Annotated in this window: 114 protein-coding genes, 1 tRNA gene and 5 pseudogenes (2 of these 120 running past the window's edge); 60 read left to right on the top strand and 60 right to left on the bottom strand. The window is 48.8% G+C overall.

The features are described 5' to 3' along the window. Together MNO13_RS15465 and iutA are read right to left on the bottom strand one after the other, a co-directional pair. Positions 1-493 carry the 5' portion of a Gfo/Idh/MocA family oxidoreductase gene (locus MNO13_RS15465; RefSeq protein WP_241940073.1) on the bottom strand. It extends 536 nt beyond the left edge of the window, so only the first 493 of its 1,029 coding nucleotides appear in the window; its start codon is at positions 491-493; its stop codon lies off the left edge, out of view. A 120-nt stretch (positions 494-613) separates the two neighbouring features. Then, positions 614-2,803 (bottom strand): ferric aerobactin receptor IutA, encoded by a 2,190-nt coding sequence (gene iutA, locus MNO13_RS15460; protein ID WP_064547996.1) that lies wholly within the window; start codon positions 2,801-2,803, stop codon positions 614-616. A gap of 193 nt (positions 2,804-2,996) precedes the next feature. Between iutA and MNO13_RS15455 the strand changes: the two genes are divergently transcribed. After that, positions 2,997-3,890, top strand: coding sequence for a siderophore-interacting protein (locus MNO13_RS15455; RefSeq protein ID WP_232886540.1), 894 nt, complete (start codon positions 2,997-2,999; stop codon positions 3,888-3,890). Positions 3,891-3,942: 52 nt separating this feature from the next. Here the strand turns inward: MNO13_RS15455 and MNO13_RS15450 are convergent, their stop codons facing one another. Then, complete coding sequence (locus tag MNO13_RS15450) at positions 3,943-4,575, bottom strand: TetR/AcrR family transcriptional regulator (protein ID WP_241938980.1); 633 nt, start codon at positions 4,573-4,575, stop codon at positions 3,943-3,945. A gap of 249 nt (positions 4,576-4,824) precedes the next feature. On the opposite strand from MNO13_RS15450, the gene bhsA reads away from it, so the two are divergent. After that, a complete protein-coding gene (bhsA, locus tag MNO13_RS15445; protein ID WP_064547777.1) occupies positions 4,825-5,082 on the top strand; it encodes a multiple stress resistance protein BhsA in 258 nt (85 codons plus the stop codon). A gap of 687 nt (positions 5,083-5,769) precedes the next feature. After that, positions 5,770-6,756 (top strand): IS110 family RNA-guided transposase, encoded by a 987-nt coding sequence (locus MNO13_RS15440; protein WP_121815380.1) that lies wholly within the window; start codon positions 5,770-5,772, stop codon positions 6,754-6,756. Positions 6,757-7,148: 392 nt separating this feature from the next. Here the strand turns inward: MNO13_RS15440 and ldtC are convergent, their stop codons facing one another. The 3 genes from ldtC to MNO13_RS15425 form a co-directional block, all read right to left on the bottom strand. Then, positions 7,149-8,069, bottom strand: coding sequence for a L,D-transpeptidase LdtC (gene ldtC / locus MNO13_RS15435; protein ID WP_064547775.1), 921 nt, complete (start codon positions 8,067-8,069; stop codon positions 7,149-7,151). A 218-nt stretch (positions 8,070-8,287) separates the two neighbouring features. Beyond that, complete coding sequence (mfd, locus tag MNO13_RS15430; RefSeq protein ID WP_232886541.1) at positions 8,288-11,734, bottom strand: transcription-repair coupling factor; 3,447 nt, start codon at positions 11,732-11,734, stop codon at positions 8,288-8,290. 143 nt (positions 11,735-11,877) lie between these two features. Next, positions 11,878-12,951: an acyltransferase family protein gene (locus MNO13_RS15425; protein WP_241938979.1), complete on the bottom strand. Its 1,074-nt coding sequence runs from the start codon at positions 12,949-12,951 to the stop codon at positions 11,878-11,880. A 300-nt stretch (positions 12,952-13,251) separates the two neighbouring features. Here MNO13_RS15425 and lolC point away from each other — a divergent pair, with 300 nt between their 5' ends. The 5 genes from lolC to cobB are packed head-to-tail and all read left to right on the top strand — an operon-like array spanning position 13,252 to position 18,162. After that, a complete protein-coding gene (gene lolC / locus MNO13_RS15420; RefSeq protein ID WP_121815384.1) occupies positions 13,252-14,451 on the top strand; it encodes a lipoprotein-releasing ABC transporter permease subunit LolC in 1,200 nt (399 codons plus the stop codon). Beyond that, a complete protein-coding gene (lolD, locus tag MNO13_RS15415) occupies positions 14,444-15,148 on the top strand; it encodes a lipoprotein-releasing ABC transporter ATP-binding protein LolD (RefSeq protein ID WP_064547767.1) in 705 nt (234 codons plus the stop codon). The genes lolC and lolD overlap by 8 nt, the downstream gene beginning before the upstream one ends. Next, positions 15,148-16,392 (top strand): lipoprotein-releasing ABC transporter permease subunit LolE, encoded by a 1,245-nt coding sequence (gene lolE, locus MNO13_RS15410; RefSeq protein ID WP_064547765.1) that lies wholly within the window; start codon positions 15,148-15,150, stop codon positions 16,390-16,392. The genes lolD and lolE overlap by 1 nt, the downstream gene beginning before the upstream one ends. 30 nt (positions 16,393-16,422) lie before the next feature. Next, a complete protein-coding gene (nagK, locus tag MNO13_RS15405; RefSeq protein WP_133522650.1) occupies positions 16,423-17,334 on the top strand; it encodes an N-acetylglucosamine kinase in 912 nt (303 codons plus the stop codon). 3 nt (positions 17,335-17,337) lie between these two features. After that, positions 17,338-18,162 carry a Sir2 family NAD+-dependent deacetylase gene (cobB, locus tag MNO13_RS15400; RefSeq protein WP_241938978.1) on the top strand — a complete coding sequence of 275 codons (825 nt, stop codon included), beginning with the start codon at positions 17,338-17,340 and terminating at the stop codon, positions 18,160-18,162. 749 nt (positions 18,163-18,911) lie between these two features. Here the strand turns inward: cobB and potD are convergent. From potD to potA, 4 genes are read right to left on the bottom strand one after another with little or no spacing between them, the layout of a single operon-like run. Then, positions 18,912-19,958: a spermidine/putrescine ABC transporter substrate-binding protein PotD gene (potD, locus tag MNO13_RS15395; RefSeq protein ID WP_241938977.1), complete on the bottom strand. Its 1,047-nt coding sequence runs from the start codon at positions 19,956-19,958 to the stop codon at positions 18,912-18,914. Then, positions 19,955-20,746: a spermidine/putrescine ABC transporter permease PotC gene (gene potC / locus MNO13_RS15390; protein WP_133522647.1), complete on the bottom strand. Its 792-nt coding sequence runs from the start codon at positions 20,744-20,746 to the stop codon at positions 19,955-19,957. The genes potD and potC overlap by 4 nt, the downstream gene beginning before the upstream one ends. Beyond that, on the bottom strand, positions 20,743-21,600 hold the full coding sequence (gene potB, locus MNO13_RS15385; RefSeq protein WP_064547746.1) for a spermidine/putrescine ABC transporter permease PotB: 858 nt from the start codon (positions 21,598-21,600) through the stop codon (positions 20,743-20,745). Before potB ends, potC begins: the two co-directional genes overlap by 4 nt. After that, the gene (gene potA / locus MNO13_RS15380; protein WP_232886866.1) at positions 21,584-22,720 is read right to left on the bottom strand and encodes a spermidine/putrescine ABC transporter ATP-binding protein PotA; all 1,137 of its coding nucleotides are present in this window, start codon (positions 22,718-22,720) and stop codon (positions 21,584-21,586) included. Before potA ends, potB begins: the two co-directional genes overlap by 17 nt. A gap of 288 nt (positions 22,721-23,008) precedes the next feature. Between potA and pepT the strand changes: the two genes are divergently transcribed. The 4 genes from pepT (at position 23,009) to MNO13_RS15360 (ending at position 26,458) form a co-directional block, all read left to right on the top strand. Continuing rightward, positions 23,009-24,235: a peptidase T gene (gene pepT, locus MNO13_RS15375; protein ID WP_241938976.1), complete on the top strand. Its 1,227-nt coding sequence runs from the start codon at positions 23,009-23,011 to the stop codon at positions 24,233-24,235. Between the two features lie 330 nt (positions 24,236-24,565). Next, entirely contained in the window at positions 24,566-25,036 is a 471-nt protein-coding gene (locus tag MNO13_RS15370; RefSeq protein ID WP_241938975.1) for a nickel transporter, read from the top strand. Continuing rightward, positions 25,033-25,665, top strand: coding sequence for a hypothetical protein (locus tag MNO13_RS15365; protein WP_064547740.1), 633 nt, complete (start codon positions 25,033-25,035; stop codon positions 25,663-25,665). Before MNO13_RS15370 ends, MNO13_RS15365 begins: the two co-directional genes overlap by 4 nt. Continuing rightward, a complete protein-coding gene (locus MNO13_RS15360; protein ID WP_064547739.1) occupies positions 25,649-26,458 on the top strand; it encodes a hypothetical protein in 810 nt (269 codons plus the stop codon). Before MNO13_RS15365 ends, MNO13_RS15360 begins: the two co-directional genes overlap by 17 nt. A gap of 391 nt (positions 26,459-26,849) precedes the next feature. On the opposite strand, the gene MNO13_RS15355 is transcribed toward MNO13_RS15360, so the two are convergent. The 3 genes from MNO13_RS15355 to MNO13_RS15345 all read right to left on the bottom strand — a co-directional run bounded on the left by MNO13_RS15355 (position 26,850) and on the right by MNO13_RS15345 (position 28,094). Beyond that, the gene (locus MNO13_RS15355) at positions 26,850-27,074 is read right to left on the bottom strand and encodes a hypothetical protein (protein ID WP_064547737.1); all 225 of its coding nucleotides are present in this window, start codon (positions 27,072-27,074) and stop codon (positions 26,850-26,852) included. A gap of 291 nt (positions 27,075-27,365) precedes the next feature. Further along, a complete protein-coding gene (locus tag MNO13_RS15350) occupies positions 27,366-27,665 on the bottom strand; it encodes a hypothetical protein (protein ID WP_064547733.1) in 300 nt (99 codons plus the stop codon). 186 nt (positions 27,666-27,851) lie between these two features. Further along, positions 27,852-28,094 (bottom strand): hypothetical protein, encoded by a 243-nt coding sequence (locus MNO13_RS15345; RefSeq protein ID WP_241938974.1) that lies wholly within the window; start codon positions 28,092-28,094, stop codon positions 27,852-27,854. A 638-nt stretch (positions 28,095-28,732) separates the two neighbouring features. On the opposite strand from MNO13_RS15345, the gene MNO13_RS15340 reads away from it, so the two are divergent. The 3 genes from MNO13_RS15340 to MNO13_RS15330 all read left to right on the top strand — a co-directional run bounded on the left by MNO13_RS15340 (position 28,733) and on the right by MNO13_RS15330 (position 31,907). Further along, on the top strand, positions 28,733-29,971 hold the full coding sequence (locus MNO13_RS15340) for an IS110 family RNA-guided transposase (protein ID WP_241938973.1): 1,239 nt from the start codon (positions 28,733-28,735) through the stop codon (positions 29,969-29,971). Positions 29,972-30,152: 181 nt separating this feature from the next. Then, positions 30,153-30,773, top strand: coding sequence for a histidine phosphatase family protein (locus MNO13_RS15335; RefSeq protein ID WP_241938972.1), 621 nt, complete (start codon positions 30,153-30,155; stop codon positions 30,771-30,773). 603 nt (positions 30,774-31,376) lie between these two features. After that, positions 31,377-31,907, top strand: a complete 531-nt coding sequence (locus MNO13_RS15330) for a hypothetical protein (protein WP_241938971.1) — start codon at positions 31,377-31,379, stop codon at positions 31,905-31,907. A 183-nt stretch (positions 31,908-32,090) separates the two neighbouring features. On the opposite strand, the gene MNO13_RS15325 is transcribed toward MNO13_RS15330, so the two are convergent. The 7 genes from MNO13_RS15325 to MNO13_RS15295 all read right to left on the bottom strand — a co-directional run bounded on the left by MNO13_RS15325 (position 32,091) and on the right by MNO13_RS15295 (position 39,274). Next, a complete protein-coding gene (locus MNO13_RS15325; RefSeq protein WP_241938970.1) occupies positions 32,091-33,212 on the bottom strand; it encodes a ribosomal protein uL16 3-hydroxylase in 1,122 nt (373 codons plus the stop codon). A 71-nt stretch (positions 33,213-33,283) separates the two neighbouring features. Further along, complete coding sequence (gene phoQ / locus MNO13_RS15320; RefSeq protein WP_241938969.1) at positions 33,284-34,744, bottom strand: two-component system sensor histidine kinase PhoQ; 1,461 nt, start codon at positions 34,742-34,744, stop codon at positions 33,284-33,286. A 2-nt stretch (positions 34,745-34,746) separates the two neighbouring features. Continuing rightward, positions 34,747-35,418 carry a two-component system response regulator PhoP gene (phoP, locus tag MNO13_RS15315; protein ID WP_064547718.1) on the bottom strand — a complete coding sequence of 224 codons (672 nt, stop codon included), beginning with the start codon at positions 35,416-35,418 and terminating at the stop codon, positions 34,747-34,749. A 163-nt stretch (positions 35,419-35,581) separates the two neighbouring features. Continuing rightward, positions 35,582-36,952 (bottom strand): adenylosuccinate lyase, encoded by a 1,371-nt coding sequence (gene purB / locus MNO13_RS15310; protein WP_064547716.1) that lies wholly within the window; start codon positions 36,950-36,952, stop codon positions 35,582-35,584. 20 nt (positions 36,953-36,972) lie between these two features. After that, positions 36,973-37,602, bottom strand: a complete 630-nt coding sequence (gene hflD, locus MNO13_RS15305; protein ID WP_241938968.1) for a high frequency lysogenization protein HflD — start codon at positions 37,600-37,602, stop codon at positions 36,973-36,975. A gap of 46 nt (positions 37,603-37,648) precedes the next feature. After that, positions 37,649-38,758, bottom strand: coding sequence for a tRNA 2-thiouridine(34) synthase MnmA (gene mnmA / locus MNO13_RS15300; RefSeq protein ID WP_064547712.1), 1,110 nt, complete (start codon positions 38,756-38,758; stop codon positions 37,649-37,651). Positions 38,759-38,824: 66 nt separating this feature from the next. Further along, a complete protein-coding gene (locus tag MNO13_RS15295) occupies positions 38,825-39,274 on the bottom strand; it encodes an NUDIX hydrolase (RefSeq protein ID WP_064547710.1) in 450 nt (149 codons plus the stop codon). 115 nt (positions 39,275-39,389) lie between these two features. On the opposite strand from MNO13_RS15295, the gene MNO13_RS15290 reads away from it, so the two are divergent. After that, positions 39,390-39,887, top strand: a complete 498-nt coding sequence (locus tag MNO13_RS15290; RefSeq protein ID WP_064547709.1) for a methylglyoxal synthase — start codon at positions 39,390-39,392, stop codon at positions 39,885-39,887. Here MNO13_RS15290 and rluE read toward each other — a convergent pair. Then, entirely contained in the window at positions 39,882-40,514 is a 633-nt protein-coding gene (rluE, locus tag MNO13_RS15285; protein ID WP_064547707.1) for a 23S rRNA pseudouridine(2457) synthase RluE, read from the bottom strand. The two genes, MNO13_RS15290 and rluE, sit on opposite strands and share 6 nt — an antisense overlap. A gap of 134 nt (positions 40,515-40,648) precedes the next feature. Between rluE and icd the strand changes: the two genes are divergently transcribed. Then, positions 40,649-41,899: an NADP-dependent isocitrate dehydrogenase gene (icd, locus tag MNO13_RS15280; RefSeq protein ID WP_133522638.1), complete on the top strand. Its 1,251-nt coding sequence runs from the start codon at positions 40,649-40,651 to the stop codon at positions 41,897-41,899. 122 nt (positions 41,900-42,021) lie between these two features. On the opposite strand, the gene MNO13_RS15275 is transcribed toward icd, so the two are convergent. The 6 genes and pseudogenes from MNO13_RS15275 to MNO13_RS15250 all read right to left on the bottom strand — a co-directional run. Continuing rightward, a complete protein-coding gene (locus tag MNO13_RS15275) occupies positions 42,022-43,146 on the bottom strand; it encodes a phage integrase Arm DNA-binding domain-containing protein (RefSeq protein ID WP_241938967.1) in 1,125 nt (374 codons plus the stop codon). Further along, the gene (locus tag MNO13_RS15270; RefSeq protein WP_133522636.1) at positions 43,130-43,372 is read right to left on the bottom strand and encodes an excisionase; all 243 of its coding nucleotides are present in this window, start codon (positions 43,370-43,372) and stop codon (positions 43,130-43,132) included. The genes MNO13_RS15275 and MNO13_RS15270 overlap by 17 nt, the downstream gene beginning before the upstream one ends. Positions 43,373-43,526: 154 nt before the next feature. Beyond that, a complete protein-coding gene (locus tag MNO13_RS15265; RefSeq protein ID WP_133522635.1) occupies positions 43,527-44,021 on the bottom strand; it encodes a class I SAM-dependent methyltransferase in 495 nt (164 codons plus the stop codon). Next, on the bottom strand, positions 44,011-44,217 hold the full coding sequence (locus tag MNO13_RS15260) for a hypothetical protein (protein WP_241938966.1): 207 nt from the start codon (positions 44,215-44,217) through the stop codon (positions 44,011-44,013). Before MNO13_RS15260 ends, MNO13_RS15265 begins: the two co-directional genes overlap by 11 nt. After that, positions 44,196-44,744 (bottom strand): HD family hydrolase, encoded by a 549-nt coding sequence (locus MNO13_RS15255; protein ID WP_241938965.1) that lies wholly within the window; start codon positions 44,742-44,744, stop codon positions 44,196-44,198. Before MNO13_RS15255 ends, MNO13_RS15260 begins: the two co-directional genes overlap by 22 nt. A 135-nt stretch (positions 44,745-44,879) precedes the next feature. Next, positions 44,880-45,062, bottom strand: a pseudogene (locus MNO13_RS15250) (hypothetical protein); the annotation flags it as partial. Positions 45,063-45,070: 8 nt separating this feature from the next. Between MNO13_RS15250 and MNO13_RS15245 the strand changes: the two are divergent. The 8 genes from MNO13_RS15245 (at position 45,071) to MNO13_RS15210 (ending at position 51,237) form a co-directional block, all read left to right on the top strand. Next, positions 45,071-45,337 carry a hypothetical protein gene (locus tag MNO13_RS15245; RefSeq protein WP_241938964.1) on the top strand — a complete coding sequence of 89 codons (267 nt, stop codon included), beginning with the start codon at positions 45,071-45,073 and terminating at the stop codon, positions 45,335-45,337. A 90-nt stretch (positions 45,338-45,427) separates the two neighbouring features. Beyond that, complete coding sequence (locus MNO13_RS15240) at positions 45,428-46,882, top strand: phage tail sheath subtilisin-like domain-containing protein (RefSeq protein ID WP_241938963.1); 1,455 nt, start codon at positions 45,428-45,430, stop codon at positions 46,880-46,882. Further along, positions 46,879-47,391, top strand: a complete 513-nt coding sequence (locus MNO13_RS15235; protein WP_241938962.1) for a phage major tail tube protein — start codon at positions 46,879-46,881, stop codon at positions 47,389-47,391. Before MNO13_RS15240 ends, MNO13_RS15235 begins: the two co-directional genes overlap by 4 nt. 64 nt (positions 47,392-47,455) lie before the next feature. After that, a complete protein-coding gene (locus MNO13_RS15230; protein WP_241938961.1) occupies positions 47,456-47,782 on the top strand; it encodes a phage tail assembly protein in 327 nt (108 codons plus the stop codon). A gap of 102 nt (positions 47,783-47,884) precedes the next feature. Continuing rightward, the gene (locus MNO13_RS15225; protein ID WP_241938960.1) at positions 47,885-49,468 is read left to right on the top strand and encodes a hypothetical protein; all 1,584 of its coding nucleotides are present in this window, start codon (positions 47,885-47,887) and stop codon (positions 49,466-49,468) included. A 1-nt stretch (position 49,469) separates the two neighbouring features. After that, complete coding sequence (locus tag MNO13_RS15220) at positions 49,470-50,045, top strand: phage major tail tube protein (protein WP_241938959.1); 576 nt, start codon at positions 49,470-49,472, stop codon at positions 50,043-50,045. Then, a complete protein-coding gene (locus MNO13_RS15215) occupies positions 50,045-50,326 on the top strand; it encodes a phage tail protein (protein WP_241938958.1) in 282 nt (93 codons plus the stop codon). The genes MNO13_RS15220 and MNO13_RS15215 overlap by 1 nt, the downstream gene beginning before the upstream one ends. Next, positions 50,323-51,237 carry a hypothetical protein gene (locus MNO13_RS15210; protein ID WP_241938957.1) on the top strand — a complete coding sequence of 305 codons (915 nt, stop codon included), beginning with the start codon at positions 50,323-50,325 and terminating at the stop codon, positions 51,235-51,237. The genes MNO13_RS15215 and MNO13_RS15210 overlap by 4 nt, the downstream gene beginning before the upstream one ends. 363 nt (positions 51,238-51,600) lie before the next feature. Here MNO13_RS15210 and MNO13_RS15200 read toward each other — a convergent pair whose 3' ends face one another. Next, positions 51,601-52,365: an SDR family NAD(P)-dependent oxidoreductase gene (locus tag MNO13_RS15200; protein ID WP_133522626.1), complete on the bottom strand. Its 765-nt coding sequence runs from the start codon at positions 52,363-52,365 to the stop codon at positions 51,601-51,603. 70 nt (positions 52,366-52,435) lie between these two features. Next, a complete protein-coding gene (locus MNO13_RS15195; RefSeq protein ID WP_338423840.1) occupies positions 52,436-53,656 on the bottom strand; it encodes an MFS transporter in 1,221 nt (406 codons plus the stop codon). Positions 53,657-53,775: 119 nt separating this feature from the next. Between MNO13_RS15195 and MNO13_RS15190 the strand changes: the two genes are divergently transcribed. Beyond that, positions 53,776-54,402, top strand: a complete 627-nt coding sequence (locus MNO13_RS15190) for a TetR/AcrR family transcriptional regulator (protein WP_133522624.1) — start codon at positions 53,776-53,778, stop codon at positions 54,400-54,402. A gap of 48 nt (positions 54,403-54,450) precedes the next feature. After that, entirely contained in the window at positions 54,451-55,368 is a 918-nt protein-coding gene (locus MNO13_RS15185; protein WP_232886719.1) for a LysR substrate-binding domain-containing protein, read from the top strand. Between the two features lie 17 nt (positions 55,369-55,385). Here MNO13_RS15185 and MNO13_RS15180 read toward each other — a convergent pair whose 3' ends face one another. From MNO13_RS15180 to MNO13_RS15160, 5 genes and pseudogenes are all read right to left on the bottom strand, one after another. Next, positions 55,386-56,240, bottom strand: coding sequence for a pirin family protein (locus MNO13_RS15180; protein ID WP_133522622.1), 855 nt, complete (start codon positions 56,238-56,240; stop codon positions 55,386-55,388). A 370-nt stretch (positions 56,241-56,610) separates the two neighbouring features. Beyond that, a pseudogene (locus tag MNO13_RS15175) lies at positions 56,611-56,970 on the bottom strand (SOS response-associated peptidase family protein); the annotation flags it as partial. Positions 56,971-56,973: 3 nt separating this feature from the next. Beyond that, on the bottom strand, positions 56,974-57,666 hold the full coding sequence (locus tag MNO13_RS15170) for a leucine-rich repeat domain-containing protein (RefSeq protein ID WP_133522620.1): 693 nt from the start codon (positions 57,664-57,666) through the stop codon (positions 56,974-56,976). A 632-nt stretch (positions 57,667-58,298) separates the two neighbouring features. Further along, a complete protein-coding gene (locus tag MNO13_RS15165; RefSeq protein ID WP_133522619.1) occupies positions 58,299-58,646 on the bottom strand; it encodes a DUF7716 domain-containing protein in 348 nt (115 codons plus the stop codon). A 44-nt stretch (positions 58,647-58,690) separates the two neighbouring features. Further along, entirely contained in the window at positions 58,691-59,365 is a 675-nt protein-coding gene (locus MNO13_RS15160; RefSeq protein ID WP_241938956.1) for an SOS response-associated peptidase family protein, read from the bottom strand. A 304-nt stretch (positions 59,366-59,669) separates the two neighbouring features. On the opposite strand from MNO13_RS15160, the pseudogene MNO13_RS15155 reads away from it, so the two are divergent. Beyond that, positions 59,670-59,837, top strand: a pseudogene (locus MNO13_RS15155) (NADP-dependent isocitrate dehydrogenase); the annotation flags it as partial. Positions 59,838-59,937: 100 nt separating this feature from the next. Here MNO13_RS15155 and MNO13_RS15150 read toward each other — a convergent pair. Next, positions 59,938-60,036: pseudogene (locus MNO13_RS15150) on the bottom strand (hypothetical protein); the annotation flags it as partial. A 263-nt stretch (positions 60,037-60,299) separates the two neighbouring features. Between MNO13_RS15150 and MNO13_RS15145 the strand changes: the two are divergent. The 11 genes and pseudogenes from MNO13_RS15145 to MNO13_RS15095 all read left to right on the top strand — a co-directional run bounded on the left by MNO13_RS15145 (position 60,300) and on the right by MNO13_RS15095 (position 70,677). Next, positions 60,300-60,683 (top strand): hypothetical protein, encoded by a 384-nt coding sequence (locus MNO13_RS15145; RefSeq protein ID WP_241938955.1) that lies wholly within the window; start codon positions 60,300-60,302, stop codon positions 60,681-60,683. A 307-nt stretch (positions 60,684-60,990) separates the two neighbouring features. Continuing rightward, on the top strand, positions 60,991-61,671 hold the full coding sequence (locus MNO13_RS15140) for a DUF1120 domain-containing protein (RefSeq protein WP_064547701.1): 681 nt from the start codon (positions 60,991-60,993) through the stop codon (positions 61,669-61,671). A gap of 138 nt (positions 61,672-61,809) precedes the next feature. Next, entirely contained in the window at positions 61,810-62,478 is a 669-nt protein-coding gene (locus MNO13_RS15135) for a DUF1120 domain-containing protein (protein ID WP_064547699.1), read from the top strand. A gap of 274 nt (positions 62,479-62,752) precedes the next feature. Then, positions 62,753-63,466, top strand: a complete 714-nt coding sequence (locus MNO13_RS15130) for a fimbria/pilus chaperone family protein (RefSeq protein WP_064547698.1) — start codon at positions 62,753-62,755, stop codon at positions 63,464-63,466. 21 nt (positions 63,467-63,487) lie between these two features. Continuing rightward, positions 63,488-65,902, top strand: a complete 2,415-nt coding sequence (locus MNO13_RS15125) for a fimbrial biogenesis usher protein (RefSeq protein WP_241938954.1) — start codon at positions 63,488-63,490, stop codon at positions 65,900-65,902. Next, positions 65,899-66,474, top strand: coding sequence for a DUF1120 domain-containing protein (locus MNO13_RS15120; RefSeq protein WP_121815412.1), 576 nt, complete (start codon positions 65,899-65,901; stop codon positions 66,472-66,474). The genes MNO13_RS15125 and MNO13_RS15120 overlap by 4 nt, the downstream gene beginning before the upstream one ends. Before the next feature lie 83 nt (positions 66,475-66,557). Continuing rightward, a complete protein-coding gene (locus MNO13_RS15115; RefSeq protein WP_064547694.1) occupies positions 66,558-67,226 on the top strand; it encodes a DUF1120 domain-containing protein in 669 nt (222 codons plus the stop codon). 68 nt (positions 67,227-67,294) lie between these two features. Further along, positions 67,295-67,951 (top strand): DUF1120 domain-containing protein, encoded by a 657-nt coding sequence (locus MNO13_RS15110; protein ID WP_162303049.1) that lies wholly within the window; start codon positions 67,295-67,297, stop codon positions 67,949-67,951. A 111-nt stretch (positions 67,952-68,062) separates the two neighbouring features. Next, positions 68,063-69,010 carry a LysR family transcriptional regulator gene (locus MNO13_RS15105; protein WP_133522612.1) on the top strand — a complete coding sequence of 316 codons (948 nt, stop codon included), beginning with the start codon at positions 68,063-68,065 and terminating at the stop codon, positions 69,008-69,010. 327 nt (positions 69,011-69,337) lie between these two features. Beyond that, positions 69,338-69,547 (top strand): annotated as a pseudogene (locus MNO13_RS24565) (hypothetical protein); the annotation flags it as partial. 254 nt (positions 69,548-69,801) lie between these two features. Next, complete coding sequence (locus MNO13_RS15095) at positions 69,802-70,677, top strand: 5'-methylthioadenosine/S-adenosylhomocysteine nucleosidase (RefSeq protein ID WP_232886922.1); 876 nt, start codon at positions 69,802-69,804, stop codon at positions 70,675-70,677. A 497-nt stretch (positions 70,678-71,174) separates the two neighbouring features. Here the strand turns inward: MNO13_RS15095 and MNO13_RS15090 are convergent, their stop codons facing one another. Together MNO13_RS15090 and MNO13_RS15085 are read right to left on the bottom strand one after the other, a co-directional pair. Beyond that, positions 71,175-71,831 (bottom strand): VIT1/CCC1 transporter family protein, encoded by a 657-nt coding sequence (locus MNO13_RS15090; protein ID WP_064547685.1) that lies wholly within the window; start codon positions 71,829-71,831, stop codon positions 71,175-71,177. A gap of 237 nt (positions 71,832-72,068) precedes the next feature. Continuing rightward, on the bottom strand, positions 72,069-72,344 hold the full coding sequence (locus tag MNO13_RS15085; RefSeq protein WP_133522611.1) for a YdgH/BhsA/McbA family protein: 276 nt from the start codon (positions 72,342-72,344) through the stop codon (positions 72,069-72,071). Between the two features lie 353 nt (positions 72,345-72,697). On the opposite strand from MNO13_RS15085, the gene MNO13_RS15080 reads away from it, so the two are divergent. Then, positions 72,698-72,940 (top strand): hypothetical protein, encoded by a 243-nt coding sequence (locus MNO13_RS15080; protein WP_064547681.1) that lies wholly within the window; start codon positions 72,698-72,700, stop codon positions 72,938-72,940. A 133-nt stretch (positions 72,941-73,073) separates the two neighbouring features. Continuing rightward, positions 73,074-73,250, top strand: coding sequence for a hypothetical protein (locus MNO13_RS15075; RefSeq protein ID WP_166642068.1), 177 nt, complete (start codon positions 73,074-73,076; stop codon positions 73,248-73,250). Positions 73,251-73,329: 79 nt separating this feature from the next. Here MNO13_RS15075 and MNO13_RS15070 read toward each other — a convergent pair whose 3' ends face one another. Both MNO13_RS15070 and MNO13_RS15065 read right to left on the bottom strand, forming a co-directional pair. Continuing rightward, positions 73,330-74,034, bottom strand: a complete 705-nt coding sequence (locus MNO13_RS15070) for an oligogalacturonate-specific porin KdgM family protein (RefSeq protein WP_064547679.1) — start codon at positions 74,032-74,034, stop codon at positions 73,330-73,332. Between the two features lie 444 nt (positions 74,035-74,478). Next, positions 74,479-74,847 carry a hypothetical protein gene (locus MNO13_RS15065; RefSeq protein WP_064547677.1) on the bottom strand — a complete coding sequence of 123 codons (369 nt, stop codon included), beginning with the start codon at positions 74,845-74,847 and terminating at the stop codon, positions 74,479-74,481. Between the two features lie 208 nt (positions 74,848-75,055). On the opposite strand from MNO13_RS15065, the gene MNO13_RS15060 reads away from it, so the two are divergent. Next, a tRNA-Thr gene (locus MNO13_RS15060) sits at positions 75,056-75,131 on the top strand. A gap of 285 nt (positions 75,132-75,416) precedes the next feature. On the opposite strand, the gene MNO13_RS15055 is transcribed toward MNO13_RS15060, so the two are convergent. Together MNO13_RS15055 and MNO13_RS15050 are read right to left on the bottom strand one after the other, a co-directional pair. After that, positions 75,417-75,659: a DinI family protein gene (locus MNO13_RS15055; RefSeq protein ID WP_074388583.1), complete on the bottom strand. Its 243-nt coding sequence runs from the start codon at positions 75,657-75,659 to the stop codon at positions 75,417-75,419. Positions 75,660-75,763: 104 nt separating this feature from the next. Beyond that, positions 75,764-77,194, bottom strand: coding sequence for an MltF family protein (locus MNO13_RS15050; protein ID WP_232886923.1), 1,431 nt, complete (start codon positions 77,192-77,194; stop codon positions 75,764-75,766). Positions 77,195-77,574: 380 nt separating this feature from the next. Here MNO13_RS15050 and cspE point away from each other — a divergent pair, with 380 nt between their 5' ends. The 3 genes from cspE (at position 77,575) to MNO13_RS15035 (ending at position 78,688) form a co-directional block, all read left to right on the top strand. Beyond that, positions 77,575-77,784, top strand: a complete 210-nt coding sequence (cspE, locus tag MNO13_RS15045; protein ID WP_034456078.1) for a transcription antiterminator/RNA stability regulator CspE — start codon at positions 77,575-77,577, stop codon at positions 77,782-77,784. 280 nt (positions 77,785-78,064) lie between these two features. Next, positions 78,065-78,223, top strand: coding sequence for a YqaE/Pmp3 family membrane protein (locus MNO13_RS15040; protein ID WP_064547671.1), 159 nt, complete (start codon positions 78,065-78,067; stop codon positions 78,221-78,223). A 159-nt stretch (positions 78,224-78,382) separates the two neighbouring features. Then, entirely contained in the window at positions 78,383-78,688 is a 306-nt protein-coding gene (locus MNO13_RS15035) for a hypothetical protein (RefSeq protein ID WP_064547669.1), read from the top strand. Positions 78,689-78,702: 14 nt separating this feature from the next. Here MNO13_RS15035 and MNO13_RS15030 read toward each other — a convergent pair whose 3' ends face one another. After that, entirely contained in the window at positions 78,703-79,230 is a 528-nt protein-coding gene (locus MNO13_RS15030; protein WP_241938953.1) for a 2-thiouracil desulfurase family protein, read from the bottom strand. A 155-nt stretch (positions 79,231-79,385) separates the two neighbouring features. On the opposite strand from MNO13_RS15030, the gene MNO13_RS15025 reads away from it, so the two are divergent. Then, positions 79,386-80,093 (top strand): CTP synthase C-terminal region-related (seleno)protein, encoded by a 708-nt coding sequence (locus MNO13_RS15025; protein WP_064547665.1) that lies wholly within the window; start codon positions 79,386-79,388, stop codon positions 80,091-80,093. Here the strand turns inward: MNO13_RS15025 and MNO13_RS15020 are convergent, their stop codons facing one another. Then, on the bottom strand, positions 80,094-81,302 hold the full coding sequence (locus MNO13_RS15020; protein ID WP_241938952.1) for a CynX/NimT family MFS transporter: 1,209 nt from the start codon (positions 81,300-81,302) through the stop codon (positions 80,094-80,096). 97 nt (positions 81,303-81,399) lie between these two features. On the opposite strand from MNO13_RS15020, the gene MNO13_RS15015 reads away from it, so the two are divergent. Then, positions 81,400-82,188, top strand: a complete 789-nt coding sequence (locus MNO13_RS15015; protein ID WP_133522607.1) for an AraC family transcriptional regulator — start codon at positions 81,400-81,402, stop codon at positions 82,186-82,188. A 5-nt stretch (positions 82,189-82,193) separates the two neighbouring features. On the opposite strand, the gene MNO13_RS15010 is transcribed toward MNO13_RS15015, so the two are convergent. The 3 genes from MNO13_RS15010 to yeaG form a co-directional block, all read right to left on the bottom strand. Further along, the gene (locus MNO13_RS15010) at positions 82,194-82,640 is read right to left on the bottom strand and encodes a DUF441 domain-containing protein (protein ID WP_064547727.1); all 447 of its coding nucleotides are present in this window, start codon (positions 82,638-82,640) and stop codon (positions 82,194-82,196) included. Positions 82,641-82,839: 199 nt separating this feature from the next. Then, positions 82,840-84,123, bottom strand: a complete 1,284-nt coding sequence (locus tag MNO13_RS15005) for a YeaH/YhbH family protein (RefSeq protein WP_133522606.1) — start codon at positions 84,121-84,123, stop codon at positions 82,840-82,842. 70 nt (positions 84,124-84,193) lie between these two features. Beyond that, positions 84,194-86,128: a protein kinase YeaG gene (gene yeaG, locus MNO13_RS15000; protein ID WP_064547656.1), complete on the bottom strand. Its 1,935-nt coding sequence runs from the start codon at positions 86,126-86,128 to the stop codon at positions 84,194-84,196. A 484-nt stretch (positions 86,129-86,612) separates the two neighbouring features. On the opposite strand from yeaG, the gene MNO13_RS14995 reads away from it, so the two are divergent. Both MNO13_RS14995 and MNO13_RS14990 read left to right on the top strand, forming a co-directional pair. Further along, entirely contained in the window at positions 86,613-87,362 is a 750-nt protein-coding gene (locus tag MNO13_RS14995; RefSeq protein ID WP_133522605.1) for a MipA/OmpV family protein, read from the top strand. A 91-nt stretch (positions 87,363-87,453) separates the two neighbouring features. Then, positions 87,454-88,305, top strand: coding sequence for an aldo/keto reductase (locus tag MNO13_RS14990; RefSeq protein ID WP_241938951.1), 852 nt, complete (start codon positions 87,454-87,456; stop codon positions 88,303-88,305). Here the strand turns inward: MNO13_RS14990 and MNO13_RS14985 are convergent. Together MNO13_RS14985 and gapA are read right to left on the bottom strand one after the other, a co-directional pair. Then, positions 88,302-89,189 (bottom strand): D-hexose-6-phosphate mutarotase, encoded by an 888-nt coding sequence (locus tag MNO13_RS14985; RefSeq protein WP_237931789.1) that lies wholly within the window; start codon positions 89,187-89,189, stop codon positions 88,302-88,304. The genes MNO13_RS14990 and MNO13_RS14985 overlap by 4 nt on opposite strands. A gap of 76 nt (positions 89,190-89,265) precedes the next feature. Continuing rightward, a complete protein-coding gene (gene gapA, locus MNO13_RS14980; protein ID WP_064547648.1) occupies positions 89,266-90,261 on the bottom strand; it encodes a glyceraldehyde-3-phosphate dehydrogenase in 996 nt (331 codons plus the stop codon). Positions 90,262-90,606: 345 nt separating this feature from the next. Between gapA and msrB the strand changes: the two genes are divergently transcribed. Together msrB and MNO13_RS14970 are read left to right on the top strand one after the other, a co-directional pair. After that, the gene (gene msrB, locus MNO13_RS14975) at positions 90,607-91,020 is read left to right on the top strand and encodes a peptide-methionine (R)-S-oxide reductase MsrB (RefSeq protein WP_064547646.1); all 414 of its coding nucleotides are present in this window, start codon (positions 90,607-90,609) and stop codon (positions 91,018-91,020) included. A gap of 42 nt (positions 91,021-91,062) precedes the next feature. Beyond that, positions 91,063-91,338 (top strand): YeaC family protein, encoded by a 276-nt coding sequence (locus MNO13_RS14970; protein WP_121815777.1) that lies wholly within the window; start codon positions 91,063-91,065, stop codon positions 91,336-91,338. Between the two features lie 98 nt (positions 91,339-91,436). Here MNO13_RS14970 and chiD read toward each other — a convergent pair whose 3' ends face one another. From chiD to sppA, 4 genes are all read right to left on the bottom strand, one after another. Next, positions 91,437-92,708, bottom strand: a complete 1,272-nt coding sequence (chiD, locus tag MNO13_RS14965; protein ID WP_241938950.1) for a chitinase ChiD — start codon at positions 92,706-92,708, stop codon at positions 91,437-91,439. A gap of 164 nt (positions 92,709-92,872) precedes the next feature. Next, the gene (pncA, locus tag MNO13_RS14960) at positions 92,873-93,502 is read right to left on the bottom strand and encodes a bifunctional nicotinamidase/pyrazinamidase (RefSeq protein WP_241938949.1); all 630 of its coding nucleotides are present in this window, start codon (positions 93,500-93,502) and stop codon (positions 92,873-92,875) included. Between the two features lie 9 nt (positions 93,503-93,511). Continuing rightward, positions 93,512-94,528: an asparaginase gene (gene ansA, locus MNO13_RS14955; protein WP_064547638.1), complete on the bottom strand. Its 1,017-nt coding sequence runs from the start codon at positions 94,526-94,528 to the stop codon at positions 93,512-93,514. A 93-nt stretch (positions 94,529-94,621) separates the two neighbouring features. After that, positions 94,622-96,472, bottom strand: a complete 1,851-nt coding sequence (sppA, locus tag MNO13_RS14950) for a signal peptide peptidase SppA (protein WP_064547636.1) — start codon at positions 96,470-96,472, stop codon at positions 94,622-94,624. 159 nt (positions 96,473-96,631) lie between these two features. Between sppA and MNO13_RS14945 the strand changes: the two genes are divergently transcribed. The 4 genes from MNO13_RS14945 to MNO13_RS14930 all read left to right on the top strand — a co-directional run bounded on the left by MNO13_RS14945 (position 96,632) and on the right by MNO13_RS14930 (position 100,546). Beyond that, positions 96,632-97,183 carry an NAD(P)H nitroreductase gene (locus tag MNO13_RS14945; RefSeq protein WP_121815424.1) on the top strand — a complete coding sequence of 184 codons (552 nt, stop codon included), beginning with the start codon at positions 96,632-96,634 and terminating at the stop codon, positions 97,181-97,183. Between the two features lie 118 nt (positions 97,184-97,301). Beyond that, entirely contained in the window at positions 97,302-98,345 is a 1,044-nt protein-coding gene (selD, locus tag MNO13_RS14940) for a selenide, water dikinase SelD (RefSeq protein ID WP_064547632.1), read from the top strand. A 4-nt stretch (positions 98,346-98,349) separates the two neighbouring features. Next, a complete protein-coding gene (locus MNO13_RS14935; protein ID WP_064547629.1) occupies positions 98,350-100,338 on the top strand; it encodes a DNA topoisomerase III in 1,989 nt (662 codons plus the stop codon). Beyond that, positions 100,265-100,546, top strand: a complete 282-nt coding sequence (locus MNO13_RS14930) for a DUF1496 domain-containing protein (protein ID WP_074388582.1) — start codon at positions 100,265-100,267, stop codon at positions 100,544-100,546. The genes MNO13_RS14935 and MNO13_RS14930 overlap by 74 nt, the downstream gene beginning before the upstream one ends. Here the strand turns inward: MNO13_RS14930 and MNO13_RS14925 are convergent. Then, positions 100,506-100,919: a pyrimidine (deoxy)nucleoside triphosphate diphosphatase gene (locus tag MNO13_RS14925; protein ID WP_064547628.1), complete on the bottom strand. Its 414-nt coding sequence runs from the start codon at positions 100,917-100,919 to the stop codon at positions 100,506-100,508. The two genes, MNO13_RS14930 and MNO13_RS14925, sit on opposite strands and share 41 nt — an antisense overlap. A 76-nt stretch (positions 100,920-100,995) precedes the next feature. On the opposite strand from MNO13_RS14925, the gene MNO13_RS14920 reads away from it, so the two are divergent. Beyond that, positions 100,996-101,571, top strand: a complete 576-nt coding sequence (locus MNO13_RS14920) for a carboxymuconolactone decarboxylase family protein (protein ID WP_237931795.1) — start codon at positions 100,996-100,998, stop codon at positions 101,569-101,571. Further along, positions 101,564-102,181 (top strand): CDP-alcohol phosphatidyltransferase family protein, encoded by a 618-nt coding sequence (locus MNO13_RS14915; protein WP_133522597.1) that lies wholly within the window; start codon positions 101,564-101,566, stop codon positions 102,179-102,181. The genes MNO13_RS14920 and MNO13_RS14915 overlap by 8 nt, the downstream gene beginning before the upstream one ends. Before the next feature lie 124 nt (positions 102,182-102,305). Here MNO13_RS14915 and MNO13_RS14910 read toward each other — a convergent pair whose 3' ends face one another. The 7 genes from MNO13_RS14910 to MNO13_RS14880 form a co-directional block, all read right to left on the bottom strand. Beyond that, entirely contained in the window at positions 102,306-103,601 is a 1,296-nt protein-coding gene (locus MNO13_RS14910; protein ID WP_241938948.1) for a rhodanese-like domain-containing protein, read from the bottom strand. Between the two features lie 84 nt (positions 103,602-103,685). Continuing rightward, a complete protein-coding gene (locus MNO13_RS14905) occupies positions 103,686-104,309 on the bottom strand; it encodes an ATP-binding cassette domain-containing protein (protein ID WP_121815429.1) in 624 nt (207 codons plus the stop codon). Beyond that, complete coding sequence (locus MNO13_RS14900; RefSeq protein ID WP_422387196.1) at positions 104,309-105,901, bottom strand: ABC transporter permease subunit; 1,593 nt, start codon at positions 105,899-105,901, stop codon at positions 104,309-104,311. Before MNO13_RS14900 ends, MNO13_RS14905 begins: the two co-directional genes overlap by 1 nt. Further along, on the bottom strand, positions 105,874-107,049 hold the full coding sequence (locus tag MNO13_RS14895; RefSeq protein ID WP_422387195.1) for an ABC transporter substrate-binding protein: 1,176 nt from the start codon (positions 107,047-107,049) through the stop codon (positions 105,874-105,876). The genes MNO13_RS14900 and MNO13_RS14895 overlap by 28 nt, the downstream gene beginning before the upstream one ends. Positions 107,050-107,059: 10 nt before the next feature. After that, positions 107,060-107,719, bottom strand: coding sequence for a TVP38/TMEM64 family protein (locus MNO13_RS14890; protein ID WP_121815431.1), 660 nt, complete (start codon positions 107,717-107,719; stop codon positions 107,060-107,062). A gap of 18 nt (positions 107,720-107,737) precedes the next feature. Next, positions 107,738-108,544, bottom strand: a complete 807-nt coding sequence (xthA, locus tag MNO13_RS14885) for an exodeoxyribonuclease III (RefSeq protein ID WP_064547592.1) — start codon at positions 108,542-108,544, stop codon at positions 107,738-107,740. 199 nt (positions 108,545-108,743) lie between these two features. Continuing rightward, on the bottom strand, positions 108,744-109,616 hold the full coding sequence (locus MNO13_RS14880; protein WP_064547589.1) for a hypothetical protein: 873 nt from the start codon (positions 109,614-109,616) through the stop codon (positions 108,744-108,746). A gap of 530 nt (positions 109,617-110,146) precedes the next feature. Between MNO13_RS14880 and astC the strand changes: the two genes are divergently transcribed. The 3 genes in view from astC to astD are tightly spaced (each overlapping or abutting the next) and all read left to right on the top strand, a layout consistent with a single transcriptional unit that may run on beyond the window. Further along, positions 110,147-111,367: a succinylornithine/acetylornithine transaminase gene (gene astC, locus MNO13_RS14875; protein ID WP_064547587.1), complete on the top strand. Its 1,221-nt coding sequence runs from the start codon at positions 110,147-110,149 to the stop codon at positions 111,365-111,367. Further along, positions 111,364-112,398 carry an arginine N-succinyltransferase gene (gene astA / locus MNO13_RS14870; RefSeq protein WP_064547585.1) on the top strand — a complete coding sequence of 345 codons (1,035 nt, stop codon included), beginning with the start codon at positions 111,364-111,366 and terminating at the stop codon, positions 112,396-112,398. The genes astC and astA overlap by 4 nt, the downstream gene beginning before the upstream one ends. Then, on the top strand, positions 112,395-112,631 hold the 5' end (the start) of the coding sequence (gene astD, locus MNO13_RS14865) for a succinylglutamate-semialdehyde dehydrogenase (protein ID WP_133522594.1). The gene runs 1,236 nt beyond the window's last position; the window shows 237 of its 1,473 coding nt (coding positions 1-237); the start codon lies at positions 112,395-112,397; its stop codon lies beyond the right edge, outside the window. The genes astA and astD overlap by 4 nt, the downstream gene beginning before the upstream one ends.

The raw sequence follows: 112,631 nt of genomic DNA, 5'->3' as shown, positions 1-112,631 counted from the left end.
CCTCACCGGTGGCAAAATTCAACGCGGCAGGCTCACCAGCGGCATTAAACCCACTGGGTTCCTGCAAAAAACCTTCGATGCGGCTTATTTCACTGATGTTGTGAATGCAGTCGCTAGCTTGAGTGCGAATCATCCAGTGATCCAGCGCCAGAACACGAGCGGCAGCTTGCGGTTGCTGGAGTAATGTTTCGAGTTTCTTAAGTTGCGTGAGCGTGGCGGCAACCGGCTTTTCAACGACGATTGCGGGAACACGGCTTTGCAAAACCCTTTCGAGCACGGGTAAATGATGAAGCGAAGAAGTGGTGATTAGCACCACGTCGAGCGGTTTAGCCAGCAGCGTATCAAGCGAATCACAACGGCTAATTCCCTCAAGCTGGCGCGCTGGGTCAGCGTCATAACCATAAAGTTCGAGAGCGGGAAGGGACATACGGCGTAAAGCCGGAAGATAAGCGGTTTCGATGACCGAACCTAAACCAATGATACCTGCCAACATATTCATAGTACCTATAATTAGAGTCCCTATGTTTTAAATGACTATCGATTTCGGGTCGAGTACCAATTTGTTTGTGGGCGTAAAAACAGACCGGTTTTTGACCGGCCTGTAGAAACCACCTTAGAACAGCAGAGAGTAGTTCACACCGTAAGTGCGTCCACGGCCCTTGTATTCATACAGCGATGGGCTGCCGTAAGTTGGGCTATACAGCAGTGGTGCGCGCTGGCCCCATACGGTGGTGTAATCTTTATCCAGTAAGTTTTCGATGCTGAAGCTGAGTTTACCCACGGGTAACGCATAGCTACCAATAAAGTCGATAGTGTTGTAACCGTTGATTTTATTGTCGCTGGCATCAGTCAAATCAAACGTCTGCTGGCTTTGAACACGCAGGCTCCATGGATCTGGCGCCCAGCCAACGTAGGCGGTGGCTTTCGATGGGCTGGCGTAAATCACGTCCCATTTCTGCCATTTTCCGTCAACTTTGGTTTCGGATTTCAGCACGTTGAAGTTAATCCCGGTGCTCCAGGTTGAATCCGGAATGAAGTAATCCACCGCACCTTCAACACCGTAAATACGACGCTTATCATCCTGAACATTGATGGTCATATCTGCACGGTTGATGGCGATAGATTTGTCGGACAACGAGTAATACGCCGCAATCTGGCTGCGCAGGCTATCACCGGTATAGCGCCAGCCTAACTCATAAGAATCGACCTTAATGCCCTGAAGTTTAGACTGCCCAACGTTAACGCTGTTCACGAGCTGGTAATGGCCATTAACCAGGCGGTAAGTCCCGTTGCCGTAATATTTGCCAGGGTCAGGCAATTCAACGCCTTGCGAGAAGTTGAACCACGCTTGTTGGCGCTCGGTAATGTGCATCAGTAAGCCAGCATTGAATAACGCGTTGTCGTAATCGGTGCTGCCACCAGGGATGGCATCGGCCGATTTTGCGATACCGTTCGCTATACCTTGCTGCTGAGTAAATCCAACAAAGTCATCAACTTTATTCTCGGTCCACTGGTAGCGCACACCGCCGCTTACGGTAAACAGGTCGTTGATGTCATAGCTGGTTTGCAAGAACGGCGCGAGGTTAGTAATGGTGTAGCCAGGGTAGCGACCGGTGGTGTAAATGCTTTGGTTATTCAGGCCACCCGAGGCGTTCGCTTTTGCCAAATCAAAGAACATTTGGTTCGAGGTAAAGCTTTCGTGATCGGCGTCCACACCATAGGTAATTTGCCAGCCGTCGAGCGGTTGGCTGGTCATTGCCAGTTTCGCACCGTACTGATCGGTATCTTGTTGCGAGGCGGAGAAACTGGTGACTGTGTTACGTGTCAGCGTCGGGAACGGATAGAACGTCAGGGACTCATCGCGATAATAAATCTGCCCCACCAATTCCTGCCCGAGGAAATCGCTGTTGGAATATTGCAGGCTAATGAGATGGCGCTCGGTGCCAGGAATACGGTCTGAATTAAGCTGGTCACTGACATACGCCTTGCCATTGCCGGTTACCGCCGAGAAATTATTCCCTAAATCCAGGCCGTAATCATCATCACCCTGGCTTTTGTAATACTGTGTCACCAGTTGCAGCTGTTGGGTTTCATCAATATTTAATGTGCCCGTACCCATGACATCCAGACGGTCAGAATACTGCAAACCGGTCTGTGTATTGTCGAGCAGGGTTTGGTCGCCGTTGCCGTCATACCAGCCACCAAATTTTTGATACGCCACCGATAAACGCCCTGATGCATGATCGTTACCGCCAGAAATCGCGCCTGCGACGCGCTCGTCGTGATCTTTGCTACTGTTGAAACCTGATTTAATCCCGCTTTCAAATTCCAGCTGGGTTTCAGGCTGGCCTTTCTTCGTCACGATATTAATCAAGCCGCCGGTACTGCCGCCGCCATACAGTGATGTCGCACCGGAGATCACTTCAATATGCTCGATGTTAAACGGGTCAATGGAATCTAGCTGGCGGCTATCGGTACGGGACGAGTTCATGCGCACGCCATCCACTAACACCACGATAGAGCGGCCACGCATATTCATGCCGTAGTTGGTGCGGCTTTGGCTGCTGACATCCAGACCGGGAATTAACTGTGCAAGTGCGTCTTTCAGCTCCTTGCCTCCCTGAATCTGCTGTTCAAGCTCAGCGCCTTCTATGACCCAGGTGGTCTGTGCCATTTCAGCCACAGTACGGTGTGTACGGTTGGCAGAAACCAGAATGTTTTCTTCGGAAGTTTGCTGCGCGACAGCCGGAGCCATCATCGCCAGAAGCAACGGGTTAAGCACCCAGCGCGCGTTTTTATGCATCATCATCATTCCTTAGATGGGAAATATTAACATTTATAAATATTTTGAAATAAGAACGAGTTGGATTTTGCCGATAACGGTTCTCATTATCAATCTCAATTGATAGTATTTCTCAAATTAATCTCATGAATAATCACATGATTTCTGTGGTTTACTTTTTGTGGATGTAGCCGGAGACGGCAGAGGAGTCGAAATGGCAGGGGTGCAAGGTTATCGATTGTTTAATGTGCAGCTAGTGCATAAATCACAAGTTTCACCTTCGTTGTTGAGCCTGGTGTTTGGCGGTCCGGACATTGCAAACATGAAATGTGATGCACCCGATCAGCGCATCAAAATGCTTTTTCCGTCAGAGGACGGTTCAATCCCAACGTTGCCAGAGCAAGCACAGTGGTATCAGCTACTGCAAGAATTGCCCAAAGAGAAGCGGCCGATTGTGCGCACTTATACCTTGCGCCACGTCGATGCTGCGCGCCAGGAAGTGACGGTTGAATTCGTCAGCCATGGTACCGAAGGCCCGGCTTCTGCGTGGGCGATTGCCGCTGAAGCTGGCGACAAAATACAAATTGTCGCCCCGAATGCTGCTTATTCTGGTGACAGTGGTGGATATGAATGGACGCCGCCTCAGGGCCTGCGTCAGGCACTGATTATTGCCGATGAAACCGCATTGCCTGCGGCACGAGGCATTCTTGAACTGCTGGCGACGCAGCCAAATCCACCACAAATACAGGCATTTTTCGAGGTGCCAGAGCAGGGCGATTGTGTGGATTTAAGCGCATATAGCTTTGCCAGCATTCACTGGTTGCCGCGTAAAACCTCTAACGCGAGACACGGGGAGTGCTTGCTAAAAGCAGTCAGAGCCGACGCACAACTGCCGAAAACGGCGGGCGTTGCTGAAACGGTCAATGAGGAAGCCGAAGGTGAATTACTGTGGGATAAAGCCACGACCGCCAGCAATACGTTTTATGGCTGGGTTGCGGCAGAGTCGACGGTGGTGAAAATGCTGCGGCGATATTTGATAGGAGAATGTGGCGTGAACCATGATGCTATCAACTTTATGGCTTACTGGAGTAAAGGGCGGCAACGGTAAAGCAGTGTTTTAGCTAAGGCGGATAAGTTTGCGTTATCCGCCTTAGCGCAGTTTAAACTTTCTTCAATTCTGGCAGCAGCCGCATCGTGGTATTCACTATCTGCAACAGCTCTTCATAACTGGCATTTTCACGCGCACTGACTGACATCCCCTGAACGATACAACACAGATACTTCGCCAGTTTTCGGACACAGCTTTCAGACGGAATCTCGCCTCTTGCCTGGCGTTTGCTCAGAAAACGTATCAGCGTTTCTTCCTGCATGGCATGGCGGGCTTTGATCACGGCTGAAATATCATCCGAAGAGGTCGCCAGCACTGATGAAGTACAGATGATAAAGCAGCCCGCAGGTGTGTCTTTGTCGGTGAAAAGCTTCGCAACATGAGACAGATAATCTTCCAGAGCCTCTTCGAGACTGCGTTCTTCGCAGAATAAACACGCTTCGTGTTTTTGCGCAAAACGGGCGATATAACGATCCAGCACGGCGCGAAATAACCCCTCTTTATTGGTGAATTCGGCGTACAGCGTCGGGGCTTTCGCGCCGGTAGCTTCCACTAAATGCGCCATAGAAGTGGCTTCGTAGCCGTGTTGCCAGAACAAAGCCATGGCCTTGTCGAGTGCTGCTTCCCTGTCAAACACCTTCGGACGGCCACGGCTTTTTTTGATGTAACTTATATCAGATGACATATGTGCCGTTTAACCTTTGTCTGTTTAATGAACGATCATTATAAAAATAATAACACTCAGTAGCTATAGGCATTTAGGATAAAAATAAATTAATCCTATCGTAATGAAAAATAGTATGTTTATAAAATAATTAACGAGCGTTATAAAAATAATTTGACGTGTGATTAAGATCACGTTTATGATTTACCTATCGATCGTTAAGTAAATAACTTAACGACCTTACAAATCATCTGCTCAAGGTAAAAAATCATGAAAAACGTTAAAACTCTCATCGCTGCTGTGGTTCTTAGTTCAATCTCTTTCGCAAGCTTTGCCGCTGTTGAAGTTCAGGCAACACCAAATGGCCAACAGAAAGTCGGTACCATCACGGCGACTGGGGGGACAAACCTGGGTTCTCTGGAAGATCAACTGGCAGAAAAAGCAGATCAAATGGGTGCAAGCTCATACCGTATTACTTCAGTCACCGGTCCAAACACTTTGCACGGTACCGCGGTTATTTATAAATAAGACGCTGCCCTCTGAGCATTAACTCCGAATCTAAAAAAAAGGCCCTGTTGGAAAACAGGGCCTCAGATTGCTGACAAAGGGTGATAAATGTGTTTTGTAGGGTGGCTAAGCGTTAGCGTCATCCACCATTTACGCCAGTGGTGTCGGATGACGCTGCGCTTATCCGACCTACGAAGAAGTTTGTCATCAGTCTCAGACCCTGTTGAAAACCAGGGCCTCAGATTGCTGACAAAGGGTGATAAATGTGTTTTGTAGGGTGGATAAGCGTTAGCGTCATCCACCATTTACGCCCGTTGTGTCGGATGACGCTGCGCTTATCCGACCTACGAAGAAGTTTGTCATCAGTCTCGGGCCCTGTTGAAAACCAGGGCCTCAGATTGCTGACAAAGGGTGATAAATGTGTTTTGTAGGGTGGATAAGCGTTAGCGTCATCCACCATTTACGCCAGTGGTGTCGGATGACGCTGCGCTTATCCGACCTTGTATCTTGAACCGGTAGCTGGTTAGCTACCGGTTACATGAAACGGAGGAAGCTTGTATCCGACCTGAAGACCTCGATCTTCCGACGTAGCTTAAGCCCTCCGTTTCACCTTTCACGCCACTCAAAATCCGAACGGTAACCAGAAGCTCTGACTTCGCATGTACAAGGCTGGAATGGCGTGTTGGTTCACGTGGAAGGAGATGAAATATGGCTTTTCTCGGTGCTGATATCAGCAAAAATAAAATAGATGTCTGTCTGCTTGTTGCCGGTATTAAGGGTAAGAAAAAGCAGAAAGTCTTCACCAATGAACCCTGTGTGGCCCGCAAAATCATCGACTGGCTGGAGGCCCAAAAATGCGCCTCTGATAATATGACAGTCGTGATGGAAGCCACGGGTATCTACCATGAGAATCTGGCGTATGGGCTTCATGATGCGGGGATTTCTGTCTGCATGGCCAATCCATACCGTGTCCGTGAGTTTGCCTGCGGAATGGATATCCTCACGAAAAATGACACAGTGGACGCATTTGTGCTGGCCTGTTATGGCGAGCTGAAGCATCCCGATGCCTGGGTCCCACCGTCAGTTGAAGTCCGTAAACTCAGGGCGTTGTTGCGTCAGCGCGACGCGCTGAAAGAGGATGTGCAGAGGACGGCCAACCGGCTTGAAAAAGCGCATTCAACCTCGACACCACGGGAGGTCATAGCCTCACTGGAGCGGACACACGGCTGGCTGAGTGATGAACTGGAACGGATAGAAAAGCTCATTACTGACCACACAGATAACGACCCGGGACTGAAGGCCGATCTGGAGCTGCTGAAATCGATAAAATGTGTGAAGGAGCAGGTGGGACGGGAGATGCTGGCACTACTGAAAGACGGGACGTTCAAAAGTGCCTCGCAGGTGGCAGCGTATCTGGGAATAACACCGGTGGAGAGAGTGTCCGGCAGTTCGGTACGCGGGCGGGCACATATGTCAAAAACAGGCCCCTCAATAGTCAGAGCCAAACTGTATGTAGCAGCCCTGAGTGCAATCCGGTGGAATAAACCCGCGAAGGCGATATATGAAAGGCTGGTAGCGAAAGGTAAGGCGAAAAAAGCGGCCCTGGGTGCAGTGATGCGTAAGCTGGTGCATATGTGCTTCGGCGTACTGAAAACCCGATTACCATGGGATGAAAATTATGCAGCTACCGCTTGACGTCCAAGACGGTAGCTACGAAGAAGTTTGTCATCAGTCTGAGGCCCTGTTGGAAAACAGGGCCTCAGATTGCTGACAAAGGGTGATAAATGTGTTTTGTAGGGTGGCTAAGCGTTAGCGTCATCCACCATTTACGCCAGTTGTGTCGGATGACGCTGCGCTTATCCGACCTACGAAGAAGTTTGTCATCAGTCTGAGGCCCTGTTGGAAAACAGGGCCTCAGATTGCTGGCAAAGGGTGATAAATGTGTTTTGTAGGGTGGATAAGCGTTAGCGTCATCCACCATTTACGCCAGTGGTGTCGGATGACGCTGCGCTTATCCGACCTACGAAGAAGTTTGTCATCAGTCTCAGGCCCTGTTGAAAACCAGGGCCTTTTCTATTGGGGGAAATCTAAATTTCGGTCGTTGTCGCAGGGTCTGCATTGACCATTACCGGCATGCCAGAACGGTGCTGCATGGCTTTTTCCATCACCACCGCGTCCGTTTCTGGTGCAGACTGGAACTGTTTCATTTGCTCATTGAGCACAATCGGCAGCACTTGCGGATTGTCATTAATATCTTTCGACAGCGGCTGATGGACTTCAACTAAACGGCTGCCGTCGGGTTCAATTGAGGTCTTAATCGCGGTATTAATGATGCGCACCTGCGTCCCGACCGGCATCTCTTTATACAGAGCTTTGATGTCGCCATCGCGCAGACGAATACAGCCAGAACTGACGCGCATACCGATACCAAAATCAGCATTTGTGCCGTGTAACAAGTAGACCCCGCCATAGGCCGCAAGGCGAATCGCATGGTGGCCCATCGGGTTATCCGGGCCGGCAGGCACTACCGCCGGGAGTTTAATGCCATTTGCCAGGTAGCGTGCGCGAATATTGGCGGTTGGTGTCCAGGTTGGGTTGGCGCGTTTGTCTGAAACGGTTGTCACCATGGTTGGCGTCACGGTATCTCCACCGAGTTGGCCAATACCAATCGGGTAAACGGTTACGCTGTTTTTTCCTGCCGGATAATAATAAACACGCAATTCAGCCAGGTTGAGTACCAACCCCTGGCGTGGTGCATCAGGTAACAGCATTTGGCGCGGAATTGTCAGCACACTTCCGGCGCGAGGGACATAAGGGTCAACCCCAGGGTTTGCCTGGAGCAAAGCCAGGAAGCCGACATTGTATTTTTTCGCAATCTCTTCCAGCGAACCGCCGTCATCCTTCACGACATGGAAAAAGTTCTTGCCGATTAATCGGCTTCCTTCAGGTGGCAAAGGATAAGAGTTGGCTACTGCCTGAAATGAGACCAGCGTTGCGCTAACCAGCATGATCGACGCCAGCCAGCGAACGACGCGTGCTTTGCGAGATGATGAAATGCTCTGAGAGGTAATCACAATAAACCCTATGAAAAGTATGCATGTTATAAAAAGGTTAATCGATGATTATGACGGGAGTGCGTGTAGGGAAGTCCTGGCGGATTGAAAGGATGTGTAAATGTTACAAAGAGAGTGCCTTAGATAGAAAGCTCTAAGGCACTGCTGGCAGATTAAGCCGCTGCGTTCTGCGCGAGCTGCTGCATAAAGTTACGCACCCATTCCATCCGGGCTTTGCGGTCGGCGAGATCTTCAATAAATTTCAGGCGAGTTGGCCCATCCAGACGGTAGTGCTGAGGCTGTTTTTGCAGCAAGCCAATCAGCCAAACCGGATTGACATGGTTCTTCTCGGCAAACTCAATCACGCCACCTTTTTCGTTGCCTTCAATTTTACGCACCCCGAGTTTCTGCGCCTGCTGGCGCAACGCGGCAATATCCAGCAGGTTACGTGCGGGATCCGGCAGCAGGCCAAAGCGGTCAATTAACTCGACTTTTAACTCGTCCAGTTCATGCCCGGTTTTTGCACTGGCAATGCGTTTATAGAATGACAGTCGGGTATTGACGTCCGGGATAAAATCATCAGGCAACAGGGCAGGCATGCGCAGTTCAACTTCGGTCTGGCTGCTGGTCAAATCTTCCAGTGACGGCTCGCGGCCATCTTTAAGCGCATCGACCGCATTTTCCAGCATCTCCATATACAGCGAGAAACCGATGGTTTCCATCGAACCGCTTTGGCCTTCGCCAAGCAACTCACCCGCACCACGAATCTCCAGGTCATGAGTCGCAAGCGCAAAACCGGCACCTAAATCTTCGAGAGAAGCGATAGCCTCCAGGCGTTTCTGTGCGTCGGTGGTCATTGCTTTTGGATGTGGGGTTAACAACCATGCGTAAGCCTGGTGATGCGAACGCCCGACGCGGCCACGTAACTGGTGCAACTGCGCAAGGCCGAAATGATCGGCACGTTCGATGATAATGGTATTGGCAGTCGGAATATCGATACCGGTTTCGATAATCGTGGTACACACCAACACGTTAAAACGCTGGTGGTGGAAGTCGTTCATCACTCGTTCCAGTTCACGTTCACGCATTTGCCCGTGACCAATGGTGATACGTGCTTCAGGCACTAATACCGCGAGGCGGTCTGCCGCCTTCTGGATGTTTTCCACATCGTTATAAAGATAGTAAACCTGGCCGCCACGCAGCACTTCACGCAGTATGGCTTCACGGACGACCAGTTCATCGTACTGGCGAACGAAGGTTTTCACCGCCAGGCGGCGTGCCGGAGGGGTGGCGATAATCGACAAATCGCGCATCCCGCTCATTGCCATATTCAGCGTGCGTGGAATCGGTGTTGCAGTTAGCGTCAGGATGTCGACATCGGCGCGCATCGCTTTAATCCGTTCTTTATGGCGCACGCCAAAACGATGCTCTTCATCGACAATCAGCAGGCCGAGATCTTTCATCTTCACATCATTTTGCAGCAGCTTATGGGTGCCGATAAGAATATCGACTTTCCCTTCGCTGGCTTCCTGCAGAATTTGCGCTTGCTCTTTGGCCGTGCGGAAACGCGATAACATTTCGATACGCACAGGCCAGTTGGCGAAGCGGTCACGGAAGTTATCCAGATGCTGTTGAGCGAGCAGGGTGGTCGGTACTAACACAGCAACTTGTTTGTGGTTTTCCACCGCGAGGAAGGCGGCGCGCATCGCCACTTCGGTTTTACCAAAGCCCACATCACCGCACACCAGTCTGTCCATTGCCAGCGGCTGGCACATGTCACTCAATACCGCGTTAATAGCCTGGGCCTGATCCGGTGTGGTTTCAAACGGGAAAGCATCACAGAACAGCTGATACTGTTCGCGGTCATGCTTAAACGCAAAACCTTGTTTTGCGGCACGCTGCGCATAAATATCCAGTAATTCTGCAGCTACATCGCGCACTTTCTCGGCGGCTTTTTGACGGGCGCGTGACCAGGCATCGCTGCCAAGTTTATGCAGCGGCGCATTTTCTTCGGCACCGCCTGCATAGCGGCTGATCAAATGCAGCGAAGAAACCGGCACGTAAAGTTTGGCGTCGCCGTGATAGGTCAGCATCAGGTATTCAGCTGTTATGCCGCCCGCTTCAAGCGTGGTTAATCCTGCATAACGCCCAACGCCATGTTCAAGATGCACCACCGGCTGGCCGGTATGTAGCTCAGCCAGGTTACGAATCAAGGTATCCGGGTTGATGGTACGGCGGCTATCCTGACGGCGGCGGCTGACGCGTTCACCCAACAGGTCGCTTTCGCAAATCAATGCACGGTTGCGCAGGGTATCGATAAACCCATGCTCGCTGGAACCCTGCATCAAATAACGGCCATTATCGGCGGCTTCATCAAGACGATAGATGCGCTTTGGCGCCACTTTTATCCGTGATAACAGCTCACCCAGTGCTTCACGTCGGCCTTCACTTTCTACGGAAAACACCACCGGGCCGGCGAACGACTCAAGGAATTTACGCAGGTTATCGAGCGGGGCTTTTTGCTGTGCCTGAACAGAAAGGTCAGGCAGGGCGCGATAACCCAGATTGGTGAACGCGGCTTTGTCCGCTAACGATTCGGTTTTGAGCTGAATACGCGGCCAGGCTTTTAACTCGCTGAACAGCTCGTCCACGCGCAGCCACAGGCTTTCTGGCGGCAGCAACGGGCGCATCGGGTCGACGCCGCGATTTTCGAAACGGGCAAACGTATCCTGCCAGAAACGATCGGCGCTGGTTTCGATATCGCCGGTATTAATCAGCAGAGTATTTTTTGGGAAGTAACTAAACAGCGCTGGTAATGGCTCGCTAAAGAATAACGGCTGCCAGTACTCAATCCCCGCCGGGAGAGTGCCTTTGCTGACTTGCTGATAGATATGCTCAGGTTCACGCTTCACGTCAAACTTGTCGCGCCACTGGCTACGGAACAGCTCGATGGCGTTTTTATCGGTCGGGAATTCGTGTGCGGGAAGTAAATTAATGGCGTCGACTTCTTCGAGCGTGCGCTGTGTGTCGACATCAAACACGCGCAGACTGTCGATTTCGTCATCAAAGAAGTCGATGCGATAAGGCTGGTCACTACCCATCGGGTAGAGATCAAGCAACGCGCCACGGGTGGCAAATTCACCGTGTTCCATTACCTGATCGACGCTGCGATAACCTGCTTGTTCTAACTGGCTGCGCAAATTATCACGTGATAATTGCTGCCCTTTGTTCATCACTAGCGCATGGCCGTGCAAAAAATTGTGCGGGCAAACGCGCTGCATCAGGGTGTTCACCGGCAGAATCAACACGCCGCGCTGCATGGTTGGCAACTGATAGAGCGTGGATAAACGCGAAGAAATAATTTCCTGATGCGGCGAGAAACTGTCGTACGGCAGCGTTTCCCAGTCGGCAAGATTCACCACCAGGCTTTCCGTAAACTGAGTTATCTCGTCATGCAGGCGCAAGGCGTTCTGCATATCCGGCGCGATAAGCACTACCGGGCCATTATGGCGCTCGACGATTTCGGCTACTTCAGTTGCACAGGCAGAACCGGTGAGTTCACCAAGCTGGCGTTGATCGCCAGCTTTAACAGGTAAGGAATAGCGATAATTTTCAGGCATAGAAGATATCAATATCTCTCAGGTTGCATCTTTTTTGTGGGTCTATAGTTCGCAGACGCGTCAAGAAGTTGCCTTGTATTATCCGCGATCGTTTAGCCAATCGCAAAGCCTGCGGAGATTTCGTCCTTCCAGCCAAAGCTCGCTTAACGTGTGTCGGTCGCTACCACCATTTTCGCTGGCGGTGAAAAGAACATATCACCGCACAGAGTGCGCGATAATTTTCTGAATCCTAAGCCCAACAAGGTACATATCGCCAGGCTGGCAAACGGATAAACCAACAAGATGGCGAGCAACAGGTTACCCGAAATTCGCCCTGCGCTAATTTGCCCCAGCATAAACAAGCTCAACGCTTCAATCACGATGCGGTGAGTGGTGTAAATCGCGATGGTATTGGAACCTACAATATTCAGAAATGCATCGGAACGGCATTCACGCCAGCTATCCAGTAGATAAAACAGCTTCATAATGACAAAAATCGACAATACGGAAATCATCACTGGAATGTTAACCAGATACAACGCAGCAGAGAGCAGGGCAGTGGCTGTGAACATCAAAGGATGCTGGCGAAGATTAAACGCTTTCATTGCGCTCATCAGTTGCGGGCCAAACCACGCGCCAAGCCCGTAGTAACACATATTGCGCACCACGCTGTTCATTCCCCACCACGGTAGCGGCATAAAGCTAATCACCACATTCACTGCCAGCAGCAACATGATGACCGGGACTTTGTAGCGGCGCAGGCTTTTGAAAATCACAAAATAGAGCAGCAGCGCGTAGAGATACCAAAGGCTGGTACTGGCTTTTGCCATGCTGGTGGCAAATTGCAGCAGGTTTTCTGAGTAGACCGCGTTGGACGCCGGGTTACGCACCAGTTCCGGTGCCAGCCATTGGTTAATTAATGAAATACCCAGCCACTGCAACACGCCCCATAACAGCAGGACATAAAAGATATTCCAGATGCGTTTATCAATGCAGTCGCGCCATTTTACCTTCTCAATGTAGCGGGTGATGAGAAAGCCGGAAATAAAGAAGAAAACCGGCATGCGGAAAGGGGCGAGATATAAATTCAGGTAAATCCAGCTTTTGGCGATGACCTCCGCAAGCCCGGTCTGTTGCTGCACCAGATGCGGGTAAAAGGTGATGACCGAGTGATATATAACGACAAGGCAGATGCACAATCCCTTGATATGGTTGATCCACAATTGTTTGTCTTTCATGTGCCAGGAATACCTTCAGTTGGCTTTTATTTGTTTTTAGGGTGGAAGAATGGCGGGCTTTTTATTATCTGATTTGTCTGTTTTTGTAATAATCTGGAAAATTTCGGAAATTCCGCAGGGACAATTAATGACCATTTCTGCGCAGCATTGCTGCGAAAACAAGATGTTAGGAGATTGATTTAAAAGGTATTTCACTTGTTCTGAAAAAACAAAAAAACGTTATGTTTCATTTACTTGATACGTTATCGCTTATATACTTCTCGGCAACTTTGCATCCGCAACTGCAACAAGACGGAATACATGTATCAACCTGTCGCGTTATTTATAGGCCTGCGCTACATGCGTGGGCGAGCAGCTGACCGCTTCGGTCGCTTCGTCTCCTGGCTGTCAACTATCGGCATTACGCTTGGCGTGATGGCGTTAGTCACCGTGCTTTCCGTGATGAACGGTTTTGAGCGTGAGCTGCAAAACAACATTCTTGGGCTAATGCCGCAAGCGATCATCACCTCGCCTGGCGGCTCGATTAATCCTGAAACACTTCCAGCAAAAGACCTCAACCTTGAAGGCGTCACGCGAGTTGCCCCCATTACCACGGGTGATGTAGTGCTGCAAAGCGCACGTAGCGTCGCCGTAGGGGTGATGCTGGGCGTGAAGCCAGAAGAGAAAGATCCACTTTCGCCATTTCTGGTCAACGTTAAGCAGACCGACCTGGTCGCCGGGAAGTACAACATCATTCTGGGCGAACAACTTGCCGGGCAACTGGGTATAAAACGTGGTGACAGCATCCGCGTTATGGTGCCGTCTGCCAGCCAGTTTACGCCGATGGGGCGCTTGCCAAGCCAGCGTCTGTTCACAGTGATTGGCACCTTCGCGGCAAACAGTGAAGTCGACGGTTACCAAATGTTGGTCAACCAACAAGATGCCTCGCGCCTGATGCGTTATCCGGCGGGCAATATTACCGGCTGGCGTTTATGGCTGGCCGAACCGCTGAAAGTTGATGTGCTGAGCCAACAAACCTTGCCGCAAGGCACCGAATGGAAAGACTGGCGCGAACGTAAAGGCGAGCTATTCCAGGCGGTGCGCATGGAAAAAAATATGATGGGGTTGCTATTAAGCCTGATTGTGGCGGTTGCCGCCTTTAACATCATTACGTCGCTCGGTTTGCTGGTGATGGAGAAACAAGGTGAAGTTGCCATTCTTCAGACTCAGGGGCTAACACGTCGCCAAATTATGGCGGTGTTTATGGTGCAAGGGGCGAGTGCGGGCGTGATTGGCGCTCTGCTGGGGGCGCTATTAGGCGCGTTACTTGCCAGCCAGTTGAACAATTTAATGCCGATTATTGGCGCGTTGCTGGATGGTGCCGCGCTGCCCGTCGCCATCGACCCTGTACAAGTTATTGTGATTGCGATTATCGCTATGGCGGTCGCTCTGTTATCCACGCTTTATCCTTCGTGGCGCGCTGCCGCGACACTTCCCGCTGAGGCTTTACGTTATGAGTAATTCTGTCCTGTTGCAGTGTGACAAGCTGTGCAAACGCTATCAGGAAGGCAAAGTGCAAACGGACGTGTTGCATGATGTCAGCTTCAGCATCAATACCGGCGAGTTAATGGCGATTGTTGGTAGCTCTGGTTCCGGCAAAAGTACCTTGCTGCATCTGCTGGGCGGGCTGGATACCCCCACTTCTGGCGATGTGATTTTCAATGGCAAGGCGATGAGTGCGATGTCGTCTGCCGCCAAAGCAGAATTGCGTAACCGCGAACTCGGTTTCATCTACCAGTTCCACCATTTGCTGCCTGATTTTACCGCGATGGAAAACGTCGCCATGCCGCTACTTATCGGCAAAAAACACCCCGATGAAACGAAGCAACGCGCGCTGGAAATGCTCAAAGCTGTGGGGCTTGACCACCGCAGTAATCACCGTCCTTCCGAGCTGTCCGGCGGTGAGCGCCAGCGTGTAGCGATTGCCCGCGCGCTGGTGAATAACCCACGCCTGGTGCTGGCGGATGAGCCGACGGGTAACCTCGATGCGCGTAACGCAGACAGCATTTTTGAACTGCTTGGCGAATTGAATGTGCGCCAGGGAACTGCATTCCTGGTGGTGACCCACGACTTGCAACTGGCACGTCGAATGTCTCGTCAGCTTGAAATGCGCGATGGCCGCTTGACCAGCGAACTGACTTTGATGGGAGCCCATTAATGGCTTCGCCACTGTCACTGCTTATTGGTTTGCGTTTTAGCCGCGGGCGTCGTCGCAGCGGCATGGTGTCATTGATTTCTGTCATCTCTACTCTGGGTATTGCTTTGGGTGTGGCGGTGCTGATTGTCGGTTTAAGTGCGATGAATGGTTTTGAGCGAGAGCTGAACAACCGCATTCTGGCGGTGGTGCCGCACGGTGAAATCGAGCCGGTTAATCAGCCATTTCATGACTGGAGCGGCGTATTACAGCGCGTTGAAAAAGTGAAAGGTATTGCAGCAGCGGCACCGTATATCAACTTTACAGGCCTGGTAGAAAACGGGCCGAATCTGCGCGCTATTCAGGTAAAAGGTGTTGATCCCGCTCAGGAAGTTCGCCTTAGTGCTTTGCCTCAATATGTGCAAAACAACGCGTGGCAGAATTTTAAAGCCGGTCAGCAACAGATTATTATCGGTAAAGGTGTTGCCGATGCCCTGAAAGTGAAACAGGGCGACTGGATCTCGATCATGATCCCGAACAGCGATGGTGGCACCAAACTGCTGCAACCGAAGCGTGTGCGTCTGCAAGTTGCAGGTATTTTGGCGCTCAGCGGCCAGCTTGATCATAGTTTTGCGATGGTGCCCATGGCGGATGCGCAGAGCTATTTAGATATGGGCGATAGCGTCACAGGTATCGCCATCAAAGTGAATGATGTGTTTAACGCCAACCAACTGGTGCGTGATGCCGGTGAAGTGACCAACGCTTACGTGTACATCAAAAGCTGGATTGGCACCTACGGTTACATGTACCGCGACATCCAGATGATTCGCGCCATCATGTATCTGGCGATGGTGCTGGTGATCGGCGTGGCCTGTTTTAATATCGTCTCTACGCTGGTGATGGCGGTGAAAGACAAAAGCAGTGATATCGCCGTGTTGCGAACGTTGGGGGCGAAAGACGGTTTGATTCGCGCGATTTTCGTCTGGTACGGTCTGCTAGCGGGGTTGTTCGGTAGCGTAAGCGGAGTGATTGTCGGCGTGTTAGCCTCCTGGCAATTAACCAATATTATCCGCGTGATTGAAAAACTAATCGGCCATCAATTCCTGTCAGGCGATATCTACTTTATTGATTTCTTGCCATCTGAACTTCACTGGCTGGACGTATTTTATGTGCTGATCACAGCCCTGTTACTGAGTTTGCTCGCCAGTTGGTATCCGGCTCGCCGTGCCAGTAATATCGATCCAGCACGGGTATTAAGCGGACAATAAATTCTAAAAACTGAGGGGAGCGGCAAATCGATGTACTACGGATTTGACATTGGCGGCACGAAAATGGCTCTTGGAGTTTATGATACTGAACGCCGGTTACAGTGGGAAAAGCGCGTTCCTACGCCACACGATAGCTACGAGAACTTCCTGGCGGCTATCGTTTCCATGGTACAGGAAGCCGATAGCCGTTTTGGTACTAAAGGGTCGGTAGGCATCGGTATTCCGGGTATGCCGGTCACCGACGATGGCACGTTGTATGCGGCAAACGTGCCAGCAGCCAGCGGCAAACCTGTGCAGGCCGACTTGAGCGCGATGCTTGAGCGTGACGTGCGGATGGATAACGACGCTAACTGCTTTGCGCTGTCCGAAGCCTGGGATGACGAGTTCCGTGATTATCCGGTGGTTATGGGCTTAATCCTCGGCACTGGTGTCGGTGGTGGCATCATCGTCAACGGCAAATCCATTACCGGGCGTAACTACATTACTGGCGAGTTCGGCCATACCCGTCTGCCGGTTGATGCGCTCAACGTGCTAGGGCGTGATATTCCGCTTACGCGTTGTGGTTGTGGTCAGCATGGCTGTATCGAAAACTATCTTTCAGGCCGTGGATTTGCGTGGGTTTACCAACACTTCTACTCTGAAGCACTGGATTCCAAAGAAATCGTTGCTCGCTATCGTGCGGGTGATGAGAACGCTGTGGCGCACGTCGAACGTTTCGTAGAGCTGTTGGCTTGCTGCCTGGGCAGCCTGTTAACGGCAATCGATGCGCATCTGGTGGTCATCGGCGGTGGGTTATCTAACTTTACTGAGCTGTACCAGCTACTGCCTGAGCGTTTACCTAAGTATCTTTTGCCTGTAGCAAAAGTGCCGCGCATTGAACCGGCTCGTCATGGTGATGCCGGTGGCATGCGTGGTGCGGCATTCCTCCATCTCACGGAGTAACTTATGTTATCGCGTCGTCAACATCGGCTCAGCCGGTTCAGAAAAACCAAACGCTTGCTCAGGCAGCGTTTGCGTCAGCGCGCTTTTTTCAGAGACATTCCTGGACCTGAAGCGATGGAAAAACCCAGAGTAGTGGTACTGACCGGCGCGGGTATTTCCGCCGAGTCAGGGATTAGGACTTTCCGTGCCACCGATGGCTTGTGGGAAGAACATCGGGTAGAAGACGTGGCAACGCCGGAAGGCTTCGCCCGTGACCCGCAATTAGTGCAGGCGTTTTATAATGCGCGCCGCCAGCAGCTTCAGCAGGCAGAAATTAAACCTAATGCGGCTCATCTTGCATTGGCGCGGCTTGAGGAAGAGCTAGGCGACCACTTCCTGTTAGTGACGCAAAATATCGATAACCTGCATGAGCGTGCCGGTAATAAAAATATTATCCATATGCATGGCGAGCTGCTGAAAGTACGTTGTGCGCAAAGCGGACAAGTTATTGAGTGGAAAGGTGACATCACCCCGCAGGATCGCTGCCATTGCTGCCAGCTTTCTGCGCCGCTGCGCCCACATGTTGTCTGGTTTGGTGAAATGCCGCTCGGTATGGATCACATTTATCAGGCGCTGGCGACGGCAGATTACTTTATTGCCATCGGCACGTCCGGGCACGTCTATCCGGCTGCCGGTTTTGTCCACGAAGCCCGCTTGCAAGGCGCTCATACCGTTGAACTGAATCTTGAACCGAGCCAGGTTGGCAGCGAGTTTGAAGAGAAGTTTTATGGTTTAGCCAGTGAAGTGGTGCCGGAATATGTGGATAGATTGTTGAAAGGGCTTTCTTAAAACCATCCTCACCCTAACCCTCTCCTTTGGGCTGTCTCTTAGTCACATCTTTGTGAGACGGTTCCTGCCGATTCGGAGACGGTTCCGTTCACCAGGCGACAGCGTGTTAATGTCGCCACTGAACCGGTGAACGTCTTAGGGTGACCACCGTCGTCACCCTAAGAACCCGGACTCCCGGCAAATCAATCGCCGCAAGCGGTAAACACCGTTTTTCACCCAACATTCGGGGTCGTTCGCGACGCGTTCCCGACGATCGCTCTCTCACGTGGTTCCCGACCACGTGACCCCAACTGAAGGGTAAAAAACGGCGCGATTGAAGCCGGAACACAAGGTCAACGTCAAAACCCAAAGACCACACCGAGCCGGTTTTGACCTTGTTCCCGGTATAAATTGCCCCAGTGTTCCCCATAAGTCAGGGTTGAGCTGCCGGGAGTCGCGAACGACGCTGATGTTGGGGATAAGCTGGGGTTTACCGCGCAGCGGCAATTTAATGACCGGGTGCCTGGATTATCAAGGGGTTGGCGTTAACCCCTTGATACGTTCACCGTTTTCGGGAATTAAAGAGATAACAGAACGCACGCGTGAACGGAAAATCAACGAGGCATACAGGTCTCACCCTGACAAAATGCCCGGGTGAGTTATGTATAAGAGACAGCCTTGAAGGAGAGGGGATACTCCGGTGGGACCGTCGGGTGTTCTCCCTCTCCTTTGGGAGAGGGCCGGGGTGAGGGGATACATCAACGCTAAACTCAGCGTCCCGCCTTCAACTTCTGAAAGTAATTCTCATAAATCGCACTGGCATCGCCGACATCGTTCTGCCACTCACCATTTTTCAGCACGGCTTCATCCGGATAGAGCGTCTTATCGCCTGATATTTCTTTTGGCAGCAGCTTACGTGCTTCGAGGTTTGGCGTCGGGTAACCGATCGTTTCTGCGACCTGTTTTGCCACATCCGGGCGCAGCAGGAAGTTAATCAGTTTCAGCGCACCGTCGACGTTTTTGGCATTGGCCGGAATGGAAAGGTTATCCATCCAGAAAATCCCACCTTCTTTCGGCCAGACGATTTCCAGCGGCGTGCCAGCCTGGCGGGCAACAAACGCAGAACCATTCCACACCATGCCGAGATTCACTTCGCCTTCCATATACGGGTTGGCTGGGTTATCGGAGTTGAATGCCGCTACGTTTGGCATCAGCTTTTGCAGTTCGTGATACGCCGCTTCAATCTCTTTCGGGTCAGTTGTGTTGCCGGAATAGCCCAGTTTGCGTAATGCGACCTGGAACACTTCACGTGCATCATCAGTCAACAGCAAACTTTGCTTGTATTCTGGCTTCCACAAATCTGCCCAACTGGTGACCGTTTTCGGGTCGATGGCATCACTGTTGACGCCAATTGCCGTAGCACCCCAGATGTAGGGAATGGAGTAATCGTTATTGGGATCGAACGGCTTGTTGAGCATCTCAGGGGCGAGATTTTTGAAATTGCTCAGTTTGCTTTTATCGATCTTTTGGATCATGCCTTCTTTGCGCATTTTCGCCACAAAGTAAGTTGATGGCACCACTAAATCATAGGCACCGTCTTTATAAGTTTTGAGCTTGGCGTACATGGTTTCATTCGACTCGTAAGTCGAGTAAATCACTTTGATGCCGGTTTCTTTGGTGAACTGTTCAAGCAGGCCTGGCGGCACATACTCGGTCCAGTTATAGAAATAGAGCGTCTTGCTGTCATCGGCATGTGCAGCGCCGAAACTCAGTACCAGTGCGCTAGCAGCTAGCAGGTGGCGTGGCCATTTGGTCATTTTAACGTCCCCTGAATTTTGGTTTTATCACGAAGAATAAGCTGACTGGCAACCACCAGGACCAGCGAGAGTACCAACAGAATAGTAGCCAGCGCGTTCACCTCAGGTGAAACGCCGACCTTCACCATTGAGTAAATTTTCAATGGCAAAATTTCATAACTTGGCCCAGTGACGAATGAGGAAACCACCACATCATCCATCGACAGGGTAAAACTGAGCAACCAACCCGCGGCTACCGCAGGCATCGCCAGCGGCATCAGGATCTTGCGCAAAATCGTAATTTCGCTGGCACCTAAATCTTTCGCAGCTTCCAGCATCCGTACATCAAACCCTTTGAGTCGCGAATAGACGGTGACAACCACAAATGGCAGGCAGAAAGTGATGTGTGAAAACAGCAGCGACCAAAAGCCAAGCGAAACGCCGAGCAGCATAAACAACACCAGCAGTGAAATCGCCATCACGATATCAGGCGACATCATCACCACAAATAGCATACCGCTGACGAATGGCTTGCCGCGAAAACGGTAGCGATACAGCGCCACGGCAGTCAGCGAGCCAATCAGCGTTGCCACCGTGGCGGAAACCACCGCCATCGTCAGCGAGTGTTGAGCGGCTTGCAGCAGGCTGTCGTTGTTCATCAGCAGGCTATACCACTTGCCCGTAAAGCCTTGCCAGTTAATACCGAAACGCGAACTGTTAAACGAATTGACGATCAAAATGATAATCGGGATGTACAGATACGCGTAGATGGCGCTCATAAAGCCGCCACGGAGCAGGCGACCGATCATTCTAATTCCACCTTCTTATTCAGCAAACTGGCGGCACGCCAGTAAATCAGCAGCATCAGGCCCATCACCAGCGTGAGGGTAATGCTGGTCGCCGCGCCAAATGGCCAGTCGCGGATGTTCAGGAACTGGCTCTTAATGACGTTGCCAATCAGCAGGTTTTTCGCGCCACCCATTAAGTCGGAAACGTAAAACAGCCCCATCGCGGGCAGCATCACTAACAAGCACCCGGCAATAATGCCCGGCATGGTGAGCGGAATAATAATGCGGATAAAGGTTTGTAGTTTGCTGGCACCTAAATCACGCGCCGCTTCCAGCAGCGGTTTATCGAGCTTTTCAATGCTCGAGTACAGTGGCATTACCATAAATGGTAGCAGGATATACACCAGGCCAAGGATGACGGCGCTTTCGGTGTACATGATACGAATCGGCGTATCAATCACCCCAAGCCACAGCAAAAACTCATTCATAACCCCTTTGGTGCTGAGGAAAATTTTCAGCCCGTAGATACGAATTAATGAGTTGGTCCAGAAGGGAACGATCAGCAAAAACAACAATAAAGGGCGCACACGTTCCGGTAGTCGTGCAAGGAACCAGGCAAACGGATAACCCAACACCAGGCAGGCGAGGGTAGCAATCACCGCCATATTGAGCGAGTGCAGCAACACCTGTGCATATAAAGGGTCAGCAAGCCGGGTGTAATTATCCAGAGTGAAAACCATGCTGACGAAATTAGCGTCATCACGGGTCAGGAAACTGGTGCCGATGATCATCAGATTGGGCAGGAACACGAACAGCACCAGCCAACCGACGACAGTGGCGATCACAACGTTCTGGAATTTACGCGAGCTCTTCATCTGCCAGCACGACCTCCCAACTTTCAACCCAGTTTATCGACATTTTCTGGTCGAGCGTGTGGTCAAAATCAGGGTCGTCTTCATTGAAGAATTCGCTGACCATCACCATTTTGCCGTTTTCCAGCTCGACATTAGATTCCAGCGTCATGCCTTTATAGTTACGTTCCCGCACATAGCCGATTAAACCATCGGCTACATGAGTCTCGTTTATTTCTTCCACACGCAGATCTTCGGGGCGCAACAACACTTTCAAATGCTGGCCGACCGTAACCGGCATGCTCGCGTAAATGTGGCATTCGCGACCTTCAACGAAGGCCCGAACGCGCTGTTCATCGACTCGTTCGATAACAGTCGCATCAAAGATGTTGATTTCACCGATAAAGCTCGCCACGAACAGGTTTTTCGGTTCTTCGTAAATTTCGCGTGGCGTGCCGTCTTGCTCAATGCGGCCATTACGCATCACCACAATCCGGTCGGACATAGTTAACGCTTCTTCCTGGTCGTGAGTGACGAATACGAAAGTAATGCCGAGTTTGCGTTGCAGCGCTTTTAATTCGTTCTGCATCTGCTTGCGTAATTTGTAATCAAGCGCGGAAAGCGACTCATCAAGCAATAATAGACGCGGTTTATTGACCACAGCCCGCGCAATGGCCACACGCTGTTGCTGGCCACCAGAAAGCTGATGCGGTAAACGTCGTGCATATTCCTCTAACTGCACCATTTTCAACGCTTCGGTCACGCGTGGGGTAATCTCGGCGGCAGGCGTTTTCTGCATCCGTAAACCGAAAGCGACGTTTTCAAAAACGGTCATATGAGGAAACAGCGCGTAGCTCTGGAAGACGGTATTGACGTGGCGGTGCTCGGCTGGAACCTGCGTGATATCCTGGCCATCAAGTGAGATCGTGCCAGAGTCCGCGCTTTCCAGTCCGGCGATGATGCGCAGCACCGTGGTTTTGCCGCAGCCGGAAGGGCCAAGGAGTGTCAGAAATTCACCATTATTGATGGTGAGGGATAAATCAGAAATAACGGTTTTACCCTCAAAGCTCTTATCTACGCCAGCCAGTTCTACCAGCGGCGAGAGCGAACATTGCAGTGTCTTCAATTTTTTACGCTGTCCCATATAAGACGCATCAAATTTCGGGCTGATGCGGGGTTTGTGATTAACCACCTTGCGGTTTCTGCACGTTGAGTAAGGGCAAGCATTCTACGGCAAAGCATTGAAATCGCCAATGCTTGCTGCCTTTCAGCCGTTTGAATTTGATTGGTATTCAAGCAGCAAACACCAAATCCGCTCGCATTGCATTACATTCGTGACTATTTTCATCTCTGGTAGGTTAAAAGTGACCTGACGCAATATTTGCATTTGTGGCTTACTGATAATGAAGTCACAAAAATTGAGGATAGCGACATGGATAAATTACTTGACCGATTCTTACATTATGTCTCTTTGGATACACAGTCCAAATCCGGCGTAAAACAAGTTCCCAGCACCGAAGGGCAGTGGAAGTTGTTGCGGTTACTGAAAGAGCAAATGGAAGAGATGGGTTTGGTGAATGTGACGCTAGGCGATCATGGCACCGTGATGGGGACGCTACCGTCTAATGTGGATAAAAAAGTCCCTGCCATCGGTTTTATCTCCCACGTAGATACCGCGCCTGATTTTTCAGGTAAAAACGTCAATCCACAAATTGTAGAAAATTATCGCGGTGGCGACATCGCGCTGGGGATTGGTGATGAAGTGCTGTCACCAGTGATGTTCCCTGTGCTGCACCAGTTGCTGGGGCAAACGCTGATTACCACCGATGGTAAAACGCTACTTGGCGCTGACGATAAAGCCGGTGTTGCCGAAATCATGACGGCACTTGCGGTAATGAAAGAGAAAAATGTTCCGCACGGTGATATTCGAGTGGCTTTCACGCCAGATGAAGAAGTCGGCAAAGGTGCTAAACACTTTGACGTTGAAGCATTCGATGCTCAGTGGGCATATACCGTAGATGGCGGTGGAGTCGGTGAGCTGGAGTGTGAGAACTTCAACGCAGCCTCAGTGACTATCAAGATCGTCGGCAACAATGTTCACCCTAGTTCTGCGAAAGGGGTGATGGTCAACGCGCTTTCGCTTGCCGCCCGCATTCATGCTGAAGTGCCGGCTAATGAAAGCCCTGAATGCACTGAAGGCTACGAAGGTTTTTATCATCTTCATGGCATGAAAGGGTCGGTTGACCGTGCAGAAATGCACTACATCATCCGCGATTTTGACCGCGAACAGTTCGAAGCGCGTAAACGCAAGATGATGGATATCGCCAAAAAAGTGGGTAAAGGATTACATCCGGATTGTTACATTGAGCTGGTTATCGACGACAGTTATTACAACATGCGCGAGAAAGTTGCTGAGCACCCTTACATTGTGGACGTGGCACAGCAGGCGATGCGCGATTGCGATATAGAACCTATTCTGAAACCAATTCGCGGCGGCACCGATGGCGCACAGTTGTCATTTAAAGATTTGCCTTGCCCGAACCTGTTCACCGGCGGCTATAACTACCACGGCAAACACGAGTTTGTGACGCTGGAAGGGATGGAGAAAGCGGTAGCGGTGATTGTCAGGATTGCGGAGTTGACTGCTGAGCAGGGTTGATATAACCAATTGCTGGTGGGGCGATAGATAATAAAGGGGTGTGGAGCCCCTTTAATATTAGCTTATGAATAATATGACAGTCTGTTTAGTGCTGTGAGCGGACGAACTAACAGTGCTGAAGTTCTGGCATGGGCTGTGAGAAGCAGACTGTCATGATTCGCGTTCGACCAGAGCAAAGGCAAGTGTTCATTGCAAAACTAAAATATCAGCCAACCCTATGACTATTCACAATTTTTGATGAAAAATAACAATTTTCCTTTGATTTTGATTCATGTAAACATGTATAAATATGTAAGATAAAATGACAATAAACCAAATGGATAACAAGATATGACAGATCTCGCTCAGCTAATATCTTCGGCAGTCAAAGCATCAGGTGCTGATGACTCAATCAACAAACAATTAACAGAAGTGCTAAAAAAAGATCTAAACGACTATGTCAGTCTAGAGCGACTTAAAAACAAGCTAGAAGTTTTGTACACTTTTGAGAAAAACTATCTTGAACTTGTTAAGGCATATAAAGAAGAAATTAAGTTCGCCAGTACTTTACAAGAGGACTTGCGAAAAGAACGTTCAAAATTTTTTTCTGAGACCCTTAAAGAGGTTTCAGAGACACTCAGTGAATCTCAAGTTGATCAGTCAGTTGCTTCAAAATGGTTAAAAGAACTAGTCGATAGTTATACTAAAAGCTTAGATCTCAGTAGCAGCTTAATTGAAGAGCATACGCTTGATACTATTGGGAAAATTCGTTCTGAGGCGAAATTAAGAAAACCTAATTTATCTTCTGATAACTTAGAATGAAAAAAAGTGCTCGCGTAAGGCAATTAATAAATGTTTTGCATTTGGTTGAAAAATTTAAAACCTTAGAAAATGCATTACATCGCGGTGCTATTGAATCCTTAGTGAGCACATTTTATTTAATTATGCGATTAAAATTAATAGAAGCCAAGACAACTCAAGAACCGATGAGAAAGTCACTGATCGAGCTGTTAACAGCTTTACGAGAGGCAAGAGAGGACCTAGTTTCGCGTAGTATAAATGAACACCCTCAATTATTTTCTTGTTTATTTCAATATGAGAAAGATGAGAATCTTTTATCCCTCTCTTTTGAAAGGGAATACTCTATTTTCATCAACAATAACTTAGAAAAAATTTCTAATAATATTACTAATTTTGAAGATATTAATATGCAAAACAAGCTGAAATACATTGCCAAAGAGTTTGTTGGCTTCAAACATTCCAGAGGCGCTTCAAATTCTTATGTTTTTTTTCTAGAGGATAAAGTAAACCAAATTGGAAATATATTGTCAGTCTTTGAAAGAGACAAGGATAGAATTGAAGAAATCAATTACTTGAGAAGAAAAGAACAGGTTCTTTTTGATAGATTATTCAATAAATTATTAGGAGAGCAAAATGGGCTGGTTAAGTAATGTAGGGAATGCCCTTCTTAGTTGTGTGAGTAAGCCAATTGAAGTTTTGTGTGATTGGGCTTCTGAGCCGCTTAAAACAAGATCTCATGAGAGAACTGAATCCTCACAAGACTCCGCTCACAAACGTAATATAGATACGTTAACAGCTCAATCTAGAACTGAACACGAATTCAAAACTAAAGAAATGGAGCTGAAACATCAACTAAGATCTCAAGAGAAAGAGCTTGAAGTTGATCTTGAAGTTCGTAGGGTGCGTGAAATTGAAAAAGCTGTAGCTGAAATCCAAGAATGGAAAAAAGATAAAGAGTTTGAGCGTATGGAGCGAACCACTGCTGCTATTGCCCTTTATCTTGAACAACTTACTAAGTTAAATGTAGAAACTATAAACGCCATAGGGCATATGCAACTTGAACTCAAGGAGCGAGCTCAACAACTAGTATATGATAAAACTATTCAGTATAAAGAACTTCAGGATACAGCTATTGAAGAAGCAATGAATGATTTCCTTAGGATAGAAGAAAAATTTGGTGATAATGAAAGAGCAAAGGATATTTTAATCAAAGCTGTCGATACTAAAATGGGTAATATAATAACCACATCCACTCGTTTCCTCGAAGAGTTGAACAGAGACATTGTAAACCTTAACGAGAGCATTGATAGACTAACAAATCAAGGGCAAAGATTCATCGAGAATCATTTGGAACGCTTCCACGTTTCCGATGTAAGCTCACCTTTAACACTCGCAGCAGAAAATAAAGAAAAATTAATATCTTACAAGAAGTATAATGATTAATTTCTTAAAAGCTCCGTTTGATATGGGGCTTTTTTGCATCTCTTCTGAATTTATCTTAATTCAAGTGGTACTGATCTGCTCCCCGTTGATTAACACGCCGCAATGTTAGTAATGCGACTATTTGGCTGCGAGATCAACTGCGAACTTCCGTTTCTCGCTCATAGCAGACCTGATGACCACCCAACCTGTCCGCTGCGTGCCATGAGCGGAAGTTAAAACAGTATTTCCATTGTTTTCTTAGAAAGACCTCATCCAAATATAATTTGAACAAAATTAATTATTGCCAGCACGCTCAGTTTGGAGTCCAACTATAGGGCAAGATTGTCTACTGTGGCGGGTGGCAGTCCAGCTTTTGAGCAATGCCATCTTTAGTTCATATATGGATCTCACCTCACCACCTCGCTTTATATGCGACCCATTCATCCCAGACATTATCCGGATCAAGGTCTGGGTAACCTCGCTCGTCGGCCATAACTGTGGCTACTTCATCTGGCAAACTTATAGCAGTTGCGTTATCGCGAATATCTTCAACTTCTTGCCGGTTCAGCGAGCGCCCTATTTCAGTCTCTTTAGCTTTGAGTACGATAACTAGTGCTGGTATACAAACTATCTTCATTTTATTTTCTCCGCAGCCCTTCGCCTCGCTTCAATCATATGGACGTAAAACGAGTGGAACTCCTCGTTCTGGCTGGCAACCATTTCTGGGGGAAGTGATTTTCTTTCTTTATCCCATTGCAAGATTACTTCCCGACACTGCTGGTAAGCAGCATCAACTACCTTGGTTGCAGGCCGATCAGTGTCAATAAACGGTATTGTATGGTTATTGAGGCAGATTGATACAGGGGTGCCATATTGTTCAGCAAACACATTGCTGGAAATTAGCCCTGATGACACTAAGAGTACGCACTTAAGATAGCGAAACATGGCCATAATCAAATTCGTACTTAATTTCCCCATCGATTTCAAACTCACATATTCTGAAACTTTCAATGATTAGTTTTGCCTCAGCCTCTAATACTGCAACATCGCCATTGAATCGGAGGACTGAACCATCAGTAAAATGGATGCTAAATCCCTCGTTTAATTCTTGTACTTCGTCGACATAATACTGGTTATCAAATGGTCTTCCATAAGAGCCATTCGGCAAAAAGAAGTAAACCGAACGTCTATTTTTCAACCACTCCCTTACTACTTCAGTCTGCGTCATTTCTTAATTATCCAAGCTGGGTCAGTTACGTACATTTGGCTCCCACGACTAAGCTAGGGTGGCCTGGTGCCAACGATAACAATTGAGTTCGCGGAATACGAACATGAAAGGGTGACAGAGTTCAGACTCCCAGTACATGGGCATTATCGCAAAGCATAACGTCCGTTCCTCGCTCAAGGCTGAAACTCACCAAAGCCAACGTCGCTTCGGTTCTTGCCAGCCCCCCTGCCAAAGGTCAAAACGCTTGAGTTGTTCAAGTTTTTGTAGAACAACATCTTCACCCACGGATGAGAGAATTCGCTCTGGAATTGAAATGCCGAAAAGGTCTTCAGCGACCGAGAATATTTCACATTCTGATGTAAGTGACCCCAACGATTTTTCTATCTTCTTACGCTCTGCTTTTACAATTAACTGAAGTCCCATCAGCATTTAAACTCCACAATGGCTACCTGCTCAAACGCTTGTCTGACCTGGGCCAGGGTCTGGTCAGGGATTGATTGTCCTCTAATATCATAGACGACCCGGCAAGTTCGAATGTGCGATGGAAGCTGTGATAGTCCGTAAGATATTCTGGCAATATTGTACGCAATACTGAGTTTTATAGATTCCGGGGATACCAGGCTGTGGCTGGCTACAAGTAGAAACTCTCCATGTTCATCATTAATAAGCTCTGGGGTAAACATCACACCTCCCTTTTATTACCTTCGCCGATTTCTATCAATTGAATGCCTTTTTATCAATAATTTATCATAGCAGGTATCCTGACCGAAAAACGATTTCCGCTCCTCGCTCATAGCAGACCTGATGACCACCCAACCTGTCCGCTGTGTGCCAGGTATAGTCATTCGCACCCTGAGAGTTACACTTTTAAGTGATTCAGGGTATGCGCTTATTGGTTACGAATATTGTGCCAGAATCATGTGATTTGATGATTGCCGCTTTGCTTTCGAGCCAGTAAGTGCTCCACGTTCGCTAACGAATACTCAGGGCATGCAGAAAAACTGCTGACTATATTTCTTTCGAAGAGCGTGGAATGCATACCAATCCCCGATAAAAAGGAGTTGGTGATGACTGCGATTAATCAGTTTGCTGCTCATGTTGGTCTGGACTGGGCGGATAAAAAACACGATGTCTGCGTTCAGTTTAAAAATGGCGAGCGCATATTCCAGGTGGTTGAACACACTCCGGAAGCGCTTGATATCTGGCTCAACGAATTGCACCAAAAGGTGAAAGGCAGGATCGCTATCGCCCTTGAGCTGAAGAAAGGCCCGGTGGTGTATGCTCTCCAGAAGTACCCATTTGTCACTGTTTTTCCTGTGCACGCATTGTCACTGGCTCGCTATCGGCAGACCTTCTGGCCAAGCGGTGCTAAGGATGATCCACAGGATGCTGAGCTGGCATTAGAGTTAATGCTGCGTTACCCCCAGAAGATAAAAGCTATTGAACCCGACAATGGTGATATCCGATTACTTCAACAGTTAGTTGAGCAGCGTCGACTGCTGGTTGAGGACAAACGCCGCTTTGTGAACCGGATAATCAACACGCTTAAACAGTATTATCCTCAGCCACTGGAGTGGTTCTCACATCGGGGTAGTTTACTGTTGTGTGAGCTGATTATCCGGTGGCCCAGTCTGCAACAACTGAAACGAGCCAGGCGCGACACGATCCGCAACTTTCTGAATGCCAAAGGTGGCCGCGCAATGGCCCTTACCGAGCAACGTGTTGCGAGTATTGATAACGCGATCCCATTGACGACAGACCCGAGTGTTATAGAGGCGAATGCTTTGATGGCAACAGCACTGGCGACACAAATTAAAGTCGTGAGTGAAATCATCAAAACCTATGACGAACGAATCGAAACGCTGTTTGACATATTGCCAGATGCGGGGCTGTTCAAATCACTTCCGGGCATGGGGCCGTGTATGGGCCCACGGATGCTTGCTGCACTTGGTGATAACCGTGATCGGTTTAACAGCGCTGAAGAGATTCAAAACTATGCAGGTATTGCACCGGTGACCGAACGAAGTGGCCAGAAATCATGGGTTCACTGGCGATGGCAATGTGCCAAGTTCGTCAGGCAGACCTTTGTTGAATGGGCTGCCAAGACGGTTAATTCATCATACTGGGCCAGACTTTATTACCAGGGGCAGCGAGAAAAAGGGAAATCGCATCAATCAGCCATCCGGGCTTTGGCGTTTAAATGGATAAGGATCATTTACCGCTGCTGGAAGACCAGAACCCAGTACGACGAAGCGAAATATTTGCTGGCTCTCGAAGCGCGACACTCGCTCTTACTGAAGCCATAAAAAGCTTGTCGAATGTCTCAGGGCGTGAAGAGGACGTTATCTAACGATGTAACTCGATTGTCACCATCTCTAGATTTCATCATAACAACCTTATTCGCATACACTTTGCCCAGAATTGATACAAGTATTTTGCGAAATCAGGCGTGCGAGTAATCATGAGAGCTTACGGATTAAAATTACGATGAAAGTGATACTGGTGAGGCATGCAGAAACCGAGTGGAATCTGAACAGGATTATTCAGGGGCATAGCGATAGCATCATAACTCCTCGGGGTATGAGAGAAACATCTGCATTAGTGACAACGCTTGTTGAAAGAGCATATCCAATAGAGTGTATTTACAGTTCACCACTTGAGCGTGCATGGCTGATGGGCGTGAGTTTGGCGGAAGGTCTTCACTGCCCATTAATCATGGAACCGTCCCTTAAAGAACAGGCTTTTGGTCTTTTTGAAGGGATCGCATCAGAGCGACTAACACGCTGTAATCCGGATGATGCAAATGCGTTATTCGAGCGCGATGCAAATTATTGCCCCCCAGCGGGGGAGACACTGGCTCAGGCTTCTCACCGAATAATGCATTTCTTACATAATCTGCAAGAAGCTAAAGAATATCAGACGGTATGTATTGTTTCTCATGGGCATGTTAGCCAAGGTGTTCTGGCGCAGCTAAAAGAAGGGGTTATCGATAATTTTCCTCGTTATGCCCAACCAAACGCGAGTTACTCTGTTTTTGAATTCGTTGACGGGAAATGTACAGGGCTTCGATGGGGAATTTCTACACATCTATTGAAACTAGAAAGATAGATGCTTTTTGGGGCATGAGACGTTATTCAGGCGAGCAATATAATTTCCACTCCTCGCTCATAGCTGACGTTCGTTCATGGCTTTCAGGAAGTCTCGCTTAGGCGAACTCCAGGCCACTAAAACGCCTTCCATACATATAGTATTCCCTTTGGCAATAAATCTTGGTAGTGGCTAGAGCTATGTATTTTGTCACCATAATTAAAAAATACATTCTAAATAGCCACCATCAAAAAAATAATTACACCATAACTAAATATAATTCAGTAACTCAGTGCTTATATAAAATAAATAACGTTTGAAGTAACTGCTAATAACTCTTGAAATCCCAATTGCCAGTTTTCATTTATTTGTGACTTGTGCCGAAGATTTTCGGTTTCCAATAATTAAGCACAGCTCCACTGTTGACTTGTACAGTGCTTTTGGCAGAGAGTAAGCAGATAGAAAGATATTATCCTATATCCAAAATAATTCGAGTGGCATTGAGGCGGCAAGCTAACACCGGTGCAACTCGAAATATGAAGGGTATAAATGAATCGCCCCCGAATGGTGCTGTAACACCAAACGAGGGCTAACCACAAACGTTAACTAACCAGGAGTAACGCTATGGCTGTTGCCAATAGTAACACATTCGCTCGTCCTGAAATCACTGCTACTCAATCCATTATTGCGGGAGATATCGCAGCTTTATTAAAAATACCGTTGGGTGCCACGCATGATTTATTTCAGGTTGTGGATATTTGCCAACGTTATGCTGATGAATTAATCGAAATTCATAATCACTCTGAATATATAGCGTTGTGCGGGCGTTTACTGGCGGGGTTGAATGTACTGAAAGTAGTTTTAAAGTCGCCGTTGCCAAAACATCTAATTGAACAATTAACGGTGAATGAAAATAATTTTGCTGAATGTCGCAATCCACTTTCAACAGATTCAGAGACCACCTGTGAATATTGTTCCGCATTAACCATGGTTTTATTGAACCAGCAAATAATGCCTGAGCAGCAGGAACAGATCAGCGAATTGTTATTTGAATTACTGACTATGCTGGCTGAGGATTTGAAGGTGCCGCGTTTTATTCGTACGACGACAGGGCTGGCAATGATAGATGGTGAGGCTATACCAGGCATTCATTAAATACCCGTCGCCCTTCAAGATGCAGGGTTGTTGGCTGCTCTCATTCACCCGAATCACTTACTTGAGTAAGCTCATCGGGATTTACTCGATTGCCGCCTACCTGCATCTTGAAGTAGCTTGGGTATTACCACCCGGTGTTCCTGGCTCTCAGCCAGAAAGTGGCTGAGAGCTAGAAGAGAGGGATCAATCCTCGAAGTACCAGTATCCGCTGTTGACCAGCGCGGCTAACATCGCCAGGAACGACGGGTCTTCCAGTACATCACCAAACATTTCTGCTTTGAGAGTGATATTGCTCGCCAGTGCTTCAAGAGCCGGGCGGTGTGGGCTGTCAATTTTCTCGCCGTTGACGTAAATCTCATCGGCAATGCGCAGCACGCGTAAGCCACCCAAACGAGTAATCGCGTCACCCTGTTTCAGCGCGTCGTAAATCTCATCGGGCTGATATGGCGGTTCTGGCGGAGCCACATCCAGTTCATGTCGTGACTGGGATACGAACTCACCGAACCAGGTTTTGAAGTGCTCAGGCTGATTGATCAGTTCAAGCATCATCTCGCGTAACTTATCCATTTCCTGCGGCAGAACATCCGCAGGATGCTGGCGCGCAGGCACGTCAGGGTCGGTATAACGCTGGCTGCCCAGTTCGCGTTGCAGCACGTAATCAGCAAAACCGCTGATTAACTCACGGCCACTTGGCGCGCGGAAACCGACAGAGTAGTTCATCGAGTTTTCCAGCGAGTAACCTTCGTGCGGGAAACCCGGCGGGATATAGAGAATATCGCCCGGCTCCATTTCTTCGTCGATGATGGCGTCGAACGGTTCAACTTGCAGCAAATCAGGATGCGGACAGTGCTGTTTCAGAGCGACTTTTTCACCAACACGCCAGCGACGGCGGCCAACACCCTGAATGATAAATACGTCGTACTGGTCGTAATGCGGGCCAACGCCGCCGCCAGGCACCGAGAACGAAATCATTAAATCGTCAATTCGCCAGTCCGGCAGCGCGCGGAACGGGCGCATTAACCGCGCACTTTGTTCGTGCCAGTGGTTAACGGCCTGAACCAGTAAAGACCAGTTGTTTTCGCCCAGATGATCGTAGCTCTGGAATGGGCCGTGGCTGACTTGCCATCTGCCGTCGTTATGGCTGACCAGGCGGCTGTCCACCTCGTTTTCCATGGCAAGGCCTGCCAGTTCATCCGGGGAGATTGGGTCGATGAAGTTTTTGAAGCCACGTTTTAGAACCACCGGGCGTTTCTGCCAGTAGTTCGCGATGAAATCGGGCCAATTTAGGTCGAGTTGATAGTCCATATTATTATCCGGCAGGTGAAGGAGCCTGCCGAGGATTATAACGGATGGTGCTGCCGGTTACGGGAGTATTTTCAATCTTCTTCTCGGTCTGGACGCTGGCGCGCAAAAATCACTTCCATACGTGTGCCACCCAGTTCGCAGCCCGAGGCTTTGATTTGACCATCGTACTGTTCGACGATTTCGCGAGCGACCGATAAACCCACACCCTGGCCCGGCCGTAAGGTATCGGCACGTTGCCCACGGTCAAACACCAGGCTGCGTTTGCTTTCCGGGATGCCCGGGCCATCGTCATCAACAAATAAATGCAGCGTGTCGTCCAGTTGGCGGCCTGAAATCTCAACAAACTCAAGGCAGTATTTACAGGCGTTATCCAGCACGTTGCCCATCACTTCCATGAAGTCATTTTTCTCACCGACGAAGGTGATCTCCGGTGAGATATCCAGCGTGATATTCACGCCTTTACGCTGATACACCTTATTGAGCGCCGAACAGAGGCTGTCGAGTAATGGGGCGACGGAATGAAGCTCCCGGCTAAGTAACGGGCTGTCGCCACGCATACTGGCGCGATGCAAATAGTAGCCAATTTGCTGCGAAATACGGCTGATTTGCTCAAGCATTACCGGCTCCGCTTCTTCGATATTCTGTTTATTGGTTCGTAACGAACGCAGGGTGGTTTGCAGTACCGCCAACGGTGTTTTCAGGCTGTGGGTTAAATCCGTCAATGTGGTGCGGTATTTGTCATAGCGGTCTCGCTCGGTACGCAACAGGCGATTAAGATTGCGCACAAGGCTGGTCAACTCGCGAGTCGTTTCGGGGTTCAGGCTGTCGCGGTCATGTTTTTCAAGCTCGCGCACTTCTTTCGCCAGCGCTTCAATTGGGCGCAAACTCCAGCGCGCGGCGAACCAAAGCAACGGGATCACTAACAACAGGTTGGCGAGGAAAACGCAGGTAAACAGGCTCCACACCGTATACGAACGTTTTAATTCGATAGGAATGGTGTCGACAACCACAATGGTTAAGGCGGGCATTTTACCCATGGCCGGGTATTTGTTGACTGCAACTGAGTGGCTGACTTCATCGCTGTAATCGCCATCATAAAAATCTTTGAGTTGGTTCTGGAGCTTTTCATCGTTACCCAGCAAGGCGTGACTGGTATCAAAATTCGCGTCCAGATCGTGAAAACCATCGCTGACCAGCCACTCTTTCTTTATCTGTTGCACCACATGCGGCAAATCACGTTGAGCCCACATCAGGTTACCTTTTTCATCATAGATAAGGGCCATCGTCGGGGTTTTCAGATTAAGATTTTCAGGAATAACGACATTAATTTTACCGTTCTCGTAGGTTGAGAGGGTATAAAACAGGTTGCTCTCCCCGCGCAGTAAACGGAAAGTTGTTTTATCAAAACTGATGTTGTAACCCACCAGCGCCACTAAACCGTAGGCCAGTGACAGCACCATGACGACCACGGCGGTCGCCAGTAAAAAGCGAACCCGTAGCGATAACGGTAAAAAATGTCGGCTTAATTTCATGGTTAACGCAGGTCGAAACGGTAGCCCTGACCACGTACTGTGGTGATAGCTTCATGCTGATACTCAGCCAGAATCTTTTTACGCAGGCGGCCCATCAGCACATCAATGGTGTGGCTTTCGCGCAGTTCGGCATCGGGGTAAAGCTGGAGCATTAATGAATCTTTGCTGACGACTTTGCCATGGTTGCGAATCAGCGTTTCCATAATGGTGTATTCGAACGCGGTCAGCTTGATGAGGTTGTCATTAATGAGCAGTTCGCGGCGTGACAAATCAACCTGGAAGGGGGGCAGAGAAATTACCTGTGAAGCCAGGCCACTGTTGCGGCGCATTAACACCTGCATGCGGGCAACCACTTCTTCAAGATGAAACGGTTTGGTCACGTAATCATCGGCACCGGCACCCAGCACTTCGACCTTATCCTGCCAGCCTTCACGCGCGGTAAGCACCAGAATAGGAATCGTCACGTCGTGACTGCGCCAGCGGCGAATCAGGCTCAGGCCATCTTCATCGGGCAGCCCTAAATCGACAATGGCAATATCGGGGGTATGTTCACTCAGGAAATAGTCTGCTTCTTTGGCATCTTCAGCGGCATCAACCTGATGGCCGGACTCACGCAACTGAACCTTGAGGTGGTGGCGTAACAGAGCATTATCTTCCACAACGAGTACACGCATTCGATTTCCCCAGTCTATAAATGGCATTGATAGTTTAACGCTAATTATGACGGGGAGGGGATAAACCTTGGGTAAACAGTTGGATTGGTGTTGAGTTTAGGACGCCCTCACCCTAACCCTCTCCTGGGGGAGAGGGTTAGGGTGAGGGCGTCCAGGCTTACAATTATTTCAACTCATCAACCATAGTAATAGCGCGGCCAATATAGTTAGCTGGCGTCAGCTCTTTCAGGCGAACTTTCTCTTCTTCTGGCAGTTCGAGGCTGTCGATAAACTGTTTCATGCCTTCAGCATCGACGCGTTTACCGCGAGTCAGCTCTTTCAGTTTCTCGTACGGCTTTTCAATTCCGTAACGGCGCATCACGGTTTGAATCGGCTCAGCCAGCACTTCCCAGTTGAGATCCAGCTCTGCCAGCAGACGGTCGCGGTTCACTTCCAGTTTACTCACACCTTTCAGGGTGGACTGGTAGGCAATCAGCGCATAGCCAATACCCACGCCCAGGTTACGCAGTACGGTGGAGTCAGTCAGGTCACGCTGCCAGCGGGAAACCGGCAGTTTGCTCGCCAGGTGTTGCAGCATTGCGTTGGACAAGCCCAGGTTGCCTTCGGAGTTTTCGAAGTCAATTGGGTTAACCTTGTGCGGCATGGTGGAAGAACCGATTTCGCCTGCTATGGTTTTCTGCTTGAAGTGATTCAGGGCGATGTAACCCCAAACATCACGATCAAAGTCGATCAGAATGGTGTTGAAACGCGCGATGCAGTCGAACAATTCAGCGATGTAATCGTGTGGTTCGATCTGCGTGGTGTACGGGTTCCACTGGATGCCCAGAGAAGTCACGAACTCCTCGCTGAACTGGTGCCAGTCAACTTCCGGGTAAGCCACCATGTGCGCGTTATAGTTGCCGACCGCACCGTTGATTTTACCGAGGATGTCCACTTTCTCTAACTGACGGAACTGGCGCTCCATACGGTATGCCACGTTTGCCATCTCTTTACCCATGGTCGATGGGGTAGCAGGCTGGCCGTGGGTACGGGAAAGCAGTGGGATGTCGCGATACTGAACCGACAGGTCTTTCACCGCATCGATAACTTTACGCCAGTACGGCAGTACCACATCTTTGCGGGCTGTTTCCAGCATCAAAGCATGGGACAGGTTGTTGATGTCTTCTGAAGTACAGGCGAAGTGGATAAATTCAGATACCGCATGCAGGGCAGGGATAGCCGCTACTTTTTCTTTCAGAAAGTACTCAACGGCTTTTACGTCGTGATTGGTGGTGCGCTCAATGGTTTTGATGCGTGCGGCATCTTCTACACTAAACTCAGCGACAATTTTATCAAGGTAACCGATTGCGTCTGCGTCAAAAGCAGGAACTTCCTTGATCGCTGTGTGCGTGGCCAGTTTTTGCAGCCAACGTACTTCGACTTGTACGCGAAATTTCAGCAGACCAAATTCGCTGAAAATAGCGCGCAGAGCGCTGACTTTGTCACCGTAACGTCCATCAACGGGGGATACGGCGGTCAGTGAGGATAATTCCATAAGTTACAACTCCAAAGAGGTTAACAATGAGCAAGAATTTGTTTGGCCTGAGCACACAGGCGACTACGAGAAAACATTAACTGCAAACGTCCACCGCCAACCTGGTGCCAGAGCACAGCGGCGCGAATACCGGCCAGCAACGAGGCGCGGACTTTGCTTTGTACCTGCGGGCTTTGCAGCACGGCAGGGGAACCGGTGACCTGAATCCGTGGGCCTAGTGGGCTGATGACATCAACATAAATACCCGCCATGGCGCTCAGCAGCGTATCGGACTCAAGATCAAAATGTTCAAGCTGACGTTGTAAGCCAGAAATACTGGAACCGAGCTTATCCATCGCGCCTTTGCTGCCGTGAAGTTTACGCTCCAGCACCATCAGGCTCAGGGTATAACGCGTTAATTCAGCGTTCATGCCCTGGCGATTGCTGGCGTTCAACACGCCCAGCAAGGTTTCGAGGCCCAATTTCAGGTTGTCTTCATTTCCACCAAAAACGTCCAGCGTGGAGCCTGGGTTTTGGTCGATAACGCTGTTCAACGAAACATGCAGCGCATCGTTATCACAATGCCCCTGGTGAGCCAATTGCTGAACCAGACGGGCAGACTGGCAGATCCCTGCCAGCGCGATAGTGATGTCATAGTAATTTTTGGCCACGAAGGTATTCGTCCTTGTTTGCGATGTTTGCGATTAAACTTTGCGATTAAACAACAAGCGGCAGACGCTGCTCAATAACACCACCACCGAGGCACACTTCACCGAGATAGAACACGGCTGACTGGCCTGGGGTGACGGCGGCAACGGGCTCGTCAAAACGCACTTCAATACGATCCGCATCAAGCGGCGTAATGGTGCAAGGAAGATCGGTCTGACGATAACGCGTTTTCACCGTGCATTTCAACGGCTCGGTCAGCGTTTCGCGGTCGACCCAATGAAGTTGCTGCGCAATCAAGCCAACGGACATCAGTCGTGGATGCTCACTACCTTGTGCAACCACCAGAATATTGTTCTCAACGTCTTTATCGACCACATACCACGGATCTTCGCTACCTTCTTTGGTGCCACCGATACCCAGACCTTTACGCTGTCCCAGCGTGTGGTACATCAACCCCTGATGCTCACCAATAGCTTCACCATCAACGGTGATGATTTTACCCGGCTGTGCAGGCAGGTAACGGCCGAGGAATTCGCGGAATTTGCGCTCGCCAATAAAGCAGATACCGGTAGAGTCTTTTTTCTTCGCGGTGATCAAGTCTAACTCTTCCGCAATACGGCGCACTTCTGGCTTTTCCAGTTCGCCAACCGGGAACAGGCTTTGCGCAATTTGCTCGTGGCCAAGCGTATAGAGGAAGTAGCTTTGATCTTTATTGCTGTCTAAACCGCGCAGCAGACGGCTTTTTCCGTCCACGTCTTCGCGACGCACGTAGTGACCGGTGGCGATGTAGTCGGCACCTAAATCTTCAGCGGCAAATTCGAGGAAGGCTTTAAATTTGATTTCTTTGTTGCACAGAATATCCGGGTTTGGTGTGCGCCCGGCTTTGTACTCTTCCAGGAAGTGTTCAAACACGTTATCCCAGTATTCTGCGGCAAAGTTTACGGTGTGCAGTTCAATGCCGAGTTTGTCACAAACGGCTTGTGCGTCTGCTAAATCAGCGGCTGCGGTGCAGTACTCCTCGCCATCGTCCTCTTCCCAGTTCTTCATGAACAGGCCTTCCACCTTGTAACCCTGTTGTTGTAACAAGTAAGCGGAAACGGAGGAATCGACACCGCCGGACATCCCGACGATCACTTTTTTCTGGCTGTTATCAGACATGGAGTCACTCACGACATTGAACTTAAAGGCGGCATATTCTAGCACGCATCACCGGGCCTGGCACCCTTAACTAAAGGGCCAATTAAATGCACCCAGCATGCTGAGCGGATAACGTTCAGCGCGTTGATAGCAGCGAATACTCTCAGCGACTAAAGGTGAGCGTAAATTTTCAGCGTTAACAATTTGTTGCGGATCCAGCCATAAACAACGATCGATGTCGCTGTCATGCGGCGAGGTAGGGAGTTGTTCTTCAAGATCGATGGCAAACAGAAATCGCAGAAAAGGAGTGTTATCCGGGGCTATCCATTGGTGCATGCGGATAAACGTTTGCGGTTGCGCAGAAATACCGGTTTCTTCATATAATTCGCGCGTAGCGGCTTCAACCAGTGTTTCGTCAGCTTCCAGATGCCCGGCAGGCTGATTCCACGTGGCTTTGCCATTGATTGTTTCTTCAACAACTAAAAATTTCCCCTGCGCCTGAACGACGCAAGCGACGGTAACGTGCGGTTTAAACATCGTTATTCTCCCTGTCTCAAATTCATTAGCATGATCATTTTAAAGTGATCTGGATCACATTTTTACCTTGTGCCATATACTCGTGAGGTTTGGCACTTTCCACGAGGGTACTTCGATGCAACTTACCACGCGCATTATGCCGCAGAGCAAACGTATCGCTTTAGTGGCACACGATCCTTGCAAACCTGACCTTCTCAACTGGGCCGTTGATAACCAAATGGCGCTCAGCAACCATATCATTTATGCAACCGGTACCACGGGGAACCTGTTGCAATCCCACACTCGTTTGTCCGTTCTGGCATTAATGAGCGGTTCAATTGGCGGCGATCAACAGCTTGGTTACTTGATTGCCTCGGGCCAGATTGATGTGCTTATCTTCTTCTGGGACCCGCTGAGTGCCGTGCCCCATCACTCTGATGTAAAAGCGTTAATGCGGCTGGCAACGGCCTGGAATATACCGATTGCCAGCAATGCCTGTAGCGCGAACTTCCTGATTCATTCATCTTTATTTGAACAAGCTCTGGAAATTACCGTCCCGGATGGTGATGCTTTCCTCAGCAGCCGGGTTTCTCACGTTACGCAACATGGTGTTAATACGCAGCAGCTTTTATAGCGAATCCAGCGGAATCTCCCGCCATTCACCCGGTGCCAAACCGGCAAGCTCAAGATTGCCCATAGAAAAACGTATCAGGCGTAGCGTTGGATAACCGACATGCGCCGTCATCCTTCGCACCTGTCTGTTTCGCCCTTCGTATAAGGTGATTTTCAACCAACTTGTTGGAATCGCTTTACGCTCACGAATAGGCGGATTTCTCGCCCATATCCACTCCGGCTCGCAAACCAGTTCAGCGCCAGCGGGCAGGGTAGGACCGTCGTTTAGCGTGATTCCGTTACGCAGTGATTCCAGTGCTTCTTCCGTAGGCAAACCTTCAACCTGCACGAAATAAATCTTACCGGTGCGTTTGCCTGGCTGAGTCAGTTGCGCCTGTAATGCGCCATCGTTGGTTAATACCAGCAAACCTTCGCTATCGCGATCTAAACGACCTGCCGCGTAAATTCCTTGTAATGGTATGTAATCTTTCAGCGTGCTGCGACCCGCTTCATCGGTAAATTGCGGTAGCACATCGTAGGGTTTATTGAAGATAACCAGCCGCTTCGGCCCACTTGTTGCGGGCTTTTTGACTGGGCGTCGCGTGCTGAATCGTTTAACTGTTGGATTTCTAAAAGAAGTTTTATTCATAGTGTTTTCAGACGTCAGGGATTAACGCATTATAACGGAAATCACCAGTGATTGGCGCGGGCCTGATATTCAAGTAGTATTGACACGCACATTACAAATCATTAACAAAAAGAAGCGCTCGAAGGAGAAGGTTAATGGAAAGCAAAGTAGTTGTTCCGGCGGAAGGTAAAAAGATCACCCTGCAAGATGGCAAACTGAATGTTCCTCACAACCCAATCATTCCTTTCATTGAAGGTGATGGTATCGGTGTGGACGTGACGCCAGCGATGATTAAGGTGGTTGATGCTGCCGTGCAGAAGGCCTACAAAGGCGAGCGGAAAATTTCCTGGATGGAAATCTATACCGGCGAAAAATCTACCCAACTTTATGGCCAGGATGTCTGGCTGCCAGAAGAAACTCTGGACCTGATTCGTGATTACCGCGTGGCGATTAAAGGGCCACTGACCACGCCAGTTGGCGGCGGCATTCGTTCCCTGAACGTTGCTCTGCGTCAGCAGCTTGACCTGTACGTGTGCCTGCGCCCGGTGCGTTACTACCAGGGCACTCCTAGCCCGGTTAAACACCCAGAGCTGACCAACATGGTTATCTTCCGTGAAAACTCAGAAGATATTTATGCCGGTATCGAGTGGAAGGCTGACAGCGCTGAAGCTGAAAAAGTCATCAAATTCCTGCGTGATGAAATGGGCGTAACGAAAATTCGTTTCCCTGAACATTGCGGTATCGGCATCAAGCCGTGCTCAGAAGAAGGCACCAAACGCCTGGTTCGTGCAGCCATCGAATACGCAATCACCAACGACCGTGATTCTGTGACCCTGGTTCACAAAGGCAACATCATGAAATTCACCGAAGGTGCTTTCAAAGACTGGGGCTACCAACTGGCGCGTGAAGAGTTCGGCGGCGAACTGATTGATGGCGGCCCATGGGTGAAACTGAAAAACCCTAACACCGGCAAAGAAATCGTTGTAAAAGACGTGATCGCCGATGCGTTCCTGCAACAGATCCTGCTGCGCCCTGCTGAATATGATGTTATCGCTTGTATGAACCTGAACGGTGACTACATCTCCGACGCCCTGGCAGCTCAGGTTGGCGGTATCGGTATTGCACCAGGCGCTAACATCGGTGACGAATGCGCACTGTTCGAAGCGACCCACGGCACTGCACCAAAATATGCTGGCCAGGATAAAGTGAACCCAGGTTCTATCATCCTTTCCGCAGAAATGATGCTGCGTCATATGGAATGGTTCGAAGCGGCTGACTTAATTGTTAAAGGTATGGAAGGCGCGATTAACGCCAAAACCGTAACTTACGATTTCGAACGCCTGATGGATGGCGCTAAGCTGCTGAAATGTTCAGAGTTTGGCGATGCAATGATCAAGCATATGTAATTAGCGATTTCGCTGATTTCAAAGCGGGAGCCTGGTGCTCCCGTTTTTTATGGTCACTCTGAAAAGCTCTCTGCAAAACCCCTGCAAAACTCTTCTGCAAAACTGAGTGAAATTTGTACTGGTTAAATAGCTAAAACAATCCAGTCTTTTCCTCGATCATCGTTATACCGATCAGTCATTGCCTGATTTTTATGGCCCAATAATTTTTGTGTGTCGATTCCTTGTGCCCGGTAAAGTCGTTCTGATAAGGATCGTTGTTCATGGAAGGTGGGGGGCGTTCCTTCTTTCCATTTCAGACCACTGTTATCCCTGACGCGAGAAAAAGAAGTGGTTATCGATGCAGTTGAAACTGGTCCGCCACGCTTAGCTTTCCCTGTTGTGTGATGAATATGCAAAATATGCGGACTGATAATCATGTCACGGCATCTGGCTATCACTTCGCGCAGCGTTATATCCAGTTCGTTGCAGCGTAAAGAAAGGGGGATTGCTAGTTTCATCCCTGTTTTCTCCTGTTCTACATGCAGGTGATCATCCCAGATATCTGAAAACCTCATCCGAGAAATATCCCCTAGGCGTTGCCCTGTTACGACGGCAAGCAGCATAGAATTCTGTACATAGTTTTGACTGTTTTCGGCGGTGTTGAATATTATCCGCCACTCATCAATGCTAAACCTCTCACGCTGAACTTTATTGATTGGTTTTCTTGTGGCCAGCGCCGGGTTATAACCCGGTTCGACCTCACCGGCATGCTGAGCTTCTTTATAAACATCGACCAGAACCATTCGAACAATCTGGGCCATACGCCGTTGTCCGCGAATTTTATACTCTTCAATAATGGCCGCGATATCTCGAGCACCAACTGACTGCAATTCCATTGAGCCGCATTCTCGGCGGAATACTTCTACGGGCGCTGATTTTTGTTTAAAGGTGTTGAGTTTAATTTCTCCAGCACTCAGCCTTTCGTTTTGAAATTTCATGTAGCTATCGAGCCAACTTGTTACCGTGATTGAAAGTCCGAGTTTAGTGCTGATTTTTTCGCGTATAGAGAACAGTTGCTTCATCTTTTGCTCAGCCAGGCGAGTGTTGGCTTCGATGGCAATACCTCTAGCTTCCTCTTCGTTATCACCTAAGCCGTGAAATTTTCCGGTTACAGGATGCTTATAACGCCAGTAAACTTTTTTGGTTCTGGCGTCGGTGTAGCAGGACAGACCGGGGATATTCACATTGTATTTACGGGGGCGCGCCATCTTCGAGAATCCTCATTAAACGTGGATTGTCATCTTTCTTTATCACTGGTTTATCTGTCATGCCAATAAAGCGAGCCGTAGCTTCGACACGCCAGCATCGCCCTGCTTTAAAAGGTGGGGGAGATATCATGCCGTTTTTCGCATACTTCAGCAGAGTAGGTTTGCTGGGTACAGGAGCGGTAAATTCATCAAGAGCCCATGCATCTAACGTTAATGTTCTGGCCATAAGTCCTCCATACACCCGGCTGCACCAGGGCGCGTTTACTAGTCAGTATTAGTGGTCTGGATTAATTATCCTCCAGATAGCAGACACGTATTTAGCCTAGTGTTTAGTATCATCCAGCGAGCTGAGTCTGCGAGTGGTTGTAATGTATTCGCCATTACACAGCTCTCTTCACAAAAATAATCCAGTAGGTTTTGTCGGATTTTCCAGTACGTTGCCAGATAATCGGCTTCTCGTCGGTTAGCGCAAGAATATGGCTAACCGGCACCTGCGTTTCGTTCCATTTGAAGATGAGAACTCCTTGTGGCCGTAGCACTCGGAATGCTTCATGGAAACCAGCGCGCAGGTCATCGCGCCATGTATTTTTGTTCAGGGCACCATACTTTTTGCGCATCCACGCATTTTCACCGACACGCTCAAGGTGTGGCGGGTCAAACACGACAACTGGGAACGAGTCACTGGCGAATGGCAGCGCGCGGAAGTCGGCAATCAAATCTGGGGTGATAATCAGCTTACGGCCATCACAAAGGGTGTGCTGCTCGGTGCGGACATCGCTGAATAAAGCGCGTTCATCCTGCTTATCGAACCAGAACATGCGAGACCCGCAGCACATGTCAATAATTGAAGGTGGCACGTTGGGTTTAGTGTTCATGAGCTTTTCCCTCACGCAGTATTGCGTTCTCTGCCATAAGGGTGACTCGCTGATCCAAAGATTCACTTAGGGCAATAAAGGTCACATCAAGTCTGGTGGCAACTTCACGCATTAATTTGGCTTCTGCTGGTGGCAGGGTTGGGACGGCAGCATACGCAGCAGCAACCAGGTCTTTTACTTTAAGATACTGGTGCATGTGCGAAGCTCCATCAGGTCGTTGAAGCGAGTCATGAACAACCCGAAAGCTTGTCCCGGTCGCAGAGGAACAATCTGGATCATGTCGCTGGTAGGAATACCTTCAAGAATGGGCCATTCGGTACCGTCATCAATGTCCAGATCTCGACGTTCAGTGGCCAGCATTGTCAGGTCGGCATATTTCACAACGGCGGACTGTTTCGGCGGCAAGTTGTACTTAAAGCGGATAAGCCCATCTACGAAAGTTTCGATCCGTTGGTAGTCTGGCAGCAGTGCTTTAAGTGGCGCGGGAATGTCCTGGCAATATGCCTCAGCCGCATCATGCATCAACGCTTCAAATGCGAATTCAGGCGCTACCAATTGACTGCACAATACTGAGTGTTGCGCTACGGAATAGAACTCAGGTAAATGGCCTGTGAAGCGGCAAATATGCGATAACGCGGTGGCGATATCTTCAATCTCGATATCGTCAACAGTGGCGTTCGTATAGTGAAAATGCTTGCCGGATAAAGTCTGTATAAAGCCCATCGGTTATTTCTCCATATATTCGCAGCTGCACCTGCGGCTGATTTTGGTTGCACGAATCCCTCGCCGTGTGGCGATTAAAAAAGGAATTACGCTTCACTAATTGCCCCAGGGTGCAGGGCAATTAAGGCAGAGCAATTACGCTTTGAAGTTACCTATGAATGCTTCCACTGGTTTCTCGTTGAACTTGCCGATCAGCAGGTCACGGAATTCATTAGCGATAGCTTCTTCCTGGGCTTCCAGTTGGATGATACGCAGTACGAAACACGGCTCGCTACTTTTCAGCAGGCTGTTACGCATGCTGAAGGCACGTTCACCTAGCCAATGTTATGAAATCAGTTCCCGCCATGGTGGCTCCGGGTGCTGATGTCGTCGCCGCCATTGTGGGAAGTGATGCAGCTAATGTCGATGCCTTTTGGCCTGAAGGTCATAGCCTCAGAATTATTGACGAACTTCCGGCAGGGTTTAAAGCTGACGGGACGTGGGTTTTTGATGGGGTTAACTTTACGACATTGCAGATAGCACAGCCAAAAACGCAAGTGGAATTGCTGTGGGAAGAAGTTGCAAAACTAAAGGCCATGATTAGAAAAAAATGATTTAAGAAACAGCAAACCAAAGGCATTCGCCGCCGCAAGGCATGAATTAACCACAACCACCTTCGGGTGGTTTTTTTATAAGGGAAAAATATGGGATTGCATGGCATCGATATGCAAACAACGGGTGGCAATATCTACCCGATTGCAACAGTGCAAACGGCGGCGATTGGTATCGTGGGTACCGCGCCGGATTCAGCGGGTGCCGTAGCCGCATCACTCATCACGGGGACGTCGATTCTCGATAACGTGATTACCTGGTCTGCCACTTCGCTCTTTCCTGGCACGTTGGGGAATGCGTTAAGCGTGGTGGCCGTGCTGGGTGATGACTCTGTGGCAACAGTCGCAGCGACATTTGCGAACCAGGAATTGACGATTACGCTCGTGGCCACAAGCGGCGCATCAACATCAACAGCTGCTGAGGTGGTCGAGGTTGTTAATGCAATCGAAACACCGGGAATTCTGGCGACCCTGTCCGGTACTGGCGATGGCATTATCGCGCCTTCTCAGAAACAACAATTGGCAGGTGGTACGGATGAGCCATTTCCGTTAAATACTCCGTTCGTCATTTATGGCAGTCAGCCACAGGCCGATAAGCTCGGTACGGCAGGTACTCTTCACACTGCAATAGGTGAGATTTTTGAGCAGACCGGCGCGTTGATTGTTGGTGTCCGCGTGGATGAGGGGGCTACGAACCCGGAAGCTATTGCCAATATCATCGCAGGCATTGATATTTTTCTGTCTGCACAGGCTGCAGTTTCAGTGACGCCGAAGATTTTGATTACCCCTGAGTTTTCCGAAGATGACGGTGTGGGTAAGAAGCTGGAATCTGTGGCCACGCAGCTCCGGGCCGTGACTTATCTGGATAGTCTCTCGATGGCCACACCTGCCAGTGTTATCCAGCGCCGCGCACTTTACGGTGAGCGCGTTGAAATTCTGCGACCACGTCTGAAAGTCACAAATGATAAAGGCGAGAAAATCTATCGCCCCGCTTCTACTTACACTGCCGGACTTCGCTCCCGTATTGATGATGACCTGGGTTGGTGGTGGTCAAAATCAAATCAGGCGATGTACGGTTTTGAAGGACTTGAGCAGATCGACAGCTGGTCAATCGGTGATGAAAACACCGTTGCCAACCAGCTCAACATGAACGGCGTCAGTACCATTATCAATTACGGTGGATTCCGACACTGGGGTAACCGCAACTGCAGTATCGATCCCTTGCGCTGGTTTGAGGTGGCAGTGCGAACCGATGATATCTTGCGCGATTCTATCCAGTCCGGGCTTTTCCCCTATATGGATCGGCCACTGGATATCATGCAGGCAAACGACGCGGTGGCATCCGTGAATGCTTACCTGAAGGAACAGACTGAACTGGGGGCCATTCACGGTGGCACGGCGTGGCTCGACGACGAAATTAATACGGCAGAAACCATTATTGCAGGCCATCTGTATATCGATTATGACTACGGTTTCAAATCGCCAACCGAGCGTATTACCTGCCGTGTTCGTCTGAATCCTAATTATGCTAAAGGTGGCGCACAATGAGTAAAACATTTTTAACCCGCTGGGCGCTTTATTCCGAAGGCTCTCATGTAGCCAATGCATCGGAATACACGCCGCCGGCACTCGGAATCACAGAAGCTGAGTTTCGTGCTGGTCACATGGATATGCCACTGGTTCTCGATGATGGTATGGAGGCGATGAGCGTCACTATCAAACTGGTAGGGGCCGATGAGCGAATTTTGTCGCTGTTTGGCTTCCAGTCTGGTGGTAATCCTCGTTTTGTCGTCCGTGAGGGATATGTCTCCGGAAAGAGCAAAAACCTCCTTGAGGATAAAATGGAGGGGTTAATTACCCGCTATGAATCCGATGCCAGAACGGAGACCGATCGTGCCAAAAGTGGCGTAACCATCACACTGCGCCCTTCTTTATATTCGCGAACCATCGACGGGAAAGAGGTGATTTATATCGATGCTATTAATGGCGTGCGGCGAATTAATGGTGTTGATCAGTTTAAAGAAATCACAGATTTTGTGATGGGTAAAAACCTGTAATTCATTCCAGTTATCGGTCATTAATGGGCGCTCAGGCGCCCATTTTATATTTAAGGGCTTTTAAATGACATACCCGGCAGAAGTGAAAATTATTACGCTGTATACCCCTATTAAGGATCAGCAGGGAAATGAACTGACGTGCCTTTCTATGCGTGAGCCGAAAGTATTTGATCGTCTGAAATTCAGCTATTTGACATGCTCCGAAGATGAAAAGGATTTAATCATGATTTCTGATTTATGCGGACAGGAAGCAGATGTTCTAAAAGGATTGACGATTGCCGATTACAAACAGCTTGAGGATCAGTTTGTCGTTTTTATGGTTCCGCCACAAAAACGGGCGGCGTTGCTGAAGAAAATGGGATATCAGAAAGAGAAATCCAGCGGGCAATAATTAAATTATCCCTGACCATGCATGGATGGCAACCCTCTGAAATTACCAATTTACCTTTCCGCGTATTTGTTGATTTCTTATCTCTGACAAGGAAAAAGTAATATGGGTGTAGTGTCGAGTAGTTTCAAAGCTACCGTGACGTTCGGTGGTGTAGTCTCAAATAGTTTCAAAAGTTCGTCAAAAACGCTCACGGAAGGGATCACTGACGCTGAAATGGCAGTTGCCAGACTGACTAAAAAGCAAGAAGTCCTGGCACAGAAAATCAAAAAAGGCACGCTGGCAGGCAAGGATGTGAGCCGGCTGAAAAGAGAATATACGGAGCTTGGAAGAAGTATTGAAGAGGCGAACAGGGATGCGGAACAGCTCAATCGTACGCTGAGAATTCGTCAAGCCTTGACCGCGCCGCTGAGAGGTGCTGCCGGAATTGGTAAAGCAGGGCTTGGAGCAGCCATGTCTGGGGCTGGTCCACTTTTCGGGGTAGCTACAGGATTAGTCGGAGGAGCGCTGGCCATCAATGCTACTACAGCAGAACAGGCTGGTGTGGCGAAGGGATATGGCGTCAGCCTGAATAAGTTCAAAGCCTGGGATGCGGTAGGAAAACAGATTGGGATGAATGGAGAGGCATTCGGCGATCTTGCTGAAGAGCTATCCAATAAAATCGGTGAGTTCAAGGCTCTCGGTGAGCAATCTTCCGTCAGTGACGCTTTTACAGGGTTGGGGATAACCAGTAGTTCACTCACTGGAAAGACAAACGAAGAGCAGATGGCGCTCATCCTGAACCGGGCGCTCGAAGTGAAGGATGAGCAGGTTGCCCGCTCAATGATTGACATGGTACTGGGTGGGGAGGGCAACAAAATACTCGCGTACATGAAGATGTCAGGCAAAACGTACGAAGAGCTGATGTCTGCACAGGAAAAGTACATCCTGACGACCAAAAAGGGTGAAGAAGGAGCTGTTAGTGGCCAGATGGCTATGTCCAGTATGTGGACAGCATTAAGCAGTGCAGCACAAGAAGTTATAGGCACACTGGCTGGTGACCTGGCACCATCAATCACGAAGTATGCAGATGAGTTTTCTGCCTGGTTCTCAACGGGTGGGAAAGAAATTCTGGTTAACGGGATTACCAGTTTCGCAATATCAATCAGCGATTTTTGGACAAATCAGCTCAGCCCTGTCCTTTCAGCATTATGGCGTGGGCTTCAGGTATTAGCCGAATTTATTAATAAAAATTTTGCTGATTATGAAACTGAGTTTACCAGGACAAGTGATATGGGAATAATCCGACAACTTGCCAATGAAGAATGGGATCGTCTAAATCCGAATGCTTCGATGTTTGATCGAAAGGCTATGCGCGAGAAAAAAGCGCATGAAGATGAGCAGGTGGCCAGAAAGCAACGTGAATTAGATCCTATCTATATTAATGAGCTCCAGAAAGCCCAGGAACGACCCTTATCCATTGACGAACGATTCAGGGCGGTCACTACGTTCGAAACTCCGGTGTTACCAAAAGGAGGGGCGCTCGGTGTGACCCCACTGCAACAATTCCCTATTAGCGTCACCGTTCAGGCTGCATCAGGCGATGATGCCATGACCATAGGGAAAAATGTGGGAGAGGCTGCCATTAATGTCTTCAAATTAAGTCTTGGTGACAGCGGCATCATGACACCACCAACGCTCGGAGGATGATATGTCGTCACAATTAAAAAGCTGGTCTGTCTGGCATCGTGGACGGCATATCACTAACGCCGTGGAATATCGGGCACCAGATTTAGTGATTAAGACATCGGAGTATTTTGCGGGTCACATGGACGGCCCACGAATTACTGATGATGGTATACAGCCATTAATCGCCGGCCTGAGGATCCGTGGCGCTAATTTTGATGATCTTGCCGCCATAGGATTCAGACCTTTTATCAGCACAAGACTTGTTATTCGTGAAGGTTATCTTGGTTCTAGTGGGGTTTCGGGTATTGAAGATGAAATAGAGGGATTTATATCAAGAAGTTCTTCCGACCCAACGGGAAGTGCTGGGCGTGCGAATAAATCAACCTCACTAGAAATAGCGCTCAGTTATTACAGGCGCTCAGTAAACGGAAAAGAGAAGGTACTGTTAATACCAGGCGAAGGCGTAAGGCGGATAAATGGTATCGATACGCTTAATATCGTTTCATTAATGGTTTATCTGAGTTCAGTTCCTGGCGGTATTGATGGCATCGACTTCAGGAGTTTGACGCTATCTGATTTGATCGGGGAGGGTTTTTGATGGATATTTTTGGCCTGGCAAAGGTCGCGACCGGTGATGCTTTTGCCCTTCTTGATATTGGCGTAAAGCATAATTTTAAGACGATGATGACCCTCGGTGATTTTAATTTCAATATCGATGATGCGACCTATCAGAGCATCCAGCGGTCATTGTCCTGGCGCTGGGTGGAGCAGCAGCGTTTTGGCCAGCGTGACAGCCTTCAATACACAGGAAAGTCCACACCGACAATCTCTTTTTCAGGTGAGGTGTATACGGATAATCGCCGGATTCACCGACGATGATGCTGCCATCAAAAGGTGCAAAATTAAAACTGGCTATCGGGTTCGATGAGTTTCTGGTGGAAAAGGGGACTTTTGTTGTTGATTCAGTCTCTCTGCAGGGACCGCCGCGAGCCATCACTATCAGCGCGCTGGCTGTGCCCAGTAGCAACACACTGCATCCGTATAATATGCAGAGCCAGAAAACTCGCTCATGGGAGAATGTCAGTATTGGTGAGATTGTCAGAACCATTGCGGCAGAAAATGGACTTTTATCCAGCATATCACCGGAGCTTAACAACCAGATGCCCGGGCATCTTGATCAGCTCTATGAAAACGATGCTGAATTCCTGGCAAAACTGGCGCGGCAATACAACGCCATCAGTAAAGCGACAGGTGGATATCAGGTCTTTATGGTGCAGGGGACAGGAAAGTCAGCCAGTGGTAACCCACTACCAGAAGTGACCGTAACACCCTCAGGGAGGACATACTGGCAGTTTGCGAACCGCAGTAAAGCCAGTACTCCTTCAAAGACGGCGGCAGGAAATGGTGGAACTCTGCTGGTACCTTATATCGATGCGCAGACAGGAGAGCACAAAGTACTGAGGCATGGCTCCGGGATGCCCGAAATACCGTCTGGTTTTACTCAGCCAAGTCGTCAGGCTGCGGAGGCGTTTATACGGTCACGACAGCAAGATGCAGAGCGAGTCGCCGCGAACACCAGCCAGACAAAGTCAAAGCCCGAACCTGACTACCTTATGTCGATGTCCATCACGCAGCCTGCCACGCCTGAACTACTGGCACTGACCCCGGAGTGCACCGTCACCACTGAGGGTTTTGATCCACAGGCAGACTGCAGGTGGGTTGTCGATAATGTTGCTTTTATTTTGTCACCCTATGAGGGAATGTTGGTCAGTATCGAACTGAAGAAGTAATCACAAACTATTCGGGAGGCTCATCCCGAAAAATTTACACAGCGAGTAATCCTTTCATCAGTAAAGCCCTTTAGCTGCTCTGCAGCTTACATCACCCATGTTGCGTAAAGGACAGGCTGCGTCATTTTATTATGGACATCCCCAGGGAGAGGAGCGTCTGGTGAACAAAGTATTTGGGATTTAGGTCTTTTTTTCAATGAGAACACCTGGTTTGCGATCCTGTTTGCAACAGAGCCAGTTACAGTACGCCCAGCTTTTGGTGTTGACAGTCACAACACTCCACTCCCGGTCAGCCAAAAGTAGCCACTCATGGCTGACTGAGAAGCGGCATGGCAAACACAGTCGTTCTTATTAAGTCACCCGTTAGACTGAGGCGCCCCCGTCCACGACCAGATCCTGGCCGACCGTGTAGGCGGCTCCGTCGGAGCACAACCAAAGTACGGCAGAAGAAACTTCGTCCAGGCTTGCGACACGCCTGGACGGATTGGTCGCTGCGACGCGCGTATCGCGTGCCGCTTTGTCTTCTCCCACGCGGTAAGACATCGATGTATCAACAGGGCCGGGGCTGACACTGTTAATACGGATACCATGACTAATAGCTTCCAGCGCTGCGGTTCGCGTAAGGACGGTCACTGCTGCTTTGGAGGCGGCATAGGCACCTGTTCCTGGTCGAGTGAGGTGATAACCGACATTCGAGGCAATGTTGATAATGACGCCGTTACCGCCTTGACGCTTCATTGCGAGGATTTCATGCTTCAGACATAGCCATGTACCGACAGTATTGGTTGTCAGGATTTTCTGGAAGGTATCAAGCTCTGTCTCGTCAATGGTACCGGCACTAAACATACCTGCACCGTTGACCGCGATGTCCAGTCGCTCGCGGCCAGCGAGCGCTTTATCCAGAAGTGTCTGCACGCTCACTTCATTCGTGATATCAGCTTCTACCGCCAAATAGCTTCCTCCCTTACGCTCGATTTCCACGCCGGTTTGCTGAAGTTCGGCGATACGCCGACCAACCAGTACCACGCGGGCGCCTTCCGCCGCTAAAGCAATGGCAACATGTCGACCGATACCAGAACCGGCTCCAGTGACCAGGGCATTTTTTCCGTTGAGAGAACCTGTGTTCATTTGTACTCCTTTGTCATCACGTTTTTGAAAAATACCGGGCAACAATTTGCCGGTGTGGGTAGGTAAAAAGTCATCTTGTTGAGTCTCGCGGTCCTGATCTAAAACCGTGCTCTTTGGCAAGCCAGACCACGACAAGAGCGGCCAGCAGTAAGGCCAACAATATCCATGGAAAAGATGCAACGCCGTTTGTTTCGAGCAATAGCCCGCCAACTAAACCGCCGCCAGCGATAGCCAGGTTCCAGGCCGTCACTACCATCGACTGCGCAACATCAGAATTCTCTCCAGCCGTATCGGCTGAAGCCGTCTGTAATAATGTCGGCGCACCACCAAAAGTCAGCCCCCAAACTGCAACGCTAAGGTAAACCACCATCGGCACCGTGCCGCCGATCTGGAGTACCGCAGCGACGAGAGCAAATGTGCCTAAGCTGCTCATCACCAGTAAGCGTAGCCATCGATTGACCAACAAGCCCACGAGCCAAATTCCAAGCAACGAGGCGATGCCGAACACCAGCAGTACAACATCCACTCGACTGGAAAGTCCGGCAGATGCCAGGAAGGGCACGATATAGGTGTAGAGAATGTTATGCGCCAGCATCCATGCCAGAATCACAATCAGTACTGGACGCACGCCTGGGGTTCTGAAGACCTCGCGCACTGGCATGCGTTGGTCTGCTTCTTGCCCCGGATAGTCAGGTACCTTGAGCAGTACCCAAAACACCAGCGCTAACGTCAGGCCCGAGATGATCCCGAAGGTGCAGCGCCAACCAACCATCGTTCCAACCGAGGTCCCTAAAGGCATACCCAACGACAGCGCCAAAGGCACTCCCACCATCGCTATCGCCATGGCCTGTCCTTGCAAGGGGGCATTCACCATGCGTCGTGCATATCCAGCCAGCAACCCCCACGCCAGCCCTGCAGCGACACCCGCCAGGAAACGTGCGATTAATGTCAATGGATAGCTGGTTGATAGCGCGGTTACAGTGTTGAAAATGAGAAAGCCGATGATTGCCAGCAGCAGAACTGACCGTCTACGCCAGCCTCTGGTTGCGGCGGTCAACGGGATGGCTGTCAGAAGTGACCCGAGGGAGAAGACGGTCATGAGTTGCCCTCCCATGGCATCTGACACGCGTAGCCCCTCACTTATCTGTGGTAGCAAGCCAGCCGGAAGGATTTCGGTCAGCATAGCCACGAAACCGGTCATTGCCAGAGCGAGCAAACCCGCACGGGGAAGCTTTTCGGCTGTAGGAGCGCAAACGATGCCCGGAACTGGCGATGAAACCGTTTTATTCATTGTCGATCCCTTATACACATTTATATCGATTGGTATAAATATAATGATATTCGTCCCGGCTGGTCAATCACTTTTGTATCGGTTAGTATTTAAGTATTCTGTCTTAGAAAGAAACTTCCATGGCAAAAATGGGGCGCCCCCGCAACTTCGATCGAGATGAAGCGATCAATCAGGCCATGCTTCTCTTTTGGGAACACGGCTACGAATCCACCACGCTCACCCTGCTGAAGGAGGGGATGGGGGGAATTTCCGCGCCGAGTTTTTATGCAGCCTTCGGCTCGAAGGAGTTGTTGTTCCAGGAAGTAGTGGGGCGTTATATCGGGATGTATGGGCAGGTTGTTGCCAGCCTTTGGGATGAATCGTTGCCACCGAAAGAGGCCATTGAGCAATCATTGCGGCGTTCGGCAAGGATGCAGACAGACCGCAGCCACCCTCTGGGTTGCCTGCTGGTGCTTTCAGCCAGCACCTGTTCACCAGAAAATAGACATATCCAGAAAGCGATGGCCAACGAGCGCTCCAGGTCACGAGCGGGTCTGAACGCTTGCGTGCAGCGCGCCATCACTGCGGGCGAGTTGGCTCCTGCAACTGATCCGGCCGTGCTTGGCGCGGTGTTCTATACCTTCCTGACCGGGATTTCCATGCAGGCACGGGATGGCGTGCCGCTTTCCCAACTGAATGCGGCTATCAGCCAGGTTATGCGCGTGTGGGATAGCTGCGCGTCGGATGTTTGTGACGTCGCACGTTAACCGTTGTCGCTGCCTGAGCTTGTTTGGGTATCCAGGGGAGCCTCTCAAATGTTAAATCTGATCAATGTATTCTCTTTCGTACAGGTGGTGAACCATGAGGGTTTTACTGCCGCAGCACGGGTTCTACATATATCAAAGTCAACGTTAAGTCTGCGTGTTCAACAGCTTGAGAGTGAGCTTGGGGTGCAGTTGCTTAACCGAAACACACGAAAGCTTGGACTCACGAATGTAGGTGGCGAGTTTTATCATCACGCGCAGTCCTTGCTTCGGGAGGTTGAGGCGGCAGAAAATGTGGGCCGTCAACGACAATCGGAACCCAGTGGTACCATTCGGATCACATCGTCCGTAACAGTGGCACAATTTGCGTTACGCACAGTACTTCCCGGTTTTATGGACAAATTTCCGAAAGTCAGTATTGAACATCATGCTACAGATATCATTACAGATATCATTGGTGAGGGGTATGATCTGGCCATTCGTGGTCATTCGGGGCCTCTTCCTGATTCGTCGCTGATACAACGTCCCCTGGTGAAGGTTTCCTGGCATTTATTTGCTTCTGAGAGCTACCTAACGCAGAAAGGGGCACCACAACATCCCGATGATCTTTTGGCTCACAATGCCATCGCTTTTGGCCGCGGCACGGCTCAGCGTTGGTCACTGCGACACCAAGACGGATCAGCGGTTATCGTGCCTTATACCGCACGCTTTGTGAGCAACAACATGGTTGCGCTTAAACAGTTCGCTGAAGCGGGTTTGGGGTTGGTCGCCCTGCCGGATTATGTGTGCCGTGAAGATATGGCTGAAGGCAGGTTGGCCCGCGTATTACCGCTATGGTGTGCAGGTGATTCACAACTGACAGCCGTGGCTCCTGTTCAACAGGGGTGGTTGTCATCGGTTCGCGAGTTATTAGATTATTTGGTTGATGCGTTACCTCATGCCCTCGCCAGTCGCAGGGACCCCATTTAATGGGGCCTGTTACTCGATCAATACGGTTTAGAGACAACAGAACCGAACTTACCAGCGTGAAAATCATTCACCGCTTTCTCAAGTGAAGTTTCGCTTTCGAAGACAAACGGGCCGCGGGCAATTACCGGTTCATCGATCCGTTCAGCAGACAAAATAACACAATGAGCACCTTCACTTCCCTTCAGCTTGATAGTGCCACCCTGGTCATCGGCACTGATGCAGATCGCCTGATCTACTCCAATTTCACGGTTGTTATCAATTGTGATATGCCCCTTAATCACATGAATCCACGCATTCCATTTACCCGGCATAGGCACTTCAATATCGACATTCTTTTTTTGAAATTGTACGTCAAGCATCAGTATTGGACGGGGAGCCCGGGTTAAAGAACGATGTCCCTGAAAGTCCCCGGCTACGACACGCACTCGACTCCCTTCGTTTTCGATGATCGGCATCTTATCGCTGCTGATGTGGAAGGAATCTGCGGGCAAATTTTTCTGTGCTGCCGGTAAATTGACAAAAATTTGCAGGGCATGAATATGGGATTGCGTTCCAACAGGAATCTGTGTGTGCATAATTCCCCGACCAGCCATGGTCCAGTGGAGGTCACCTGCACCAAATATCGCATTATTGCCAAGAGAATCCTGGCTCACCATCGTGCCTTTCGCATCTTCAAAAACCAGCGTTACGGCAGAGAAACCTGCGTGGGGGTGAACCTCAAACGTAGGTTCCCACATGTGAAAATGATCAACCATAACAAAAGGTGACATCATTGCAGCAGGGAACAAATCATGTCGAAATTGGGTGATGGTGCACCCTGTACCTACCGGGTGCGTCGTTGCCGTAATGACATTTGATAGTTGAGTGCTCATTTAAACTCCTGTGCTTATTTTTGATTCTTAGGCTGAGGCATAATCAGAATGCGATGAACAATGCACCGACAATTCACTGAGCGAAGGTTTTAGATTAAATGTTGAGATTTATTGCTCCGTAAAATGTAAGCGAGTTGCTAACTGAATAGTACGTACCCACTCATTATTTTAGAAGCCAGTAAATTTATGACGCTGTGTTTAATAAAACAGGACAAAGACAACAGGTGTATTGTGTCTGACGCGGATAGCCTGAGTTTAACTGACACTCCTTCCTGAATTCCGGACCATTCACTTTTAGAGACCTTCCGACAAACTGATTTTGTGCGTGCGAGGCTAATTTCCGCTGATCGCTCGCAGCTGACAGCCCTTATTAATGGTCAATATTACTGATCAAATCCTTACTCTGATTTTTCACATTACCCACAGCTCGAGTTACAGGATGCCAGGTAAATTCATCTGATGGCACAGCTGTATCAAGCGCAAGTTCGCTGGCCTGTGCCGCTGTTGTTTCAGGATTCATCCATTCCAGTGCAGCTTCTGGTGTAAATACCAGCGGCCTGCGGTCGTGAATATCGACCAGACCTTTATCGGCCGCCGCAGTCACAATCAAAAATCCCTCTGCTTCATCCCCTGAATCAAACGGCTGTTTGCCAATCGCGGCAAAGTAGAGCGGCTTCCTATCTTTCCTGTAGATGTAATACGGCAGCTTTTTGTCCCCTTCCTTTTTCCATGCTTAATTTACAATCCCTGGTAGAGCTTCTCTCAAAATCTCCAACTCTTTTTTGTTTGCTTTAATCCAAAGTTTTTTCAAGTTTGGCATCGAAGCCAAGACATCTACTGTTTCTTCAGCCTTAATTACATTCGTTTCAACTAGATATAACGCAAAAATATTTCTATTTCCACGTAACTCGCTAATACTGGACAACTGTGGGTTCCCACTGAGATCTAGAATTCTTACGCTATCAAGCATTGTAATGATAGGGCCAACATCTAATTTCTGACATTTATTTAAAGATAAATAGCTTAAGCCCTGGATATTCCCGGTAATCTCAGAGAGTTTTCTTGCATGGGTCACACTTAATGACTCTACTGAATTCGAACATAAATCTATTGACTCCAATGAACGAACGATGGAGCAGTTCAATGAAATAGCCACATCTACTCTTACATTATTTATTTTAGAGTTGAATATATTAACATGCTTAACTCCATCAACTAATTCAGATGATTTATTTTGTTCTAAATAACCTTTACGAATGAATGCTCTTATGGCTTTCCAATCATCACGCTGCCACTCAGAGTTATAAACACAATCCAAAGCCGGCAATATAGAATCGAAGGTAGGCAATGAATCTTCCCACCGCTGCCACTCTGATACATTTTCTGGCGCCAATTTTATATATTTTTTAAAAGATGAGATATCCATGCTATCACTTACTTAAAATATGGGTTATTGAAGCCAGGAGGTCCATCACTTCCGGTATATTTTTCCATTTTTCCAGAGAAACAGCTCTAACCCCTGATGACTTATTCGGTAGCGGTATACGATTACTATCGAAGCCGATGCCCTAAAAGCGTCTTACGCGTCTAGCACTGTTTTAGCTTCTTCCTGGCGCATCAATCGGGGTAAATTCTACTTTGGATCCAGGAGCCAACTACCATCCGCGCTATGTAGATTCATACGTGTACTGTAGTCATTTATCGATCCAGTGTATACATTACCGTTTGTATCAGTAAACCTATATATACCACTATCAGAAGGCGCATCTTTACCTGAATTGATCTTCGTTTCTGACTTAGCCCCAACGCAGGGTTAAAGTAACGGTGCCGGTTGTAGGGATAGCGCAGCTCGCAGTCGGCCTCTTCGTTGGAGCATCCCCTAGGAAGCGTATGAGCAGTTGTGGCACCGCATCGGCGCGATGATTGCCTTGAGTTACTACCATCCTCTTTAACTTGCCAGAATCGTGAAATTTCAACTGAACAAAAAAACACCGACTGTATGCCGGTGTAAGGTGATAACTAGATCTGTACAAACTAGACATGTACACATTGCCTTTATTATTTGGTATCTAGGAAATCATCATTGTCCATGTAATAATTAAGGGCATCTATGAAAACAGATATTGGAGGGTCATTGACTTGTGAAACCACATTATTTATGACATCAACGAACTGTTCGCCATAATAACATAACTCCAGATCATTATTGACAACGTCCTCTGGAAAAACATCCTCTCCCCCCCTCTCTTTTGGATACTCATCAACAAAACAAACTGAACTGGAAGCAAGTGGCTCCATAGAGTCCTTAGAGTATAAGCAAAAATAGGAGCCTTGGTTAAAATTAGTGTTTTTTATGGCAATAATCAAATCAGATAATTTGACATAAGACTTCATTATAACTTGCATTTATTCTCTCATCTCTCGGTTGAGCTCTAAGCTGAAGTGCATATTTAAATATCGATATTTCTTATCAGCTCAGGGCTTTGGTTCTTCACATTACCAACCTCCTGGCCAACTGGGTGCCAGGTAAAGTCGTCTGCTGGAAATACTATATCACGGGCCAGCTCGCTGGCCTGAGCACCGGTGGTTTCTGGATTCATCCATTCCATGGCTGCTTCGGGCGTAAAAACTAGAGGTCTACGGTCGTGAATATCGGCCAGGCCAGAGTCAGCCGCCGCCGTCACAATCAAAAATCCCTCAGCTTCATCTCCCATATCAAACGGCTGTTTGCCAACAGTTGCAAAGAACAGTGGCTTCCTGTTCTTCAGGTAGATGTAGTACGGCTGTTTTATATCTCCTTCCTTCTTCCACTCAAACCATCCATCTGCGAACACAATCGCCCGGCCATGATTCCATAACGATTTGAACATCCGGCTGGTGGCCGCAGTTTCTACCCTGGCGTTTATCAATGGTGGTTTGTCCCACCATCCTGGTGAATATGACCAGAGCACTGGGTCGAGGTGTAATGAATTATCGCGGTTATTTAGCAGAAGAACTTTGGTGCCAGGCGCAACGTTGTAGCGGCTAATGGGCTCAGGGTCGTACGGGATGTCGTTTTCGGCCTCTTCGACCAGAAACGCCAAATAGTCGTCACGAGATTTGATCTGGGTGAAGCGTCCACACATGGTCACCTCCAGTAAAACTGAAAGTATAGATGACGACAGAATGACAACGTTTTCTCCTCGTAATTCCCATCGTTTACTTGTTCAATTTGCAGACATAAAGAACAGCCATGACAGGATATGAACTTCCGCACCTGACACCCCATGATTGGTAGCAAACTAAAAATGTGACTGAAAACGCTTCTGCAAAACTCATTTATTTTTCAATAAATTCAGTTAGTTAAAAAGCTGATATTTGATAGTAAAATACTCGTAGTAGTGATGATATTTATTAGTTAATTCAATCAAATATGGTTAATTTTTTTCTCTGCTGCTGCGTCATATGGAATGGTTCGAAGCGGCTGACTTAATTGTTAAAGGTATGGAAGGCGCGATTAACGCCAAAACCGTAACTTACGATTTCGAACGCCTGATGGATGGCGCTAAGCTGCTGAAATGTTCAGAGTTTGGCGATGCGATGATCGAACATATGTAATTAGCGATTTCGCTGATTTCGAAGCGGGAGCCTGGTGCTCCCGTTTTTTATACCTTCACAAAATCTCTTCCCCAAAACTTTTCCCCAAACTCCGGCTTTTTTATCCTGTTTTTACCTCTACTATGGTCCAGTCTTTGCCGCGATCATCGTTGTATTTATCAGTCATTTTCCTGGAGCGGTGGCCAAGCAGTCTTTGGGTAAAGGGACCTACATTGTGGACGCGTTGGCTTCTGGCGGTTCAGCCACTTCGCCTCATATTTTTAAGGTCACGGCGCGCGCCTATTCAAAAACCAATTCCCGTGGCCACAGTACGCTGCCGTCTCAAAAAACGCGATCCTGGTCAGGCGTCAGCCTGGGGATATCGTCAAATCCATTTCCGCTGAGCACCAGTTAACGGTGGGTATACCTGAGGAGCTGGCCAACATCCGGATTGAGCACATTGATCAGTTGGGTGGGAGCGATATGAATCTGCTAACGCGACTGGCAGAGCGCTACGGTGCGCTGAGTAAAGTGACACACGACCGCTGGGTTATCACTCCACGTGAATCTGTCACGACGGTCGGCGGTAAAACCAAAATACTCAGAATTGGCAGTGGAGAGCCAGTGGTCCAGTATTCCTGGCCGCAACCAGATCTACAGTCTGCCCGTGAAGTCGCAGCAGGTTTTTCGACAGCTAGTAAAAAGAGGTTGATGGGCATGAATGTTGGTTTGGTCGCGACACCCGAGCTAATGAACCTGATTACGACACAGGGATTTGGCAGCACGGAAGACAAAGACTGGCATATCTCGCGATTAAACATAGACCTGATGAATCAGGGTTTTTTAGTCAGTCTGGATCTCGAATGAGTTATATCTCAATACGCCAGCGTGATAAATGATATATGTGCATTAACTCAAATAATTGGTGTTATTTATATTCTTTAAATAGAGTCGTTTATTTGGATTTTCAAATAATGAATGGTGATTTTTTTGTTAAAAAACAACAGTATACATAGATAATTAAGAAAGCATTAAAACCTGATTATCGTTCAGGGTGCTATTCTGTTCATTCATTTGTGGGGATAATGCTTCCCATCGAAAGGCAGCGAATATATGAATGTTTTATTTAACTACCTTTTTAAATTCCCCACCAATATGAATGAAAGGACTACTCATGAAAAAAATTATTCTGGCGAGTTTGATTGCTGCTGCGGCATCTTCCTCTTATGCTGCAGAAACTACAACACTTAAAGTACAAGGCAAGATCATTACCGCTGCCTGTACGCCAAACCTGAGCAATGGCGGCGTTGTAGATTTTGGCGCAATTAGCCTTGGCGAATTATCTGCTACTGACGTGACTCAATTGGGTCAGAAAAATATTACCCTTTCTATCACTTGTGATTCTGCAGCTAAAGTTGCATGGACAACATCTGATGACAGAAATGATTCTCTCAACAATATTGAAATTGTGAATGCTGATGCTATTGGCGGGAATACTGCTGAAGCAGCAGCGCAATATGGCCTGGGCAAAACCGCAGAAGGCGTGAATATTGGTGCTTATGCAGTTACTGTAAACGTCCCTTCTGTGACGGCTGACGGCGCAGCTAAAGACGCAATCAGCACCGATGACGGCACCGTATGGAGCAAATCAGCAACCGGTAGCATGTTGAATGGCAACGGCGGTTTTATCCGTAATATGACTGTGGCTGAGAGTGGTTCACTGGCTCCAGTCGCCTTCACCCAGGCTTCATTCCCATTGTTAGTGACCGCTGCGGTTGATAACAGCACTAACCTGGCGATTACTGATGAAACCATTCTGGATGGCCAGACAACTATCAGCCTGGTTTACCTCTGATATTCATTAGTTATTTAATCTACGTATTTCAGAGGGCTTAATGCCCTCTATGTTAAAAATTATGATGGAAGGATAGAGCCTTAATTTAAGGTTCGTATTAGCCACCCTCTAATATTCACATTCAAAATGAGGTTTTACATGAAGAAAATAATTCTGGCTACATTAGTGGCAGCTGCTACTTGCTCTTCTTATGCGGCGGAAACAACCCAGCTTAAAGTACAGGGTAAATTGGTTGCTGCAGCCTGTACCCCTTCTTTAAGTGATGGTGCTGCGGTTGATTACGGTGATATTTCTGTTAGCTCACTGAACGCAACAGAAATTACCCAGATGGGCAACAAGCATATTACGCTGACTATTGAGTGTGATTCAGCTACCAAGGTTGGTTTCACCAATGTAGATACCCGTGCAGATACCGATCCGAATATTTCGGTAAAATTTGATAACGGTGTTGTTCTGGGTAACCCAGATAATATCTTCGGCCTGGGACAGACTGCCGAGGGTGTGGGTATTGGCTCTTATGGTATTCGCGTTGACGCAGGTAACGTTACTATAGATGGCGTTGTGACACCGATTATTTATCAGCAAAAGGAGCATGCACCTGATGCAGGATGGACTGCAAGCTCTGGTACTTTGCAGGACAGAGATTTCCGTACTATTACCGCTGGAGATCCTAGTACACCTAAGGCCTTTATCACCGGTATTTTCCCTATGACGGTAGCAGCAGCAATTCAGCCAACCCAAACGCTGAACATGACTGATGAAACGGCGCTGGATGGTGAACTGACATTTAGCCTGGTTTACCTCTAATAACACCGTTGTTTCTCAAGCTTTAGCGGGGGCAATCAGCCCCTGCTAGTTTTAATATTGATTTATAAGCAGCATATATTTTCATCTGACAAACACCATTAATTAAAAATGACTTTGTTACTGCCGCACGGACTGGCTGGTATTTATTTTTGTGAAAATAAGGCTGATAAAAGTGGTTTTATTTTATTCCCAGTCTGAAGCGACTCATTGTTATTTGCTTCAGTAACCAACTAATTGCCCAACATTCTGGGCATTATTACAGGATTAACTGAATATGTTTTCACCTTCTAAATTATCTCGTGCTGTGATGTTGAGTCTGCCTTTGTTTTTTGCCGCAACGCATATGACTCCGACAATAGCAGCAGGTTTGGTGCCTGAAACATCGTTGCTGCTGATTGAAGAGTCTGAGAATGGCGGAACAATTAACCTCACCAATACCGACTCTTTACCTAATTTGCTTTACACCACGATTAACGATTTACCGGACGATAAAGGCACACATCTGACGGTGACGCAGCCCGTTGTGCGTGTTGAACCCGGCCAGACTCAGCAACTGCGTTTTATTTTGCGCACGGATGCACCGCTGACCACCGAGCATTTAAAACGTGTGGTATTTGAGGGTATTCCGCCGAAAGACCCGTCTAAAAATATGAAGATAGGTTTTAACCTGCGCCAGGATATTCCGGTTCTGATCCATCCGAAAAACTTGCCGGTAGTGAAAGATGCCTGGACGTTGCTGAAATGGTCCACTGCAGGCAACACGTTGACGGTGAAAAACCCGAGCCCATACGTAGTACGCATGGGGCAAGGCGTTGAAACACTGCCTTCTTCTTCCCGCGCGAAACTGGCGAAAAGTTATATTCTGCCGGGCGAAACGATGACCGCCACACTGAATAAATCACCAGGCAGTGACAACCAGTTGAAATTCACTCCGGCCAGCCGTTACGGCATTGATGTGCCGAGTTATACCGCGCCACTTAATAAATAATTGACCTATTGAGAAAACTTAATGCTTAAATTATCAACAGTATCTCTCTACGTAAACGCATTGCTTAAAAGTGCGCTACCCGTGGTGATATTAATAAGTACGCATGCTTACGCACGAGAATATACTTTTGATACTAATATCCTGAAACAACGTGGAGTCGATTCCAGTGTTAATAGCTATTTTGCTAATGAAGCAAAATTCTTACCGGGTATGCATTCGGTTTCTCTGAAAGTTAATGGTAAAGATAAAGGCACGCTGGCGGTCCGTTTTGGACCGCAGGGCGAGCTGTGTGTTGATAATGAATTTTTGTCGGCTGCCGGCCTGCAAACCATAAAAGATCCCGATCCGCAGTCATGCCATGACTATCGCGAAGAATATCCAGGTGCCACGATAACGCCGGTGCCTAACGCGGAACGGCTGGATCTGGTGGTCCCCCCGGAAGCGGTGAATAACTCGCTGGATAATACGCCGGCGAATGTTATCCACGGTGGCACGGCAGGGATGCTGAACTACAACTTGTTCAGCACCTCCAGCCATTACGACGGTGGCCGTTCTGATTACAGCCAGGCACAGCTGGAAGCGGGCGTGAATATCGCCGACTGGTTTGTACGCAGCAACTATGTCTTTACCGATAGCGATGGTAACGTTTCTGCCAACAGCCTGTACACCTACGCGGCGCACACTTTTGTCGACCAAAAAATGCAGTTGCAGATTGGGCAGGTTAACGCTAATTCCGGTCTGTTTGCTGGAGCACCGATTAACGGTTTCCTGTTAACGCCGGAAAGCGCCTTAATTGCCGGTGATTCTGGTGTTACGGTAAGCGGGATTGCGCGTATGCCTCAGGCGCGTGTTGAAATCCGCCAGACCGGCCAGTTGATTTATTCAACGCTAGTCCCCGCAGGGCCATTCGCGCTGGATAACGTGCCGATTGTGCGTACCAATACCGATCTGGACGTTACCGTGGTGGAGACTGACGGCACCACCAATCATTTTGTTATCCCTGCTTCCAGCCTTAACGCAAAGCGGCTTTCCCGGCCATTGGGGTTTTCGATGTCGGTGGGGAGAGTCAGGGATACCGATTCTGATTACAGTGACCCGACTGTGGCTAATTTGTCAGATGGCTGGAGCCTTAGCCCCAACTTTAACCTGACCGCGTCGGGCGTACTGGCCGCTGATTACCAGGCTGCGGGTGCCATGATCGATTATCTCCCGTCGAACAACTGGACGGTGGGGGCCAGTCTGCTGGCCAGTAAAGAGTCTTTTGGTGATTCAAGCCAGGGCACGAAAAGCGAACTGTCCACCAGCTTTTCGCCGGTGAATTCGTTGTCGGTATCGCTCGCTGCGGCAAAATATTCCGCGGATTACCGCGAGCTAACCGATGCCATGAATGATGATTACAACAGTTATCAGAGCAGCTTTAGCTCCTCGGTGAGCTGGAGCCAGGGGCCGTTAGGGACATTTTCCCTCGGTTACAGCCTGAATAAAGGCACTGATGATAATGAAGATTCCCGCTATGTTAATGCCTCGTGGGGGAAGACGTTCAAATACGCCTCGGTACAGGTTAACTGGCAAAGCCAGGTGGGGAGTACCGACGAAGACCAGGAAGATGAAGATCTCTTTTATGTCAACGTCAGTATCCCGATTGGCTCGCAAAGCATTAGTACGCATATGCGTAAACAAGGGGATGACACCTCGTACGGTGTCTCCACCAGCGGCGAGATCACGAAGAACAGCAATTACTCGATTTCCGTCGATCAAGATCAGAACGACAACAGCACCAGCTTCAATGGCAACATCAATTCCAACCTCCACTACACGCAACTGAGTGTCGGGGCGGGTGGCAGTAACGATCATCAAAGCAATTACAACATGAGCCTCAGCGGGGGAATCGTGATGCACGACAACGGTGTGACCTTCTCGCCTTATTCGGTGAAAGACACCTTTGCGATTGCCAGTTTGAGCGAGCCTGTGAGCGGCATTGAAATTTCCACCCCACAGGGCACGGTCTGGACGGATGCCTGGGGGCAAGCGGTGATACCGGGTATGCCACTGTATCGCAATGCACGTATCGAAATTAACGGCAACACGTTGCCTCAGAGCATGGATCTGGCAAACGGCACCAAGATGGTTGCAGCGGGGCATGGTTCGGTCGGGAAAGTCGGTTTCAAAGTGATGAACTCGCGCAGGGTCATGATTCAGGTGAAACTTCCGGATGGTCAGTTGTTAAGTAAAGGAAGCTCAGTGGTGGATGATAAGGGCAATTACGTGGTTACCGTGGTGGATGATGGTCATGTCTTCCTGAACGATGTAGAAGGGATTTCTGCACTTTATGTCACCAATGATGACGGTAAACGACAGTGCCAAATCGACTGGAAGCTGGCAGACAAACAGGACAAGGAAGCCTTTTACGAAGAAACAGAGGGCGTATGCCGATGAGAACATTTTCCCGAATCACAACGATCGGCGCGCTGGCGGTTATCAGTAGCTTTATGGCCGTACCCGCCAGCTTTGCAAACAGCGATTGCCAGATGACGCTTTCGCAACCCGAAGTGGATTTACAGGTATTGCGCCAGGACGAGGCGGTAAAGACCGGGCAAGGCTGGAGCGTGATGCAGGAGAAGGACATTAACGTCAACGTGTTCTGTACCACGCCTCGCAAAATGGCGGTGTTCTTCCACGGTAACGCAGGGGATAAAGGCTATTTCAGGTTTGGCAGCCAGAGCGGCCTTAGCGGCAAAGTGTCGCAGCTGATGGTTGACGGGCAACACTACCCGATGGCGAAAACCGTTAATCCCGGCAGCTTTTTGCCGGACGGCAGCGCCGCGGAAGAACTGCTGGTTCATAACCGTGAAGGGATTATGGCCGTTAATGGCAACTCTGCGGTGCAAGGGCAGCAAATGAATTTCAGGCTGACACTAACTCCGGTATTGAAAGAGAGTGAGTTTAAGGTGTCTGACCGTACAACACTGACTTCGGATATCGGTCTGGTGATGATCGACGATCAATAAATGACTGCGGCGGGAGAGGAATTCTCGTTTTCTTTTAAAGGGTATTTCTCACTTAGCTCCATTCCAAATTGAAGATCATCGAAATGAATAAATTACTTTTCGCCACTTTACTTACCATGGCAACCAGCTCCGCTTTTGCGGGTGAAACCAGCACCACTCTTAAGGTGCAGGGGACATTGACCACTTCAGCCTGCACTCCCACGCTGAGCAATGGCGGGATTGTGGATTTTGGCACGATTCAAGTTAGCTCCCTAAGCTCGACGCAACCCAATAGTTTGGGCCAAAAAGATATTAGCCTCAGTATTACGTGTGATTCAGCCACCAAGGTTGGTTTTACCGTTATCTCCAATCATGAAGAGGGTAATCCTTATAATAGTGTCGAGTTCAGCAATGGAAATGTTGTGACCAACCACGACAACCTCTTTGGTTTAGGAAAAACCGCAGAGAATATCGGAATCGGTTCTTATGGTGTGTGGGTTGACGCCTCTTCAATAAACGTTGATGGTTCGACAGCACAGCTGATGTCCAGGGGGACTGGCAGTAATCCAGGTGACTGGAATACAAGTATGGGTGTCTTAAGGGGCAGTGACTCCATAGTGACCTCTTTCGGCAGTTTTAATGAACCAGTAGCTTTTAACAGCGCAACATTTTCTCTGGAAGTTGCAGCGACGGTGCAGCCGACTGATACACTGGCTATTACTGACACAACATCGTTGGATGGTGAAATGACAATTAGCCTCTTTTACCTCTAGTGGTACGAAAAACGAATCACGTTTTTTTTATTAATTAACAAAATGAAAGGATATTTATGCGGAACATAATGATGGCCAGTGTCATTCTTAGCCTGGCTAATTCTTCTTATGCTGCAGGGAGCATTCCGCTTAAGGTTGAGGGGAAAATATTAACCGCGTCTTGCACACCCACATTCAGTAACGGTGGCGTTATTGATTACGGGAATATAGTTGCCAGTACTTTAAACCCTACTTCTGCAACTAAGCTTGAGACGAAAAACATCACACTAACCATAAATTGTGTTTCTCCGACGAAAGTAGGATTCAGCTCTAATGACGATCGTCAGGATAGTGATGCGGCATTGTATAACATTAATGTTGACCCCGCCTATAATTTTGGTCTGGGAAAAACAGCCACGGGCGTGAATATTGGATCTTATGCCGTGCAGCTTAATAACAGCGCAGTAACTGCAGATGGCGTGAATGCGAATCTAATTTATATACAGAAAGATAACTTCTCGAACCCTGATAGATCATGGACAGATTGCGGTGGCTTCTATGCGCAGTCACTTCAGCAAGACAACTGGCGTATTATGACGGTAGGGACTGGCCTGGACCCTATTGCATTTACAACAGCAGAATTCCCGATGGGGGTCACTGCGGGGATTCAGGCAACGGATACTCTTGGACTTATCGATAATACGCCGATTGATGGTCAGCTGACTTTTAGCTTGATTTATCTTTAAGAGCTTTGGGTAACAGCATAAATGTGTAAACTCGCGTACAAATGCGGGTTTACACTATGGTTTCAATATCAAAGCTATACTTAAGGAATATTCTAAGATGAGAGCTTTTCCATGAAAAAAAGTCATGCTGTTGATGGTTTTATCACCATGAAGGGATTCGACCTTAACCTCCTGAATGTTTTTGAAGCTGTTTATTTGTATGGCAGTGTGACCACCACCGCAAATGTGCTGAGCACTACCCCTGCGGCCATAAGCCAGGCTTTAGGTCGATTACGCGTTTATTTTGGCGACCCGCTTTTTATTCGCCAGGGTCAAGGGTTGAAACCCACCATAAATGCTACCTATATTCATGAAAAATTGGGTGGGACCTATGACGATTTGGTTTCTCAGTTTCACGATTTAAAAAATGAGAATGATAACGAGAATAAGAACAAGTTGGTGATCAACTGTTCTCTTTTTTTAGCAACAAGAATTCTCGGTCCGTTAATAAAAATCATGGATAAAATATCCCCAGAAAGTCATTTGGTTCATGACAATAATAATAATTCTGTAGAGTCGGTAGATGATGTGTTGACTTTCAGAAAGGCGGATATTGTTTTTGATGTCAGCCCGCATAGTAATATGTCACGAAATACTTACAAGATTTACGAGGAACAATTTGTCGCTGTCTGTTCGCAATCGCATCCCCGGCTTAAAAGTACACTCATGTTCAGTGATGTACCCAACGAACGATTTGTCAGTATCACATCGGATAGCACCGAAATAAGCGCGGCTAAAACCGAAATAGAAAATGCGATTAATATGCAGAGAAAATTTCGTTTTCAGGCTACATCCACTATGGCTGCCCTGAGTTTTGTTGAGCAGTCGGATGCGGTGACTTTTGCCCCTTTAAGCGCGTTCAATAAATATAAAGAGTGTTACAACCTAAAGATGCTGGAAACTGAATTTCTCCTGCCATCAGTGCCGATATATATGGTGTACAACAAAAGCGCACTGAACAGTCCGTTCCTTGCCAAAGTAGTGTCCGGTTTGCAAGAACATTTCTCTTTGCCATATTAATTAGTGGCAACGGTATGGATGCAGAGGCTTTCCGTGTTAAGAATGGGTTGGCATGGCGGGCATTGATCAACTCTCCGTCGCTCGGAAGTACAAAATCGGGTGGTCCAATTACTACAGTCGATGCCGGATTGATGAGTGCAGAGGTCAACTGTATCCGTATCAATGACAATAACTCCCCGTCTTCATGTTCATGATAAAAGCGCTCCACGACCAATCATCCCCAAAACTAAAATTAACTATTTGAGAAACAGTAACTTAACGAAGGGTGGTTTTAGTAAGCAGAGTACAAACTTGAGATTGTATTTTTCAATATTTTCAAATAGTTGAGTTATTTCCCTGAATGTAATGTTCAGTCATATGGAATGGTTCGAAGCGGCTGACCTGATCGTTAAAGGTATGGAAGGCGCGATTAACGCTAAGACCGTAACTTACGATTTCTCTGATTTCAAAACGGGAGCCTGGTGCTCCCGTTTTTTATGCTTTCACAAGAACCCCAAACTGCACCATATTTCTACTGACCAACACACTATGGCATAACGAAATAATTCCCCTCAGAGTAATATTACTATATCAATGGGGGTTAGCTGAAAATGGCGGCAACCGGTTCCTGTTGTGAAATTATATTTATTAAAAAACGAATCTCCAGTTGAGTGCGGCTAAAATATTTCTACAATGCGGATGCGCATTGTTTCGTTAATGAAAGCTATGACATTGAGTTTCAGCCAGGGTTACCAGGTTTTTCAGTGGGACAGTATTTAGGTAATTAAATAACAACTAACGGATATTAATTTATGAGAGAGTATGTTAAGAAAATAGCTTCGTTTGCGACATCTGGCTTAGTCGTCGCATGTATTGCTGGATGGGTTCCTGCAACGGTGTTAGCGGCAGAAAAAGAAAAAATTGAGGAAAGGCCAATCCTTATTCAAGGGCCAATGCCTATTGAAGCTGAAAAATTCGCCAAAAAATTAACTGATGTAAAAATTGAGAAATCAGGGAGCTTTGTATTTTATATAGGTACGCTGGATAATTACCCAGTTATAGTTTCTAAAACCGGTAAAGGGATGGAGAATACAGCTGCTAATACCGCTATAGCAATTGAGAAATATCACCCTATTGCTATTATTAACCAGGGGACATCCGGTGGGCATGATCCTGATTTAAATGTGGGTGACATTGTCCTGGGAAAAAGAACGGTAAATACGGGTTCTCTGAAATCAGGTGATTTAGGTAAAAATCAGGGAAGCAACCCAATGACCTGGGGGCCAATGGACTTAATGGCTTCTGAAGGTAGTGGATCAGATCCTAATGCTAAAAAAATTCGTTATTACGAAGGTGATAAGGACTTACTGGCATCTGCTATTGCGGTGAAAAATAGCTATACAAAAGGTAAGGTTGTGGAAGGGACTATTGCTTCATCAGATTTTTGGAATGATGAAATTGATCGAATTAATTGGTTTCATGTGAATTACGGTTCATCTGTAGAAGAAATGGAAGGTGCTGCAGGTGCACAAATTGCAAGCGCTTATGGTGTGAAATTCTTGGGTATAAGAGTTCTGTCCAATAATAAAAGCAATGGTGGTAAATATAACCCGGCAACAGCGGAAGGAAACCAGGATTATGTTTATGAAGTGGTTAAGCATTATATTTCAACACTAAAAAGCAAATAGTTTTAGAAAAAGCTGAGTTGTTTATGCAGTAATGCCAGTCAGTTAAGCAACTGACTGGCTGCAGCCAAACAGGTTCATATACCCGCACAGCCAAGTAAGGCTGTGTGTGAAGTTTTCAAAAATGTGCCATTAGATTTCAAACTATAGACTTGAAGTGTCTGAGATCACTTAGCCTCGGCATGAGCCGGGACTTTTTCATTCGTGTTTTTGGTAAGTTAGGTGATTTGGCACAAAAACCTAATAATCACGCAAGGTAACTGTTTATCCTTCTCTCCGTCAGCCATCACCAGGGTGACAGGTAATAGATTTACCATAATAAGAGTGATAGCAATGAGTCGTTGGCTCATGATAATGGGCCGTTTTTTTACTCCGACGAACTCATAACGCTGTCTAACTTATCAGCAATAAATGTGAAAAGGCTCACTTCGGTGGGCCTTTACACATTTAGCGCCAATCATTCAGCAACCTCTTCTTTCCTTGTTGCAGGCAGGTGGAGTTCACCCCCCCAGAGCAATCGTGATGGCGACGATCACAGTACCCACCGCTGCGAAGATAAAGCCGATAAACCAGGGACGGCTTGAACTGGCATAGCGAGCCAGGCCACGACCGAGTAACACCAGCATCAGGAGAGCGATAGCGTGGGAAAGACGCAAAGCCAGTACGGTGTCGTCGAGGAACATAAATGGCAGTAAAACGGGAAAAGTGGAGAGAAACACCAGTAAGAAAACCCCCAGGCAGTTACGCAGATCGTTCCAGGTGAGCATGCGACCCATCGTCACACTATGGGACTCTTTAAATCGCGTCTGCCAGCTTTTAAGTTCAGCATCAGAGCAATTCTCTGCCAGAAATGGGGGCAGGGCATCGCGCATGGCTTCCAGTGCGGCTGAATCACCTTCCGGTAACTGGCGTAGTTTTTTCTCCAGGCGCACTAAACGTCCTCGCTCAGCCAGAGTTGTGATGAGGTAAACAATGGCATCGATTATCCCCCATGCGATGTTACAGCCGATACCGGCGATAAGCAGATCCTTGACCTCTGCTTTTCCCGCTTCGAAGGCGTTAAAACAGCCCGTGAAGGTGAGCACCATCAGCAGACCGAATAGGATCTCGGAGTGACGGGATATTGGGTCTAACGGGGAGAAACGGGATTGGTTCATTGACAGCACTCACTTTATGGTTAACACAAAGAGTGGATCGGAACTGGATGTGCTGAATAAGAAATCAGCATATTCAAATTGTAGTGCTGCTCTATCAACTGAGCTATATCACCATGTGAGAAGTTAGTGCGAAATTACAGTCTGAGAGATACTTTTAGATTAAAAAAAACAACTGCTGACCTTACTAATACGGCTCCTTGCGGAGGAGCCGTTACATATAAAGCATGCGGATGAATACTATTTGTAGAGTATTGCTGTTCCGTATACTTGCCCTTCAATATCGCGTTCAGAAATTATTTTATAACGGGTCGCCCCTTTTTGAGTTGCCTCTGTACCAAGGAAAACCTTTACATCATTAGCGGAATCTCCCCAGGCAGAGATGGTACCCATCTCTTGTAGATGTGTCGTTCCATGAGCTAACTCTTGGGCTGGAGTCTCTATGGCCGCTGCTATGGCGGTTACAGGAAGTACCAGAAGAGCCGCCGTCATAGATAAATAGATCAATCTTTTCATCTTCACATCCTCGTAACTCTCAAGTGGATGAGCGTTCGAAATCTATCGGCACTTTAAAGTGTAGATGCAGGGAGAAGATAAACAGTGGATAAATTATCGATTTATGAACGATTTCTCATGGTGTTTCTTTAAGAGGTAATCTAAAAAATATATCGATATGCCGGAGCGAAAATCGACTGGAGTCTTTGTTTACATTAAAAATAAACTATATGAAACGAATACACGGTGGTTCATATTGATTGGCTTATCAACAGCCTAATCGAAAATGTGTATTGATTTAAGCAGCAACCCCCGAGGGGTCTATAATTTAGCTACGTCATATTGGCGCGACTTGCCAATTCTGGGGACCTACTATGAAGAAATACGCATTGATCCTGCTGGCCGCTTCTACCCTGATAGCCACAATACCCGCACAGGCCACTGAGCAGTCACGGCAGCGCCAGGATGGCCGTGATGTAAGGCAGACCACTCGCGAGGCATCACGTAACGTCAAGCAGGAGTGTCGCGATGGCCTTGTTGGTAATGCTGATTGCCGACAGGACCACCGTCAACATAAGCAGGAAGGTCGTGATAAAGCTCGTGATATCAAGTACTGAGGTGTGCTGAGAAGGGATTAGTGCATAAATATTAGTTTAAAATTGTATTTATTCTGGCACGACGGGCTAAGCAACTGAAGTGTATGATTTGTGCCCGCCATAATGGTGTGCTAACCCACGTAAGGAATTTCCCATGAAAAAATATGCTTTAATGCTGCTTGCAGCTTCCACTCTGATGGCTTCAGTATCTGTACTGGCAACGGAGCAGGCTCAAGAGCGCCAAGATGGGCGCGAAGCCAAGCAAGAATGTCGTGACGGTCTTGTTGGCAATGCCGATTGCCGCCAGGAAAAGCGTGATATCAAACACTGATATCAATAAGGGGTAAGAGTTACTCCTGGTTAGTGCAGTAAAAATCCCGCCATGTCAGCGGGATTTTTATTATCTGGATTTAGAAAGTATATTTGATACCCATACGATAACGAACTTCCATTTCGTCTTTCTCATGGTCTTGATTGTAACGTGGAACATATCCGATTTCAGTATATGGTTTCCAGTGTTTATCAATGCTATAGCTGGCTACAACGTTATAGAGCCAATAATTATGCTCGCCTTCATAATCTTCATAATTTGTGAAGCGATATTCAAAATCACCGACAATAGAGAATTGTTGATAGGTATAACCAAGTTCCCAGTTAAATTGGTTATAGTTTTTGTCCTCAACACCGGCGTTTTCACTCACCTCAATACCTGGACGCCAACGCAGAGATGTCATCCAGTTATCGTTAATATTGTAGATGGCTTTAACCTGCACGCGGTAACCAATATAGGTATCACCAACATCAAGGTTAACTGCTGGCGCAATTGTTAACTGATCATTGATGATGAAGTTCTTACCAAATTCAAATTCGCTACCATTGCCACTGTATTTCTCAATGCCGTTTTTGTAGCCTTCTTTATCAACTTCTGTTTTTTCAGATACTTTGCCTTCAACGCTCGCAAAATAGCCATCTTCAGTAGTGTGGCCTATTTTAATCCTGTCAGCGTTGGTGCCGCTTTCTGGTTTAAATTCATGACGATAATCCAGTGTAACCGCACCTGAAGAAACTGAAACTAATAATGTAGCTAAAGCACTAAGTTTAAAGAGACATTTCATTTAGTCTTTCCCTGTTGTGAATTAAAAAATCAGTCATCGGACTGGTGACGATGCTAATTAATTTTGCTTTCAGAAAGAGATAGTTTGATCAAGAAAATGAAATCATGTTTCAATTGTTTTGTTCGTTATTAAATAAAATAATTATTGATTTTTTCTACAGCATTGGAGTTGCTCAAGAGTTGTGGTGTTAATAAACCGTAAATATATCGTCATGGGAATATAACCAAAATGATGTAGCACGGAAAAGAAGGACAATGTTGAAGGTGGGAATCAATTGATTTGAGTTGAGAAAGGGAAAAAGAGAGGGCGTGAAATATTTATTAGATTGTGTTTACCTAAAATAGGTAAGAGCGGGAAGATTCTACCCCCGCTTTTATTGGTGGATGACAAGCCCTTCTTAACACTCACCGATTTGCCATATCCTGCCTGCGGCCTTTAGCCAGATTACGTGTCAGGTTTTTCATACCGTGGTAATTGGGTTATCTCATAAGTGCTTGTGCTTTGTATGGTGCAGCGATCTGGATTCGGGTTCCCCGAATAAAACAAGTAGTACTGCTGCTTTTCAGGGAAGAAAACCAGGTCATCTCCATTCTGAAAACTGGTGACACGAAAAGGAACGTCATTCCTTGTTTTGGTTTTCTTCACGCCTGAAGCAACCAGAAAGTGATCATCCCACTTCATTGTCGAAAGGTTATGGCTAAACCGTGATATGACAACATTTTCGCGCATTGGGCATGACAGTTTGGTCGCAGTGGCGGCAAAGGCGGATGATTGAATGAAGCCTAAAAGGCTAATGAAGAGAATGAGTTTCATAAAACACCTCATTTTGTAATGTATTGTAATGCAAGGGTAACATGTCTTACCAAAGAACTTAACCTTGGGTGATTGTTGGTTAAAGTTTATACAAAATCGCGAATTTTCATTTATGGCTGGTTGTTTTAAAAACAATAAGTTGAATTTTTAAGCGAACGATTCGCAGGGAATTGCATAGCTGATCGGCTTTGTGTAGAGTGTTCTCCACGCCGACTTAGCTCAGTAGGTAGAGCAACTGACTTGTAATCAGTAGGTCACCAGTTCGATTCCGGTAGTCGGCACCATATTTAAAAAAACCACCTTTCAGGTGGTTTTTTTTCGTCTGTGCCTTAGCCAATGTGAAGTGATTGAGAGGAAGCTTAACGGCAAACACTTCCTCAATGACTCTGGGGTTAGATCCACCCCTGATGGCTTGCAAACCAAACTACAATTGCCACCACAATTAATATCACCGTTGTTTTTCTCATGCTTTCTCGACCTGTTTAAAAGATTTTGGGCATAGTATTGCGTAGCTCAGAACAGGAGAAAACTCGTGAAAATCCTCGTTTCAGCAATACCTCGGATGATATTTACTCTTCAGAAACCAGCCAAAAATCTGCTTCGTCGAACATTTCTTCAACCAGACGGTTAATTTTCTCTTTTTCATTCTTGGTGCAATCACTGTTTACTGCATTAGCTTGCATTGGTTTCACCCTGACTTGCGCATCAGGGAAGAGGCCGTGAACTCGCCTTGTTAATTCTGCAAGAATCTTTTCATTTGCACCGGGAAGTCCCGCCACATTTCGTTTGTCGTAAACCAATTCAACGAACATTAATACTACCCTCTTAAAGCTGTGTTTTTGTACAGTAATAAATCTCTGCATTCAAGGCAAGTGGAGTTACCCAAAAAAGAAACTCAATAAAAAAATTGCGCTGCCTATTCCACTTTACTGGCATCAGGTGGGGTGTCAGCCTTACGTGCTTTCGCCTGTTCCATTATGAGTTGGTAGGCTACGTAATACTTGAAGATGTTGCTTACATATTGAACAGTTTCATTGCCGATACGTAGTTGTGCAATACGTTCGACATTGTTAAACCAGATATTAGGGTCAAGTCCTTTGGTTGCTGCCTCTTTGCGTAGACGGGCTATTTTGGCTGGGCCAGCATTATAAGAGGCGAAAGTGAAAAGTAATTTATTTAGATCGGTCATTTTCTCATCAGCAAAATAACGATCACGCATAAAACGGATATATTTTACCCCTGCATTAATATTAGGGTCGATCAACCTAATATCGCCGACTTTTAACTCTTTGCCGGTTGTTGGCAGTACCTGCATCACTCCAATTGCGCCACTTTTGCTACGAACTGTTTGGTCAAGGCGTGACTCTTGATACCCTTGTGCGGCCATCATCAGCCAGTCGACATTGTATTGCTCGCCGTATTTGCGGAAAATTTCTGTAACCTGATGAAACTTCTCTAATTCAGCTTGTGAACGTGCATCTTTTACCCATTTGGTGTTGCGCAAATATTTATAAACCTGCTGATTACCAAAAGAAGTGCCAATTTTATGCGCGGCAGTAAATTCATCGAGCTGTGCTTTCAGAAGAGGGGAGTTCTTACGCATTGCCAATGCGATAGAGCTATCATCACGGAGTGTAATATTTTCATAAACGACCAGGTTTGGATAAATCTGTGTCCACAATATGGCCAGGTAACGATCGACTACGGTGTAATCGGCAAGATTGGCATTCACCATCTCCAGAATGTCTTCCGGCTCGAAATTACCAGGGGCTTTGATAACGACTACGGGTGGCAGTTTTTTCTCGGCCAGGCTCTTATTCAGCGTTTCAATGCTGGAGACATAACTCGTCGACGGATTGACAAACACGGATTGCCCCGAAAGCGAATCGGCATTTTTGAGCTCGGGTGCCTTATTACTCGCAATGACCAACTCAGGGACATTGGTTACTAACGGCGTACTGAAATCGACCAGTTTTTCGCGTTCAGGAGTGATCGTCAAGTTAGCAGCGATGACATCGCCACGTCCGGCGATAAGCTGAGGAATAAGTTGGTCCCGTGCTGTTGGTATAAAAACAAGATGTGTTTTTTGTGAAGGTTTAAGACCTTTATTGATTTGTTTATCAAACTGTTGCATCAACTCCAACATGATGCCCCGCTGAGTCCCATTGTTATCAATAAAGTAAAAAGTTTTACTATAAGGAATCAAAACGCGAATGATGCGCCGCTGTTTCATCACATCATAGTCACCAAAAACCGTATTGATTTGAGTATCAAACTTCAAAGGCTGGTCATCGGTGGCTGCATGCGTCATCGGCAAAAATGAGGAAAGTAAGAGTAACACCCACATTAAGCGCACCATGGTGACATCACCTAAAAATTCTGGTTGCGTACCGTTTAACTATAGCTCGCGCGATGATGTTTTGATTGAAAAATACTCCATATGCAGCGTTACAGAAATGGGTACGGAAGGGGGTTTATGTTAATGAGAAAATTATTATTTGAAAATAATTCTTGCTTCCAGAACGCTGCCGTGCGTTAATGCGTCATCGGTTTGGAAGACAGACCTTATGAAAGCAGTTTTAGTAAAGCAGTCCTCAGTTCAAGCGCTATCAAGTCATCAGATACCCTTCTTCGTGAGTCTCCTCCTAAGTGCCTAAATAAGAAACGTTCTGCAATACAGACCACGTTCGCCATATAAAATGGCTATAAAATATTGAGGAAGTATCTATGTCTAAAATGACTGGTTTAGTAAAATGGTTCAACCCAGAAAAAGGTTTTGGTTTCATCACTCCTGACAATGGTAGCAAAGATGTGTTCGTTCACTTCTCTGCCATTCAGAGCAATGATTTCAAAACTCTGGACGAAGGTCAGAAAGTTGAGTTCTCTGTTGAGAACGGCGCTAAAGGTCCATCAGCAACTAACGTTGTTGCTCTGTAAGACTGCTAACGCATAACTGCGACTGACGCATGCGAAGACGGTGAATAACCCGAGCCGGAAGTCAAAGTGAATAAACCCGCCATGTGCGGGTTTTTTGTTATCTAAAATCCACTAAACCCCGCTTTTTTCCTTATTATTAATCACATAATATTAATAAGGTTATCGCTGTTCTTTACATTAATTAACGATATACCTTCAGTTGGTTTACGCTGAGTAGACTATGCTTGTAGCGGAATATACTTTTTTATATGTATATAACATTAATAACTGGAGTTTTTTTATGGGCTTTTGGCGTATTGTTTTTACGATTATTTTACCACCGCTTGGTGTATTGCTGGCTAAAGGATTCGGTTGGGCATTTATTCTGAATATTGTACTGACACTGTTGGGCTATATTCCTGGATTAATCCACGCGTTTTGGGTGCAAACCCGCGATTAATAAAATAAAACCTATTCATTGTTTAAAAGCTGGCGGGGCGGGTGACAACATGAGTCGCTCGCCAGAGGTGCCCGGCTGGATTTATCTGCCCTCTGTTTACTTTTACACCTAAGAATGTTCTGATATAGCCAATTATTTGATGAGCTACAGAGTCGTTTTATGTTTCAGTTAAAGCCGGGAATGCTGGCAATGATTATTGGTTCCCGTACTGCCGCAGGGCGTGTGAACATCGGTAAATCAGTCGAGCTTTTTGGCCTGTGCGAGCCTGGCGAAAGTTTTGTTAATCCGGTTACTGGTGTGGTAACGCAACTTCCTCATGATGCAAATCATCCGCTATGGTTGGTGACGGGTAATGTGGTGGCGTTCGATGGGCGCGAAGGTTATACCTTTGTTCGGGCAGAATATCTGATGCCACTCGACAAGACATTATTGCCAGAGAGCGAACAACAGCAGGTTGTGCAGTGATCGACTGTTGGGCTTCATTCGCGATAGCTATCTTCTTCATGCGTTAACTCTCCGTCTAAAGCCTCAATGCGGGCAATTAACGCAGGAAGCTCACCTTCAGCGTAAACCTCGATACCATTTTGTCGTAGTAATGCCGCAGCCACTCCCATTCCAGGCTGTGTGACTCCCTGAAAAGTTCCGTCGTAAATCTTCGTACTGCCGCAAGTTGGGCTGCCATCGGTCATTAATGCCAGGCGACATCCAGAGTCTTGAGCCGTTTTTAATGCCAGGAAAGCTGCCAATAGATATGCCTGACTCACATCTGAACCATCACTTTCCTGAATTTTTGCATCGCCATTAAGCGCAGCAGGGCCACTACCACCCACTAGTTCAGCAGGCAAACGCGGCGTCGTGAGGTCTGCGGCCAATTCAGGGCAATGGACGATGAGCCGTTGTTCTTGTTGCCAGCGTGCTAACACACTATTTATGAGAGGTTTATCCTGCCCGTTATAGCGAACTTTAAAGCCCATCAGGCAAGCACTAATCAGTATTTTTGTTTTCATTTCGCCACGTAAAGTCGGGTGAGAAAAGTACGGTACACTACTGTGATGGTGCTGCGCCACCCTGCTAATTTTGGGCGTTGCAAGGCAAAAGGTAGTGGCATACTCTATTATTCCTTATGTAGTAGCTGCTGTTAAACATAAGGATAATCAAATAAATGCCTCCATTACCTTTGAAAGAAACGCTGCGTGTTGCGCTGGTGGGTGATTACAACCCTGCGGTGATCGCACACAAGGCAATTCCTCTGGCTTTAGATAATGCAGCTGAATACCTTGACGTAACTGTTGACTATGACTGGCTGCCTACACCTGAAGTAACAAGTCCGGAGGATCTGGTGGGGTATGACGCCATCTGGTGTGTTCCTGCTAGCCCCTATCAAAATGAAGACGGTGCCTTTCTGGCAATCCGTTACGCTCGTGAGAACCAAATTCCGTTTCTTGGCACATGCGGTGGCTTCCAGCACGCCGTTATTGAATATGCGCGCAATGTCCTGGATTTGGGAGATGCGGGTCATGCAGAAACGAGTCAACAGGGAAGCCTGGTCATTGGGCCATTGAGTTGCTCACTGGTGGAGAAATCCGATGCTATTGAGCTAAAACCTGGGTCACTGATCGCTGAGGCCTATGGGCGTTCGATAATTGAAGAAGGCTACCATTGCAATTACGGTATTGCCGACTTTTTTGCCGGGCAACTGGAGACATCTCAATTGCAGCCAACCGGGTGGGATAATCAAGGTGAAATCCGCGTAGTTGAGCTTCGTGGACATCCTTTTTTTGTCGGAACACTTTTCCAGCACGAACGTAATGCATTGAAGGATAAACCTGCGCCGCTAGTTGAAGCGTTGCTAAAAGCGGCGCAGCGTTAATCAGGAAGGGTGGCCAGGTTGTGCTGGGCTGATGATCTGTGCATCACGCCCGGCAAAACCACCAAATACCGCCATCACGCACGCCAACACTGCGCACCCAAGCAGTGGCAAGCTCCACTGGCCATAGAGATCGTGTACTTTCCCCATCATCGGCGGCCCGAAAGCCGCTAATAAATATCCCATACATTGCGCCATACCAGACAATGCGGCGGCCTGATGCGCACTATTTGCCCGCAAGCCGATAAACGTCAGGCCAAGAATCATCGTCGCACCAGAGCCAAAGCCAAATATCACGACCCAAACACTGGCGAAGTCTGGAATTAACAGTAAACCAACTGCGCTCAGTCCACACAACAAGGCCATGAGGATGGCGATGCCGCGATGGTCTTTCATTCGGCCTAAAATCATGCCGATAAATAAACCGGGGGCGGCGGTGGCTAATTGCATCAGGCCATGCAACGAACCCGCTTGCGCTTCACTATAACCGTGACTTATCAGTATTGAAGGCAGCCAGCCAATCACCACATAATAAATGAGCGAGTTGATCCCCAAAAACAGAGTCACTTGCCAGGCAAGCGCAGATTTCCAGATCCCCCGGTTATGTAAGGCATTACTGTTGCTTAAGGTCGATATGTTGTGATTCGACAACTGCGGCAGCCAAACTAGCAATGCCACCACGGGGAAAACCATCAGCGCCATCAGTGCGCCAGGCCAGCCGTAACCGTGTTGCGCGATGGGAACCACCATCATTGAGCCGATAGCTGCAGCAACGCCCATGGTCAGTGAATACGCACCAGTGAGTCGCGCCACTTGCCCTGGGAAATCGCGCTTAATCAATCCAGGCAAAAGCACATTCCCCATGGCGATCCCACAGCCAATAATCGCGGTGCCACTATAGAGCAGCATCGTGTTTCCCATCGAACGTACAGCAATTCCTACACAGATAACCAGCATAGCTGCAAACAAGCTACGTTCGATACCGAACCGGCGTGCAATCCCTGCCGCCAGTGGAGAAACAATCGCAAAGGCTAAAAGTGGCAGGGTGGTAAGCACGCCCGTTTGTGCAGTTGTGAGGCTGAAGGATGCGCGAATCATATCCAGCAATGGCGCCGCGCCGGTAAACGTCACGCGCAGCGTGGTGGCTATCATTAAAATGCCGAGCAACAGCAGACCGTTTTTTTTCACATTTGAAGTTGAAATTGAAGACATACACATACCTCGTAAGACGATGCGCACAAGATACATGTTTTGGGAATGGAAGAAATCAACGTAAAATGCCAGCTTATCCCTAAAATCGGACAATATTATGGAGCGTGGCTTAGCCCTGGAAGGATTCGACCCTGATAGCAATCGACATCCTGCTCAGGCGTTTAGCATCCTGGTTTCTGAAAGTGAGAACGAAATTGCCTTCCATCAGCATCGCAAAGGCCAACTGATTCTGGCTTTGCATGGCGGGATTACTTGTGAAGTTGAACAGGCGAGGTGGATGGTTCCCACACAGCATGCAGTCTGGATCCCCGGTGAAATGCCACACAGTAATCGCGCGACCGCGAACGCCAGACTTTGTTTTCTGTTTATCGAACCCGATGTTGTGGAGATGCCATCACAATGCTGCACGTTGCGAATTACTCCGCTAGTGCGTGAATTGATCCTGCATCTGACACAGCAAAATGAACGCAATTTAGCGCAACCGGAGACACACCGGCTGGTTCAGGTATTGTTTGATGAATTGCCGCGCCAGGCTGTAGAGCAATTGCATTTGCCGATGTCGGGGCATCCTAAAATTCGCTTTATTGCTGAACGAATGGCTGCGGATCCACAGCAACGTCAGACGCTGGAGCAATGGGCTTCACAACTGGCGATGAGCGAGCGCAACCTTGCCCGGCTGGTGGTGAAAGAAACGGGGCTCAGTTTTCGCCGTTGGCGGCAACAGTTACAACTGATTGTCGCGCTGCAGCTATTAATTGGTGGTGCTTCGGTGCAAAAGGTGGCCAGCGAACTCGGCTATGACTCGACCAATGCGTTTATTACGATGTTCAAAAAAGCGCTCGGTAATACACCAGGGCGCTATCTTGCCTCGCTAGAACCACAGTAGCTGATTCACTGTTTACCAATGACGAGCGACACAAGCCCTGCGGCAATCAGCGGGCCGACGGGCACTCCGCGGAATAATGCGACACCTAAAACCGTTCCTACCAGCAAACCGGCGACTAAACTCGGCTGGCTGCTCATTAAGGTCACACCACGACCGCCGAGCCATGAGACGAACACGCCGACTGCGATCGCAACCAGTGATTTCCAGTTGGTAAACGAGTGCAACAGTGTACTTGCAGGTAAAGTACCGCTAGCAATCGGAGCCATAACGCCAATGGTCAGAATAATAATCCCCACGGTCAGCCCCTGCTTTTCAATCCACGGGAAAAACTGACTCAGTGGGGTAACTCGGACAATAATGAGCACCAGAATGGATACCGCAACGGTGGTGTTATGGCTGACAAAACCCAGTCCGGCAAGCGCCAACAGGATTAATAGCGTAGAGTCGAAGATCATAGCTGTTCCTTGCGAAATATAAAGAGAAGGCTGTTTTTATTGTTATTAATAACTTTACGCGCAGGTGTGCTGTGACGTCAGCCTTTTTAAGTCGATACAGAGGATTTTGTGCAATTGCATGATAAAAATTAAGATTTTGCAATTAAGCGGGAGGGATTAAAAAGTCAGCCAGAATAAAACTGGCTGACTTGTGGTGTTAGCTGAAACTATTACTCGCCTGCTTATGGAACAGCTCACGGAATACCGGATAAATATCATCCTGATCGCGAATATGCTGCATGGCGAAGTTATCAAACGTTGACTGTAAGTCTTCGTATTCGCGCCACAGAGTCTGGTGGGCGCGGCGGGTGATTTCAATGTAGCTGTAATAACGCACCATCGGCAGTAATTTCTTCGCCAGTAATTCATGACACAACGGCGAATCGTCTGCCCAGTTATCACCATCTGAAGCCTGTGCAGCATAGATATTCCACAATGCCGGGTCGTAGCGCTCTTTCACCACTTCATCCATCAATTTCAGGGCGCTTGAAACAATCGTGCCACCGGTTTCCTGTGAGTAAAAGAACTCGTGCTCATCGACTTCCTTGGCCTGGGTGTGGTGGCGGATATAAACCACATCCACGTTTTTATACGTCCGACTCAGGAACAAATAGAGCAGAATATAAAAGCGTTTAGCCATATCTTTGGTGGCCTGGTCCATCGAACCGGAGACATCCATTAAGCAGAACATAACTGCCTGGCTTGAAGGCTCAGGGCGTTTTTCATAATTTTTGTAGCGTAAATCGAAGGTATCGATAAACGGTACGCGGGCAATTTTCTCGCGCAGTTCAGCAATCTCTTTGCGCAAGCGTTCTTCTTCAAGCAACTGCGCAGGTTCGCTGTTGCTTACCGTTTCAAGACAGTCTTCTAACTCATGTAACTGGCGACGTTTACCCGCAGTCATCGCGGTGCGGCGGGCCAGCGAGTTTTGTAACGAACGAACCACGCTGATATTGGCGGGTACGCCATTCGATGTGTAACCCGCTCGATGGGATTTAAACTCAGTAATTTGGCGATGCTGATTCTTCTTCAGATTCGGCAAGGCTAAATCTTCAAACAATAAGTCGAGATATTCGTCTTTCGAAATTTGAAAGACGAACTCATCCTGGCCTTCACCATCCTGGCTTGCCTGGCCTTGACCCGCACCGCCCCCTCCGCCACCCCCTTGCGGGCGTTCAATGCGGTCATTTTGCACGAAGTGATCGTTGCCCGGATGAACACGATGGCGCAGACCGCCACGACCCTGATGAAACATCGGTTCGCTGATATCTTCACTTGGGATCGAGACCGATTCGCCGCTATCCACGTCGGTGACCGAACGCTTGTTGATGGCCTCGGAAATCGACTGTTTAATCTGTGCCTTATATCGGCGCAAAAAGCGCTGGCGGTTAACCGCACTTTTATTTTTGCCGTTCAGTCGCCTGTCAATAAAATAGGCCATAGTTCCCCCAAACTTCTTTGCCAACTGCGCAGGGGGGCCACACTGTGTGGCCCCATCTTTGACTCAGCCGTTATGAAGATTTACGTACCCGCAGATACCATTCGCACAGCAGGCGAACTTGTTTGCGCGTATAGCCTTTCTCCATCATACGATCGACAAAGTCATCGTGTTTTTTCTGCTCGTCGGTAGAGGTTTTGGCATTGAACGAAATAACCGGCAGCAATTCCTCGGTGTTCGAGAACATTTTCTTCTCGATAACCGTGCGCAGCTTCTCGTAGCTCGTCCAGTTAGGATTACGACCATTGTTATGGGCGCGGGCACGCAGTACAAAGTTGACGATTTCATTACGGAAATCTTTCGGATTGCTGATGCCAGCAGGTTTTTCAATTTTTTCCAGCTCCGCATTCAGGGATTCACGGTCAAACAGCTGGCCGGTATCCGGGTCGCGGTATTCCTGATCCTGAATCCAGAAGTCAGCGTAGGTAACATAACGGTCGAAAATGTTTTGCCCGTACTCTGAGTAAGATTCGAGATACGCGGTCTGAATCTCTTTACCGATAAATTCAGCGTATTTCGGGATCAGGTAGCCTTTCAGATGCTCAAGGTATTTCTCGGCCATCTCCTGCGGGAACTGCTCTCGTTCGATCTGCTGCTCCAGCACATAGAACAAATGCACCGGGTTTGCTGCCACTTCAACGTGGTCAAAGTTGAACACGCGAGAGAGGATTTTGAATGCAAAACGTGTAGACAGCCCGTTCATGCCTTCGTCCACACCGGCGTAATCGCGGTACTCCTGGTACGATTTCGCTTTTGGATCGGTGTCTTTCAAACTTTCACCATCGTACACCCGCATTTTGGAGTACATGCTTGAGTTTTCTGGCTCTTTCAAACGCGAAAGGATCGAGAAGCGCGCCAGCGTTTCCAGGGTACCCGGGGCGCATGGTGCATGTAACAATTCACTGTGCGTGAGCAGTTTTTCGTAGATTTTTATCTCTTCGGAAATCCGCAGGCAATAAGGCACTTTGACAATGTAAACACGGTCAAGGAAGGCCTCGTTATTTTTGTTGTTACGGAACGTCACCCACTCAGATTCGTTGGAGTGCGCAAGAATAATACCGTTAAACGGCAGGGCAGAGATGCCTTCGGTCCCGTTATAGTTGCCTTCCTGGGTTGCGGTCAGCAACGGGTGGAGCACTTTAATCGGTGCTTTGAACATCTCGACAAATTCCATGATGCCCTGGTTTGCACGGCACAGTGCACCAGAATAGCCATAAGCATCAGGATCGTTTTGCGCGTGGTTTTCCAGTTTACGAATATCCACTTTACCGACCAGCGCTGAGATATCCTGGTTGTTCTCATCACCCGGTTCAGTTTTGGCAATCGCAATCTGCGCCAGAATCGATGGCCAGACTTTCACTACACGGAATTTTGTGATGTCGCCGCCAAACTCATGCAGACGTTTTGCCGCCCACGGCGACATAATAGTGCCCAGATAGCGGGTAGGGACGCCGTACTCTTTTTCAAGAATAGAAGCATCTTCTTGTGGATTAAACAGGCACAGCGGGTGGTCATTCACCGGGCTGCGTTCGCCATTAGCACTCAGCGTGTAAATTGGCACGCGCTGCATTAACGCTTTCAGGCGTTCAGCGAGTGATGATTTACCACCACCCACAGGCCCCAATAAATAGAGAATCTGTTTCTTCTCTTCCAGTCCCTGGGCTGCGTGTTTCAGGTAGGCAACAATTTGTTCAATGGCTTCTTCCATGCCATAGAACTCTTCAAACGCCGGATAACGGGAAATTACCCGATTCGAAAAGAGACGGGACAGCCGGGGCTCTGTGGCAGTATCCACCATCACTGGCTCACCAATGGCCATCAATAGCCGTTCTGCCGCATTGGCATAGGCACTGCGATCTTGCTTACAGATTGCAAGAAACTCCTGCAGTGTGAACTCTTCGTCCTTGGCAGCTTCATAACGCTGGCGATAGTGATCGAATATATTCATGGTATGCCGTCCTTTCGTATTTAGCACAGGTTAGAGAGCCGTTCGTATGAGTAATGGAGGCTCCCGGAAGACGTCTCCTGAATCTCGAGCAACCCTTATGCCAACTTCTCTTACCCGTCAATATTCAAGTTGTAAGCGCGTTTACTGCAACTCGAATGTTTCAGGGTAGCGTGGCATTTTCATTGCCGCGTTCAGCGTATTTCATCTTCCTAAAATAAAGCGTAGATGGCATTTGCAAAACTTGCATACGGCCACAAGCCAATTTCAATGACATATCAATAACTCATCCAAATAATTCTCCTTTTGTTGTAAAGGGAAGTGGTTGGTATCACATGTGATTCATAAAACTGAAAAGAAGATGAAACCTGTTTGCGAGATGTTGTTCAGTTGCTCTGATGTATCAAATTGGTAAAAAATTTGGGGTGAGAAAGCAAGGGGGTTACACTCTAATTGCTAATTATTTGATTAAAGGACTTAAAGGATTGTGAGCAAATTCAAAATTATTACATTGGGTGTACTCATTGCATCAACTTTTCCTGCGGCGCAAGCAGCAGATGGCCCCTGGTCTGTAGGGGCGGCAGCTCTGGTAACGCCTAACATGTACAAAGGCGATCAAGACCGTTTGTATCCGATCCCAATGGTGGGTTATGAGGGGGAGAGTTTCTACCTGCGTGGCTTAACCGCAGGTTACTACTTGTGGAATGACCAGGCTGACAAGCTTTCCATCATTACCTACTATTCGCCGATCTTCTTCCGAGCGAAAGACAGCGACTCTAAAAGCATGCGCCAGTTGGATAATCGCAAAGCGACTCTGATGGCCGGGCTTTCTTATGTACATAACACGCAATATGGGTTCTTGCGCACTGTGCTGGCGGGTGACACGTTGGGCAATAGCAACGGCGTAAACTGGGATACCGCCTGGTTGTATCGCTACAACAGCGACAGATTGACGTTTACGCCGGGTATCGGGATAACCTTGAGCAGCGAAAACCAGAATGAATATTACTATGGCATCACTAAGAGTGAGTCGCAGCGCAGCGGTTTAGATTCCTATGACCCGGATAGCAGCTGGGCACCGTACGTTGAACTGTCTGTAAACTATAGGCTGACAGATAGCTGGAACGTCTTCGGTATGGGTCGCTACGTGCACCTGGCTAATGAAGTCACTGATAGCCCGATGATTGATAAAGAGTGGACGGGAATTTTGATGACAGGCATTACGTATAGTTTTTAGTCGCGCACTAACGCAGTGCAATTTATGCACTTATTCGGGGCGCTTGCGCCCCGTTTGCATTATGGTGGTGCAACGAGTTAAGGGGGATGTGATGGCAAAACAAATAATCTTTTCTGGAACACAACCGTTACCGGCAATTGGGCAAGGCACCTGGTATATGGGGGAAAAGTCTGCGCAATATGTCGAAGAGGTGAATGCACTAAGAGCGGGCATCGATCTCGGCCTGACTCTCATCGACACGGCAGAAATGTATGCCAATGGTGGGGCAGAAAAAGTTGTGGGTGAAGCTATTAGCGGCAGGCGTGATGAGGTTTACCTCGTTTCGAAAGTCTACCCCTGGAATGCCGCCGGGCCGAGCGCTATTCAGGCCTGCGAGCAGAGCCTGAAACGGCTAAAAACGGATTATCTCGATCTTTATTTGCTGCACTGGCGCGGGGATATTGCACTGGAAGATACGGTCAGCGTTATGCAGCAACTGGTGCAACAGGGCAAAATTCGTCGTTGGGGTGTTTCAAACCTCGACTATGCAGATATGCAGGAGTTGTGGCGTGTTACGGGGGGGCGCGAATGTGCCACCAATCAGGTGCTTTATCATCTTGCCTCACGTGGCATTGAGCATGATTTACTTCCCTGGTGCCAGCAGCAAAAAATGCCGGTGATGGCTTATTGCCCGTTAGCACAAGCAGGCCGTTTGCGTAGTGGGTTGATGAACCATCCTGTGCTTAATGATCTTGCACAGCAAAAAGGGGTGACGGTTGCGCAGTTACTGCTGGCGTGGGTCATTCATCATGAAGGCGTGGTCGCAATTCCAAAAGCAGGCTGTGTGGCGCATGTCAAAGAAAATGCCCTGGCGCTTGAGATTACATTGAAGCAGGAAGAAATCACTTTGATGGAAAAGGCGTTCCCGGCACCGGGCCGCAAAACGCCTTTAGATATGGTTTAAGCTTTTTTCGCGACGCTCAGTGTCGCCGCTAAGCGTGCAGGTTTATCTGCAGTTGCTTTCTGCGGTGCGCTTGCGCAGGCCGTTTCGACACAAACGAAAGTCTTGTAACCATCGTCTGGCATATCTGCCATAGAAGCAGACAATGCCGGGCCAGGGTTCCAGCCAACCACGTTAACGTGATGGTGATGTACAACATTGATAGTGCGGTTCAGGCTTGCATCATGGATAACGCTGCACTCTTCTGGTTCCAGATACACACGGTCAGTACGGTCCGGGAAGGTCTGCACGCCGTCAGTTAACTGGCCTTCAGAAGCATTAAGCACTTTATCGATATATTTTTTACCCAGCCCGCTCACTTTCACATCAGCAATATCGCCAACATTAAAGTAAGTGTGTAGTGCGGAGTTAACCTCGAATTCGCCGTGCGCTTCCAGTTCCATCTCACAGGTTTTACCGAGTTTGTAACGTGCATACAGGGTGAAATCGTGTGGCCAGAATTTACGAGTTGCATCGCTGCTTTGTAATTCGAAAGTCAGAGAAACGCCGCTTTCATCTTCGTTATGAGCGCTCAAAGCCCATGGCAAGTTACGGGCGAAACCGTGCGCGGGTAAGTCTGATTGCGCGGCAGGGCCAAACCATGGCCAGCAGATTGGCACACCACCACGAATGGCTTTACCGTCCTGGAATGGGGTGTTGTCGCTCAGCCAAAGCACTTCTTCTTCACCAGCAGGTTTCCATGACAGCAGGTGCGCGCCTTGCAATGTCACAGAACCGCGAGCTTGTGGATGGTCAACAACGATAACTTCCAGCTCGTCAATTTGGCGGCGAGACACAGAAGAGGTGATTTGTTCAATAACCGGAAGGGCAAAAATTTTATTAATCATTTGTTCAACCTATCGATCAAAGGCGAAAAAAAAGGGCGACCACAGTCGCCCTTCAGGATTAATCACTCATCTCAACTTATTTGGAGATGTGAGCAATCAGATCCAGTACTTTGTGAGAGTAGCCAGTTTCGTTGTCGTACCAGGAAACCAGTTTCACAAATTTGTCGTTCAGTGCGATACCAGCTTTAGCATCGAACACGGAAGTGCAGATTTCGCCGTTGAAATCAGTAGAAACAACGTCGTCTTCGGTGTAACCCAGAACGCCTTTCATTGCGCCTTCAGAAGCCGCTTTCATTGCTTTCTTGATTTCTTCGTAGGTAGCCGCTTTTTCCAGACGAACGGTCAGGTCAACAACAGACACGTTTGGAGTTGGAACACGGAACGCCATACCAGTGATTTTACCGTTCAGCTCTGGCAGTACAACGCCTACAGCTTTAGCAGCACCGGTAGAAGAAGGGATGATGTTCTGAGCTGCGCCACGACCGCCGCGCCAGTCTTTATGAGACGGGCCATCAACAGTTTTCTGAGTAGCAGTAGTTGCGTGAACAGTGGTCATCAGGCCTTCAACGATACCGAAGTTGTCGTTGATAACTTTAGCCAGTGGAGCCAGGCAGTTAGTGGTGCAAGATGCGTTAGAAACGATATCCTGGCCAGCATATTTTTCGAAGTTAGCACCACGAACGAACATAGGAGTGCTGTCTTTAGAAGGACCAGTCAGAACAACCTTTTTCGCGCCAGCAGTGATGTGCTTACGAGCGGTTTCGTCAGTCAGGAACAGACCAGTTGCTTCAGCAACTACATCAACGTTGACTTCGTTCCACTTCAGGTTAGCCGGGTCACGTTCTGCGGTAACACGGATAGTTTTGCCGTTAACAACCAGGTGGCCGTCTTTGACTTCTACAGTGCCGTTGAAACGACCGTGAGTTGAGTCGTACTTCAGCATGTAAGCCATGTATTCAGCGTCTAACAGGTCGTTGATTGCAACGATCTCGATGTCAGAACGTTCCTGAGCAGCACGGAAAACAATACGGCCGATACGGCCAAAACCGTTGATACCTACTTTGATAGTCATATATTCCACCAGCTATTTGTTAGTGAATAAAAGTTGCCTGTAAAATTACAAAAACCTTACTCAGCGTCAAGCGGAATCGTGTCAATCATTGCGACAAATCAATCCTATGGACATCATTTGAACGACTGAACCGCCTCGCGCTCCCCTTTTGGCTCTATATCCAAATGGGGATGATACAAGGAATTTTAAAGATCAATTCCAACAAGAATGTGACACCGATCACAAATGGCGCTGAGCCAGAAATTCAGGGCTAAGTTTAGAACAAAAAACCGCACGGTGTTGTTAATTTTTTGTTAGAATCATGCTGTTATCAGTTACAGTACCCACTGCCCGAGATGTACGCATATGGCTAACCAATTACCTCCTGATTTATCGAAAAAAAACCTTTCTGAGATGCAGTTGTATGTCACCCAGAAGCATGGCACTGAGCCACCGTTTTCCGGTCGTCTGCTGCATAACAAGCGGGAAGGTGTCTATCACTGTCTGGTCTGCGACGCACCGTTGTTTATGTCAGAGTCCAAGTATGACTCAGGCTGCGGCTGGCCTAGCTTCTATGAGCCGGTGAGTGACAACGCAATCCGTTATATCAAGGACTTTTCACACGGCATGGAACGGGTAGAAATCCGTTGTAACAATTGCGAAGCCCATTTAGGTCATGTCTTCCCGGATGGCCCTCAGCCAACGGGTGAGCGATACTGCGTAAATTCAGCTTCGTTGAACTTCACCGATGATAAAAACGGTGAGCAAATCGAAGGCTGAAAAATCGATTCAGCAAATTATTCCACAGGAACTTGCCGCATGATGAACCTGGATGAAATGTTAGAAGCAATGACACCGGAAGTTTATCAACGTCTGGTGACCGCCGTTGAGCTGGGGAAATGGCCTGACGGTGTGGCACTGACACCCGACCAAAAAGAGAACAGTTTGCAATTAGTGATGATGTGGCAGACGCGTCATAACACTGACCCGCAACATATGACCATCGGCACCGATGGCAATATCGTGATGAAGAGTAAGCAGCAACTGAAAGCCGAGTTTGGTATCGAACCCGCGCCGATTTTGACCGTGAAGCTGTAACGAGTTGTTTTTTCTCCCTCTCACTGACCCTCTCCCAATGGGAGAGGGGACAGATCGAGTAGGGTGGGTAAGCTTGCGTCACCCACCGAATAACGACGTTAATGCTCCGTTTTAATCCCTAAATCTTTGGCTAACTCTTTTGCCAGGCGGTTGTTGTCATCCGCGCCATACTCCCAGAACATCGCGCCACCTAAGCCTTTCGCTTTGATGTACTCTGCTTTGATTGCCACAGAACGTGGGTTCTCATAAGAGATGGCGAACAACGGCTTCCCTTCGGCTGGCTTGACGGTCAAGTAGGGGACATGCGCGTCATCATCCCAGTTTTCAGTGAAGCGCTTTTGCGGGTCGTTAAGCATTTTGCTAACAATATCGTTATATTTCATGTAACTGTCTTTAGTCAGGTCAACGCCTAAGGACATAAACAGCGCTTTCTCGCTATCGCCGAAATAGGGTTGAGTGACCGGGTTTTTAGCCGCGTCTGGTTTATCCCAGTCAATACCTGGCTCAGTGGCGCGTTTAGGAATGCGGCCATAGAAACCGATGCCGAGGTTCATCTGCGCGGGTTTTAAGCCAGCTTTAATATAATTATCGACCACGAAATTCACGTTATATTTGTCAGCAGCCGCCACGGTTGGCCAGGTTTTCGAATCATACAGATTGGCGTTGAAGTACTGAGTGCCATACGCCATGTCGTAAGTCATCAGGTTGATGTAATCCAGCGCAGGCGCAATGGCTTTCACATCCACCCATTCGGTTGGGCTTTTCACGTTCGCGCCGACAGCAATTGTCAGCAGTTTCTCTTTGCCAAGTGCTGCACGCAGTTCATTTAGCAATGCGGTGAAATTAGCGCGATCTTCTGGAAGGCTTGCCACCAGCCCCCACGCGCCATTCACCGGATACTCCCAGTCCAGATCGATACCATCCAGACCGTAACGCTTGATCACATCCTGTACCGAACGGATAAAAACGGTGCGATTTTCAGGTGTAGCCGCCGCCCCAGAGAAACCACGCGCGCCCCAGCCGCCGACTGAAAGCAGGACTTTCAGTTGTGGATTCTGTTTACGCAGCGCAGGGATTTTCTCAAGGTCAGACATCACTTTTGGTGAAAGCCAGATTTGGTGAAGTTTAGAGGCGTCTTTTAACGCAGGATTAGTCTCATCTTTTTCATCGTTATAGATCAGGCCAAACGAGTAGTTGAGATGGGTAATCTGGCGGACATCGAGTTTATCGATATCACCACCGGGCCCGGCAGTGACATCACCGCCACCGTTGAAATAACCTACCGAGAGGTAAGAGCTTGCCTGAGCCACACCAGCACAAGCGATTTGTATCACTGCCAGCAACGGCAGCAGCTTACGCGTGAAAACCATTGGGGAGTTCCTCTTTGACGAACAAATAAGAAATACAGCTAAAATGCTGTATAAATAAGCAACTTGATTATGAGAGCGCTCTCATCAATGAGCGAGCACTAAAAGTTCAGAATGAGAGCGGAATCGAAAAAAGGGGAAAGGGCGCTTTTACGCCCTGGAGAAAATTAGTAAGTAAAATCAGCGAGTGTCATCAGCGTAGCGCCAGCCGCTGACATATCCTGGAACGCCCGCAGGCTGTCTTGCGGATGCAGATTCACGCCACGGCAACCATCAGTGATAACCGTAACTTCATAACCCAACGACAACGCATCCAGTACCGTGAACTTGACGCAATAATCCGTCGCTAGCCCAACCACAATCAGCTGTTTAATCTCGTGGCGGAATAACCAATCGTCGAGCTGGGTTTTCTGGCGATGTCCATTGTCGAAAAAACCACTGTAGCTATCAACGAGGCGATTTTCGCCCTTTTGAAAAATAGCGTCGATTTCCTGCGCATTAAGCAAGGGGTGAAGTTCCGCGCCTTCACTGTTCTGAACACAATGATCCGGCCACCAGGTTTGTTTCAGCCCGTCGAGTTTCCCCTGCGTATAAGGCTCAGCTTTTTGCACGCTGGCAAAACTACCGTGATCTGCCGGATGCCAGTCTTGTGTGGCAAGCACCGCGTCACCACGGGCTTTACAATGCGCGATTAACGCGTTCGCCACATCAATCGTGCTGTCACCCTCAGGCACAGCAAGCGCCCCACCGGCGCAAAAATCATTTTGTAAATCGACTATCACTAACGCGCGTTGCATGGCTTCTCCTTACTCGTCAGGGGTGAGTTCGCCGCGTAAGTTGCGTGACATCGCCTCACGAATAGTCTGAGCATCCAGATTTTGGCTGAGTAGATAGTGCAGTTTAGTTAGTGTCGCCTCTACCGTCATATCGTAGCCGCTAATAACACCTGCTTGAGCCAATGCATTACCGGTCGCGTAGCCACCCATATTCACTTTACCGGACATACATTGCGTCAGGTTGACCACCACAATGCCGCGTGAACAGGCCTCTTGTAACTCTTTGAGGAACGCCCCGTGTTGTGGAGCATTGCCCACACCATAAGAGCGCAGAATCAACGCTTTCACAGGCTGGCGTAAGAAATTACCGACCACATCCGCAGAAATTCCCGGGTAAATCGTCACCACGCCAATCGGTTGTGGAGTGATCGGATGAACGATTAACTCACCTTCACCGTGTGGTGCGGCAGGAGTATTCAGACGGCGAATGTGAATCCCGGCTTCGAGCAACGGTGCAAGATTCGGCGAGGCGAATGCATCAAAACCGTCGGCATGGGCTTTGGTGGTGCGGTTGCCACGGTATAGTCGATTGTTGAAGAACAGCGTCACTTCGTTTATCGGGAAGTTTGCCGCAACATAAAGTGAGTTGAGCAGGTTAATTTGCCCATCAGAACGCAGCTCGGCCAATGGAATCTGTGAGCCAGTTACAATGACCGGTTTACCGAGGTTTTCCAGCATAAACGACAACGCCGAGGCGGTGAATGCCATGGTGTCGGTGCCGTGAAGGATCACGAAACCGTCGTACTCGTCGTAATGCGCTTTGATGTCATCGGCAATGTGCTGCCAGTCTTCCGGCGTCATATCGGAAGAGTCCATCAGCGGCTGATATTCATGAATGGTGAAATCAGGCATTTCCGGGCGATGGAATTCTGGCATCAAAGCCAGTTGACGCTGGAGGTGACCAGAGACAGGAATGTAACCGTGTTCTGAACGCTGCATACCGATAGTACCGCCGGTGTAGGCAACGTAGATGGATTTCTTTTGCATGAGTGAACTCAGGGCTTTTACACAATGGGGCGCAGTATAAGACGGCAGGGCAAAAAAATCAGCCCGGTGAATACCGGGCTGATGTTGATATTATTATCGCACATCACCACAGGTGAGGCAGAAGGCATAGCGATTCTGCGGATCATTCATGGTGCCAAACTTATCGTTTTGCGCTTTCACCGCCAGAGCCGCATCCGCCAGTGGTGCAGGCAAATACGCTTGTAACGCTTGCGGCAACATGGCGCGTACCGAGCCGCTCATGCTCTCGAACACCATATCCAGGAAGCTTGGATCATCTTTCCAGAAATCCAGATGCCAGGTTTTCAGCTTCGCCAGTTCAGCGGCTTTTGCCACCGCATCGTCGAAATCACCCAGGCTATCGACCAGGCCGTTAGCTTTGGCATCCTGCCCAGTCCAGACATGACCCTGCGCGATTTCATCAATTTGCTCTGGCGTTTTCTTACGAGAATCAGCCACCAGATTGATAAAACGCTTATAGCCATTTTCGATGGTCAACTGCATCATCTGCTGGACTTCCGGTGGTAACGACTTCGTCACCGCAACGTCGGCCAGGGCAGAAGTCGCCACGCCATCCGTGTGAACACCAATCGAATCGAGGCTGTTTTCCACGGTATTAATCACCCCAAAGATACCGATTGAACCGGTCAAGGTATTGGGGCTTGCGACAATATAATTGGCTGGCGTGGAAATCCAGTAACCGCCAGATGCCGCCATACCGCCCATCGAAACGACAATCGGCTTACCGGCTTCACGTGCGGCTTCCAGTTCATCACGAATCACTTCTGACGCGCTCACACTGCCACCAGGGCTGTTGACGCGCAGTACAATCGCCTTCACTTTAGGATCAAGACGCGCTTCGCGGATTTGCAACGCTGTGGTATCACCGCCGACCTGACCCGGAGTTTCCTGGCCGTCCATGATGGCGCCATCTGCGAGGATCACCGCAATCGCGTCACCTTTATCCTCAGGCTTTTTCACCACATAGTCATACATGCTGGTGTAGCTGAAATCTTTGCTTTCTTTGTTCCAGCCGAACTGTTTAATCATCGCTTTATCTACCGCCGCGCTACTCGCCAGTTCATCAACCAGTTTGTTATCCAGCGCGTATTTTGCGGTGTCGCCGCCGAGTTTTTGCAGGTTATCGAGCAAACCTTGCGCCCCAGGGAATACCTGCTGTGCCGTAATCTGGCGGTTAGCCGCAATGGTGCCCAGGTAGTTTTGCCAAAGTTCACCAATCCAGCGGCTATCGGCTTCACGCGCCGCAGGGGACATATCGTCACGAATAAACGGTTCGACAGCAGACTTATAAGTCCCAACGCGGAAGATATGCGTGGACACTTTCAGCTTATCGAGCAGCGTTTTGTAATACAGCGAATTCGTAGCAAAGCCGTGTAAGTCCACCACGCCTTGTGGCGACATCCAGATTTTATTAGCGAAGCTTGCCAGATAATATTGCCCTTGGTTGTAGCTATCACCCACGGCATAAACCGGCTTACCACTGTCGCGGAATTCGCGCAGCGCCTTACCGATGTACTGCATAGACGGCTGATCACCACCGGCAAAATCTTTTAAATCCAGCACAATACCGGTGATATTGCGGTCGTCTTTCGCCTGACGAATGGTATCGACCACATCAAACAGCGAGTTTTCTTGCAAGCGGTCAGAACTGGCGCCGAGCAACTGACGGCCAATGACACCTAATTTATTACTGACCGACGGCTTATCGACCACCACACCGGTGATATCCATCAATAACGCGCCGCGTGCAGGCTCTGCTGGGGCACTATTAATCTGTGCCCAGATCCCAACGCCAACCAACACCAGCAGTACAAAAAAGAGATTGAGAATAAACTCTCGAATAAAGTTAAGCAGACGCCAGGTCCACTTAAAGAAACCGGCAATAAACCGCCCGATAGTGCGCATGTATTCTCCGAATTACCCAGTTTTAGCTGAGGTATAGCTAAAGTGATTGCTATCCTAAATACCCCCAGGGCAAATGTCAGTAGGAAATCTGCCGTGTGCTGTAACAAAATCTACAGTCGTGTTAGTTTCGCTGATTAAAATCATGACAGGAGTTATCAAATGGATGCACTTGAACTACTTCTTCACCGTCGCAGTGCTTCGCGCCTGGTGGAACCCGCTCCTGCGGGCGAAATTCTGGAAAACATTATTCGTGCCGGTATGCGCGCGCCTGACCACGGAACCTTGCAGCCGTGGCGCTTCATTGTGATTGAAGGCGAAGGCCGCGACCGCTTCAGCCACGTGCTGGAACAAGCCGCTATTGCTGAAGAGCTTGACGAGAAGGGCATTGAAAAGGCACGTACCGCACCATTCCGCGCACCGATGATTATCGCTGTGGTGGCATATTGTGATGACAACCATAAAGTCCCGGTCTGGGAGCAAGTGGTTTCTGCGGGTTGCGCGGTGATGGCAATGCAGATGGCAGCAGTCGCTCAGGGCTACAACGGCATCTGGCGCACCGGTATCTGGACTGAAAGCGAAGCGGTTCGTGAAGCACTTCATTGCCGTGAGCAAGATGAAGTGGTCGGTTTCTTGTATTTGGGTACCCCGCAACTCAAAGCCTCTACTACGGTCAGCGTGCCAGACATCACTCCGTTTGTGCGCAAATTCTAAGCAAACAATCAAAACCTGTCTGGATTGTGACCAGGAATGGGGCAATTCAGACATGCGGTCTTACTACTCGTTGAATTGAGCGCTACCATAGAGCGATTGCCAATGACAGGAGTAGTCTATGAGTGAGCAAACCGTTCGTTTGACGCAGTACAGCCACGGAGCTGGTTGCGGCTGCAAAATTTCCCCGAAAGTCCTGCAAACTATTCTGCAATCTGAGCAGAGCAAATTTGTCGACCCAAACTTGCTGGTTGGAAACGAAACCAGTGATGACGCGGCGGTTTACGATCTCGGCAACGGCACTTGTGTCATCAGCACCACCGACTTCTTTATGCCGATCGTCGACGATCCTTTTGACTTTGGGCGCATTGCCGCCACTAACGCTATTAGCGACATCTACGCGATGGGCGGCAAACCGATTATGGCTATCGCTATTCTGGGCTGGCCGATCAACACCCTGGCTCCTGAAATCGCCCGTAAAGTGATTGAAGGCGGGCGTTTTGTTTGCCAGCAAGCCGGGATTTCTCTGGCGGGCGGCCACTCAATCGACGCGCCAGAACCTATCTTTGGCCTTGCCGTCACCGGCATTGTGCCAACCGATCGGGTGAAGAAAAACAGCTCCGCGACACCAGGTTGCAAACTCTTCCTCACCAAGCCACTCGGCATCGGCGTGTTGACTACCGCTGAGAAAAAATCGCTGCTCAAACCAGAACATTACGGCCTCGCGGCAGAAATCATGTGCCAGCTCAACAAACCTGGCGCTGAGTTTGCTGATATCGAAGGCGTCACGGCGATGACTGACGTCACGGGTTTTGGCCTGCTGGGCCACCTGAGCGAAATGTGCCGTGGTGCGGGTGTCCAGGCCGAAATCTGGTTCGATAAAGTCCCTAAATTGCCAGACGTTGAAGCCTATATCGCCCAGGGCTGCGTACCCGGTGGCACCTCGCGTAACTTCGCCAGCTATGGCTACTTAATGGGTGAAATGAGCGAAGCGCAGCGTGATTTGCTTTGTGACCCGCAAACTTCCGGTGGCTTGTTGCTGGCTGTTGAGGCGGATGCTGAAGCTGCGGTGGCGGCAGTTGCTGAAAAAAATGGCATCACGCTGACTGCCATTGGCGAGCTAAAAACCGCTCGTGGCGGCCGCCCGATGATTGAGATTCGCTAGTCGGATGCGTCTGTTTATTGCCGAAAAACCCAGCCTCGCTCGCGCTATTGCTGACGTGCTGCCTAAACCTCATCGTCGGGGTGATGGCTTCATTGAGTGTGGTAATGGGCAAGTCGTGACCTGGTGCATCGGTCACTTGTTGGAACAGGCTCAGCCGGATGCTTACGACGGGCGTTACGCACGCTGGAATCTGGCTGACTTGCCGATTGTGCCGGAAAAATGGCAATTGCAGCCGCGCCCATCGGTCACCAAACAGCTCAACGCTATCAAAAAACTGTTGGTGCAAGCCGACGAAGTGGTTCACGCAGGTGACCCGGATCGCGAAGGGCAACTGCTGGTGGATGAGGTTCTCGACTACTTGCAACTGGCGCCGGAAAAGCGCCAGCAAGTACAGCGCTGCCTGATTAACGACCTTAACCCGCAGGCAGTTGAACGTGCAATTACTCGCCTGCGTTCCAATAGCGAGTTCATCCCGCTGTGTGTTTCGGCACTGGCGCGAGCACGAGCTGACTGGCTTTACGGCATCAATATGACCCGCGCCTACACCATTCTGGGGCGTAACGCGGGTTATCAAGGCGTGCTTTCGGTCGGGCGTGTACAAACCCCAGTACTGGGTTTAGTGGTGCGTCGTGATGAAGAAATCGAGAATTTCGTCGCCAAAGACTTCTTTGAAGTGAAAGCGCACATCGTCACGCCAGCCGATGAACGTTTTGTCGCGACATGGCAGCCGAGCGAGTCTTGTGAACCCTATCAGGATGAAGAAGGGCGCTTGCTGCATCGCCCGCTGGCAGATCATGTGGTCAACCGCATCGGCGGACAGCCAGCCATCGTCACGGCGTATAATGATAAACGGGAATCAGAAGTCGCCCCGTTACCGTTTTCGCTCTCGACCTTGCAAATTGAGGCGGCCAAACGGTTTGGTGTCAGTGCGCAGAACGTGCTGGATATCTGCCAGAAACTCTACGAAACGCACAAACTTATCACTTATCCGCGTTCGGATTGCCGTTACTTACCGGAAGAGCATTTTGCTGGCCGTCATGCGGTACTGAATGCGATAAGCATTCATCAGCCCGATTTGCTGCCACAACCGGCGTTAAATACGGATTTGCGCAACCGCTGCTGGGACGACAAAAAAGTCGACGCGCACCACGCGATTATTCCCACCGCGCGCAGTTCCAAAATTTCGCTTTCTGAAAATGAAGCTAAAGTTTACAACCTGATCGCCCGACAATACTTAATGCAGTTCTGTGCCGATGCGGTGTTCCGCAAATGCACTATCGATCTCGATATTGCTGGCGGCAAGTTTAACGCCAAAGCGCGTTTCCTGGCGGAAGCTGGCTGGCGCACGTTGCTGGGTGGTAAAGAGCGCGATGAAGAGAACGACGGTACGCCGTTGCCAGTGGTCGCTAAAGGCGATGAATTGCTGTGTGAAAAAGGCGAAGTGATAGAACGCCAGACTCAACCGCCGCGCCATTTCACGGATGCGACGTTGCTCTCAGCGATGACCGGGATTGCTCGTTTTGTGCAGGATAAAGATCTTAAAAAGATCCTGCGCGCGACGGACGGACTAGGCACTGAAGCGACCCGTGCGGGGATTATCGAATTGCTGTTTAAACGCACCTTCCTGGTGAAGAAAGGGCGTTATATCCACTCTTCGGATGCCGGACGGGCCTTGATTCACTCGCTCCCTGAACTGGCGGCACGGCCAGATATGACGGCGCAGTGGGAATCGACGCTGACGCAAATCAGTGAAAAACAGTGTCGTTACCAGGACTTCATGCAGCCGCTGGTGCAAACGCTATATGACCTGATTCATCAGGCGCGAACCAAACCAGTGCATCATGCTTTTAAAGGGGTTAAAGCCCCTGACGAGCAGAAAAAACCGCGTAAACAATGGGCGAAAAAAGAGGGAAGTGATGATGCGACTAAAAAGCCTGCTCGCCGCCGCCGTGCTGCTGATGATAAGCCTGCCGGGGATGGCGCAGCGTCTTGATCCACAGGTAGATATCTCGGTACCTCCGGAAGTCTTCAGTACTCAGGGCCAACGAGCAGCACCGTGCAGCCAGTGCTGCATCTACCAGGATCAAAATTATTCTGAAGGGGCGGTGGTAAAAGCCGAGGGCGGCGTTTTACTGCAATGCCAGCGTGATGAAAAAACGCTTAGCACGAATCCTTTAGTCTGGCATCGCGTAAGGCCATAAACGCTTTAAGTAATGGGATATCTGCCGGGGCAAGCGGGTAATCAAACGCCTCGGCAGGTAAACACCAGACCAGTTCACTGTGGCAAAGCGCGGTCAATTCACCGCTGAATTCGCTTACATGCCACGCATGAAGATGAATGATTCGCCCGGACACTTCTCGCTGGTGGCTGGCAACGTAATCGCCCACCACCGCTTTAATCGCCAACTCTTCTTCCAGTTCCCGCGCAAGCGCCGCCGGTTGTGATTCATTGGCATCCACCTTGCCGCCAGGAAATTCCCATAAACCGGCTTGGTCGCCACTTTCCGGGCGACGTGCGAGCAAAATTTTACCGTCCTGCTCGATGATTGCCGCAACAACATCAATGGTTTTCATGATACCGGTCCGTTCTTTATCTATGGGCGTGGCATAATACGCGCCACCAAAGATTATCTGAAGCTCTTCCCGAATGATGAATAAAAACAGATCCCCATGGGTACCGCCACTTGATGCGCTGCCCGCCAGTTTACGGCCCATTGTTGCCATGCAAAAAAAACATTTCGGCTCGGTGCTGAACCCCACACGCTGGTGGGGACGTTTCCCGTATTTATTCTGGCTGGTGGCACTGTTTGTCGGGTTCCTTGAAAGACGGCGTTCCGGCATCGATCCCATCGTCCGTTCGCTGGTGATGACGCGCGTTTCCCAACAATGCTGCTGCGAATTTTGTATTGATGCCAATAGTCTGCGGCTGGCTGAACGCAGCGGTTCGATGGACAAAGTGCTGGCGGTCGCCAACTGGCATGAAGAAACGCTATTCACTGCCAAAGAACAGGCAGCACTGGCCTACGCAGATGCGATGACAGCCACTCCGCCGAATATCAGTGATGCGTTGAAAGGTGAATTGAAAGTCCATTTCGATGACAAAGCTATCACTGAATTAACAGCACTAGTTGCGTTTCAAAACCTGTCAGCCCGCTTTAATGCTGCACTGGATATTCCGGCGCAAGGGTTATGCGTCACCCCGACTGAGAAGCCGCCACATGTTTGATAGTTACCTTCATCCCCGTGTTAAACCGTTGCTTGAGCGTGTGGCGCAAACCCTGGATAAACCGACTATCACGCCAGACGGGCTGACGCTGTTTGGTTTTGCTATCGGCGTGCTGGCATTACCGTTTCTGGCATTGCAGTGGTATAGCGCAGCACTGGTGGCGATTGTGCTCAACCGCTTGTTTGATGGTTTAGATGGTGCGCTGGCGCGACGACGCGGCCTGACCGATGCGGGCGGGTTTCTGGATATTGCGCTGGATTTTCTGTTTTACGCGCTGGTGCCGTTTGGTTTTATTCTTGCCGACCCTGCACAAAATGCGCTGGCGGGTGGTTGGCTACTGTTCGCATTTATTGGCACCGGCAGCAGTTTCCTGGCCTTTGCTGCGGTGGCGCAAAAGCATCAACTTGATAACCCCGGCTATGCGCACAAATCGTTTTATTACCTCGGCGGCTTGACGGAAGGCACGGAAACTATCGCGTTGTTTGTGCTGAGTTGCCTGTTCCCGCAGTGGTTCGTTTGGTTTGCGTGGGTGTTTGGAGCATTGTGCTGGATGACAACATTGACGCGGGTGTGGAGTGGCTATCAGACGTTAAAGCGCGTGGGTGGTTGAAGAAGAGCCCTCACCCTAACCCTCTCCCACAAGGAGAGGGGATAGAGCGGTTTCTCCCTCACCGCGCGTGTTTTCCCCCTCTCCTGAGGGAGAGGGTCGGGGTGAGGGGAAAACTTAAAACATCTTACAGAGGCTTACGCTCACCCGTAGCTACCGGATTCTTCGGATTACTACTCCACTCATACCAGCCGCCGTCGTACACGCCGACATTCTTCCAGCCCATCGCACGGGCATACATGAAGGTTTCTGATGCGCGCCAGCCAGTACCACAGTAAAAGGCCACTTGCTGATCCGGCGTAATATTCCAGCTCTTCCACATGGCGGCGATGTCATCAGCAGAACGCATGGTGCCGTCCGGATTATGGAAATCTTCCATATGCGTCGAGTCAGAACCCGCATGGCCCCAGCGCGCACCGGCAATCTCACCTTTTGGCTTGATGTAGCTATAACCACTGGTAGTGCCGATAAACTCCGGCCACGAACGGATACTGACCAGCGAGGCATCTTTGCGGCCTAACAACCCGCGCGCTTGCTCGGTGTCGAGCATCAGCTGTGGTTGGCCTGGGAATGGCGCACCAAAATCGGCTGCCGGTTTAACCTCGTTTGGCAAACCGCGCTCTACAGGTAATTTGGCGTCAGCCCAACTCTGCCAGCCACCATCCAGCAAACGCACGTCTTTCACGCCGGCATACAGCAGGATTTGTGCGACACGTGCCGCAGCATAGACATCACGTCCGTACATCACCACCGTGGTGTCATGACGGATACCGTGTTTTGCCAGCAAAGCTTTGAGTTGGTCGTCAGACACTTTATTCCACAACGGCTCGCTTTCGATGTCGTTGGTATCGATGTAATCCGCGCCAGGAATATGGCTTAACAGATACTGTTTCGGTGCACCCCAGGCGGCTTCGATGATTTTGACTTCGCCCGCAGGTTTTGCCACAACGTCTTTATTCTGCATCAGGTTATGTAGCCACTGCGGATAAACAAGCTGCTCGAAGTGGGCCATTTTCTGCAAACGTGCCGGTTGTTGCAGGGCATCAGACAGCAGAGCGATGTGCTGATAACCCAGTTTGGACAGCCGCACTTTTACCGCTTTTGTCTCATCACTTTGGCCGTACAGCGCAATCAAACTATCTGATGCCAGATTGTGTTGTTTTGCCCACAGTTGCAGTTGCTCGTCATTCATCATGCCTAACCAACTGGCCGATAAATTAAGCGCGGCAGGCTCGTGGCCACCAACACCGTTCAGGGTTTGCGGCCAGCCGTTATAAAAAGCACTGGGACGGGTATCAATCACCACGCCGTGCTGCGCCTGAAGGTTGGATAAAGTCATTTGGGAAGGCAGTTCTGCGGCAAGAGCCATGTGCGCCAACCCAGATAACATCAAGGCGGCGGTTAGTTGAGAAACACGTTTCATCTTATAACCTGAAAAAGAGAGAAAAAAGAGGCGCTATCTTGCGCCATTCACGTGAGTGATTCCTTGCGTTACCGCATATTTGATTCACAGCGTAATAATCTGCCCATCAGGCGGAATATCCTGCGGGTCATGGGTGACCAGCACCACCGGAATAGCTTGTTGCTCAACCTGTTGCCAGACGAACTGGCGAAATTGCTCGCGCAAGGTTTGATCAAGGCGCGAGAAAGGCTCGTCGAGCAACAGAGCTTCTGGCTTCGCTAACAATGCCCTTAACACACTAATCCGTGCATGTTCCCCGCCAGAAAGAGTCGCCGGGTCACGACGTGAAAAGCCCGCTAACTGCGCATTTTCCAGCGCTTGTTCAACGCAATGCTGCCGTTGTTCGCGACTTTTAACCGCGGCCGGAATCGCCATTGCCAGATTTTGCCCGACATTAAGATGGTCAAATAACAGCGCATCCTGAAACAGAATACCGATGTTTCGCCGTTCGGTCGGCAGCGTATCGCGACGCTGTTGGTTTAGCCATAACTCGCCGGTCACCGTAAATTCAGCGGGTAATGCGCCAATTATCCAACTTAAAAACGTTGATTTACCCGCTCCTGATGGTCCCATCAGCGTCAGCACTTCCCCCGCAGAAACGGTGAAATTAAGCGCGTGAATCAGCGAGCGGGAATTCCTGGTAATGGTGCAATCCTGAACACACAGCATTAGCGTAATCCTTGTCGAAAACGCCCGAGCAGGCGGCCAACCTGAAGCGTGATGATAAACATGATGAATGGCAGCAGCATCTGCAACAACGCCTGAATCGCCTGTTGTTGCGGATCGCCACCGCTGCTCAGTGCCACAGTTTGGGTGGTGACAGTGGTAAAACGCCCAGCCCCCGCGTACAGTGTCGGTAAATATTGCGCGATGCTGACTGAAAACCCGACCGCTAGCGCCGCCAGAAGAGGGCGTGCCAGCAGCGGTAATTTAACCAAACAGACAATTTTCCACGATGACCAGCCAAAGGTGCGGGCGGTGATAACCAGACGCGGATCTATCTGCTGCCAGGCGGGCCGCGCTACCAAAAGCATATACGGCACAACCCACAGTAAATGGCTCCAGATAACACCGGGCCAGCCGCCGTCTTGTTGCAAAATTAACAGCATACGATATTGCCCGGCGACCAGCGGTAAAGCAGGCAAAAATAGCGGTAGCGCTAGCCACAGATCAAAACGGGGATTGCCACCCTCAAGCCACAGAATAATCACCAGCAAGCCAGTGAAACTGCTTGCCAGCGCCAGTAGCAGCGTGGTGCCCAATGGCGACAACTCAGCCGCTTGCCATCCTGAAAACGCCCAGCCATCCGGCAAAATAGCAGGATAAAACCAACCCTCGGCCATCGACCAGATAACCAGCATTGCCAGCGCCGCGATGCAGGTTGCCGTCATCACCAACCCTAAACTTGATGCCAGTGGCTGGATATTAAGTAGATGTCTTTGACCTGAAAAACGCCCGACTGCGCGGCGAAACACGCGCCATAAAATCCAGCCCAACACGATAAAACAACCTAACAGCCCGACTAATAACAGTGAGGTCAACATGCCCATCGCCACGCGCTGCGGGCCGGCATCGTTCAACCACTGCCACGCCAGTACCGCCAGCGTCGGTGGGTTGTTCGGACCGAGAATAATGGACACATCCACCACGGACAGGCTGTAGGCCACCACCGCCAGTAATGCCCATTTCAGACGCGGCAACAATGACGGAACCAGCACGCGAATGCGGCATTGGAGCGGGCCATAGCCCAGGCTGCGTGCGACGGTGAGCTGTTGGGAAAGGGTTTGGTAATTGAGCTGGGTGCTGGCTATCCATAATAAAAACCAGCTCTCTTTGAGCGCCAGCAAAATACCCAGACCCATGCCATATTCATCAAGATGAAATGAGATGCCGCATAAGCGAGCGAGCCAACCGTTATCGGCGAACAGGAACAAAAAACCGCTGGCAAATGCGACGTGCGGTAGCGCTAATAAAAGCGGCAGTTGCGCGGCATAACGCTGCCAGCGAACGCCAGGCCACAGGCCACAAAGCAGCACCAGACATAACACCAGCGAACCCGTGACGCTAATCACCGTCGAGTTGAGTGTTGCCAGTAAAGCACCAGACCATTGGTTGTCAGCCCATAGTGCCTGCCAGATTCCTGGCTCCAGCGCGGGGGTTGCCATCATTAGCAAGCCCGGAAGCAGTGGGGCAAAAACGCAACCCACGGCAAACCAGGCTAATAAACGTAGACTCATTTCGCCCCGTAGCGTTGTAACCACTCTTTTTCCAGCGCGTTTACCCAGGCGGCATGCGGCTCTGGCAGATACGGTACCGCTTGCAGATGGGCAGGTTTTTGGGCATCAAGTTGTTCGCCCAAAGGTGCGGGCAGCGTTGCGCTATCCAGAATGGTGGTATCGCCCCAAATTGCCGGATTAGCCTTACGGATTTGCGCTTGCGGTGACATCAGGAAATTAGCCACCACTTGTGCACCAGCCTGCGCGCGGGCATTGGCGGGGATCGTCACAAAGTGAACGTTGCCCAGCATGCCTTGCGCAAAGCCAAATGCCCTTGCGGTATGCGGCAGTTGTTTGCGGTCAATAAGGTTATCGACATGCGCCGGATTAAACGTTACCGACATCAACAGCTCGCCATCCGCCAGCATGCGGTCCATGCGTGCAGGCGTTGGTGGGAAGGTTTTTCCCCCGCGCCATAATAGCGGATGCAGTTGGTCGAGATAATCCCACAGTGGCACAGTCACCTGCTTAAAGGTGGCCGGATCAGGCGGCAGGCGCAGCGCTTGCGGCTCTCGAGTCAGCACAATCAGCAGTTGTTCAATAAACGCGGTGCCAGTGAAATCAGGTGGACGGGGGTAGCTCAATTTGCCAGGATGCGCTTTGGCAAATGCCAGCAGTTCAGGTGCACTGCGCGGGAATTTCACACCCGTTTGCGCATTGCCGATCAACATCAATTGAGCGCTGCCCCACGGTGCTTCGGCACCGTCAGTCGGTTGCGAGAAATCCTCACGTACTGGTTTTTTCTGGTCGACATAGCGCCAGTTGGGTAATTCCCACGCCCAGCCATCTTTTAGCAAACCGGCCTGTTTCAGAGTATGGAAGTTTTCACCATTCACCCACAGCAAATCGACCGAGCCATTATCTTTGCGCCCTGCGCTGTCTTCGCTCTGAATACGTTTTACCGCGTCGGCAGCATCCGCCAGGCGCACGACTTTGAGCGTCACGCCATAGTGTTGCTTCATTTCTCCGGCGACCCAGTCGAGATAGCTGTTTACCGCAGGGTCGCCGCCCCAGGCGTTGAAGTAAACCGTCTGGCCTTTTGCCTGCTGGCGCAGGCTATCCCAGTCAGTAGGCTGTGCAAAGCATGAAAAGCCGATCGCAACCAGCGACAGCAAAAGCGTTAAAAGACGCAAAATGGGATCCTTATGATTTTCGCAGCAAGCGGACTATCCAGCGCGAGAACAGCGGCAGGAAGCCGAGCAGAGCGAACATCAACATCATACCGGGTGAAAGAATATCGCTAAGACTACGCAACTGGCTCAATTGGCGGCCAGCATTGAGATAAACCACAATCGCTGGCAGCATCCCGACAAGGCTAACGGCAAAATAACCCAGCGTTTTGACCGATGTCAGGCCCATCAGCAAATTGATAAGAAAGAACGGGAAAATGGGCGTCAGTCGTAATGCAAAAAGATAGTACAAGCCTTCGCGTTCCACACCGCTATTGATTGCAGCCATCGGTGTGGCGAAACGAAGTCGTACCCAGGCGCGTAATAAATAGCGGCTAATCAGCATGGCAAGCGTTGCGCCACAGGTCGCCGCCAGTGCCACCAGTACGGTGCCCTGGAATAGCCCAAACTGCGAGCCAGCCAACAGCGTTAAGAGTGTTGCGCCAGGAATTGAAAGGGTAGTGACGAGCACATAAATCAGAAAGAAAGCCAGCGCCGTTTGTAGCGGGTGCTGCTGATGCCAGTCAGAAAACTGTGCCTGATAATGTTGCAGTGCCGCCAGGCTGCCTGGCGGCAAAAAGAAGATGAGCAGGACAAAAACCACAACCAGCGTGGCAAACAGTAACTTACGCATCGGATGTGGTGTTTTCCCTTACAGCTTAAATTCAGCCCAAACGGGGGCGTGGTCTGAAGGTTTTTCCATGCTACGAATATCGTAATCAATGCCGGTCGCAACACAGCGTTCAGCTAGCGGATGGCTTGCCAGCAGCAGGTCGATACGCAGACCACGGTTGTCATCGAAGCCTTTTGAGCGGTAATCAAACCACGAGAACTTGTCTTGTGCATCCGGGTTGGCATGACGGAAGGTGTCGACCAGGCCCCAGCTAATCAGGCGGTCCATCCACTCGCGTTCTTCCGGCAGGAAGGAACATTTACCAGTGCGCAACCAGCGTTTGCGATTCTCTTCGCCGATGCCGATGTCGAGATCGGTTGGGCTGATATTCACATCACCCATAATCAGCACCGGACTGTCTTTCTTCAAAGAACTGTCGAGATAGTTTTGCAGATCCTGGTAGAACTTCGCTTTGGCCGGGAATTTGGTCGGATGGTCGCGGCTTTCGCCCTGCGGGAAGTAACCGTTAATCACCGTCAGGTTACCTAATGGCGAAGGGATTTCAGCCATGATCAGGCGGCGTTGTGCTTCTTCATCGTCACCAGGGAAGCCACGGCGCACCGAAATCGGTGTCTCTTTGGTGAGCAGCGCCACACCGTAATGGCCTTTCTGACCATGATAAAAGACGTTGTAGCCAAGCTTTGCGACATCTTCGAGCGGGAACATGTCGTCATGGACTTTGGTTTCCTGCAAACCGATAACGTCAGGCTGATGCTGTTCAACAATGGCTTCAAGTTGATGCGGACGGGCGCGCAGGCCGTTGATATTAAAAGAGACGAATTTCATAAGTCGCTGCCGTGGTTACTTAACAATGTTGCAGGATGGTAGCAGAAAATCGATAGAAATGCCGGACAGGATGACATCTTTGGATTATTTACGCGATGGCTGAATCAAGTGGTTTGGGCATTGATTTTGTTGGAATTCCAGTTACATGCCTAATGCTGTAACTGGAAAGAAAACAGGGATGTTATTTTTATACAAAATATCAGTTTTTATAGACGGTAAATTGCCCCTTTTTGAATGCTGCCATGCGTGGAACTCGGATTTCTGGGCGGAAAAAACTATTGATTAAGTTATTCATTTGGTTGGTGCTAACCATTCCAAAGAGGATATTTTGATCTTCATCAGGTAATAAGCGAATGGTAGCGATAATGTAATGAGCTAACCCTTGCAGTGAAAACTGTCTGCCCTGGAAAAATATATCTGTCCTGGGTATTTCCCGATCGGCGAGCATGCTTTTACAGTAATCACTGAGATCGTTTATTTTACAACTCGGTGTTTCCAGTGTTAATTGATCAAGTAAAACCATTGATGAGTTACTAAATTGTGAGTGCTGGTAATTAATTTTAAAGAATGTTTTACCAAAACGGCTTCTGTTTTTTTTAAGACTACATCCTGCTTCAAGCGAAAAGAAAACATAGTCTGTATTTGCCAGTCCGTGGACATCTAATGGATGACTATTTTCTGAGGGGAAGGGGATTCCTTTAGCCATCAGTTGTTTGCGTGAATAAAGGACTAAATCTCCTTTGTCATTAATGACACGATTATTGTTTGTGGCATGCAAAGCATAAAAAGGTGTAGCCATGAAATAGCTTAAAAAGACTTTCTCACGACTGCTTAATGGGTGGAGCATTTCCCGTAAAAAATGGTAATTACTTAAAGAGAGATGGCTTGCGGAAGAAAAGCGAACTCCGGCAGATACCCTTAGTGCGTGAACCATTTTTTGTGCCAGATAACTCTCATTGCTATACCATAGTGAGCCACGACTGAGCATATATTCACTGGCTTTATTTGACCATCTGTTGCGTGTTATACGCAACAGTTTCTCTCCGATTTTTATCTCTTTGCTTGTTAACATTATTTCATCATCCAATGATGTGTAGTGTTTATATATTTACGGCATGTATATAAATAATATATATGTTATATTTATAATGGTGGGCATTTAGGTTTTTATTATACATACGCATAAAAAAAATGGGAATACACCTACCACTCGCCATATTTCAAGTTCATGCACGTTGGCTGTATTCATTCACCCGACAAATCTTCTGGGAGCAGATATGCCCTGTTTAAGGGCGTATGCGGTTTTTTGGTGCAACAAACTTAGTGCAAACCCCAGCATTGATCACAAATCCAGTATTAAATTTTACTACTGCATAATATTTCTTGTTTTCGTGTTGCGATCCATACACCGCCATAAAACTATGCACTAATTATTCACTTTATGTGAATAGCGTGTATTTGTAACTCATTGATTTTTCAATCACACCTCTGTGCTATTCATTTATATCGCTGGCTGGCACGAAGCGTGCAATCTACATTTACAGCGCAAACACCCAATTATTTAACATTCAAATAACTTTTTATTTACCGGAAGAGGTCGCTATGTCGCAGTCAATTACCCGCCAGAATTTCGACGATTGGATGATGCCCGTTTATGCCCCAGCTTCTTTTATTCCGGTACGTGGTGAAGGGTCGACGTTATGGGACCAGCAAGGCAAAGATTACATCGACTTCGCGGGCGGCATCGCAGTGAACGCTCTCGGTCATGCCAATCCTGAACTGCGCAAAGCGCTGGAAGAACAGGCGGCAAAATTCTGGCATACCGGCAATGGCTACACTAACGAGCCGATTTTGCGTCTCGCAAAACAGCTGATTGATGCCACTTTTGCCGAGAAAGTGTTCTTCTGCAACTCCGGCGCTGAAGCCAACGAAGCGGCTTTAAAGCTGGCGCGTAAATACGCACATGACAACTTTGGCCCGCAGAAAAGCGGCATCGTTGCTTTCAAAAATGCCTTCCATGGCCGCACGCTATTTACTGTTTCCGCTGGTGGACAACCGGCTTATTCACAAGATTTTGCCCCGTTACCACCGCAAATCAGCCACGCGATTTATAACGACCTGCAATCTGCCAGTGAACTGATTAATGAAAATACCTGCGCGGTGATTGTGGAACCGATGCAGGGTGAAGGCGGCGTGGTGCCAGCTGACCCAACATTCCTGCAAGGCTTGCGCGAACTGTGTGATCGTCACAACGCAGTGCTGATTTTCGATGAAGTACAAACTGGTGTGGGCCGTACCGGCGAGCTGTACGCTTACATGCACTACGGCATTACGCCGGATGTGCTTTCAACCGCCAAAGCATTAGGTGGCGGCTTCCCGATCGGTGCCATGCTGACGACTGATAAATTCGCCAAAGTGATGGTGGTGGGCACCCACGGCACCACTTACGGCGGTAACCCGCTGGCGGGTGCGGTTGCCGGGCGAGTAATGGAAATCATCAATACGCCTGAAGTGCTTAATGGCGTGAAACAGCGTCACGCCTGGTTTGTGGAGCGTTTAAACAACATTAACCAGAAGCATCAGTTGTTCAGTGAAGTGCGCGGTCTGGGGTTGTTAATTGGCTGCGTATTGCAACCACAGTACAACGGAAAAGCTAAACTTATCTTACAGGCTGCCGCGAATGAAGGCTTGATGATGCTGATCGCTGGCGCGAATGTGGTGCGTTTTGCACCGGCATTGATTGTCAGCGAAGGCGAAGTGCAACAAGGGTTGGATCGTTTTGAGCGCGCCTGTGAACGCTTCTTAGCGGGAGAGCAATCATGATGGTTATCCGTCCGGTTGAGCGCGGTGATATATCCGGGCTGCTGGCGTTGGCGGGTAAAACAGGCGGCGGGTTGACCTCGCTGCCTGCGGATGAAAAAACGCTGTCGGCACGTATCGAACGCTCCATTCATACCTGGCAGGGTGGCCTGCCAAAAGGCGAACAGGGCTATGTTTTCGTCCTGGAAGATTCCTCAACCGAACGCGTGGTGGGTATTTGCGCCATTGAAGTGGCCGTCGGGTTAAACGACCCCTGGTACAATTACCACGTTGGCACGCATGTTCACGCTTCCAAAGAGCTGAACATTTACAACGCGTTGCCGACGCTGTTTCTCAGCCACGATCACACCGGTAGCAGCGAGCTTTGTACGTTATTCCTTGATGCCGACTGGCGCAAAGAGGGCAACGGTTACTTACTGTCTAAATCGCGCTTCCTCTTTATGGCAGCGTTTCGCGATCGTTTTAACGACAAAGTGGTCGCTGAGATGCGCGGCGTGATTGATGAACATGGCCATTCACCGTTTTGGGAAAGCCTCGGCAACCGCTTCTTCTCAATGGAGTTTAGCCGTGCAGATTACTTGTGCGGCACCGGGCAGAAAGCGTTTATCGCCGAGTTAATGCCAAAGCATCCTATTTATACCGATTTCCTGTCGGCCGAAGCACGGGCGGTGATTGGTAAAGTGCATCCGCAAACGGCCCCAGCGCGAGCAGTTCTCGAAGCGGAAGGTTTCCGCTACCGCAATTACGTGGATATTTTCGACGGCGGGCCAACGCTGGAATGCGACATCGACAGGGTTCGCGCGATTCGTAAAAGCCACCTGGTGGAACTGGTGATTGGACAACCGGCAACCGAAGAGCTGCCGATGTGTCTGGTCGCCAATGAAAAATATAATGATTTTCGTGCCATGTTGATTAAGGCGAACCCAAAAGGTGACCGCCTGATTGTTGATGCCCAAACCGCTGATGCCCTGAAATGCAGCTCCGGTGATCGGATTCGTTTGGTGCGTTTGTGCCCCGAGGAGAAAAAAGTATGACTCAGTGGATTAATGGACAATGGCTTTCCGGGCAGGGTGAATCACTGCAAAAGCATAATCCGGTGAATGGCGAGTTGCTGTGGGAAGGCATTGCGGCGGATGCGCAGCAAGTCGGGCAAGCGTGTGATGCGGCGCGTGTCGCATTTCCGGCATGGGCGAAACGCCCGTTTTCCCATCGTCAGGCAATTGTTGAGAAATTTGCCACGCTGCTTGAGGCCAACAAAGAAGCATTA

This window comes from Buttiauxella ferragutiae (assembly GCF_022637515.1).
GTDB lineage: Bacteria > Pseudomonadota > Gammaproteobacteria > Enterobacterales > Enterobacteriaceae > Buttiauxella > Buttiauxella ferragutiae.
The sequence above is the reverse complement of the archived record's forward strand: the minus strand, read 5'-3'. Positions and strand labels throughout refer to the sequence as shown.

What these genes read in the sequence shown, in the direction of transcription:
- iutA (WP_064547996.1), bottom strand. Translation starts at nt 2,803, where the DNA reads ATGCATAAAAACGCGCGCTGGGTGCTTAACCCGTTGCTTCTGGCGATG.
- MNO13_RS15455 (WP_232886540.1), top strand. Translation starts at nt 2,997, where the DNA reads ATGGCAGGGGTGCAAGGTTATCGATTGTTTAATGTGCAGCTAGTGCAT.
- MNO13_RS15450 (WP_241938980.1), bottom strand. Translation starts at nt 4,575, where the DNA reads ATGTCATCTGATATAAGTTACATCAAAAAAAGCCGTGGCCGTCCGAAG.
- bhsA (WP_064547777.1), top strand. Translation starts at nt 4,825, where the DNA reads ATGAAAAACGTTAAAACTCTCATCGCTGCTGTGGTTCTTAGTTCAATC.
- MNO13_RS15440 (WP_121815380.1), top strand. Translation starts at nt 5,770, where the DNA reads ATGGCTTTTCTCGGTGCTGATATCAGCAAAAATAAAATAGATGTCTGT.
- ldtC (WP_064547775.1), bottom strand. Translation starts at nt 8,069, where the DNA reads ATGCTGGTTAGCGCAACGCTGGTCTCATTTCAGGCAGTAGCCAACTCT.
- mfd (WP_232886541.1), bottom strand. Translation starts at nt 11,734, where the DNA reads ATGCCTGAAAATTATCGCTATTCCTTACCTGTTAAAGCTGGCGATCAA.
- MNO13_RS15425 (WP_241938979.1), bottom strand. Translation starts at nt 12,951, where the DNA reads ATGAAAGACAAACAATTGTGGATCAACCATATCAAGGGATTGTGCATC.
- lolC (WP_121815384.1), top strand. Translation starts at nt 13,252, where the DNA reads ATGTATCAACCTGTCGCGTTATTTATAGGCCTGCGCTACATGCGTGGG.
- lolD (WP_064547767.1), top strand. Translation starts at nt 14,444, where the DNA reads ATGAGTAATTCTGTCCTGTTGCAGTGTGACAAGCTGTGCAAACGCTAT.
- lolE (WP_064547765.1), top strand. Translation starts at nt 15,148, where the DNA reads ATGGCTTCGCCACTGTCACTGCTTATTGGTTTGCGTTTTAGCCGCGGG.
- nagK (WP_133522650.1), top strand. Translation starts at nt 16,423, where the DNA reads ATGTACTACGGATTTGACATTGGCGGCACGAAAATGGCTCTTGGAGTT.
- cobB (WP_241938978.1), top strand. Translation starts at nt 17,338, where the DNA reads ATGTTATCGCGTCGTCAACATCGGCTCAGCCGGTTCAGAAAAACCAAA.
- potD (WP_241938977.1), bottom strand. Translation starts at nt 19,958, where the DNA reads ATGACCAAATGGCCACGCCACCTGCTAGCTGCTAGCGCACTGGTACTG.
- potC (WP_133522647.1), bottom strand. Translation starts at nt 20,746, where the DNA reads ATGATCGGTCGCCTGCTCCGTGGCGGCTTTATGAGCGCCATCTACGCG.
- potB (WP_064547746.1), bottom strand. Translation starts at nt 21,600, where the DNA reads ATGAAGAGCTCGCGTAAATTCCAGAACGTTGTGATCGCCACTGTCGTC.
- potA (WP_232886866.1), bottom strand. Translation starts at nt 22,720, where the DNA reads ATGGGACAGCGTAAAAAATTGAAGACACTGCAATGTTCGCTCTCGCCG.
- pepT (WP_241938976.1), top strand. Translation starts at nt 23,009, where the DNA reads ATGGATAAATTACTTGACCGATTCTTACATTATGTCTCTTTGGATACA.
- MNO13_RS15370 (WP_241938975.1), top strand. Translation starts at nt 24,566, where the DNA reads ATGACAGATCTCGCTCAGCTAATATCTTCGGCAGTCAAAGCATCAGGT.
- MNO13_RS15365 (WP_064547740.1), top strand. Translation starts at nt 25,033, where the DNA reads ATGAAAAAAAGTGCTCGCGTAAGGCAATTAATAAATGTTTTGCATTTG.
- MNO13_RS15360 (WP_064547739.1), top strand. Translation starts at nt 25,649, where the DNA reads ATGGGCTGGTTAAGTAATGTAGGGAATGCCCTTCTTAGTTGTGTGAGT.
- MNO13_RS15355 (WP_064547737.1), bottom strand. Translation starts at nt 27,074, where the DNA reads ATGAAGATAGTTTGTATACCAGCACTAGTTATCGTACTCAAAGCTAAA.
- MNO13_RS15350 (WP_064547733.1), bottom strand. Translation starts at nt 27,665, where the DNA reads ATGACGCAGACTGAAGTAGTAAGGGAGTGGTTGAAAAATAGACGTTCG.
- MNO13_RS15345 (WP_241938974.1), bottom strand. Translation starts at nt 28,094, where the DNA reads ATGCTGATGGGACTTCAGTTAATTGTAAAAGCAGAGCGTAAGAAGATA.
- MNO13_RS15340 (WP_241938973.1), top strand. Translation starts at nt 28,733, where the DNA reads ATGACTGCGATTAATCAGTTTGCTGCTCATGTTGGTCTGGACTGGGCG.
- MNO13_RS15335 (WP_241938972.1), top strand. Translation starts at nt 30,153, where the DNA reads ATGAAAGTGATACTGGTGAGGCATGCAGAAACCGAGTGGAATCTGAAC.
- MNO13_RS15330 (WP_241938971.1), top strand. Translation starts at nt 31,377, where the DNA reads ATGGCTGTTGCCAATAGTAACACATTCGCTCGTCCTGAAATCACTGCT.
- MNO13_RS15325 (WP_241938970.1), bottom strand. Translation starts at nt 33,212, where the DNA reads ATGGACTATCAACTCGACCTAAATTGGCCCGATTTCATCGCGAACTAC.
- phoQ (WP_241938969.1), bottom strand. Translation starts at nt 34,744, where the DNA reads ATGAAATTAAGCCGACATTTTTTACCGTTATCGCTACGGGTTCGCTTT.
- phoP (WP_064547718.1), bottom strand. Translation starts at nt 35,418, where the DNA reads ATGCGTGTACTCGTTGTGGAAGATAATGCTCTGTTACGCCACCACCTC.
- purB (WP_064547716.1), bottom strand. Translation starts at nt 36,952, where the DNA reads ATGGAATTATCCTCACTGACCGCCGTATCCCCCGTTGATGGACGTTAC.
- mnmA (WP_064547712.1), bottom strand. Translation starts at nt 38,758, where the DNA reads ATGTCTGATAACAGCCAGAAAAAAGTGATCGTCGGGATGTCCGGCGGT.
- MNO13_RS15295 (WP_064547710.1), bottom strand. Translation starts at nt 39,274, where the DNA reads ATGTTTAAACCGCACGTTACCGTCGCTTGCGTCGTTCAGGCGCAGGGG.
- MNO13_RS15290 (WP_064547709.1), top strand. Translation starts at nt 39,390, where the DNA reads ATGCAACTTACCACGCGCATTATGCCGCAGAGCAAACGTATCGCTTTA.
- rluE (WP_064547707.1), bottom strand. Translation starts at nt 40,514, where the DNA reads ATGAATAAAACTTCTTTTAGAAATCCAACAGTTAAACGATTCAGCACG.
- icd (WP_133522638.1), top strand. Translation starts at nt 40,649, where the DNA reads ATGGAAAGCAAAGTAGTTGTTCCGGCGGAAGGTAAAAAGATCACCCTG.
- MNO13_RS15275 (WP_241938967.1), bottom strand. Translation starts at nt 43,146, where the DNA reads ATGGCGCGCCCCCGTAAATACAATGTGAATATCCCCGGTCTGTCCTGC.
- MNO13_RS15270 (WP_133522636.1), bottom strand. Translation starts at nt 43,372, where the DNA reads ATGGCCAGAACATTAACGTTAGATGCATGGGCTCTTGATGAATTTACC.
- MNO13_RS15265 (WP_133522635.1), bottom strand. Translation starts at nt 44,021, where the DNA reads ATGAACACTAAACCCAACGTGCCACCTTCAATTATTGACATGTGCTGC.
- MNO13_RS15260 (WP_241938966.1), bottom strand. Translation starts at nt 44,217, where the DNA reads ATGCACCAGTATCTTAAAGTAAAAGACCTGGTTGCTGCTGCGTATGCT.
- MNO13_RS15255 (WP_241938965.1), bottom strand. Translation starts at nt 44,744, where the DNA reads ATGGGCTTTATACAGACTTTATCCGGCAAGCATTTTCACTATACGAAC.
- MNO13_RS15245 (WP_241938964.1), top strand. Translation starts at nt 45,071, where the DNA reads ATGAAATCAGTTCCCGCCATGGTGGCTCCGGGTGCTGATGTCGTCGCC.
- MNO13_RS15240 (WP_241938963.1), top strand. Translation starts at nt 45,428, where the DNA reads ATGGGATTGCATGGCATCGATATGCAAACAACGGGTGGCAATATCTAC.
- MNO13_RS15235 (WP_241938962.1), top strand. Translation starts at nt 46,879, where the DNA reads ATGAGTAAAACATTTTTAACCCGCTGGGCGCTTTATTCCGAAGGCTCT.
- MNO13_RS15230 (WP_241938961.1), top strand. Translation starts at nt 47,456, where the DNA reads ATGACATACCCGGCAGAAGTGAAAATTATTACGCTGTATACCCCTATT.
- MNO13_RS15225 (WP_241938960.1), top strand. Translation starts at nt 47,885, where the DNA reads ATGGGTGTAGTGTCGAGTAGTTTCAAAGCTACCGTGACGTTCGGTGGT.
- MNO13_RS15220 (WP_241938959.1), top strand. Translation starts at nt 49,470, where the DNA reads ATGTCGTCACAATTAAAAAGCTGGTCTGTCTGGCATCGTGGACGGCAT.
- MNO13_RS15215 (WP_241938958.1), top strand. Translation starts at nt 50,045, where the DNA reads ATGGATATTTTTGGCCTGGCAAAGGTCGCGACCGGTGATGCTTTTGCC.
- MNO13_RS15210 (WP_241938957.1), top strand. Translation starts at nt 50,323, where the DNA reads ATGATGCTGCCATCAAAAGGTGCAAAATTAAAACTGGCTATCGGGTTC.
- MNO13_RS15200 (WP_133522626.1), bottom strand. Translation starts at nt 52,365, where the DNA reads ATGAACACAGGTTCTCTCAACGGAAAAAATGCCCTGGTCACTGGAGCC.
- MNO13_RS15195 (WP_338423840.1), bottom strand. Translation starts at nt 53,656, where the DNA reads ATGAATAAAACGGTTTCATCGCCAGTTCCGGGCATCGTTTGCGCTCCT.
- MNO13_RS15190 (WP_133522624.1), top strand. Translation starts at nt 53,776, where the DNA reads ATGGCAAAAATGGGGCGCCCCCGCAACTTCGATCGAGATGAAGCGATC.
- MNO13_RS15185 (WP_232886719.1), top strand. Translation starts at nt 54,451, where the DNA reads ATGTTAAATCTGATCAATGTATTCTCTTTCGTACAGGTGGTGAACCAT.
- MNO13_RS15180 (WP_133522622.1), bottom strand. Translation starts at nt 56,240, where the DNA reads ATGAGCACTCAACTATCAAATGTCATTACGGCAACGACGCACCCGGTA.
- MNO13_RS15170 (WP_133522620.1), bottom strand. Translation starts at nt 57,666, where the DNA reads ATGGATATCTCATCTTTTAAAAAATATATAAAATTGGCGCCAGAAAAT.
- MNO13_RS15165 (WP_133522619.1), bottom strand. Translation starts at nt 58,646, where the DNA reads ATGCAAGTTATAATGAAGTCTTATGTCAAATTATCTGATTTGATTATT.
- MNO13_RS15160 (WP_241938956.1), bottom strand. Translation starts at nt 59,365, where the DNA reads ATGTGTGGACGCTTCACCCAGATCAAATCTCGTGACGACTATTTGGCG.
- MNO13_RS15145 (WP_241938955.1), top strand. Translation starts at nt 60,300, where the DNA reads ATGAATCTGCTAACGCGACTGGCAGAGCGCTACGGTGCGCTGAGTAAA.
- MNO13_RS15140 (WP_064547701.1), top strand. Translation starts at nt 60,991, where the DNA reads ATGAAAAAAATTATTCTGGCGAGTTTGATTGCTGCTGCGGCATCTTCC.
- MNO13_RS15135 (WP_064547699.1), top strand. Translation starts at nt 61,810, where the DNA reads ATGAAGAAAATAATTCTGGCTACATTAGTGGCAGCTGCTACTTGCTCT.
- MNO13_RS15130 (WP_064547698.1), top strand. Translation starts at nt 62,753, where the DNA reads ATGTTTTCACCTTCTAAATTATCTCGTGCTGTGATGTTGAGTCTGCCT.
- MNO13_RS15125 (WP_241938954.1), top strand. Translation starts at nt 63,488, where the DNA reads ATGCTTAAATTATCAACAGTATCTCTCTACGTAAACGCATTGCTTAAA.
- MNO13_RS15120 (WP_121815412.1), top strand. Translation starts at nt 65,899, where the DNA reads ATGAGAACATTTTCCCGAATCACAACGATCGGCGCGCTGGCGGTTATC.
- MNO13_RS15115 (WP_064547694.1), top strand. Translation starts at nt 66,558, where the DNA reads ATGAATAAATTACTTTTCGCCACTTTACTTACCATGGCAACCAGCTCC.
- MNO13_RS15110 (WP_162303049.1), top strand. Translation starts at nt 67,295, where the DNA reads ATGATGGCCAGTGTCATTCTTAGCCTGGCTAATTCTTCTTATGCTGCA.
- MNO13_RS15105 (WP_133522612.1), top strand. Translation starts at nt 68,063, where the DNA reads ATGAAAAAAAGTCATGCTGTTGATGGTTTTATCACCATGAAGGGATTC.
- MNO13_RS15095 (WP_232886922.1), top strand. Translation starts at nt 69,802, where the DNA reads ATGAGAGAGTATGTTAAGAAAATAGCTTCGTTTGCGACATCTGGCTTA.
- MNO13_RS15090 (WP_064547685.1), bottom strand. Translation starts at nt 71,831, where the DNA reads ATGAACCAATCCCGTTTCTCCCCGTTAGACCCAATATCCCGTCACTCC.
- MNO13_RS15085 (WP_133522611.1), bottom strand. Translation starts at nt 72,344, where the DNA reads ATGAAAAGATTGATCTATTTATCTATGACGGCGGCTCTTCTGGTACTT.
- MNO13_RS15080 (WP_064547681.1), top strand. Translation starts at nt 72,698, where the DNA reads ATGAAGAAATACGCATTGATCCTGCTGGCCGCTTCTACCCTGATAGCC.
- MNO13_RS15075 (WP_166642068.1), top strand. Translation starts at nt 73,074, where the DNA reads ATGAAAAAATATGCTTTAATGCTGCTTGCAGCTTCCACTCTGATGGCT.
- MNO13_RS15070 (WP_064547679.1), bottom strand. Translation starts at nt 74,034, where the DNA reads ATGAAATGTCTCTTTAAACTTAGTGCTTTAGCTACATTATTAGTTTCA.
- MNO13_RS15065 (WP_064547677.1), bottom strand. Translation starts at nt 74,847, where the DNA reads ATGAAACTCATTCTCTTCATTAGCCTTTTAGGCTTCATTCAATCATCC.
- MNO13_RS15055 (WP_074388583.1), bottom strand. Translation starts at nt 75,659, where the DNA reads ATGTTCGTTGAATTGGTTTACGACAAACGAAATGTGGCGGGACTTCCC.
- MNO13_RS15050 (WP_232886923.1), bottom strand. Translation starts at nt 77,194, where the DNA reads ATGTGGGTGTTACTCTTACTTTCCTCATTTTTGCCGATGACGCATGCA.
- cspE (WP_034456078.1), top strand. Translation starts at nt 77,575, where the DNA reads ATGTCTAAAATGACTGGTTTAGTAAAATGGTTCAACCCAGAAAAAGGT.
- MNO13_RS15040 (WP_064547671.1), top strand. Translation starts at nt 78,065, where the DNA reads ATGGGCTTTTGGCGTATTGTTTTTACGATTATTTTACCACCGCTTGGT.
- MNO13_RS15035 (WP_064547669.1), top strand. Translation starts at nt 78,383, where the DNA reads ATGTTTCAGTTAAAGCCGGGAATGCTGGCAATGATTATTGGTTCCCGT.
- MNO13_RS15030 (WP_241938953.1), bottom strand. Translation starts at nt 79,230, where the DNA reads ATGAAAACAAAAATACTGATTAGTGCTTGCCTGATGGGCTTTAAAGTT.
- MNO13_RS15025 (WP_064547665.1), top strand. Translation starts at nt 79,386, where the DNA reads ATGCCTCCATTACCTTTGAAAGAAACGCTGCGTGTTGCGCTGGTGGGT.
- MNO13_RS15020 (WP_241938952.1), bottom strand. Translation starts at nt 81,302, where the DNA reads ATGTCTTCAATTTCAACTTCAAATGTGAAAAAAAACGGTCTGCTGTTG.
- MNO13_RS15015 (WP_133522607.1), top strand. Translation starts at nt 81,400, where the DNA reads ATGGAGCGTGGCTTAGCCCTGGAAGGATTCGACCCTGATAGCAATCGA.
- MNO13_RS15005 (WP_133522606.1), bottom strand. Translation starts at nt 84,123, where the DNA reads ATGGCCTATTTTATTGACAGGCGACTGAACGGCAAAAATAAAAGTGCG.
- yeaG (WP_064547656.1), bottom strand. Translation starts at nt 86,128, where the DNA reads ATGAATATATTCGATCACTATCGCCAGCGTTATGAAGCTGCCAAGGAC.
- MNO13_RS14990 (WP_241938951.1), top strand. Translation starts at nt 87,454, where the DNA reads ATGGCAAAACAAATAATCTTTTCTGGAACACAACCGTTACCGGCAATT.
- MNO13_RS14985 (WP_237931789.1), bottom strand. Translation starts at nt 89,189, where the DNA reads ATGATTAATAAAATTTTTGCCCTTCCGGTTATTGAACAAATCACCTCT.
- gapA (WP_064547648.1), bottom strand. Translation starts at nt 90,261, where the DNA reads ATGACTATCAAAGTAGGTATCAACGGTTTTGGCCGTATCGGCCGTATT.
- msrB (WP_064547646.1), top strand. Translation starts at nt 90,607, where the DNA reads ATGGCTAACCAATTACCTCCTGATTTATCGAAAAAAAACCTTTCTGAG.
- MNO13_RS14970 (WP_121815777.1), top strand. Translation starts at nt 91,063, where the DNA reads ATGAACCTGGATGAAATGTTAGAAGCAATGACACCGGAAGTTTATCAA.
- chiD (WP_241938950.1), bottom strand. Translation starts at nt 92,708, where the DNA reads ATGGTTTTCACGCGTAAGCTGCTGCCGTTGCTGGCAGTGATACAAATC.
- pncA (WP_241938949.1), bottom strand. Translation starts at nt 93,502, where the DNA reads ATGCAACGCGCGTTAGTGATAGTCGATTTACAAAATGATTTTTGCGCC.
- ansA (WP_064547638.1), bottom strand. Translation starts at nt 94,528, where the DNA reads ATGCAAAAGAAATCCATCTACGTTGCCTACACCGGCGGTACTATCGGT.
- sppA (WP_064547636.1), bottom strand. Translation starts at nt 96,472, where the DNA reads ATGCGCACTATCGGGCGGTTTATTGCCGGTTTCTTTAAGTGGACCTGG.
- MNO13_RS14945 (WP_121815424.1), top strand. Translation starts at nt 96,632, where the DNA reads ATGGATGCACTTGAACTACTTCTTCACCGTCGCAGTGCTTCGCGCCTG.
- selD (WP_064547632.1), top strand. Translation starts at nt 97,302, where the DNA reads ATGAGTGAGCAAACCGTTCGTTTGACGCAGTACAGCCACGGAGCTGGT.
- MNO13_RS14935 (WP_064547629.1), top strand. Translation starts at nt 98,350, where the DNA reads ATGCGTCTGTTTATTGCCGAAAAACCCAGCCTCGCTCGCGCTATTGCT.
- MNO13_RS14930 (WP_074388582.1), top strand. Translation starts at nt 100,265, where the DNA reads ATGCGACTAAAAAGCCTGCTCGCCGCCGCCGTGCTGCTGATGATAAGC.
- MNO13_RS14925 (WP_064547628.1), bottom strand. Translation starts at nt 100,919, where the DNA reads ATGAAAACCATTGATGTTGTTGCGGCAATCATCGAGCAGGACGGTAAA.
- MNO13_RS14920 (WP_237931795.1), top strand. Translation starts at nt 100,996, where the DNA reads ATGAATAAAAACAGATCCCCATGGGTACCGCCACTTGATGCGCTGCCC.
- MNO13_RS14915 (WP_133522597.1), top strand. Translation starts at nt 101,564, where the DNA reads ATGTTTGATAGTTACCTTCATCCCCGTGTTAAACCGTTGCTTGAGCGT.
- MNO13_RS14910 (WP_241938948.1), bottom strand. Translation starts at nt 103,601, where the DNA reads ATGAAACGTGTTTCTCAACTAACCGCCGCCTTGATGTTATCTGGGTTG.
- MNO13_RS14905 (WP_121815429.1), bottom strand. Translation starts at nt 104,309, where the DNA reads ATGCTGTGTGTTCAGGATTGCACCATTACCAGGAATTCCCGCTCGCTG.
- MNO13_RS14890 (WP_121815431.1), bottom strand. Translation starts at nt 107,719, where the DNA reads ATGCGTAAGTTACTGTTTGCCACGCTGGTTGTGGTTTTTGTCCTGCTC.
- xthA (WP_064547592.1), bottom strand. Translation starts at nt 108,544, where the DNA reads ATGAAATTCGTCTCTTTTAATATCAACGGCCTGCGCGCCCGTCCGCAT.
- MNO13_RS14880 (WP_064547589.1), bottom strand. Translation starts at nt 109,616, where the DNA reads ATGTTAACAAGCAAAGAGATAAAAATCGGAGAGAAACTGTTGCGTATA.
- astC (WP_064547587.1), top strand. Translation starts at nt 110,147, where the DNA reads ATGTCGCAGTCAATTACCCGCCAGAATTTCGACGATTGGATGATGCCC.
- astA (WP_064547585.1), top strand. Translation starts at nt 111,364, where the DNA reads ATGATGGTTATCCGTCCGGTTGAGCGCGGTGATATATCCGGGCTGCTG.